111 protein-coding genes and 1 riboswitch (2 of these 112 running past the window's edge) are annotated in these 115343 nt (G+C 48.3%); of the genes, 54 read left to right on the forward strand and 57 right to left on the reverse strand.

Translation table 11 applies throughout. From position 1 onward, the window contains the following. Window positions 1-141: the end of a C40 family peptidase gene (locus GCU39_RS18125; RefSeq protein WP_152394802.1), read on the forward strand. 756 nt of this gene lie to the left of the window's left edge; only the last 141 of its 897 coding nucleotides appear in the window; its start codon lies off the left edge, out of view; it ends in the stop codon at window positions 139-141. A 94-nt stretch (window positions 142-235) separates the two neighbouring features. On the opposite strand, the gene GCU39_RS18130 is transcribed toward GCU39_RS18125, so the two are convergent. The 4 genes from GCU39_RS18130 to GCU39_RS18145 all read right to left on the reverse strand — a co-directional run bounded on the left by GCU39_RS18130 (window position 236) and on the right by GCU39_RS18145 (window position 3865). Continuing rightward, window positions 236-835, reverse strand: coding sequence for a hypothetical protein (locus GCU39_RS18130; RefSeq protein WP_152394803.1), 600 nt, complete (start codon window positions 833-835; stop codon window positions 236-238). Between the two features lie 274 nt (window positions 836-1109). After that, window positions 1110-2225, reverse strand: a complete 1116-nt coding sequence (locus GCU39_RS18135) for an IS110 family RNA-guided transposase (protein WP_152393301.1) — start codon at window positions 2223-2225, stop codon at window positions 1110-1112. Window positions 2226-2288: 63 nt separating this feature from the next. Beyond that, window positions 2289-2750 carry a hypothetical protein gene (locus tag GCU39_RS18140; protein ID WP_193726538.1) on the reverse strand — a complete coding sequence of 154 codons (462 nt, stop codon included), beginning with the start codon at window positions 2748-2750 and terminating at the stop codon, window positions 2289-2291. A gap of 152 nt (window positions 2751-2902) precedes the next feature. Beyond that, complete coding sequence (locus GCU39_RS18145) at window positions 2903-3865, reverse strand: aldolase catalytic domain-containing protein (protein ID WP_152394805.1); 963 nt, start codon at window positions 3863-3865, stop codon at window positions 2903-2905. A gap of 211 nt (window positions 3866-4076) precedes the next feature. Here GCU39_RS18145 and GCU39_RS18150 point away from each other — a divergent pair, with 211 nt between their 5' ends. From GCU39_RS18150 to GCU39_RS18160, 3 genes are read left to right on the forward strand one after another with little or no spacing between them, the layout of a single operon-like run. Then, window positions 4077-4322 carry a FeoA family protein gene (locus tag GCU39_RS18150; RefSeq protein ID WP_152394806.1) on the forward strand — a complete coding sequence of 82 codons (246 nt, stop codon included), beginning with the start codon at window positions 4077-4079 and terminating at the stop codon, window positions 4320-4322. Further along, the gene (gene feoB / locus GCU39_RS18155) at window positions 4319-6328 is read left to right on the forward strand and encodes a ferrous iron transport protein B (RefSeq protein WP_152394807.1); all 2010 of its coding nucleotides are present in this window, start codon (window positions 4319-4321) and stop codon (window positions 6326-6328) included. Before GCU39_RS18150 ends, feoB begins: the two co-directional genes overlap by 4 nt. Window positions 6329-6356: 28 nt before the next feature. Next, the gene (locus GCU39_RS18160) at window positions 6357-6536 is read left to right on the forward strand and encodes a FeoB-associated Cys-rich membrane protein (RefSeq protein WP_152394808.1); all 180 of its coding nucleotides are present in this window, start codon (window positions 6357-6359) and stop codon (window positions 6534-6536) included. 44 nt (window positions 6537-6580) lie between these two features. Here the strand turns inward: GCU39_RS18160 and GCU39_RS18165 are convergent, their stop codons facing one another. The 3 genes from GCU39_RS18165 to GCU39_RS18175 form a co-directional block, all read right to left on the reverse strand. Next, window positions 6581-8095, reverse strand: a complete 1515-nt coding sequence (locus tag GCU39_RS18165) for a leucyl aminopeptidase (RefSeq protein ID WP_152394809.1) — start codon at window positions 8093-8095, stop codon at window positions 6581-6583. Window positions 8096-8319: 224 nt separating this feature from the next. Further along, complete coding sequence (locus GCU39_RS18170) at window positions 8320-9390, reverse strand: two-component system sensor histidine kinase NtrB (protein ID WP_152394810.1); 1071 nt, start codon at window positions 9388-9390, stop codon at window positions 8320-8322. Between the two features lie 168 nt (window positions 9391-9558). Beyond that, window positions 9559-9972 carry a hypothetical protein gene (locus GCU39_RS18175; protein ID WP_152394811.1) on the reverse strand — a complete coding sequence of 138 codons (414 nt, stop codon included), beginning with the start codon at window positions 9970-9972 and terminating at the stop codon, window positions 9559-9561. A 241-nt stretch (window positions 9973-10213) separates the two neighbouring features. Here GCU39_RS18175 and GCU39_RS18180 point away from each other — a divergent pair, with 241 nt between their 5' ends. Genes GCU39_RS18180 through GCU39_RS18200 form a run of 5 tightly spaced genes read left to right on the forward strand, consistent with a single transcriptional unit; the run spans window position 10214 to window position 18246 of the window. Further along, window positions 10214-10411: a KTSC domain-containing protein gene (locus GCU39_RS18180; RefSeq protein ID WP_193726539.1), complete on the forward strand. Its 198-nt coding sequence runs from the start codon at window positions 10214-10216 to the stop codon at window positions 10409-10411. A 39-nt stretch (window positions 10412-10450) separates the two neighbouring features. Beyond that, window positions 10451-10981 carry a DUF4912 domain-containing protein gene (locus GCU39_RS18185; protein ID WP_152394813.1) on the forward strand — a complete coding sequence of 177 codons (531 nt, stop codon included), beginning with the start codon at window positions 10451-10453 and terminating at the stop codon, window positions 10979-10981. Further along, window positions 10978-13848 (forward strand): 1,4-alpha-glucan branching protein domain-containing protein, encoded by a 2871-nt coding sequence (locus GCU39_RS18190; protein WP_152394814.1) that lies wholly within the window; start codon window positions 10978-10980, stop codon window positions 13846-13848. The genes GCU39_RS18185 and GCU39_RS18190 overlap by 4 nt, the downstream gene beginning before the upstream one ends. Then, on the forward strand, window positions 13845-16277 hold the full coding sequence (locus GCU39_RS18195; protein ID WP_152394815.1) for a sugar phosphate nucleotidyltransferase: 2433 nt from the start codon (window positions 13845-13847) through the stop codon (window positions 16275-16277). Before GCU39_RS18190 ends, GCU39_RS18195 begins: the two co-directional genes overlap by 4 nt. Before the next feature lie 4 nt (window positions 16278-16281). Continuing rightward, window positions 16282-18246 carry a glycoside hydrolase family 15 protein gene (locus tag GCU39_RS18200; protein ID WP_152394816.1) on the forward strand — a complete coding sequence of 655 codons (1965 nt, stop codon included), beginning with the start codon at window positions 16282-16284 and terminating at the stop codon, window positions 18244-18246. A 183-nt stretch (window positions 18247-18429) separates the two neighbouring features. Here the strand turns inward: GCU39_RS18200 and GCU39_RS18205 are convergent, their stop codons facing one another. Together GCU39_RS18205 and leuB are read right to left on the reverse strand one after the other, a co-directional pair. Further along, window positions 18430-18969 carry a peroxiredoxin gene (locus GCU39_RS18205; RefSeq protein WP_152394817.1) on the reverse strand — a complete coding sequence of 180 codons (540 nt, stop codon included), beginning with the start codon at window positions 18967-18969 and terminating at the stop codon, window positions 18430-18432. Window positions 18970-19120: 151 nt separating this feature from the next. Beyond that, window positions 19121-20215 carry a 3-isopropylmalate dehydrogenase gene (gene leuB / locus GCU39_RS18210; protein ID WP_152394818.1) on the reverse strand — a complete coding sequence of 365 codons (1095 nt, stop codon included), beginning with the start codon at window positions 20213-20215 and terminating at the stop codon, window positions 19121-19123. Window positions 20216-20423: 208 nt separating this feature from the next. On the opposite strand from leuB, the gene GCU39_RS18215 reads away from it, so the two are divergent. Continuing rightward, window positions 20424-21269 (forward strand): polysaccharide deacetylase family protein, encoded by an 846-nt coding sequence (locus GCU39_RS18215; RefSeq protein WP_152394819.1) that lies wholly within the window; start codon window positions 20424-20426, stop codon window positions 21267-21269. A gap of 53 nt (window positions 21270-21322) precedes the next feature. Here the strand turns inward: GCU39_RS18215 and GCU39_RS18220 are convergent, their stop codons facing one another. The 4 genes from GCU39_RS18220 to ilvB all read right to left on the reverse strand — a co-directional run bounded on the left by GCU39_RS18220 (window position 21323) and on the right by ilvB (window position 26506). Then, on the reverse strand, window positions 21323-22870 hold the full coding sequence (locus GCU39_RS18220) for a 2-isopropylmalate synthase (RefSeq protein WP_152394820.1): 1548 nt from the start codon (window positions 22868-22870) through the stop codon (window positions 21323-21325). 97 nt (window positions 22871-22967) lie between these two features. Continuing rightward, complete coding sequence (ilvC, locus tag GCU39_RS18225) at window positions 22968-23960, reverse strand: ketol-acid reductoisomerase (protein ID WP_152394821.1); 993 nt, start codon at window positions 23958-23960, stop codon at window positions 22968-22970. A gap of 315 nt (window positions 23961-24275) precedes the next feature. Further along, window positions 24276-24764 (reverse strand): acetolactate synthase small subunit, encoded by a 489-nt coding sequence (gene ilvN / locus GCU39_RS18230; RefSeq protein ID WP_152397315.1) that lies wholly within the window; start codon window positions 24762-24764, stop codon window positions 24276-24278. Then, window positions 24764-26506, reverse strand: coding sequence for a biosynthetic-type acetolactate synthase large subunit (gene ilvB / locus GCU39_RS18235; RefSeq protein ID WP_152394822.1), 1743 nt, complete (start codon window positions 26504-26506; stop codon window positions 24764-24766). Before ilvB ends, ilvN begins: the two co-directional genes overlap by 1 nt. Before the next feature lie 509 nt (window positions 26507-27015). Here ilvB and GCU39_RS18240 point away from each other — a divergent pair. Next, window positions 27016-27465 (forward strand): GNAT family N-acetyltransferase, encoded by a 450-nt coding sequence (locus GCU39_RS18240; protein ID WP_152394823.1) that lies wholly within the window; start codon window positions 27016-27018, stop codon window positions 27463-27465. Here GCU39_RS18240 and GCU39_RS18245 read toward each other — a convergent pair. From GCU39_RS18245 to GCU39_RS18280, 8 genes are all read right to left on the reverse strand, one after another. Then, window positions 27462-27815 (reverse strand): hypothetical protein, encoded by a 354-nt coding sequence (locus GCU39_RS18245; protein WP_152394824.1) that lies wholly within the window; start codon window positions 27813-27815, stop codon window positions 27462-27464. The two genes, GCU39_RS18240 and GCU39_RS18245, sit on opposite strands and share 4 nt — an antisense overlap. Window positions 27816-28006: 191 nt before the next feature. Then, window positions 28007-28366, reverse strand: coding sequence for a 50S ribosomal protein L20 (gene rplT, locus GCU39_RS18250; RefSeq protein WP_152394825.1), 360 nt, complete (start codon window positions 28364-28366; stop codon window positions 28007-28009). 31 nt (window positions 28367-28397) lie between these two features. After that, window positions 28398-28598 carry a 50S ribosomal protein L35 gene (gene rpmI, locus GCU39_RS18255; protein ID WP_152394826.1) on the reverse strand — a complete coding sequence of 67 codons (201 nt, stop codon included), beginning with the start codon at window positions 28596-28598 and terminating at the stop codon, window positions 28398-28400. Between the two features lie 27 nt (window positions 28599-28625). Then, the gene (gene infC, locus GCU39_RS18260) at window positions 28626-29120 is read right to left on the reverse strand and encodes a translation initiation factor IF-3 (RefSeq protein ID WP_152394827.1); all 495 of its coding nucleotides are present in this window, start codon (window positions 29118-29120) and stop codon (window positions 28626-28628) included. A gap of 386 nt (window positions 29121-29506) precedes the next feature. Next, window positions 29507-30751 (reverse strand): glycosyltransferase family 2 protein, encoded by a 1245-nt coding sequence (locus GCU39_RS18265; protein ID WP_152394828.1) that lies wholly within the window; start codon window positions 30749-30751, stop codon window positions 29507-29509. A gap of 436 nt (window positions 30752-31187) precedes the next feature. After that, window positions 31188-32768, reverse strand: coding sequence for an extracellular solute-binding protein (locus GCU39_RS18270; RefSeq protein WP_152394829.1), 1581 nt, complete (start codon window positions 32766-32768; stop codon window positions 31188-31190). Between the two features lie 53 nt (window positions 32769-32821). Further along, complete coding sequence (locus GCU39_RS18275; RefSeq protein WP_152394830.1) at window positions 32822-33706, reverse strand: carbohydrate ABC transporter permease; 885 nt, start codon at window positions 33704-33706, stop codon at window positions 32822-32824. Between the two features lie 13 nt (window positions 33707-33719). Next, entirely contained in the window at window positions 33720-34622 is a 903-nt protein-coding gene (locus GCU39_RS18280; RefSeq protein ID WP_152394831.1) for an ABC transporter permease, read from the reverse strand. 182 nt (window positions 34623-34804) lie between these two features. Between GCU39_RS18280 and GCU39_RS18285 the strand changes: the two genes are divergently transcribed. Together GCU39_RS18285 and GCU39_RS18290 are read left to right on the forward strand one after the other, a co-directional pair. Next, the gene (locus tag GCU39_RS18285) at window positions 34805-37093 is read left to right on the forward strand and encodes a helix-turn-helix domain-containing protein (protein WP_152394832.1); all 2289 of its coding nucleotides are present in this window, start codon (window positions 34805-34807) and stop codon (window positions 37091-37093) included. A gap of 97 nt (window positions 37094-37190) precedes the next feature. After that, window positions 37191-37733, forward strand: coding sequence for a phosphatase PAP2 family protein (locus tag GCU39_RS18290; protein WP_152394833.1), 543 nt, complete (start codon window positions 37191-37193; stop codon window positions 37731-37733). An 80-nt stretch (window positions 37734-37813) separates the two neighbouring features. Here GCU39_RS18290 and trmB read toward each other — a convergent pair whose 3' ends face one another. The 3 genes from trmB to GCU39_RS18305 all read right to left on the reverse strand — a co-directional run bounded on the left by trmB (window position 37814) and on the right by GCU39_RS18305 (window position 39776). Then, entirely contained in the window at window positions 37814-38572 is a 759-nt protein-coding gene (gene trmB / locus GCU39_RS18295) for a tRNA (guanosine(46)-N7)-methyltransferase TrmB (RefSeq protein ID WP_152394834.1), read from the reverse strand. 552 nt (window positions 38573-39124) lie between these two features. Further along, window positions 39125-39430 carry a hypothetical protein gene (locus GCU39_RS18300; protein WP_152394835.1) on the reverse strand — a complete coding sequence of 102 codons (306 nt, stop codon included), beginning with the start codon at window positions 39428-39430 and terminating at the stop codon, window positions 39125-39127. A gap of 163 nt (window positions 39431-39593) precedes the next feature. Further along, a complete protein-coding gene (locus tag GCU39_RS18305) occupies window positions 39594-39776 on the reverse strand; it encodes a hypothetical protein (RefSeq protein WP_152394836.1) in 183 nt (60 codons plus the stop codon). A 258-nt stretch (window positions 39777-40034) separates the two neighbouring features. Here GCU39_RS18305 and GCU39_RS18310 point away from each other — a divergent pair, with 258 nt between their 5' ends. From GCU39_RS18310 to GCU39_RS18335, 6 genes are all read left to right on the forward strand, one after another. Beyond that, window positions 40035-40988 carry a tRNA modification radical SAM protein MnmL/YtqA gene (locus tag GCU39_RS18310; protein WP_152394837.1) on the forward strand — a complete coding sequence of 318 codons (954 nt, stop codon included), beginning with the start codon at window positions 40035-40037 and terminating at the stop codon, window positions 40986-40988. Window position 40989: 1 nt separating this feature from the next. Beyond that, the gene (locus tag GCU39_RS18315) at window positions 40990-41637 is read left to right on the forward strand and encodes a tRNA (mnm(5)s(2)U34)-methyltransferase (protein WP_152394838.1); all 648 of its coding nucleotides are present in this window, start codon (window positions 40990-40992) and stop codon (window positions 41635-41637) included. Window positions 41638-41700: 63 nt separating this feature from the next. Continuing rightward, complete coding sequence (locus tag GCU39_RS18320) at window positions 41701-42096, forward strand: VOC family protein (protein ID WP_152394839.1); 396 nt, start codon at window positions 41701-41703, stop codon at window positions 42094-42096. Window positions 42097-42168: 72 nt separating this feature from the next. Beyond that, window positions 42169-43131: a type I phosphomannose isomerase catalytic subunit gene (locus GCU39_RS18325; protein ID WP_152394840.1), complete on the forward strand. Its 963-nt coding sequence runs from the start codon at window positions 42169-42171 to the stop codon at window positions 43129-43131. Between the two features lie 66 nt (window positions 43132-43197). Beyond that, a complete protein-coding gene (locus tag GCU39_RS18330) occupies window positions 43198-44148 on the forward strand; it encodes an alpha/beta hydrolase (RefSeq protein WP_152394841.1) in 951 nt (316 codons plus the stop codon). Between the two features lie 147 nt (window positions 44149-44295). Beyond that, window positions 44296-44739, forward strand: coding sequence for a hypothetical protein (locus tag GCU39_RS18335; RefSeq protein WP_152394842.1), 444 nt, complete (start codon window positions 44296-44298; stop codon window positions 44737-44739). Between the two features lie 96 nt (window positions 44740-44835). Here the strand turns inward: GCU39_RS18335 and GCU39_RS18340 are convergent, their stop codons facing one another. The 3 genes from GCU39_RS18340 to GCU39_RS18350 all read right to left on the reverse strand — a co-directional run bounded on the left by GCU39_RS18340 (window position 44836) and on the right by GCU39_RS18350 (window position 49348). Beyond that, entirely contained in the window at window positions 44836-46602 is a 1767-nt protein-coding gene (locus tag GCU39_RS18340) for a B12-binding domain-containing radical SAM protein (RefSeq protein ID WP_152394843.1), read from the reverse strand. Between the two features lie 82 nt (window positions 46603-46684). Next, entirely contained in the window at window positions 46685-48484 is a 1800-nt protein-coding gene (gene recQ / locus GCU39_RS18345) for a DNA helicase RecQ (protein WP_152394844.1), read from the reverse strand. A 78-nt stretch (window positions 48485-48562) separates the two neighbouring features. Beyond that, on the reverse strand, window positions 48563-49348 hold the full coding sequence (locus tag GCU39_RS18350; protein ID WP_152394845.1) for a TioE family transcriptional regulator: 786 nt from the start codon (window positions 49346-49348) through the stop codon (window positions 48563-48565). Between the two features lie 216 nt (window positions 49349-49564). On the opposite strand from GCU39_RS18350, the gene GCU39_RS18355 reads away from it, so the two are divergent. Then, window positions 49565-50428: an alpha/beta fold hydrolase gene (locus tag GCU39_RS18355; protein ID WP_152394846.1), complete on the forward strand. Its 864-nt coding sequence runs from the start codon at window positions 49565-49567 to the stop codon at window positions 50426-50428. A 61-nt stretch (window positions 50429-50489) separates the two neighbouring features. On the opposite strand, the gene GCU39_RS18360 is transcribed toward GCU39_RS18355, so the two are convergent. Both GCU39_RS18360 and GCU39_RS18365 read right to left on the reverse strand, forming a co-directional pair. Beyond that, the gene (locus GCU39_RS18360; protein WP_152394847.1) at window positions 50490-51608 is read right to left on the reverse strand and encodes an ABC transporter permease; all 1119 of its coding nucleotides are present in this window, start codon (window positions 51606-51608) and stop codon (window positions 50490-50492) included. Beyond that, window positions 51605-52585 (reverse strand): ABC transporter ATP-binding protein, encoded by a 981-nt coding sequence (locus GCU39_RS18365; protein ID WP_152394848.1) that lies wholly within the window; start codon window positions 52583-52585, stop codon window positions 51605-51607. The genes GCU39_RS18360 and GCU39_RS18365 overlap by 4 nt, the downstream gene beginning before the upstream one ends. Window positions 52586-52756: 171 nt before the next feature. Here GCU39_RS18365 and rlmD point away from each other — a divergent pair, with 171 nt between their 5' ends. Then, the gene (rlmD, locus tag GCU39_RS18370; RefSeq protein WP_152394849.1) at window positions 52757-54238 is read left to right on the forward strand and encodes a 23S rRNA (uracil(1939)-C(5))-methyltransferase RlmD; all 1482 of its coding nucleotides are present in this window, start codon (window positions 52757-52759) and stop codon (window positions 54236-54238) included. Between the two features lie 409 nt (window positions 54239-54647). On the opposite strand, the gene GCU39_RS18375 is transcribed toward rlmD, so the two are convergent. After that, window positions 54648-55394, reverse strand: a complete 747-nt coding sequence (locus GCU39_RS18375; RefSeq protein ID WP_076323509.1) for a MerR family transcriptional regulator — start codon at window positions 55392-55394, stop codon at window positions 54648-54650. 86 nt (window positions 55395-55480) lie between these two features. On the opposite strand from GCU39_RS18375, the gene GCU39_RS18380 reads away from it, so the two are divergent. From GCU39_RS18380 to GCU39_RS18425, 10 genes are all read left to right on the forward strand, one after another. Then, window positions 55481-56185, forward strand: a complete 705-nt coding sequence (locus GCU39_RS18380; protein ID WP_152394850.1) for a CPBP family intramembrane glutamic endopeptidase — start codon at window positions 55481-55483, stop codon at window positions 56183-56185. Window positions 56186-56589: 404 nt separating this feature from the next. After that, window positions 56590-57297 (forward strand): DNA alkylation repair protein, encoded by a 708-nt coding sequence (locus tag GCU39_RS18385; RefSeq protein WP_152394851.1) that lies wholly within the window; start codon window positions 56590-56592, stop codon window positions 57295-57297. Between the two features lie 42 nt (window positions 57298-57339). Further along, window positions 57340-58020: a response regulator transcription factor gene (locus tag GCU39_RS18390; RefSeq protein ID WP_152394852.1), complete on the forward strand. Its 681-nt coding sequence runs from the start codon at window positions 57340-57342 to the stop codon at window positions 58018-58020. After that, window positions 58017-59399, forward strand: a complete 1383-nt coding sequence (locus tag GCU39_RS18395) for a HAMP domain-containing sensor histidine kinase (protein ID WP_152394853.1) — start codon at window positions 58017-58019, stop codon at window positions 59397-59399. Before GCU39_RS18390 ends, GCU39_RS18395 begins: the two co-directional genes overlap by 4 nt. 82 nt (window positions 59400-59481) lie before the next feature. Continuing rightward, entirely contained in the window at window positions 59482-61170 is a 1689-nt protein-coding gene (locus tag GCU39_RS18400; RefSeq protein ID WP_152394854.1) for a S41 family peptidase, read from the forward strand. A gap of 154 nt (window positions 61171-61324) precedes the next feature. Beyond that, window positions 61325-62071: a phytanoyl-CoA dioxygenase family protein gene (locus GCU39_RS18405; protein ID WP_152394855.1), complete on the forward strand. Its 747-nt coding sequence runs from the start codon at window positions 61325-61327 to the stop codon at window positions 62069-62071. A 71-nt stretch (window positions 62072-62142) separates the two neighbouring features. After that, a complete protein-coding gene (locus GCU39_RS18410; RefSeq protein ID WP_152394856.1) occupies window positions 62143-62991 on the forward strand; it encodes an AraC family transcriptional regulator in 849 nt (282 codons plus the stop codon). 116 nt (window positions 62992-63107) lie between these two features. Further along, window positions 63108-63500 carry a DUF1259 domain-containing protein gene (locus tag GCU39_RS18415; RefSeq protein WP_152394857.1) on the forward strand — a complete coding sequence of 131 codons (393 nt, stop codon included), beginning with the start codon at window positions 63108-63110 and terminating at the stop codon, window positions 63498-63500. 131 nt (window positions 63501-63631) lie between these two features. Continuing rightward, on the forward strand, window positions 63632-64180 hold the full coding sequence (locus GCU39_RS18420; protein ID WP_152397316.1) for a cupin domain-containing protein: 549 nt from the start codon (window positions 63632-63634) through the stop codon (window positions 64178-64180). Between the two features lie 125 nt (window positions 64181-64305). Further along, window positions 64306-65436, forward strand: a complete 1131-nt coding sequence (locus tag GCU39_RS18425; RefSeq protein ID WP_152394858.1) for a beta-ketoacyl-ACP synthase III — start codon at window positions 64306-64308, stop codon at window positions 65434-65436. 82 nt (window positions 65437-65518) lie between these two features. Here the strand turns inward: GCU39_RS18425 and scfB are convergent, their stop codons facing one another. Beyond that, complete coding sequence (gene scfB, locus GCU39_RS18430; RefSeq protein WP_152394859.1) at window positions 65519-66910, reverse strand: thioether cross-link-forming SCIFF peptide maturase; 1392 nt, start codon at window positions 66908-66910, stop codon at window positions 65519-65521. A gap of 98 nt (window positions 66911-67008) precedes the next feature. After that, the gene (scfA, locus tag GCU39_RS18435) at window positions 67009-67158 is read right to left on the reverse strand and encodes a six-cysteine ranthipeptide SCIFF (RefSeq protein WP_083927148.1); all 150 of its coding nucleotides are present in this window, start codon (window positions 67156-67158) and stop codon (window positions 67009-67011) included. A gap of 210 nt (window positions 67159-67368) precedes the next feature. Between scfA and GCU39_RS18440 the strand changes: the two genes are divergently transcribed. Continuing rightward, window positions 67369-68049, forward strand: a complete 681-nt coding sequence (locus GCU39_RS18440; RefSeq protein ID WP_152394860.1) for a formylglycine-generating enzyme family protein — start codon at window positions 67369-67371, stop codon at window positions 68047-68049. 55 nt (window positions 68050-68104) lie between these two features. Here GCU39_RS18440 and GCU39_RS18445 read toward each other — a convergent pair whose 3' ends face one another. Both GCU39_RS18445 and GCU39_RS18450 read right to left on the reverse strand, forming a co-directional pair. After that, window positions 68105-69790: a copper amine oxidase N-terminal domain-containing protein gene (locus GCU39_RS18445; protein WP_193726540.1), complete on the reverse strand. Its 1686-nt coding sequence runs from the start codon at window positions 69788-69790 to the stop codon at window positions 68105-68107. 208 nt (window positions 69791-69998) lie between these two features. Continuing rightward, window positions 69999-70874 (reverse strand): GNAT family N-acetyltransferase, encoded by an 876-nt coding sequence (locus tag GCU39_RS18450; protein ID WP_152394862.1) that lies wholly within the window; start codon window positions 70872-70874, stop codon window positions 69999-70001. 185 nt (window positions 70875-71059) lie between these two features. Between GCU39_RS18450 and GCU39_RS18455 the strand changes: the two genes are divergently transcribed. Continuing rightward, on the forward strand, window positions 71060-72289 hold the full coding sequence (locus GCU39_RS18455) for a cation:proton antiporter (protein ID WP_152394863.1): 1230 nt from the start codon (window positions 71060-71062) through the stop codon (window positions 72287-72289). A 24-nt stretch (window positions 72290-72313) separates the two neighbouring features. Continuing rightward, complete coding sequence (locus GCU39_RS18460; protein WP_152394864.1) at window positions 72314-72802, forward strand: cation:proton antiporter regulatory subunit; 489 nt, start codon at window positions 72314-72316, stop codon at window positions 72800-72802. Window positions 72803-72887: 85 nt separating this feature from the next. Here the strand turns inward: GCU39_RS18460 and GCU39_RS18465 are convergent, their stop codons facing one another. After that, a complete protein-coding gene (locus tag GCU39_RS18465) occupies window positions 72888-73727 on the reverse strand; it encodes a YitT family protein (protein WP_152394865.1) in 840 nt (279 codons plus the stop codon). A gap of 75 nt (window positions 73728-73802) precedes the next feature. On the opposite strand from GCU39_RS18465, the gene GCU39_RS18470 reads away from it, so the two are divergent. Next, the gene (locus tag GCU39_RS18470) at window positions 73803-75272 is read left to right on the forward strand and encodes a serine hydrolase domain-containing protein (RefSeq protein ID WP_152394866.1); all 1470 of its coding nucleotides are present in this window, start codon (window positions 73803-73805) and stop codon (window positions 75270-75272) included. Between the two features lie 62 nt (window positions 75273-75334). Here GCU39_RS18470 and GCU39_RS18475 read toward each other — a convergent pair whose 3' ends face one another. The 5 genes from GCU39_RS18475 to GCU39_RS18495 all read right to left on the reverse strand — a co-directional run bounded on the left by GCU39_RS18475 (window position 75335) and on the right by GCU39_RS18495 (window position 81755). After that, a complete protein-coding gene (locus GCU39_RS18475; protein WP_152394867.1) occupies window positions 75335-76123 on the reverse strand; it encodes a response regulator transcription factor in 789 nt (262 codons plus the stop codon). Then, window positions 76116-77816, reverse strand: a complete 1701-nt coding sequence (locus GCU39_RS18480; protein ID WP_152394868.1) for a sensor histidine kinase — start codon at window positions 77814-77816, stop codon at window positions 76116-76118. Before GCU39_RS18480 ends, GCU39_RS18475 begins: the two co-directional genes overlap by 8 nt. Window positions 77817-77957: 141 nt before the next feature. After that, a complete protein-coding gene (locus GCU39_RS18485; protein WP_152394869.1) occupies window positions 77958-79613 on the reverse strand; it encodes an ABC transporter permease in 1656 nt (551 codons plus the stop codon). Further along, on the reverse strand, window positions 79610-80710 hold the full coding sequence (locus GCU39_RS18490; RefSeq protein ID WP_152394870.1) for an ABC transporter ATP-binding protein: 1101 nt from the start codon (window positions 80708-80710) through the stop codon (window positions 79610-79612). The genes GCU39_RS18485 and GCU39_RS18490 overlap by 4 nt, the downstream gene beginning before the upstream one ends. A 22-nt stretch (window positions 80711-80732) precedes the next feature. Beyond that, the gene (locus GCU39_RS18495; RefSeq protein WP_152394871.1) at window positions 80733-81755 is read right to left on the reverse strand and encodes an ABC transporter substrate-binding protein; all 1023 of its coding nucleotides are present in this window, start codon (window positions 81753-81755) and stop codon (window positions 80733-80735) included. Window positions 81756-81957: 202 nt separating this feature from the next. Between GCU39_RS18495 and GCU39_RS18500 the strand changes: the two genes are divergently transcribed. Together GCU39_RS18500 and GCU39_RS18505 are read left to right on the forward strand one after the other, a co-directional pair. Continuing rightward, the gene (locus tag GCU39_RS18500) at window positions 81958-82755 is read left to right on the forward strand and encodes a class I SAM-dependent methyltransferase (RefSeq protein ID WP_152394872.1); all 798 of its coding nucleotides are present in this window, start codon (window positions 81958-81960) and stop codon (window positions 82753-82755) included. Window positions 82756-83160: 405 nt separating this feature from the next. Continuing rightward, window positions 83161-83706, forward strand: coding sequence for a histidine phosphatase family protein (locus GCU39_RS18505; RefSeq protein WP_152394873.1), 546 nt, complete (start codon window positions 83161-83163; stop codon window positions 83704-83706). A 31-nt stretch (window positions 83707-83737) separates the two neighbouring features. Here the strand turns inward: GCU39_RS18505 and GCU39_RS18510 are convergent, their stop codons facing one another. After that, a complete protein-coding gene (locus tag GCU39_RS18510; RefSeq protein WP_227793256.1) occupies window positions 83738-84052 on the reverse strand; it encodes a hypothetical protein in 315 nt (104 codons plus the stop codon). A 391-nt stretch (window positions 84053-84443) separates the two neighbouring features. Between GCU39_RS18510 and GCU39_RS18515 the strand changes: the two genes are divergently transcribed. After that, a complete protein-coding gene (locus GCU39_RS18515) occupies window positions 84444-85202 on the forward strand; it encodes an SDR family oxidoreductase (protein ID WP_152394874.1) in 759 nt (252 codons plus the stop codon). A 415-nt stretch (window positions 85203-85617) separates the two neighbouring features. Then, a complete protein-coding gene (locus GCU39_RS18520) occupies window positions 85618-86127 on the forward strand; it encodes a hypothetical protein (RefSeq protein ID WP_152394875.1) in 510 nt (169 codons plus the stop codon). A gap of 272 nt (window positions 86128-86399) precedes the next feature. Here GCU39_RS18520 and GCU39_RS18525 read toward each other — a convergent pair whose 3' ends face one another. Beyond that, window positions 86400-88607 (reverse strand): helix-turn-helix domain-containing protein, encoded by a 2208-nt coding sequence (locus GCU39_RS18525; protein ID WP_193726541.1) that lies wholly within the window; start codon window positions 88605-88607, stop codon window positions 86400-86402. Between the two features lie 289 nt (window positions 88608-88896). On the opposite strand from GCU39_RS18525, the gene GCU39_RS18530 reads away from it, so the two are divergent. The 3 genes from GCU39_RS18530 to GCU39_RS18540 all read left to right on the forward strand — a co-directional run bounded on the left by GCU39_RS18530 (window position 88897) and on the right by GCU39_RS18540 (window position 92402). After that, the gene (locus GCU39_RS18530; RefSeq protein WP_152394877.1) at window positions 88897-89820 is read left to right on the forward strand and encodes an ABC transporter permease; all 924 of its coding nucleotides are present in this window, start codon (window positions 88897-88899) and stop codon (window positions 89818-89820) included. 24 nt (window positions 89821-89844) lie between these two features. Beyond that, window positions 89845-90738 carry a carbohydrate ABC transporter permease gene (locus GCU39_RS18535; protein ID WP_152394878.1) on the forward strand — a complete coding sequence of 298 codons (894 nt, stop codon included), beginning with the start codon at window positions 89845-89847 and terminating at the stop codon, window positions 90736-90738. Window positions 90739-90815: 77 nt separating this feature from the next. Then, window positions 90816-92402 (forward strand): extracellular solute-binding protein, encoded by a 1587-nt coding sequence (locus GCU39_RS18540; RefSeq protein ID WP_152394879.1) that lies wholly within the window; start codon window positions 90816-90818, stop codon window positions 92400-92402. 75 nt (window positions 92403-92477) lie between these two features. On the opposite strand, the gene GCU39_RS18545 is transcribed toward GCU39_RS18540, so the two are convergent. Both GCU39_RS18545 and GCU39_RS18550 read right to left on the reverse strand, forming a co-directional pair. Then, entirely contained in the window at window positions 92478-93167 is a 690-nt protein-coding gene (locus GCU39_RS18545) for an N-acetylmuramoyl-L-alanine amidase family protein (RefSeq protein ID WP_227793257.1), read from the reverse strand. Between the two features lie 29 nt (window positions 93168-93196). Then, complete coding sequence (locus GCU39_RS18550; protein ID WP_152397318.1) at window positions 93197-94033, reverse strand: polysaccharide deacetylase family protein; 837 nt, start codon at window positions 94031-94033, stop codon at window positions 93197-93199. A gap of 289 nt (window positions 94034-94322) precedes the next feature. Here GCU39_RS18550 and GCU39_RS18555 point away from each other — a divergent pair, with 289 nt between their 5' ends. Beyond that, window positions 94323-95600: a DEAD/DEAH box helicase gene (locus GCU39_RS18555; RefSeq protein ID WP_152394880.1), complete on the forward strand. Its 1278-nt coding sequence runs from the start codon at window positions 94323-94325 to the stop codon at window positions 95598-95600. 41 nt (window positions 95601-95641) lie between these two features. Here the strand turns inward: GCU39_RS18555 and GCU39_RS18560 are convergent, their stop codons facing one another. Continuing rightward, window positions 95642-96595 carry a helix-turn-helix transcriptional regulator gene (locus GCU39_RS18560; RefSeq protein WP_152394881.1) on the reverse strand — a complete coding sequence of 318 codons (954 nt, stop codon included), beginning with the start codon at window positions 96593-96595 and terminating at the stop codon, window positions 95642-95644. Window positions 96596-96721: 126 nt separating this feature from the next. Between GCU39_RS18560 and GCU39_RS18565 the strand changes: the two genes are divergently transcribed. Beyond that, a complete protein-coding gene (locus GCU39_RS18565) occupies window positions 96722-97450 on the forward strand; it encodes an alpha/beta fold hydrolase (protein ID WP_152394882.1) in 729 nt (242 codons plus the stop codon). 5 nt (window positions 97451-97455) lie between these two features. On the opposite strand, the gene GCU39_RS18570 is transcribed toward GCU39_RS18565, so the two are convergent. The 4 genes from GCU39_RS18570 to GCU39_RS18585 all read right to left on the reverse strand — a co-directional run bounded on the left by GCU39_RS18570 (window position 97456) and on the right by GCU39_RS18585 (window position 100452). After that, window positions 97456-97902 carry a GNAT family N-acetyltransferase gene (locus GCU39_RS18570; protein WP_152394883.1) on the reverse strand — a complete coding sequence of 149 codons (447 nt, stop codon included), beginning with the start codon at window positions 97900-97902 and terminating at the stop codon, window positions 97456-97458. A 67-nt stretch (window positions 97903-97969) separates the two neighbouring features. Continuing rightward, window positions 97970-98719 carry a class I SAM-dependent methyltransferase gene (locus tag GCU39_RS18575; RefSeq protein WP_152394884.1) on the reverse strand — a complete coding sequence of 250 codons (750 nt, stop codon included), beginning with the start codon at window positions 98717-98719 and terminating at the stop codon, window positions 97970-97972. Between the two features lie 243 nt (window positions 98720-98962). Further along, window positions 98963-99598, reverse strand: a complete 636-nt coding sequence (locus GCU39_RS18580; RefSeq protein WP_152394885.1) for a cyclodeaminase/cyclohydrolase family protein — start codon at window positions 99596-99598, stop codon at window positions 98963-98965. 2 nt (window positions 99599-99600) lie between these two features. After that, a complete protein-coding gene (locus GCU39_RS18585) occupies window positions 99601-100452 on the reverse strand; it encodes a bifunctional 5,10-methylenetetrahydrofolate dehydrogenase/5,10-methenyltetrahydrofolate cyclohydrolase (protein WP_152394886.1) in 852 nt (283 codons plus the stop codon). A 96-nt stretch (window positions 100453-100548) separates the two neighbouring features. Beyond that, window positions 100549-100634, reverse strand: a riboswitch (ZMP/ZTP riboswitch). A 211-nt stretch (window positions 100635-100845) separates the two neighbouring features. On the opposite strand from GCU39_RS18585, the gene htpG reads away from it, so the two are divergent. Beyond that, window positions 100846-102723, forward strand: a complete 1878-nt coding sequence (gene htpG, locus GCU39_RS18590) for a molecular chaperone HtpG (RefSeq protein ID WP_152394887.1) — start codon at window positions 100846-100848, stop codon at window positions 102721-102723. Window positions 102724-102797: 74 nt separating this feature from the next. Here htpG and GCU39_RS18595 read toward each other — a convergent pair whose 3' ends face one another. Then, window positions 102798-103145, reverse strand: coding sequence for a hypothetical protein (locus tag GCU39_RS18595; protein ID WP_193726542.1), 348 nt, complete (start codon window positions 103143-103145; stop codon window positions 102798-102800). A gap of 212 nt (window positions 103146-103357) precedes the next feature. Between GCU39_RS18595 and GCU39_RS18600 the strand changes: the two genes are divergently transcribed. Beyond that, on the forward strand, window positions 103358-104404 hold the full coding sequence (locus tag GCU39_RS18600) for a matrixin family metalloprotease (protein WP_152394889.1): 1047 nt from the start codon (window positions 103358-103360) through the stop codon (window positions 104402-104404). Window positions 104405-104527: 123 nt separating this feature from the next. Next, complete coding sequence (locus GCU39_RS18605) at window positions 104528-105103, forward strand: hypothetical protein (RefSeq protein ID WP_152394890.1); 576 nt, start codon at window positions 104528-104530, stop codon at window positions 105101-105103. Between the two features lie 34 nt (window positions 105104-105137). On the opposite strand, the gene GCU39_RS18610 is transcribed toward GCU39_RS18605, so the two are convergent. Continuing rightward, window positions 105138-105773: a TetR/AcrR family transcriptional regulator gene (locus GCU39_RS18610; protein ID WP_193726543.1), complete on the reverse strand. Its 636-nt coding sequence runs from the start codon at window positions 105771-105773 to the stop codon at window positions 105138-105140. Between the two features lie 185 nt (window positions 105774-105958). Between GCU39_RS18610 and GCU39_RS18615 the strand changes: the two genes are divergently transcribed. After that, window positions 105959-107473 (forward strand): MDR family MFS transporter, encoded by a 1515-nt coding sequence (locus GCU39_RS18615; protein WP_152394892.1) that lies wholly within the window; start codon window positions 105959-105961, stop codon window positions 107471-107473. A 44-nt stretch (window positions 107474-107517) separates the two neighbouring features. On the opposite strand, the gene GCU39_RS18620 is transcribed toward GCU39_RS18615, so the two are convergent. The 4 genes from GCU39_RS18620 to GCU39_RS18635 all read right to left on the reverse strand — a co-directional run bounded on the left by GCU39_RS18620 (window position 107518) and on the right by GCU39_RS18635 (window position 110767). Beyond that, entirely contained in the window at window positions 107518-108024 is a 507-nt protein-coding gene (locus GCU39_RS18620) for a DinB family protein (protein ID WP_321575587.1), read from the reverse strand. Between the two features lie 28 nt (window positions 108025-108052). Continuing rightward, a complete protein-coding gene (locus tag GCU39_RS18625) occupies window positions 108053-108262 on the reverse strand; it encodes a hypothetical protein (RefSeq protein ID WP_152394893.1) in 210 nt (69 codons plus the stop codon). A gap of 66 nt (window positions 108263-108328) precedes the next feature. After that, a complete protein-coding gene (locus tag GCU39_RS18630) occupies window positions 108329-109249 on the reverse strand; it encodes a helix-turn-helix transcriptional regulator (protein WP_152394894.1) in 921 nt (306 codons plus the stop codon). Window positions 109250-109312: 63 nt separating this feature from the next. Then, a complete protein-coding gene (locus GCU39_RS18635; protein WP_152394895.1) occupies window positions 109313-110767 on the reverse strand; it encodes an aminotransferase-like domain-containing protein in 1455 nt (484 codons plus the stop codon). A gap of 135 nt (window positions 110768-110902) precedes the next feature. Between GCU39_RS18635 and GCU39_RS18640 the strand changes: the two genes are divergently transcribed. The 6 genes from GCU39_RS18640 (at window position 110903) to GCU39_RS18660 (ending at window position 113841) form a co-directional block, all read left to right on the forward strand. Then, on the forward strand, window positions 110903-111511 hold the full coding sequence (locus GCU39_RS18640; protein WP_152397320.1) for a LysE/ArgO family amino acid transporter: 609 nt from the start codon (window positions 110903-110905) through the stop codon (window positions 111509-111511). A gap of 119 nt (window positions 111512-111630) precedes the next feature. After that, window positions 111631-112236 (forward strand): DUF2087 domain-containing protein, encoded by a 606-nt coding sequence (locus GCU39_RS18645; protein ID WP_152394896.1) that lies wholly within the window; start codon window positions 111631-111633, stop codon window positions 112234-112236. 76 nt (window positions 112237-112312) lie between these two features. Continuing rightward, on the forward strand, window positions 112313-112555 hold the full coding sequence (locus GCU39_RS18650) for a hypothetical protein (protein WP_227793260.1): 243 nt from the start codon (window positions 112313-112315) through the stop codon (window positions 112553-112555). A 9-nt stretch (window positions 112556-112564) separates the two neighbouring features. Next, window positions 112565-113179, forward strand: a complete 615-nt coding sequence (yqeK, locus tag GCU39_RS18655; protein ID WP_152394898.1) for a bis(5'-nucleosyl)-tetraphosphatase (symmetrical) YqeK — start codon at window positions 112565-112567, stop codon at window positions 113177-113179. 48 nt (window positions 113180-113227) lie between these two features. Then, window positions 113228-113371 carry a hypothetical protein gene (locus tag GCU39_RS31590; RefSeq protein WP_193726544.1) on the forward strand — a complete coding sequence of 48 codons (144 nt, stop codon included), beginning with the start codon at window positions 113228-113230 and terminating at the stop codon, window positions 113369-113371. Continuing rightward, window positions 113368-113841, forward strand: coding sequence for a GNAT family N-acetyltransferase (locus GCU39_RS18660; protein WP_152394899.1), 474 nt, complete (start codon window positions 113368-113370; stop codon window positions 113839-113841). The genes GCU39_RS31590 and GCU39_RS18660 overlap by 4 nt, the downstream gene beginning before the upstream one ends. Window positions 113842-114527: 686 nt before the next feature. Here GCU39_RS18660 and GCU39_RS18665 read toward each other — a convergent pair. After that, entirely contained in the window at window positions 114528-114815 is a 288-nt protein-coding gene (locus GCU39_RS18665) for a HesB/YadR/YfhF family protein (RefSeq protein WP_152394900.1), read from the reverse strand. Between the two features lie 114 nt (window positions 114816-114929). Next, window positions 114930-115343: the 3' portion of an S-layer homology domain-containing protein gene (locus GCU39_RS18670; RefSeq protein ID WP_152394901.1), read on the reverse strand. It continues 1059 nt past the right edge of the window; the window shows 414 of its 1473 coding nt (coding positions 1060-1473); the start codon falls outside the window, past its right edge; the stop codon is at window positions 114930-114932.

Here is a 115343-nt window from a genome sequence, read left to right on the forward strand (position 1 = left end):
GCCAGTATCCCAGGACATGTCGGCATTTATATGGGAAATGGCAAATTCATTCATACCTGGGGGGATCCAGGTGTTCAAATCAGCGATATAACCTCCGGGCACTGGGCAGAGAACATGTTATTTATTCGCAGAGTCTTGTAGAGGTTGTTCAAAATCTAAAAAAAGGACATGAGCACAGCCCAAGGCTGCCTTCATGTCCTTTTCCAATTTCCCCTGCGTATAGGGTCATCTTAACCTAACCTTCGGTCGTTCTTGTTCTAATCAGGGTATCTACACGTTGCTCCATTTGATCCATATAGGCGCGAACCGCTTGAATCTCCTTCTGCTCGCCTTGATCCCTCACATACAACTGATCCTTCGTTTTCTGTAAGACAGCGAGAAACTCCTTCACCATCGTTCCGGTCACCGTATTCGCCTGTTCCTGAGCAAGCTTCTGCAGCTCTTGCTTCATTGCCGGTTGCAGCTTGAACGTCTCCCAATCGTACGTCGGCGTATTGTTCAATCCAAGCAGCACGATGTGCAACTCATTCAAATATCGTTGTTTGATTCGATCATAGCGCGGCGACGCGGTATAGGAAGTCAAATACTTCTCCGCATGAAGAGCCCGCTGGAACAGCTCTTCACGGGGAATCACGAGTCCCGCATCTTTGGCAGCTGGTTGATTCGAGTCCTCCGCCATCAATGCGATATATGCTTGTATCGGCTTCGATACGCTCGCCTGGAACGACTTCAGTGCTTCGAAATCCACGACAGGGAAAATCATTCCCTCAGCGGATTCCAGCTTATATTTCCCTTTGAACAGGCTCGTTGCTATGAACGTTTTTGTCAAATCCACGTATTTACTAATCAAATGTCTTCACCGAAACACTAAGCGCGAGAGTAAATAAGCGAGCGACGGTCGGCACGCTGCTATCCGTGGGTTGGTTACCACATTCTATGCCTTCGTCAAGGAGAGCTTTTACTAGCTAGCAACGCACATTCGGATTATTTATCCTAGTGCAAACGGGCGCTCGTATGTTCTCTCCCGAACCTTCGTTTACTCCCGGGCCTAATGTTCCGGTGTTTTTCCTTAGAGTCTCAGTGCTTTGGTATGTTATCGTGTTTAAACTTCACGATCTTCCTTGCTCTGCAATTCGAGCAACAGCCCAAATAAATCCGACTAATTCTCGCGCAACGGCGCCGATGGCAACATTTTTATGTTTGCTTTTTCCGAATACAAGTCGACGGTATTTATTGTGCAATCTTTCTTGCGCTTTCCATGACAGTAACTGTACTTCGGCAGGCAGTCCTTCCAATCGCTTGGCAAGATCTCCTTTAACAGCAGGCCGGTGCCGGTAGCTCCAAGCCGACTCCACTAGCGTACGTCGCAAATGTCCATTCCCTGCTTTAGTCATAGAGCCTCTTCGTGTTGTCTGACCTGACGAATATTCACGAGGAACAAGTCCTAAATAAGCCATGAGTTGCGTAGGCGAACGAAATCTCTCGAATGATCCGATTTCTGCAGCAATTGTAATCGCTGTTATATGCGCAACACCGCGTAGTGATTGCAGAATCTGAATTACGGAGGACTTCGCGCCTGTCGTAGCTTGTTGGAGAAGTGCATTTTCTAATCGACCGATCCGATGCTCGATCTCTTCGAGTGCATGAAGCATTTCCGTAAAGACAACTTCCATAGCTTCGTGCTGGAATGTTAGCGCTGCGAGCCAGACGCGATACTTCTTTGTCCAGCGTCGTTGAATTGACTCTGGTGGATGAATCTGGTGCCGCAACAGAAATTTAAGTATCCGTTGACGAGCACGATGCGCATCCTCCCTAGCAGCTTCGCGGGAACGAACAAGGTCCCGCAGCGCTTCGTCATCACGTGTTGGTACATGAATAGCCGTCAACTCGCCAGCACGAAAAAGACGAGCAAGCTGCTCTGAATCCCGACGATCTGTTTTGACATGGTCACCCGGACGTTTTGGCATGAGAGAGGGTGCAATGACAATGCAGCTCGCACCCATAGATTCGATCCAACGCTGCGTTTCGTAGCCTGTAGGGCCTGCCTCGTAGCAGAATGCAAGAGAGTCCGCGGGCCCTAATTCTTTTATTAATTTTCGAAGAGCGCCAGGGGTATGCGCAATAGTGCCATAGTAACGTGGGAGTTCACGGCCTGGATCTGCAATGGCTACTGAAATTTTTTCCTTTGATACATCTAAACCGATAAACTTTGTGACATACTGCATAGTAACAGCTCCTTTTGCTTTGTAGCTCTGAAATGGTTTGTACTCCTACTCTCCATTTTTAACCTACGATACTAAGCAAATACGGGGCTGCTTTACGTTCATCATAGCTAACAAGTCTTTCAGCTTCGTATCCTTCAGTTGTGCAGCTTGTTCCAGCGTAATCGGCCACTTTAGCTTCAACAGCTTCTGCTGGACATCTGGATTGCTCACTTGTGCTTCAGCTTCTTGCAGGTTAGAGCCATAGAAGCCTTCAAGCAGCGTGAACATGGCATCCGCTTGCTCCACTGTAGCCCCCTTCAAATAACGTTCCGTTGCCGCCACGGCTTCCGCTGCATCCTTTGTCTTCGACAATTCTTTCTGAAGTAAGGCTTCCAGCTTCTCCACGGGCTTTGTCGTATGCTCTGTTGATGTCTCCAGCGGCGGCGTAGCAATTGGCTTATGCGTCCCTTGATCCGAGGTGTTACCTGTATTGGAACTACATGCTGTCACTGCTGCTAGCATGAGACATATGGAAACGATGACCATGTATCGTCGCAAAGTGATCCCTCATTTCTTGATGAATCTGATATGCACTAGACGCATCAGGAGGAAGGATAGTTACAAATCCAAATGGAATTTGGGCAAAGAAAAAGCCATGAACTCGTATAGTTACGAGATGCATGGCTTGTTTTCCATCCTTATTTGGATTTCGTAATGGCCGTCTCCGGTGTCGTCAGACGATCGTAGAAATCGACAGCTTTATCCTTATCATCCGATGCACGCAGCGCCATCGCAGAACGAGGATGCTCGTCCAATGTGCCCGTAATCATGTAAGGAATGATATATCCCCACTCTTCGCGTTCGCGGAGCGGAATCATGTAACGCTCGATAATATCAAGCACAGGGCGCAAGGAGTATTTGCTGTGCTTCAGATGCGTAACAAGAAGCTCGGTCGGACAGTTCCCAGCAGCACGGCCCATCCCGTATACCGATGCGTCAAGCAATTCGACGCCAAGCTCAGCAGCAATGAGCGTATTGGAGAATGCCAATTGCATATTGTTATGCGTATGCACGCCTAGACGTTTGTTCGGCAAATGTTGTTTAAACTTCTCTACGAGATGTTTCATATCGTTATGATCCAAGCTACCGTAAGAATCGACGATATAGACAACGTCCACGACACTTTCGTTGATCATCTCGAACGCTTCGAGCAGCTCATGCTCCATCACATTCGACAAAGCCATGATGTTCAGCGTTGTCTCATAGCCAAGATCATGGAATTTCTGCACCAAATCAAGCCCTTTATCAACGTCTTTGCTGTAACATGCTACACGGATAAGATCGAGCATGCTCTCGCTGCGAGGTAGAATGTCGTTTTCATCGACACGGCCGATATCAACGAGCGCAGATAGTTTTGTATTTCCTTTTTGCGGGATGACTTTACGAAGGAAATCATCATTTAGGAAACGCCAAGGTCCGACTTCATCGGCACCTTTTAATAATTTCGGGGAGTTCTTGTAGCCGATTTCCATATAATCAACGCCTGCTTCATTCAACCCAGCATATAGATTCTGAACGAATTCGATGCTGAAATCCCAATTGTTCACTAGGCCGCCATCACGAATGGTGCAGTCGACGATTTTGCAATGATTTGTCTTCATTAAGCTTGTCTCCTTTGATCCTCTTTTTCATTTCCTTCCATTCTACTTGAATTAGTGTGGTAAATCAAAAGGATTTTCCGCAAATCACACCACATTTCGACGCAATTTCGCCAAAAATTAAGGATGTTCAATTTCCGGTAAACATGTTATAGTGAAAATGTTCACAATGATAACTATTCTCAATTATAATATGAAACAAGGGTGACTTTCGATGAACAGCCAAGCAATTGTAAACCTAGCCAGCGTTGCCCCAGGTTCAACCGTACGCATTCATAGCTGTGCCGATCTCCATGTCCTCGTAAGCAGGAGGCTGCTTGATTTAGGCATTACCATTGGATCAGAGGTCCACATGAAACGGAAAGCGCCTTTCGGCGGGCCAATCACTTGCGAATCAAACGGACAGATGTTCGGTATCCGCAGACAAGAAGCAAAGAAGATCGAGGTGATCTTGGTATGAGAACGATTGCGTTAGCTGGTAATCCGAATACCGGGAAAACCTCCCTGTTCAACACCCTCACGAAATCTTACGAATATGTCGGTAACTGGTCTGGTGTGACGGTCGAAAAAAAGGTTGGGCTGCTGCGGAACAAACAGGGCCAGCTCGTCGATCTTCCGGGCATCTATTCCTTGCATCCGGTCTCCAGCGACGAAGGCGTTGCTGCGAATTTTCTGCTTACAGAATCGCCAGATGCCGTATTGAATATCATCGACAGCTCTCAGCTCGAAAGAAACTTCTATCTAACTGTACAGCTGCTTGAATATAACAAGCCCTTTCTCATCGGATTAAACATGATTGATGTCGCTAAGGCACGCGGGATATATATTGATTCAGATAAATTGTCCAACCTTCTGCAGGTCCCTGTTCTACCGATTGTCGCACGTACGGGACAAGGCACGAATCAAATGCTGAGTCATTTATCCGATCCGAACTTACCTGTTAGCCAATTCCAGATTCCATACGGACCCATTGTTGAACAAGCAATAACGGCTTGTATCCGTGCGCTCCCTCAACAAGAGGGGTTACCGGATCCTCGCTGGCTAAGCTTGCAATTTCTCGAGAATAACCCGGTTGTAATCGATAGACTGACCAGCATCATGTCGTTGGAACCTCTGCGAGCGATCTACGAACAGACCGAAGAGGCTCTCCGTGCATCGGGAGAAGCCCTGCACCTGCCGCAGTTCATCCGCAGTGTGCGGATGGACTTTATTCGACAGCTTATGGATCAATGTGTGGACAAAAGGCAATCTGAGTCCCATACACTAACCGAACGGATCGACGCGATCATAACGCATAAATGGCTTGGTTTGCCTATTTTCCTTGCATTTATGTTCCTGCTGTTCAAGCTTACTTTCGACTGGTTCGGACAGCCCCTCTCCGATGTATTGGACGGATTTATCGGCGGTCCGGTCAGCGACCTGGCGAATCAGGCGTTAACAGCCGTTGGCGCTTCCGAGTTCACCCATGCCTTGATCGTGGATGGGATTATTGCTGGCGTAGGCGGTGTTCTCGTCTTCGTCCCTCAAATTTTCATGCTGTTCTTCTTAATTTCATTGGTTGAAGACTCCGGTTACATGGCCCGCGTGACGCTTGTGATGGATCGCGTCATGGAGATGGTAGGACTCAACGGCAAAGCCTTTATCCCTTTTATTATCGGATTTGGCTGCAACGTGCCTGCGGTAATGGCTGCGAGATCGATCGAGCAACCGAAGGAACGGCTTGTTACGACACTGCTCACACCGCTCATGTCTTGTTCGGCAAGGCTGCCGGTCTATAGTCTGTTCGCTGGCGCATTTTTCATCAGCAACAAAGCGGTCGTCGTCTTCTCGTTATATCTGCTTGGCATCGTCATGGCATTAGCCTTGGCCAAGTTGTTCACGCATTTATTCTATACAGGGGAGAAGTCGATCTTCGTCATCGAGATTCCGCCCTACCGCATGCCTCAAGCCCGCTCCTTGCTGCGCAACACGTGGGAAAAAGGGAAAGGCTTCATTCGTAAAGCTGGTACATTCATTCTCGGAGGATCGGTCGTGATATGGTTCTTATCCTATGCGGGACCCAGTGGGTTCGGCGTCGACATGGATCATAGCTTCCTTGCATGGATTGGTGGATTATTCGCTCCCATTCTTGCACCTCTTGGGTTCGGCACTTGGCAGGCGGGAGCATCTCTGTTGACAGGGTTTATGGCCAAAGAAGTCGTCGTCTCCACCATGAACATCATTTATCATACGCCGGATATGTCAGGCTTAGAGACACAGATCAAGCACGCGTTCTCACCACTTCAAGCATACAGCTTCATGGCCTTTATTCTACTGTATGTCCCTTGCCTTGCTACCGTAGGCGTCATCAGGAAAGAGACCGCTTCGATGCGCTGGACGTTATTCTCCATCGGATATGGATTAACGCTCGCATACATTGTCTCCGTACTTATCTATCAGATCGGGCGATGGATCGGGCTCACGTAATGAACAATTCCTACATGGGAGGAGCGAAATGAAGATGGTAGATATTCTAATTGTGTCAGTGATCGTCCTGTATGCCGCATGGACATTATACCGATTCTTCCGTAAGAGCAGACAAGGAGCATGCGCTTCCTGTTCACAGAATAAATCATGCCAGATGAACCAATGTTCGACGCCTTCATCACAGCAATCTGGCTCCAAAGAGATATAAAAAGAGAGGAAGAGCTTACGATCAGCTCTTCCTCTCTTTCGGTTTTACGAATCTTCTTGTGATATGAACAGTTCGGTAATCGTACGGACCATCTCGCCCGTCGCCCCTTTGCTATCAATCCCACGGTCCTTCATCAGGAATGCCGTTCCGCCTGTATCCAAATGAATCCATGGCATCCCATCCGCAAAGGTGCCGATGAATAATCCTGCCGTAATCGTTGCACCATGAGAACCGGTACTATTACGCAAATCGGCCACATCGCTCTTCAACATATCCCAGAACTCATCGTATGCAGGCAGCTGCCACACCTTCTCGCCCGTCCGTCTGGATGCCGCGATGAACTCCTGCAAGAACGTCTCATCATTCGTAACCGCACCGGTAGCCACATCTCCTAACGCTACGAGTACCGCTCCCGTAAGCGTTGCCACGTCAATGAGCTTCGTTGCCCCCAGCTGCTTCGCATAGGTGATGCCATCCGCCAAGACAACTCGGCCCTCGGCATCTGTATTCAGAATTTCAATGGTACGTCCGCTGAGTGTCTTCACAATATCCCCAGGTTTAAACGCCGTTGATGAAGGCATGTTCTCTGCCGATGGAATCACCGCAATGACATTGATACGCGGGCGCAGCTGCGCAATGGCTTGCATGACCCCTAGAACAACAGCGGATCCGCCCATATCGCTGATCATTTCTTCCATCCCTGCTGCCTTCTTCAAGGATATGCCGCCTGTATCAAAAGTGATTCCCTTGCCAACCAATCCGAACACATCTTCGGCATCGTCTGCGCCATGATATTTAAGTACGATCATCCGCGGCGGATTCGCGCTGCCTTGCCCAACGGCAAGCAATCCCCCCATCCCAAGATCCGCGATCTGCTGCTCATCTAGAATCTCGACTTCTAGCTGATGGGCATTCGCGATCTTGACGGCTTCCTCTGCGAGTAACTTTGGTACGAGCATATTACCTGGAATGTTGGTCAAATCACGAGCCAGATTGGTTGCTTCCGCATAAATCTGTCCTGTCTGTACCCCCTCTATCCAATGATGCGTAGCATCTTCCAGATCGGACGCCTCACGCAGATAGATGAATTCCGATACACCTTGGTATTTCGATTGATTCAGGTGATACTTCTTCATGCGATAAGCCCCATGCAGGAAACCTTCGGTCAAGGCACGAGCACAGGTGTAAGACGGCCGTTCGGTCACGATAACCTCATGTACAGCGGGTACGACCCACGTTACCGTTGCCGCCTTCAATTTCACTACCGCTCTGCCTGCCGCCTGCGCGGCTCTACGCAGCACATCAGGCTGCAGCTCACGGCTTCCGAGTCCTACGAGCATTACTGTCTTGAATTGAAAGACGCCACCGACCGGCATCGCGTAGACCTGATTCTGTTTGGCTTCGAATAAGCCTTGCGCAGCAGCTGCCTGCAGCACCCCATCCAAATCCGGATGGATGCTCCCTGCCTTCAATTGTTCCTTTCGAATGGGCCAGACGATGACTTCCGTCTGTACATTCGTAAGCCCGGTCATCGCATCACACCGTATTGTTGTTTTCATGGTAGTCTGATCACCAGTCCTTCTTCGTTATTGCTACATTATATTCAGATTATGCCCAGTAATCGATTATACTCTGTATATGAGGAACAAAAAAGGCGGCAATTTGTCTGCCGAATTTCGTTTTATTTGGACATGATCAGACGAAAATATTGGTGATACGAAAAAGACTTTTATAAGGAAAAACGGAATTCTCCCTCATAAAAGCCTTTTTCATAGACCTGACCTTATACAGCACATTGGGCCATTGGCAGCGTTAGCGTAAATTCAGTCCCCACACCAACTTGACTGTTCACATGGATCGAGCCGCCGTGGTTCTTCATAATACGCTCACTCACCGACAACCCTAATCCTGTTCCTGACGGCTTCGTCGTATAGAAGGGTTCGAACAGCTTTTTCTGCGCGAGCTTACTCATGCCTTTACCATTATCCCGAATCATGATTTTGAGCTGTTCTCCGGTACTCTTCACTGCCAGTTCAATGAGACCCGGCACTTGCTTCCCGGATTCACAGATCGCATCCATCGAATTCTTCATCAAATTCAATATCACTTGCTTCATTTGTTTCACGTCGATCGCTACTTGCCAATCCGTAATCGATTCCTCCCGTACTTGAATCTGGCATCCGCGCATTAACGCTTCACTCTCTATCAGCATAATAACCTCACGAAGCAGCGAATGAATCCCCTTACAGGTTTTTTCCGGCTTCGTAGGCTTGGACGAATTAAGAAATTCATAAATAATATCATTGGCGCGATCGATTTCCATTAGAATAATGCGCGTATATTCTTCCTTCCCGATCGCCATCAAATAGGGCTTCAATAACTGAATAAAACCTCGAATCGCTGTAAGCGGATTCCGAATTTCATGGGCAATGGCCGCAGAAATCTGCCCCAGCATGACCAGCTTGTCCTGCTGATACGTCGTCTGTTCGACATCCTGGTAGACCGAGACGTCCTTGATCGTTAACATGCAATACCCGCCCATGCGCGCGGAATTCGTGATCGTAATGAGCCAATGCCGATTATTGTTATCCAATAACTCATACCGCGTCAGTTTGTGCCTGAGAACGGCTTTGGTCACCTGAATGATCAGTGAGCGGAATTCCCGCTTGAGCGCCGGGTGGCGCATCAATTGCTTAAGTGAATAACCTTGCAGCGTATCTCCTGAAATTTCGAGTAAACGCAGCAATTCCTGATTGGTGAAGCATAACATCCCACTCGAATCGAATAATAATACGCCGCTATCCAACTGCTGAAGTGCATTCTCATATACGTGATTCCGAAGATCTACCGCCAAAGCTATACCCCCCTTAGCTAAAAATGCAACTTTATCACCATCATAGTAAAAAAATGGCAAATTGGTCAACCATAGATCCTGTCGAATTAGAGGTAGTTTTAGCGTATACAAAAAAAATCTTACCTTAGAGGTAAGATTTAAATCATTCGAATATTTTGAACGCGGACTTTAAGACTTATTCTTCTGCAATAATCGCTGTTTCCGATGACTCATTACTGCGAGCCGTTTCTTCAATTGCATCTGCCAAGCTGTATCATTCAAGTGCCCTGCGACCGTCAATAGATCAAGTGCCATATCAATCTGCGTCTTCACCACTTCGAGCGGATCCTCATGTTCCGAATTGACACAATTCTCATACATGTCCTTCTCTTCTTCAAGCACATAATCCCGGAAATCCACCTCATCTGCCCCGTCACCATGCGCATACTCGGCCAATATTTCGTATTCGTTCTCCACCATATGATGCACTTCAACCCGATAACAGACCGGACAGAACAGAAGAGGTACGTTGTGAATCTGGGTCTGAAAATGCTTCAATGTCCCCTTCGTTCCCATCATACTCGCGCCGCAACAAAAACTCATTTTGACATCCTCCTCCTACAACTATTCCTTGTGGAATCATCTGCAATGCACCATTCGATTCGTCCAATTCACAGGACCTATATAACAAAGTCAAGCTGCACTTCGCGGTAAGCGTTTTCTTGTGTGTGCTTACAATCATATTCGCGATACACCGTTAGAATTCCTTTTTTGTGAAAGTTATAAACCCATTTTCAGCGACATATAGATGAAAGACAATGACACCAATAAGGAGGGAAAACCTTTGTCCTTCATCATTCCGATTTGTTCTAAGCAGATTAGCTATCTGCTGTACAATGACAGCACCCACGAGCTTCATGCCCAGTATCATAACGGAGAGATCAAATCTTTCACTTCCGTAACCAAGGACATCTACGATTCCTTAGTTCAATCCGAGAACCGTTATGACGACTTCATCCAGTTCATGGTGAGTAGCAAATGAATGATGTAACCCACGATTCCAGCGTAAAAGGAGGTCGCTATGTTCGCATCGGAACATGCTCATCTACTCCCTGCATATCATCACAACGTGCTGCAGCTTATGGTTGTTAGCCCGACCACCCTTTATGCATACTGGGAAATTTCTGAGCGTACCATCACAGCTGTTACTCGCCATTATAACACCGCTTGGGCCTCTATGCCCAAAATTATGCGACTCTATGAAAATAATGGCACCCTCTCTAGTATTTCGCACGATGTCACAAAATATACGGATCATTCGGTAGGCGATGCGAAATCCTGGTATTTTCACCAGCTCACACCTGCTAGATCGTATACTGCGGACTTTGGAACCTATAATGTCTATCATCAGTTCGTTCCGCTGCTCCGTGGAAATATCGTGAGAACGCCAAGAAATCGGGCAGCGACAATCGACCCAGGACACCCTCAGTTCGAACATGGTCATGCGCAAGACATCTGGCTGAACCAAGGTACGACCTTGGAGCACACTTCCCCGTACCGTGAATTCTCTACCTATTCCGTCTATCATACCAAAGAAGGAGTTCATACATGAATTTGAATGCCCAAGGTTATCTCTCTCTTATTCTTCATGCACATTTACCTTATGTGCGTCACGCAGACCGAGATGATGTTATGGAGGAACGTTGGTTTTTCGAAGCCATGACAGAGACGTATTTGCCAATGCTGCTCATGTTCGATCGATTACATCGCGATCGCGTTCCATTTCGGCTTACGCTCTCTCTGTCACCGCCTCTTCTTGCGATGATGGATGATTCGCTGATGAGTGAGCGTTATACTGCCTATCTGAATAAGCTCATTCAGCTCTCTGAACGAGAACAAGAACGGAATCAGAATCAACCCGAATTTGCCGAACTTGCGGCCATGTACACCCAAAGATGGACCGAGCTGCTCGAATATTACCAAGCATGCGGCCATCGCGTTATTCCGAAATTCCGTTATTACCAAGATGAAGGCTGCATTGATATTATGACTTGTTCGGCAACTCACGCATTCCTGCCTTTCCTGAAACATGAAGTATCCATCAAGGCACAATTAATGGTCGGCGTCCTTGAATATGAACGCCATTTCGGACGGAGACCTCGGGGGATCTGGCTGCCGGAATGCGCCTATACTGCTGAATGTTCGCCACTCTTGCAGGCCGCGGGACTGCAATATTTTGTTGTTGATTCGCATGGTCTTGAACATGCTTCACCGAAACCGTCCCGTGCGCTGGCAGCGCCTGTGATGACAATGCACGGAATTCACGCATTCGCAAGAGATCCTGAATCATCACGGCAAGTCTGGAGCAGTCACGAAGGCTACCCAGGCGATCCAGACTATCGGGAGTATTATCGCGATATTGGATATGATCTTGGCTGGGGGGATGCCGAGGAATGGGCGTATATCAAACCGTATCTTCTCTCTAATGGCGCTCGGATTCACACCGGCATGAAATACTATCGCATCAGCGAGAATGAACAAGACAAAATGCCTTATCACCCGGAATGGGCGCAGCACAAAGCAGCGAAGCATGCAGATCATTTCCTCTACTGCCGAGAACAACAAATTCAGAATTACCAAGCGCATTGTGATCGCAAGCCGCTGATTGTCAGTCCGTATGATGCCGAATTATTCGGTCACTGGTGGTATGAAGGGCCGTTATGGATTGAAGCCCTATTCCGTAATCCTCGAAGCCAACAAGGGACCATCGCTTTTATCACGCCAGAAGACTATCTGCGCGAATATCCGGTATCCGAGGAAGTGGATATTCCGTTCTGCAGCTGGGGGAGAAATGGCTATGCCGAGGTATGGCTCGGGCAAGAGAATGATTGGATTTATCGATTACTGCATCAAGCAGAAGATCGGTTATTACATACGCTGCAGCATCATAGCACGAATCTGTGGGGGCATACCGCCGTCGCAGAACGGGTATTGAATCAATCCATTCGCGAGTTGATGCTCGCACAGAGCAGTGATTGGGCTTTCATTATGGATGCGAAGACCGTCCCTACTTATGCCGCTGCACGCACGGAACATCATCTGAAGCAATTCCATGAGCTCATCGATATGATGGAGCATCGATTCTACGATGTGGAATCTCTTGAACGTATGGAGCACCACGCAGCCTGTCTGACGTCTGTGCACTATGAACTCTATACGTCAGCCTTATCGAGTCCTCCGCCCATGTTGCTGCCGGATGCCTATAAAGCGGACGCCGGAACCCCTTGGCGTCATCGTAAAGTGCTCATGCTCGCCTGGGAATTTCCGCCGCTCGTGATTGGCGGGCTTGCCAAGGCGGTATTCGATTTATCTCGCTATCTTGTCGATCAACGCATCGAAGTCCATGTTATTACAAGGTCCGTACAGGGTACTCCTTCGTATGAGCGCATGAAAGACATCCACGTCCATCGCGTCCATGTTCTGCAGACCACGACTCCGGTCGATTTCATGGATTGGGTCTTTCAATTAAATTTGGCTATGACCGATTATGCGGTTCTACTGATGGAGAGCGGTCATCATTTTGATTTTATCCACGCGCATGACTGGCTTGTCCACTACACGGCCAAAGATTTGAAGGAATATGCCCGAACGCCGCTTATCGCAACGATTCACGCCACGGAACATGGCCGGAATCACGGCATCATTGAACACGATGTACAACGTCGTATTCATCAGATGGAGACCGACCTTACAGCTATTGCGGATCAAGTGATCGTATGCAGCAACGCGATGGTCCAAGAAGTACAGTCCCTATTCACACTTCCTGCATCCAAAGTATCTATGATTCCGAATGGCGTCGAAATCGCATCTTTAGTCCCTCATTCAGTCGAGCGGGATTACACCAGTCTTCGCTTACAATATGCTGCGCCACATAACAAAATCTTGTTCTATATCGGACGATTAGTCTATGAGAAAGGCATCCAAGTCTTAATTGAAGCACTCCCCCTTATCCACTCATCCGTTCCAAATACCAAGCTGATTATCGCAGGAACAGGGCCCATGAGAGCAGAACTCGAAGCACTCGCCGCGCGACTTGGACTTACTTCCCATGTTACTTTCACAGGCTTCATTCACGATGATACGCGTAACGACCTGTTACAGCTTGCAGATGTCTGCGTCTTCCCAAGTCTCTATGAACCTTTTGGTATTGTTGCCCTTGAAGCGATGCAGAGCGGTACCCCCGTTGTCGTCTCCGATACGGGTGGGCTAGCAGAGATTATTGAGCATGGCGTAGATGGGTACAAAGCCCTGCCCGGCCATCTCGAATCCCTTGCCTGGCATGTAACAGAAGTGCTGCTGCATCCTGAGATCGCGAAGAACATGGCAGCGAACGCGCTTCGCAAAGTAGAACAACGCTACGATTGGAAATCAATCGCCGTCTCTACCAAACAAGTGTATGAAGGAGTGATTATGCGATGAAAGCAGTGATTATGGCAGGCGGTAAAGGTACGCGTCTGCGTCCTTTAACCATGCAAACCCCGAAGCCGATGGTACCTCTCTTGAATCGGCCTTGTATGGAATACATTATCGAGCTGCTGAAGAAGCATAACATTACCGATATTGCCGTGACCGTGCAATATTTGCCGGAAGTGATTCGTGATTATTTCGGGGACGGGTCGGCGCTCGGCGTGAATTTGCATTACTTCGAAGAGACCGAACCGCTAGGAACCGCTGGCAGCGTGCGTAATGCATCCACCTTCTTGGATGAGACCTTTATCGTCATCAGCGGCGATGCGCTGACGGATTTCAATTTAGATGACGCGATCGCCTTCCATCAGGAGCGCGAATCCATCGCCACCATCGTCTTGACCGAAGTCGATACGCCGCTCGAATATGGTGTTGTCATGACCGATCAGGAAGGACGAATTACTCGATTCCTTGAGAAGCCAAATTGGAGTGAAGTATTCAGCGACACCGTCAATACGGGGATTTATATTCTTGAACCGACAATCTTCGAGCTCATTCCTGCCAAGCAGGTCTATGACTTCAGTATGCAGCTCTTCCCGCTCCTGCTAGAGAACCATGCGCCGTTATTCGGTTACATTGCCGAAGGTTATTGGTCCGATATCGGAAATCTGCAGCAATACCGCGAGACACAATTCGATATGCTGGATCGCAAGGTGCAAGTACATATTGCCGCCGATGAAATTGCTCCAGGAATCTTCGTAGAAAATCACACAACCTTAACGGATCGCGTAACCTATATAGGCCCCGTTTATATCGGTGCGAATACCCACATTGCTCCCGGAGCCATTCTCGGTGAGTATTCCATCATCGGCAGAAGCAATCAAATTCTTCAGGGCACACATATCGATCGAACCATTCTATGGGATCATAATCAGATTGGACCGGATTGCGAATTGCAAAGCGCGCTTGTCTGCGACCGGAACTTGATCGGTCAACGTACACAACTGCAAGAGAATGCTGTGATCGGATCAGGATGCACACTTGGACCTGAAGTGACCCTAAAGTCCAATGTGAAGCTATGGCCGAATAAGGTTATTCTGCCAAGCAGTAAAGTGCATACCTCCATCATCTGGGGGGAACAGACGATGCATCAGCTCTTCCGCGGCAAGGGGGTTTATGGTATCCCGAATTCGGAGATGACGCCTGAATTCGCTGGCAAACTGGCAGCGGCCTTCGGCTCCATTCTGTCGCCTACGACCACCGTCGGTCTCTGCAGCTCAACGCATCCCTTCGCTTCCATGATGAAGTTTGCTTTCGCTGCCGGGCTGCAAGCCGCAGGCATTCATGTCCTCGATCTCGGGACAGGAACGACCGCGGTCTGCCGAAACAGCGTTCAGACGATGCAGCTGAACGGCGCCGTTCATATGCGTATGATCGATATCCAAGGCCAAGATCATTTGCTCATTGAACTGCTCGACAGTCAAGGGCTCCCACTTGCGAAAAGCCTCGAGCGGAAAATAGAAAATGCCTTCTGGCAGGAGGATTTCATTCGGGGACCGGTCAATCAAATTGGTGAATACCGCCAGTACAATTATGCGGAGACCGACTATATGCAGAAGCTCGTCAAAGCCCTCTCCGCCATCGCTATGCTGCCGCATCCCGTGTTCGCCGTTCTGCAATACGATCCACAGGATCACGGGGCATTCATTGAACGGTTCGCAAGTCAAATCCTAGGGCATCGTATTATTTTGCATCGTAACGGCAGCAGTAAAGCGCATGACAAAGAACTCATCGATACCGTCATGCATACCGATGCAGATTTTGGGATTCAGTTAGGACGCAATGGGCAAGGACTCCTTCTCGTGCTGCGAGACGGGACTCGGATTACGGATGAACAATTGCTTGCACTAAAGATTCTAGCCGCCAGCAAATTAAATAAATCCGTTCGTCTAGGGGTCCCGGTGAGTGCTCCTCAAATCGTAGAATCGCTTGTCGCAGACTCTCCACTGTCCCTTGTCCGTACGAAGGAAAATAATCGCGCCCTGCTCGAGTCCAGTCGAGACTTTCTTTTCCACCCCTTGCTCGATGACATCTACGCGGTTAGCCTCATCATCCAAGCGATGATGACGGAATCCATAACGCTTGAAGGTCTGATATCCCAAATTCCATACTTCTACACCGCCAAAGAAGTCATTCCGTGCGCTTGGCATGAGAAAGGTTCGATGATGCGCCAAATTCTCAAAGCGACCAAACATCAAGCAACAGAGCTCATCGATGGCATTAAAGTGATGACGGAAGAAGGCTGGGTCATTATTCTGCCGGATCATGATGAGCCCCTATTCCGCGTCATCGCACACGCTTCATCTGAGACGAATGCGGAACGAATGATCTCGAATTATTGCAACCAACTTGTTAGATCGAATTCGCCCCTAAGGAAGTGATGACGTGCCTAGACACCTCGTCGTAGGAAACGGTAAATTTCTCATAAATCTGGATCAGTACGGCTGCATTCGCGATATGTTCTATCCCTACGTCGGTCAACTGAATCATGTTGGAGGGTATCGCTGTCATATCGGATGTTATGTGGATGGGCAATTCAGCTGGCTTAGTGACCCGGAATGGAATTTTCATCTCTCCTACCTCGAAGATTCTCTTGTCACCCAGGTTACTGCTATCCATGATCGGCTCGGCATTACATTAACTATGAATGACGGCATTCACCAGCGCGACGCGATTTATTTGAAACGAATCGAAGTCCACAATCATGCCTATACGGATCGCGAGGTCCGTATCTTTTTTCATCAAGACCTGATCATTAACGAGACCGAAGTTGGCGATACAGCTGTCTACTACCCGACGAACCATACCATTTATCATTATAAAAAAGATCGGTACTTCATGTTCAACGCCCGTTTCGATCAGGACGGGATTCACCAATTCTCCACCGGAACCAAACGGTTCCATCAAGCAGAAGGCACATTCCGCGATGCGGAAGACGGCAATTTATCGGGAAATCCCATCGCGCAAGGCTCCGTTGATAGCGTCATCAGCGTCAAAGGAATGGTACCTGCACGCAGCAGCATGTTCAGCTACTATTGGTTCTCCGCAGGGCCCTCACTCGAAGAAGTGAAGAAGCTGGACACGTATGTCCGCGACAGCGGGCCTGGCAATTTGCTAGACCGGGTGACTATCTATTGGCGGCGTTGGGCGAACAAATCGGATCGTCAATACGCAGACCTCGGACCGGTGATCGAAAAACTGTTCAAGCACAGTCTGCTCATCGTCCGCACCCAGACCGACGTGAATGGTGCGATCATTGCAGCCAATGACACCGATATCATGCAGTTTAACCGCGATCATTACAGCTATATGTGGCCGCGTGACGGCGCACTCGTCGCCCATGCGATGTCCATGGCCGGGTACCATGGGATGATCGTTCCTTTCTTCCATTTCTGTGCGAAAGCATTGGCACCGGAAGGTTATCTGCACCACAAGTACAACCCGGATGGAACCGTCGGCTCCAGCTGGCACCCTTATATACACGACGGCAAACAGCAGTTACCGATTCAAGAAGACGAGACGGCCCTAGTCTTGTTCACGTTATGGCAGGACTATGCGCGCAATGGTGATATCGAACTGCCGCAATCGCTCTATCGGACGTTAATTCGACGCGCAGCCAATTTCCTATATACCTTCGTCGAAGAAGAACTGCAGCTGCCGAAGCCGAGTTACGATCTCTGGGAAGAACGATACGGTATCTTCACCTTCACCTCCGCAGCCGTCTATGGCGGATTATCTGCAGCTGCCAACTTCGCCAAGCTGTTCGGCGATGACAAACGATCGATTAAATATCAGGAAGCAGCGGAAGCCATTCGAGAAGGCATGCGGAGACATCTCTGGAATGAAGAGCTCGGCCGGTACGTGCGCGGACTATACCGCCGAGATGGCGGATGGCATCAGGACTTGACCCCAGAGAGCAGCATCTTCGCATTATTCGAATTCGGCGTCTTCCCTGCGACCGATGAACGGGTACAACGCACGATGAATGCGCTTCGAAACCAACTATCCGTGAAGACACATGTCGGTGGTATTGCACGTTACTACCATGATTACTACTTCCAGAAGAGCAGCAATCTGGAGCAGGTACCTGGTAATCCGTGGATCATCTGCACTCTCTGGTTCGCCAAATTCGATATCGCGAATGCGCGCAGCCTCGCGGATTTAGCAGGCCCTCGAAGGACACTGGAATGGGTCGTGGAGCACAGCATGGAGAGCGGTATGCTGCCAGAACAAGTGGATCCGTTCAACGGGAGCCCCCTCTCTGTGGCGCCATTAACTTGGTCGCATGCGACGTTCGTATCGACGGTGATCGAGTATTCACAGCGGTACGAGGAGTTGTCGAAGATATAAAATAACCCCACAAGATGAGGAATTGGCTTCGAAGTTGATTCAGATACTTTGCGTGGGCCTCGAAAACAAAAAGCCCTTGCGTCGTCCGAAATATTCGGACCCGCAAGGGCTTCATTCTTTTGATCAGAATATGCATTCAATGAAAAGGCATCGTGATCAAAAGGTGATATTTAAGTTACCTTATTATAGGTTTTTGTCGCCTGGTTTCCAGTTGATTGGGCAAAGTCCGCCAGATTGTAATGCTTGAAGTACACGAAGTGTCTCTTCAACGCTGCGGCCTACATCGTTGTGGTTAACCACTTGGTATTTCAATTCGCCATCTGGATCGATGATGAACAAGCCGCGAAGCGCGATACCTTCTTCTTCGATCAATACGCCGTAGTCACGAGCAACGTTCTTCGTGATGTCGGAAGCAAGTGGGAAGTTGATTTGACCCAAACCGCCAGCTTCTTTTGGAGCGTTGATCCATGCTTTGTGGCTGTGTACGGAGTCGATACTTACACCTAGAATTTCTGTGTTCAATTTCTTGAACTCAGGAGCTGCGTCGCTAAGTGCTGTAATTTCAGTTGGGCACACGAATGTGAAGTCAAGTGGGTAGAAGAAGAATACTAACCATTTGCCACGGTAGTCATTCAGTGATGCTGCTCCGAATTTTTGTCCATCTCCTGTTGCTGTCTCCATGTTAAACTCTGGAGCTGGTCTTCCAACTAAGCGTTCTGCCATGATAAAAATCCTCCTCTGAATCTATGAAATTTGGTTACTTTCAAAGTAAATAACTCACAAGTTAGATGTTATCATTCGCCTATTTGAAAGTCAAGATTAAAGCAGTTACTAATTTAGAATTATTATAAATAAGATGACAAATTGGTGAACACTATACTGCTACGCTAACTTTCTCCATCGCTGCAATGATCAAATCGCCCATTGCTTGCGTGCCAATCGCTTTGCTCTTATCGACGGCAATGTCACCTGTGCGGTGTCCTGCATCAAGCACATGCTTCACAGCGTTCTCGATCGATTGAGCTGCATCTTCGTATCCGAATGTCAAACGGAACATCAACGCAACAGACAGGATAGTCGCGATTGGATTCGAGATGCCTTGGCCAGCAATGTCTGGCGCGGAACCATGTACTGGCTCGTATAATCCGAAGCTTCCTTCGCCTAATGATGCGGAGGACAACATGCCGATCGAACCTGTTAACATCGCTGCTTCATCACTGATGATATCCCCGAACATGTTCTCTGTTACGATGACGTCAAAGCTTGCTGGGCGGCGAAGCAGTTGCATTGCGCAGTTATCAACGAGCACGTGCTCTAGTTCTACATCTGGATAATCCGGAGCGACCCGGTTTACCACTTCACGCCATAAGCGGGATGTCTCAAGTACGTTCGCTTTGTCGACCGAAGCCAATTTTTTGCGGCGCTTCTGAGCAATTTCGAACGCTTGACGAACGATGCGCTCCACTTCTTTTTCGCTGTATGCGCATGTATCGACTGCTTCTTGTCCATTCTCCGTATCACGGCGGAACTTCTCACCGAAGTAAATACCGCCTGTCAATTCGCGTACGACGATCAAGTCCGTTCCTTCGAGCACTTCTGGCTTCAACGTCGAAGCTTCCTTCAAGCAATCGAATACGTTCGCAGGACGAATGTTCGAGAATAAGCCAAGCGCCTTGCGAATACCGAGCAATCCAGTCTCAGGACGAAGCTCTTTCGGATTGTTATCCCATTTCGGACCGCCAACTGCCCCTAATAATACAGCATCAGCCTTCTGGCAAATTTCAAGTGTTTCTTGCGGCAACGGCGTGCCTTTCTCATCAATTGCAATCCCGCCAAATAGACCATGCTCTGTTTCGAATTTGTACCCGAACAATTCTTCCGTACGTTTCAATACTTTCTCCGCTTCTGCTACAACCTCTGGGCCGATTCCGTCACCGGCAATAATCGCAATTTTCTTCACTTCGGACATGTGAACAACCTCCATCTATTTTTTTCAAGCTGAATTTCCTCATTTTCATCATGTTATCATTCTAACGTAATCCGATTACGCTGACTAAGATATAAAATCTATGATCTTAATAGGAATCAGCTATAACGCTGCATAATTTCAGAACAGGAAACTCACACTAAACCTGGAATTTGATGAATCAACTATGCGGTGATGGAGGATTTACACCATGAGAATTATTCGAACGACACTCCTGCTCTCCTTCTTATTCATGCTCGTCCTGGGGTGCTCTAAGCCTCAAACGCCCGAAGTGAAGAACTTCTCCAAACCTCATACGCTAAGACCTTTCTCTATGAATGAATCCGTAACGCCTGACCTCGCTGGAGGCAAAGAATCACATGTTCGCAAGCCAGAGCCGCTTACCTTAGCTGAGCTTCGTGCTAAATATAGCTCCACCTTCCTACTCCACGGCCCGCCCGCACCTAAACGAATTGCACTAACCTTCGATGACGTGCCTGATGATTATTTCACTCCACTTATTCTTGATACGCTCAAACAACTTCATGTCAAAGCAACCTTTTTTGTCGTCGGGAACCGCGCGGAGAGCCATCCTGATATCGTGCGGCGAATGATCAATGAAGGGCATATCATAGGCAACCATTCCTACAGCCATGCTAACTTGCCCAAAATCGTAGACAGTGCCTTTCGGGATGAAGTCTTAAGAACGGAGGATATCATCAAGAAAATTACGGGCAAAACCATGCTCTTCATTCGTCCTCCTTATGGCAATGTCAGCGAAGATCAGATTAAGTGGATCGCGAGCAAGCATATGAAGATCATTAACTGGAACGTTGATTCTTTGGATTGGAAAGGATTATCTGCGGATCAAGTCAAAGCAAATATTATGAGCAACATCTCTTCGGGAGCCATCGTGTTGCAGCATGGTGCAGGCGGTGTTGGGGAAGATTTAACGGGGACGATTGAGGCGCTGCCAAGCATGGTAGCCGAGCTTCGCGCGCAGAACATTGAACTGGTGACTATTCCGGAGCTACTGCATAAACCCGCCTATCGATGATGTGAAAAAACCACTTGTGACCTCGGTCGCAAGTGGTTTCTATGTTTTTTGATTTAGATCAAGCTCATTTTATCGCGGCGGCCCGTTGCTGTCTTCCGCTTCTCAATAAGTCGATTCAACGCATCGATATAAGCTTTGGCACTCGCTTCGAGAATATCCGTGCTGACGCCGCGGCCTTGTTCCGTTATGCCATTCTGTGCCAAGATGACGTGCACTTCCCCTTGCGCATCTTTCCCGTGCGATACCGATTTGATGGAATAGTCGCTCAGCTCCACCTCTTCACCTGTCGCGCGGTCAATCGCATTGTAGATTGCATCGACGGAGCCATTGCCCTCCGCTTCTTCTTCTAGCGTCTTTTCTTCCGCCGTATGCAGCGTCACTCGTGCGGACGGAACGAATTGATTGCCGTAAGAGACATGCAGCACATCCAGCTTGAATACTTCTGGCGTATCGATCAGCTTCTCTTCGATCATCGCGCGAATGTCTTCGTCGGATACTTCTTTCTTCTTGTCCGCGAGGTCTTTGAACTTCGCGAATGCCGCGTTCACTTGCTCTTCGCTGAGATCATAGCCAAGATCAATCAATTTCTCGCGGAAAGCGTGGCGACCCGAGTGCTTGCCGAGCACGAGTTTGCTGTCTTTCAATCCAATTGTTTCTGGCGACATAATCTCGTACGTCGTCTTCTCTTTCAGCATGCCATCTTGGTGAATACCGGATTCATGCGCGAACGCATTCGCACCGACGATCGCCTTGTTCCCAGGCACGACCATCCCTGTCAGCTTGCTGACCAAACGGCTCGTTCTCGCAATCTCGGATAGGTTCAGCGTCGTCTTCGCTTGGAAGAACTCTTGGCGTGTCTCGAGGGCCATCGCTACTTCTTCGAGCGATGTATTCCCCGCACGTTCACCAATGCCGTTAATCGTGCCTTCGATTTGGTCTGCTCCGTTCAGGATCGCCGCAAGCGCGTTCGCCGTTGCCATGCCGAGATCGTCGTGGCAGTGCGCACTCAGCTGGATCGTCTCGATCCCGTTCACGTTTTCTTTTAACGTCTTGAAGATGTTGCCATATTCATATGGAGTCAAGAACCCTACCGTATCCGGAATATTGACGACCGTTGCACCGGCTTTGATCGCCATCTCCGTCACTTGGCAGAGGAAGTCCAGCTCCGTACGGCCCGCATCTTCCGGTGAGAATTCGATCTTGCTGAAGTACTTCTTCGCATATTTAATCGCGGCTTCCGCTGCTTCGAGCATTTGCTCCTTCGTCATCCGCAGCTTATGCTGACGGTGAATGGGAGAAGATGCCAAGAACAAGTGGATGCATGGATCCTGCGCACCGATCAGTGCCTCACGTACCGCATCGATATCTTGGGTACGCGAGCGAGCAAGGCCGATCACGGATGCGTTCTTCACCGCGCGTGCAACTGCGTTTACAGCCGCCAAATCCCCAGGCGATGCAGCAGGGAATCCCGCCTCGATCCGGTCGACGCCCAATTTCTCAAGTTGGTAAGCGATTTCTACTTTTTCCTTCGTATTCAAATTGACGCCGGGCGATTGCTCACCATCCCGCAACGTGGTATCAAAAATATAAATTTTGCGCATGCTGCACCTCCGAATTGAACTAAGAAGCTTTATTGCTAAAAGCTTCCGAAGGAGATCCTCCGGAAGCTTTTCATGAACGCTATGAATATCTTATTTATTATTTCTTAATCCAATGCATCAATTCACGAAGTTGACCGCCAACCACTTCGATTGGGTGATTTGCTTCGTTACGACGTGTAGCTGTCAAGAACGCACGGTTCGATTGGTTCTCAAGGATGAAGTCGCGAGCGAATTTACCTTGTTGGATGTCGGACAATACAGCTTTCATCGCTTTCTTCGTCTCATCCGTTACAATGCGAGGACCTGTTACATAGTCACCGTACTCTGCTGTGTTACTGATGGAATCACGCATGGAAGCAAGTCCACCTTCATACATCAAGTCAACGATTAATTTCAACTCGTGCAAGCACTCGAAGTATGCCATTTCTGGAGCGTATCCAGCTTCTGTCAATGTCTCGAAACCAGCTTTTACAAGTGCGCTTACGCCACCGCAAAGTACAGCTTGCTCACCGAACAAATCTGTTTCCGTCTCTTCAGCGAAGGAAGTTTCGATAACCCCTGCACGAGTACAGCCGATCCCTTTTGCATAAGCAAGACCAATTGCTTGTGCATTACCAGTTGCATCTTGCTCGATTGCGATTAGACCAGGAACGCCGAAACCTTCAACATACGTACGACGAACCATGTGACCTGGGGATTTAGGCGCTACGAGCAATACGTCGTTGCCTTTCTTAGGAACGATTTGTCCGAAGTGAACGTTGAAACCGTGGGAGAAAAGAAGCGCCGCATCGGATTTCAAGTTCGGCTCGATTTCGTTCTTGTACACGCTAGCTTGCGTCTCATCCGGCATCAAGATTTGAACCACATCTGCACGAAGTGTAGCGTCTGCAACAGACAATACTTCGAAGCCGTCATTGCGGGCTTTATCCGCGGATTTACCTTCGCGAAGACCGATAACAACGTTCAATCCGCTGTCGCGCAAGTTTTGTGCTTGTGCGTGACCTTGGCTTCCGTAACCGATAATTGCGATTGTTTTCCCTTTAAGAACGCTTAAATCTGCATCATTTTCGTAGAACATTGTAACTGCCATAATAGATAAATCCTCCTTTTAATTGTAAACCCTCGCTAAGCGGGTGTCTCAAAGGATAGGCTTATCCTATCCTCTCAAACACCCGCTTAGCGGGCATTTGATCATAGTGGTATAAATTATAAATTTGACATTGAAGTTGCTGTTAAGCGCTACGAGAAATACTCGATTTCTGGCCGCTGTTGTTCCCCAATTCCTTGATTGATTAGGTGTAAAGATGGAATTGGTTAACAAAGGCGGACGCTTCGCTCCTTCAATTCGAGTATTCCTCTTCGCTCAGTACACGTACACATGCATATTTCTAATTTATATTTTTTCTTAAGTAGCGTTGCCGCGGATCATGGCGGTAACACCAGTCCGGCTCAATTCCTTGATTCCGTAAGGCTTCATGAGCTCAATCATCGCATCGATCTTGTCGGTGTCCCCAACAACTTGAACCATCATGCTGTGGGTACCGATATCGACGACCGCTGCGCGGAAAGTCTCAACAACCCCCATAATCTCCGGACGAACATTCGGTTCGGCCTTCACCTTGATTAAGGCAAGCTCGCGTGCCACCATTGGCTTCGAGCTAAGATCAATAACTTTGATCACATCAATCAACTTGTATAACTGCTTCTCGATTTGCTCCAGCGTTCCGCTGTCGCCTTCCGTGACGATAACCATCCGGGACAAGCCGGCTTCTTCCGACTGTCCCACTGTGATGCTCTCGATATTAAATCCGCGGCGTCCGAACAATCCGGATACGCGCTGCAATACACCTGGTTGATCATTTACTAGAACGGCGATGGTATGTTTAGTCGGCATCATTCGCTATCCCCCAATATCATTTGATCGATCGTGTCTCCTGCTTGAACCATCGGGTAGACGTTCTCACCCTTACGGACCACAAATTCAACGACGACCGGACCTGGTGTATTTAGTGCTTCCTGCCAAGCTGCCTCGGCTTCTTCCTTGTTCGTTGCACGCAATCCCTTCACGCCGTAGGCTTCCGCAAGTTTCGGGAAGTCCGGGCTTCCTTCGAGATCGATATGGCTGTAGCGGCCTTTGTAGATGATCTCTTGCCACTGGCGAACCATACCCAGCACTTGGTTGTTAATAATAACGACCTTCACCGGAATGTTGTTAATCGCGCAGATCGCAAGCTCTTGCGCACACATCTGCATGCCGCCGTCCCCGTTAATCGAGATCACCAATCGATCTGGATGCGCCATTTGGGCACCGATCGCGGATGGGAATCCGAAGCCCATCGTTCCAAGACCACCGGAAGTGACGAAGGAACGAGGTTGATTGAATTTGTAGAACTGCGCCGCCCACATTTGATGCTGCCCAACGTCCGTCGTAACGATCGCTTGACCTTCTGTTGTGCGATGGAGCATCTCGATTACCCATTGCGGCTTCAATTCCGTATCGGAGTCTTCATACTGCAGCGGCTGCTCTTCCTTCCACTGCATCACTTGAGCTCTCCAAGCATCAACATGTGCGTATTTCGCATCTTTGTTCAAGATTTCAAGGACCGATTTCACATCGCCCACGATTGGAATGTCCGTCGGTACATTCTTGCCGATCTCCGCCGGATCAATATCGATATGAACAACCTTCGCGTGCGGTGCGAAGCCTTGAAGCTTCATCGTTACCCGATCATCGAATCGAGCGCCGATATTGATAAGCAAATCTGTATTCTGAAGCGCCTTGTTCGATGCGAATGTCCCGTGCATCCCCGGCATTCCTGTCCAGAGATCATGACCGCTTGGGAATCCGCCAAGTCCGAGCAGGGTTGTCGTAATCGGAATTCCCGTTGTCGTAACGAACCGATACAATTCGTCATGACCTCCGGAGTAGACAACACCGCCACCCGCTAGAATTAGTGGCCTTTGCGCCGTTTCAATGGCCTTAAGCAATTTGTCTGTCTGTAAGCGATTCGGATTCACCGTTGGGTTATATCCGCGAATGTTCACTTCCGTCACAGGCTTGAACATCGTTTTGTTCGCCGATACATCTTTCGGAATGTCGATCAGGACCGGACCTTTACGACCCGTAGAGGCTATATGGAACGCTTCGTGAATGATGCGCGGCAAATCCTCTACATCGCGGACAAGATAACTATGCTTCGTGATCGGCATCGTAATTCCCGTAATGTCCGCTTCTTGGAATGCGTCCGTACCGATGAAGTTCGTTGCGACGTTCCCTGTGATGACGACGAGTGGCACCGAATCCATATAAGCTGTCGCGATTCCAGTAACGAGGTTCGTTGCCCCCGGTCCTGACGTTGCGATACATACGCCGACTTTGCCGCTTGCTCTCGCATAACCGTCTGCCGCGTGAATCGCGCCTTGTTCGTGACGTGTAAGAACGTGTTTGAAATCATCAAATCCATGCATTGCATCGTAGATGTAGAGCACTGCGCCACCCGGATAGCCGAAGACGCATTCGACACCTTCTAGCAGTAGACTGCGAAGCAGAATTTCCGAACCCGTAATCACTTCCGGCTTCATCCATTTTTCGCGTAGTTGTTCTTTTGACCCCATCATTGCACTTTGAGCGTTCATAAGTGTTCCTCCTTTTTTGAAAATGTTAATAAAATCAAAAAAACCTTCCGTCCTCACACGTATCACACGTGATGAGGGACGAAAGGTTGATCTTCCGTGGTACCACCCAAATTTGCTACACATCTCGCAATGTGTAACCTTCATAAGTACAATGCATCCGATCCAATCATTTGCCTGTACTCTGATACGTAACGTGTACCTTACGACTCTCCCTAATAGTTCCCAAGTGGGTTCGTTCAGGAGAACAGCTCCGAGGTGAGCTCGTATATAAGGGATTTCGGCGGTGGTTGCAGCAAATTCCACACGCTCTCTGAGCAAAAGGGCCCTTAAAACTTCGTCCTCTTCATCGCTATTACCAATATGTTTCAAATTGTTAGATGTATTATATTCCTAGCTTGTTGCAGAAGTCAATAGCTATGTCATAAAAAAAATTCCCCATCTTTTCTCCCGTACATACAATACATAAATGCCCGGATCATCAAAATTCCCTTCGAACGGGGTGTAAAACCATGCTTATCCGTATGCGCCAGCCTTACACCGATGATGTCAAAATCGTTGCGCTCGTCGAATCCGAATTGCTGCCGATATCCCCCTATATCATGACTCATGAGGAACTAAATCAAGATGTTCTAACAAGGTTAAAGCGTGGAAGAACCTTTATTCTATCCGCGCTTCCGAGCAGTGAGCCGCTTGGATTCATCCATGTCATGTTGAACGGCAGATGGATGTACATCGATATGCTTGCTGTGAAGTCCAGCCACAAACGCAAAGGATATGGAGCTAGGTTGCTGCTCACAGCTGAAAACTATGCACGACGATTAGGATGCGAACATGCCAAGCTGCTCGTCGATGACGTGAATCAAGACGCACTGCTCTTCTATATGCACTCAGGTTATTACATGACAAAGCATTGGCAGGAAACGCATTACTACGAGCTGCTCAAGCGGCTCGATCTCTAAGAATTCTGCCCATTTCCTCGGTAATAATTCCCATATGGGTTATAACCGCCGTAACCGTAACCTCCGTATGGATAACCGTTATATCCACCACCATAGCCACCATAGCCGCCATAGCCGCCATAACCATATCCTCCGTAGTACGGACTGGACGCTGCCCCAATCGCCAAGAGATCGAATAGTACAAGGGGAATGATTGCTTTCGTATGGACTTTTTTACCAGAACGGCGTTCTATAACAAGGCGATTCCCAGAAATTCGAACCAGTTTACCCGTAACACGACTCCCGTCTTTCCGTACGGCCAAGATCTGCTTACCGATCAGTTTCTGTGCTTGAGCCTTCGTAATTGCCATGAGAAATCCCTCCTTTTTCTGGTATTCTCTATAGTCTATTCTATGAGTCAGAAAAAGATTGTACCCCTGTCCACCAGCATTCGCACAACAGGAGAACCCCTACCATTTATTAACCACTGTTCAAAGAGAAGAACAAAAAAGAGTCGTCACGAATGTGACGACTCTCTTAACAACACTTAATTTAAATTAAATTAAGCGTTGATTTTTTCTTTTGCTACGCCTGCCAAAGAGTTGAACGCATTTAGATCGTTCACTGCAAGGTCAGCAAGCATTTTGCGGTTGATGTCTACACCAGCCAATTTAAGGCCGTGCATCAATTTGCTGTAGGATAAGCCGTTAAGGCGTGCTGCAGCGTTAATACGCACGATCCACAATTTGCGGAAGTTACGTTTTGTGTTGCGACGATCGCGGTATGCGTAGATCAGGGATTTATTAACCTGTTCTTTTGCTGTTTTGAAAATTCTATGCTTCGAGCCAAAGTAACCTTTAGCAAGCTTCAAATATTTTTTGTGACGACGACGTGTAACGAATCCGCCTTTTACTCTTGCCATTTCGAAGTACCTCCCAATTGATTATTGTGTATTATTTCAAGTTCGCTAAACCTTGTTTCAAACGACTTACATCACCAGCAGCCATGTTCGGTTGCGTGCAAAGTACGCGTTTAGCACGGTTCGATTTGTGCGAAAGCAAGTGGTTTCTGTGTGCTTTGTTTCTTTTCACTTTACCAGTACCTGTTACTTTGAAGCGGTCTTTAAGACTGCTATGTGTTTTCATTTTCGGCATTTGTTGTTCCTCCTCAATTAGACTGAATTACGCTTTAGGCGCTAAAATCATGATCATGCTACGGCCTTCCAGCTTCGCAGCACGCTCAACGGAGCATAGCTCAGTTGCTTCTTGCAACACACGATCCAATACCTTCTTACCGATATCCGAATGCGCAATCTCACGACCACGGAAACGCACGGAGCATTTCACTTTATCGCCGTCTTTCAAGAATTTCAATACATTGCGAAGCTTCGTCTGGAAATCATGTTCATCGATGTTGGCACGGAACCATACTTCTTTGACATCAACGATCTTCTGATTTTTACGAGCCTCTTTTTCTTTCTTCTGCTGCTCATAACGGAATTTCCCGTAATCCATAATCCGACAAACTGGCGGTTTCGCCGTTGGTGCAACGTTGACCAGGTCTAGATTCAAATCGATCGCCATCTGAAGCGCTTCACGAAACGGCTTAATGCCGATTTGCTCGCCTTCAGCACCTACAAGACGTACTTCCTTCGCTCGAATCTCATCGTTAATCATATGATCCTTGCTAATACCTTCCACCTCCAACTTGAATTCCCTCTATAAAACAATAAAAGGATGTGAGTCCAGAAGAACCCACATCCATTTTGATCATTAATGTAAATGAACAAGATCACCATGAATATTATATTCATGGACCATGGACCAGCCAACTTGTGTCGGGCAGGTGAGAAGCGTGGGCTTCTACTTGACTATGTACGTCTGACGCACTCAAATAATATATCATGCTGATCAAACCATGTCAAGCACATAATTTCAACACAAAGTGATACTTTACTATAAAGTGATCCAGGTACTTTACGTGGACTACGGAAACTTGTCATTTCACCATAAAAAAAGCGAGCTGTATGCATAATGCATACGCCCGCCTTTTACAAATTTAATTAAGATGCTTGCTCGCTCTGAACCTCTTCTAGACGAACAACGCGCGTATGTTCCGTGTGGCTCCATGTTTTGTTGTTCTGGGTGAAGAACGCGTAGACCGTAATCGGCCACCAGGACAACAAGAAGATAGGGAATGTGATCAGCGACACATAAATTCTCCACGACTTCACACCTTCGAGAATGAGCGCAAGAATGAACGTTACGCATGTCGCCAGAAGCGATACGATCGGAATCCATGGCGGGAAGAATTGATAGAACGTCATTATATTCGGTCCATCGAAGAATGCCGCGTCAACCCACAGTACAGCCGACAGCAAGAACGTTGTGAGTACCGTGTACACCGTAATCGTATATAACGCCATATCAAATTTCGCCAAGTTTCTTTCCTTGATCGACTTCCACAACAGCGGGAAGAAATAACGACGCGCTACCGTAAAGTGACCTTGCATCCAACGCAAGCGTTGGCGTGAAGAAGCTTTGAATGTTAACGGCTTCTCATCGAAGACTTTCGCATCGTAGTTGAATACCGGATATACACCGCGAGATACGCAGCGTGCTGTAAACTCCAAATCCTCGACAAGACTTGTCGCACCCCAGCCCATTTCCTTGAGCAGCGCTGTCTCGAAGCACATTCCCGTACCACCCAAGAAGTTCGCCATGTTCAAGTTACGACGGGATAGCTGCCATAGACGGTTGCAATACCAGTACGTTACGCCATAAGCGGCTGTAATCCATGAGTCATGCGGGTTCTTCGTATCCAAGTAACCTTGAATGACGCGCGCGCCATTACAAAGGTCATTGTTCATCTCGGACAAGAACTCAGGGCTTGCCAAGTTGTCCGCATCGAACATGACAATCGCATCATATTGACGTGGGTGCTTCCATAGCTCTTTCAGCATCCACTCAATCGCATAGCCTTTACCGCGTAATGTCGGATTCGTCCGCTCACATGCGTAGACCCCTTCATAGCTGCGAACGATATTGGCTGTATTATCGGTACAGTTATCACAGATAACGAAAATATCATACATATCCCTTGGATATTTTAATTTCAATAAATTCTCGACAAGCGCTCCAACGACCGTCTCTTCGTTATGCGCGGCGACGAGCACTGCGAATGTTTTCTTTGGCTCATGACGAACCTTGTTCTTTTTCTTAATAATTCCGGCCAATGACAGTGAAAACTGATATACCCCGATAACTGCCAGTAAGACCTGCAGCACAACCATAATGACATCGATCATACAGTTGATACCCCCTTTTACCCCTTTAATATTGTTTTGTGTTTGTTTTTATCTCTCTCTAATGTTTTTCTTGCCGTTCTCATTATGCGCGATCGGGAGGTTCAATTGCAACTTCGCTGCACCTAATGATTCTCTTCTCTTTATGTTCATTTGTCAAAACCGATCTAGGTCGCGATTATCGGAAATTCATCCAATATAACGCAAGTGTTCAAGACCTAAACCTGCTTATGTCTTATTTTCATCCAATTCCTCTGTTTTTATTTCGCTTTCCTCCTCCTTTTTCTGAAAATTTTCATCTTCAAATACTTTACCTCAACAATAACAACGTAACAACCCGGTAAAAAGTTCAAATCCATTGGTAATTTCACACAACTTTCACAATTACAAAACAAGGGCTCCCATTAGAAAACTAATGAGAGCCCTTTCACGTTCAGGCTTATTTCCACTCGCCTTGAATGTTGTTCTTCTTCATCTCTTCGTTAACTTGGTCAATAACTTCCTTACCGCCCTTGTTCATATATTCTTCCACCATCTTATCCCAATCGGAAATTGGGCGCTGTCCAACGACCATCTTCGTCGTCTCATCGGAGATGTACTGCGACAACTCGGTATTCTTCTCCATGTAGCTTGTCGAAATGATACGTTTGACAGGATTTACATAAAATTTAGACGATTTCAAATAATCCGTCATCGCACGGTTGAACGCTTTGCCTTCCGGCGTTGTTGCAATCTTCACGAACACTTCAAGATCCGAATCATCCGTTACCCAGCCCTGGTTCATAATATATGCCGCAGGAGCGACCTTCGAGCGTTGGTTCAGATCCGGTTGCACCACGCCGTCTTTCATCGTATATCCAGTACCTTCATGCCCATTGAGCCAGTCGATCCATTCATTCTGTGGATTCCGTTTGTCTTCCGGAGCAACGGTCTTAAACTCATTGATAATCTCCAGAATTTTCTTCACTTTCTCCGGCTGATCCTTCAGCTTCGCCGAGATCATGTACATCCGGTACCAAGCTGGGCTCGATGGGATCCCTTGCTGCCCATCCGGTTGCTTGAATGCAGGGATCGGAACTGCGACAGCTTCCGGCGCATTTTGACGCAGCACGTCAAAATCAAGACCATTATTGCCACTATTTCCCGGCTGTTCATACCAAATGCCGACTTTTCCTGCATTAAATTCTTTAAATACGTCTTTGTACGTCGTAATCGCCCAATCCTTGCTGATCGCGCCCGCTTGATAGAGCTCGCTTAAGAACTGCACCTTCTCCTTATTGCCTTGCGCGATATTTCCTGGAATCAGCTGCCCTTGATCATTCTTATGGTACCAAGCTGAACTCGACCAATAGGCCCCGAAAGACGGATCGTACGTGAAGCCCTTCGCAAGTCCTAGGCCGATCGTATCTGCCTTCCCGTTACCGTCAGGGTCATTTTTCGTAAATGCAATGGCTACATTCTTCAATTCCTCATAGTTCGTCGGCATCGCAAGTCCTAGCTTATCAAGCCAGTCTTTCCGGATAATCGGCTTCTTGCCGCCTTTGCCCGAAAAATAATCAGGAATGCCGAAAATCTTGCCATCTATTTTGAGCGAATCCCAATCCGATTCCGGGATCGCAGCCAAATTCGGATAATCCTTGATAAAATCATTCAGCGGGAGATAGGCCCCCTGTTTCGCCCATTTCACGAAATTGGCGTCAACCCCCTCCGCACCGATCACATCCGGAATATCGCCCGAGGCCATCCGCACAGCGACCTTCTCATCATAAGAATCAAAAGGAATATATTGCGTCTGTAGATCCACGTTGAATCGTTTGTTAATGGCATCCACAGCAGGGCCTTTCGGCTCAGGTACCGGGTTCTCCCATGTTCCGTCAAATAACGTAATGGTGATCGGCTTGTCCGTTCCGCCGCTCGAAGAGCCCTCCGCTGAGCTTCCTTCCTTGCTGCCTGAACAAGCGGTGAAGCTAGCTGCGATCGTAAGACTTAATAATAGAACCATCGTATTTTTTAATTTCATCTCTACGAACCCTCCCATTAATTCATTCCATGTACACGCACGATATCACTGTGTTACCCTTTTACAGCCCCGAGCATCACCCCTTTCGCAAAATGCTTTTGCAGAAACGGATAGACGACGAGGATCGGTATGGTCGCGATCAAGATTGCCGCCATCCCCACAGTCTCTGTTGGAGGCGGATTCTGAGCCATCGCCATTTGCGCCGCGTCGGACAGCGTTGCCTTCGTCTGACCTAATACGACAATTTGCCGCAAGACGACCTGCACCGTCCACTTCGCCGGATCGCTAATATAGAGAATGGCATTGAAGTAAGCATTCCAGTTCGATACCGCATAGAACAATCCAAAAGCAGCCAGAGAGGGCTTCGATAATGGCAGAATCACTCGGCTAAAAATCTGGAGATCATTCGCTCCGTCGATGAGTGCGGCTTCCGAGAGTTCATTCGGAATGCTTAAGAAAAACTGCCGCATCACGATCAAGTTGAACGAGTTAATCGCACTAGGGATAATTAAAGCCCAGAAGGAATCTAGCAAATGCGTTTCTTTGACGACGAGATACGTAGGGATAATCCCCGCACTGAAGACAAAAGTGAACAAAATCATAAATAAGAAGTACCGTTGACCCATAATATTGCGAGCAAGCGCATAGGCCATCATCGCAGTCAACAGCAGGCTGAACAAGGTCGCAGCCACGGTCACGAATATCGTAACCCCGATGGATCGGAACAACACTTTGGAGCCAAGTATAAATTCATAGGCATCTAATACCCATGTCTTCGGCCATAATAACATATCCTGCTGCACGAAATCCGCGTAGGAGGAAAAGGATACAATCACCATATAATAGAATGGAAAGAGCATCGCGATTCCGATAAGAATGAGCACACAGTAATTGATGATATCCGCTGCTCTGCCTAATCCGCTATTCGATCTAATCATAATACCATCCCTCCTAGTATACTCCTTCTTCTCCGAAGCGCTTCGCGAGACGATTCGCACCTACGATGAGCACGAGTCCTACGAATGATTTGAACAAGCCGACCGCAGTCGCGAAGCTGAAATCCGACTGTTCGATCCCTTTGAAATAGACGAATGTATCGAGCACGTTGCCGATTTCTTTATTCAGCGGGTTCAGCATCAAGAAAATCTGTTCGAAGCCAACATCAAGCACGCTGCCAAGACGGAGAATCAATAGTATGACAATCGTGCTGCGAATCGCCGGCAGTGTGATGTGCCAGATTTGTCTCCATCGGTTCGCTCCATCTACGATAGCAGCCTCATAGAGCGCAGGGCTGACACCTGCAAGCGCAGCGAGGAAAATGATCGTACCCCATCCGGTTTCCTTCCAGATAACCTCCAAGACGATCAAGGGCATGAACCAGCCCGGCTCTTGCATGAAAGCAATAGGCTCCATACCAAACACAGAATGAAGCAGCTGATTCACGACGCCATTCGTCTTGAGGAACACCGTCGCAATTCCGATCACGACGACCCAAGATAAGAAATGCGGTAAATACACAATGGATTGAACAATTCGTTTGAACTTCGCGTTGCGTACTTCATTTAATAAGAGAGACAAGATAATCGAAGCCGGAAACGCGAATAATATTTGCAAAAATGAAAGATAGAGCGTGTTCCAAATAACGCGAACCACTTCTTTATCTTCGAAAATCTTCATGAAATGCTTCATGCCCACCCAATCACTATGCAGGAACCCCTGGAATGGACTAAAATCTTGAAACGCGATTACGTTACCGAGCATCGGCACGTACCGGTACACAATAAAATAGATGAGCCCCGGCAATAATAATAAAAATAGGTACTTTTCCTTCCACAATCTTCTGAGCTGAACCATCGCCCTCATCCTCCTCATCGTCATTTTTGCTTTTCCATCACTCTATTTTCTTTTATACTAGAAACCTAGGAATCAATTGCCAATGAGCATTCTCCGCATTTGTGAGCAAATTTATAGACGACCTAGAAATATGCGCAGGTTCTAGAGAAATGATTATCCTTCAATAAAGGCAGGGCAACAGCATGCGAAAAGCGCTTCAACTTAAACAACTGTCCCATTCTACCTTTCGAAAACTATTAATCTATTTCATCGCCATTATTATGCTGTTCGTGGCGTTCAGTTTGTTCTCGTTAACGCTGTATCAACGGAACATCCAGAACGAGATCATTCAATATAATAGTGAGAACTTGAAGTTCACGACGCGCAACTTCGAGCAATATTTCGAATTGATTAATAGTCTGCTGGTCAATTTCTATGTCAATAACACCAATCTTCAAGAATTAGATGCAAAGAATTTCAAATATGTTAGCGCTTCCAAAGTAATTGATGACTTGCGCGAAACAATCGGCAACTCCCAGCTCCACCTCTATAACCTGCTTGTATTCGACGAGCAGCATGGGATGGTGCTGGATTCGCTGCGCGGCGCAGATGAGGAGAAGATGATTAGCCGCTTCTATCATCATTTTCAATACAACCTGGATTTCTGGAAGGAATCGCTCGCTGCGCAGCAATCCTTCTTCATGTTGCCTGCGACGAACTTCACAAACGTATATGACCCGTCAGTTCCATCAGAATCGCCGCTCGTCTTTCCCCTGCTCGTCAAGAGCAAGCTGATTCCGAACTACGCGATGCTCGCCTTGATCGATGCGAAGAGCATTAACACGGCATTTCATCAATCGATCAATAGCAATTTCTATATCCTGGACAAGCAAGGACAGCCGCTCTTCGTCACCAACAATACGGATGAGAAGGCACTCCCGGCCCTACCTACAGATCAGTCTTGGATCTTAATGGATCACAATTATTATTTCTACCAACAAGGGAGTACTTCGGGTTATACCTATGTCAACATCGTTCCCGCGGACGCGCTATCCGCGCAATATACGAAACTTCATATTACGTTAATTACGCTGCTCGTAGTCTCCATCATCATTAGCGTCATTGCGTCGGTCGTGTTCAGTATGCGATTCAATAACCCTGTCCAGAAAATTATTGATACGATTCGCGACTTGAATCATAAGGATCTGGTCGCCGATCATCGAAACCAGTTCGACTTCATTCGCGAAAATATCGGGATGCTCATTCAATCCCATCAACAGACGTCAAGCGACCTAAGCCAAAAGACCTCCCTTCTACAGCACTACGACATCATGAATCAACTCAAAAAAATCAGAGGCAGTCATCGGCAAGAAGAAGCTGGTGCTCCGAAAAATCAAGCGCCTTTCCGCTTCATCTTATTCCAGTTCTCGCCGAATAAACGCTATTATGAAGCGTTTCGGATGAGCGTCGAACGGAGTACGCATTTTATGGCGGAATATGTGAGTCAGATCGTCCACAAGGAATCACCGCAGTCTCTTATTTTCCAGACGGAACCGAATCAAATCGTACTCCTTCATTACTTGAAGGACACGGAGCCGGAAGCGGAGCAGAGCGCACAGTTCGAGACGCATTTGATCCGTATTAAGCAACTGCTCGAAGCTGACAAAGAATACGGATTCTACTCCATCGCTGTAAGTTCGCTATACCCGCACACGGCCCAGGTGACGCAAGCCTATGAGGAGGCACTCCTGCGGATTAAACATCGTCCGTTCGATGATTCGACGATTATTCTAAGGGATGAACCGATACACAGCGAACGGCTGCTATATACGAACCATTTCGAGCAAGAGCTTCATCTGCACTTGCAGGAAGGCAATGTCCAGCAAGCCTGGCATATTCTCGACCGAACACTCGCACAACTGCAGAAGAAGAATCCAAGCATGTATCATTACAACAAGTTCCTAGAAGAGATGACGGACAAAGTACTGCGGATCGTCTATTCGCTCCAGCTCGATGCCGAGCCTCTCGCACAAGAAGCAGCCGCACGTCTGCCGGTCTATACGATGAAGGATCTGGAGCAGTACTTCAAAGATCTGATCGAATCCGCTTGTCAGTTCATCCGTGATCATAAGGAAGTCATCGATCCCATCGTACGGTTCGTACAGGACTACCTCGCGAATCATTATGCTGAAGCTGTCACGCTGGATATCGTAGCGGACAAACTTAAGATTACGCCAAGCTACTTATCCACCTACTATAAGGAGAAGACGGGAACGAATTTCGTGGATGCGGTCAATAAATATCGCGTCGAGCAAGCAAGCACCCTCCTCCTGCATACGGATCTCTTCGTTCAAGAGATTGCTGTTCAGACCGGGTTCCTGAATATCAGTTCCTTCAATCGGGTGTTCAAGAAATTCACAGGCATTACTGCGAGTGATTATCGTCGCAACGCTTCCCGCGTCTATGAGCCTGAAGAAGACTTTCCCGCGTAATTGTAAAGATGGGGCTGGTAATTTTAACATGATTATTCCAACTACAGACTGGCGTAGTTCGGGGGGGTTTGTGTTAGAATATAGCGGGGGGGATTCAATGAGCCGTGTTTTCAATTGGTTGTTGCAGCGTGAGAAACGGGTATTCCTATGGATAAACGGCCGCTTGCATCATAAATTTCTGAACTTCATCTTGTACTACATCACGCATTTAGGCGGTGCAACGCTAACGATCTGCATCACCTCCGTGCTAGCGATTCTGGCACCTCATCCATGGAATCGGGTCGGCCTGCAATCCCTGATCGCACTTGGGCTCAGTCACATTCCTGTGGCCATTATCAAAAAATTATATCCACGTATTCGCCCGCATCTCGCACATCCGCAGACGAATACATTTCGCAAACCGCTGGTCGATCATTCATTTCCATCGGGTCATTCCACGGCTATCTTCTCAATGCTCGTGCCGATGATGATTCAGTTCCCGGCGCTTACACTCGTACTACTGCCGCTGGCGCTCATCGTTGCGTTATCGCGAATCTATCTCGGGCTTCATTACCCATCGGATTGCTTCGCCGGTGCCTTCATTGGTACCTTGTTCGCGGTAATTACCGTATCGTGCTGGCCAGCTTCGATTTTAGCTTGAATCAAAAAACCTCCGTTCACACGCAAATGTGATACGGAGGTTTCTTATTCGTGGCATATCAGATATCGTCTATCACGAGATTACTCAGCTTGTTCATCGTCTTCTTCTTGATCAACGATCGCCGCTTCAGCCTGCTGTGCAGCGATTTTGCGCTCTTGATAAGCCTTAAGCGCTTCTTCCCCGATCACAACCTCAACGCGGTGAATATTCATGCCTTTGCCCATGAACTTCTGCTCATATTCGGTCATGACATGTTCTTCGTTCAGTCCGTTCCGATGCAAGTTCAAGGAGATATTCGTCATTTGAAGCCCCATATCCGCGAAGGAATTAAGCGAGAACTCGAACAATGTCTCGGAATCGGTCTTGAAATGAATTTCGCCCTGCGCATTCATGACGCCGATGTACTTGTCCACAAAACGATGATGCGTTAAGCGGCGGCGTGCATGACGCGCCTTCGGCCACGGATCGCTGAAATTCAAGTAGACGCGTGTAATTTCACCCGGAGCGAAAATATCTTCCAGCGTCTCAATATTCGCACGTGCTAACGCTACGTTCGGCGGGCTGTCTACCCCTTGCTCAGCCCATACATTGCGGGCCTTCTCACTCGCGCGGCGAACCAATTCATCGTACATATCCATCCCGATGAAGTTCACGTCCGGGTACTTCGCGCTCATACGGCTGACGAATTGACCTTTACCCATGCCCAGCTCGACATAAATCGGACGGTCATTGCCGAAGAACTCGTGCCAACGACCTTTATACGTATGGGGTTCAAGAACAACAAGATCCGTCTGCTGTTCCAGGTTCTCTCGAATCCCTTTTCTTCCTCTTAGACGCATGATAAATCCTCCTAAGCTATTCTAAAGCTATATTGTGCCGAAGAAAGCGCAAAAAGTAAAGAGGATGTTCTTGTTAGGAGGGAGAAAATACGTCGAGGGATGATAGGCGACGCATGGAGCGATAGATGTGGAGATTGGGTTGATCATTGGAAAGGACTGGGTGGTGCGGCGATTTGGGGGGCCGTGACTTGGTGGCGTGGCAATGCTAACGTAGAGTTTAGCAGGAGCTTTAACGGTGGGGGCTGCTATCGTGGAGTTTTGCAGGAACTTTAGTGGCGGGGGCTACTATCGTGGAGTTTTGCATGAACTTTAGCGTATATCCCCCTGCCAGCTCCTCTATATTGGATATTTGCCGTTACTTTGTTCATTTCAGGCTTCATATCGGCTAATTCATCGATCTATCGTGCAGGAATCCAGTATATGTGGAACCACGGCATGAAATAAGACTTATATGCTGGAAGATATACAGGATAGGTTACCCTATTGTTCCATTACGACCGCGTGTCCTCCCCCATCACCCCTCGGGCCTCGAACCACCGTACCACCGAAAGCTTATTTTTTCACGATAATCTTGCGTAAGACTAGCACTTTACTCCGTCTGAAAAATGTCGCGAGCACTCGCTCGTTATTCCGCAGCCTCAGCTTGCGCGCATTAGCCTTGGACAGCCGAATCTCCTTGCCCGTATCCCCTTCCAGGGACATTAACTCTACGAACAGCTGCACCCGCGTCTTCCCTCTCACCACGGTGATTCGTCCGTTTGCCCCTAATTTCTCTTGAATGCTCGCGTTAAGCCCAATGTGGAATGGTCCGCCAAGCGGCGTCTGAATGCGAATGATCCCTCGTGCTGATCTCCTCATGCGATATTCCTTCCTTCTGTTCGGATCTACTGTAATATATACATCCGGCCCAGGTCAGGTGATGAGGAACACTCGTCGCAAACGCAGTCATCACACAATAAAAAATCCGAACGCACATGCCGTGCACTCGGATTCCAATCGTCATATTTCTAAATCAACTTCATTAATGTACGTTCTCTTCAAGTTCGAACTTGCGTTCAATCGCGGAGTTCAATTTGCGGCGAGCGGAAGCCGCTACCTCTCGATTCTCATTAAACTGGATACCCGTTAATGCCATCGCTTCATTCAGCGTCAGTTCAACCAACACTTTCTCTGTTCCTTGCGAACCTTTAACTTCGGTATGCATTGACATCACCTCTTAGCGTTATTGTGTTCAGAAACAAGAAAAATTATGAAAATACGTATGCGAATTAATGGATAAAATCGCTGTTGCTGATAGTTGTAATATAACATAACATGTAAGGTTTTTCAAGTCCCAAATGGCCTGACTTGGCTTCAAATCAAGGGAAATAATTCGATTTTTCATGCCTTTATTGGTACAATAGGAAAATGATTAACAAACTAGAAATATCGCTGAAATGCAATAAAGGAGCAAGCCTTACCCATGATAACGACCGAACCGAATCATCCCCTGCTCTGGGGAGATAAACGATTCCATACATGGAACGCTGAAATGCGGGAGCAGTTCGGAAATAAAGTATTCAAAGTGATGCTCGACGCCGGATTTACCTGCCCGAACCGCGATGGCTCCATCGCCAAGGGCGGATGTACCTTCTGCAGTGCGAGAGGATCAGGTGACTTCGCTGGGAGCCGCCGCGATGATCTGGTGACCCAGTTTAATAAAATCCGAGATCTCCAGCATCAGAAGTGGCCGAACGCGAGTTATATCGGCTATTTCCAAGCCTATACGAATACGTATGCGCCGGTTGAGGAGCTGCGCGAATATTTCGAGGTCATCCTTCAACAGCCAGGCGTAGTCGGCCTCTCGATCGCCACACGTCCAGATTGTCTGCCAGATGATGTCGTCGAATACTTGGCAGAGCTGAACGAGCGGACGTACCTCTGGGTCGAGATGGGTCTACAGACCATCCATGAATCCTCGTCCGAGCTCATTAACCGCGCGCATGATACGCAATGTTATCTCGATGCGGTTGCGAAGCTGCGCAAGCATAACATCCGGGTCTGTACCCATATTATTTATGGGCTTCCACAGGAAACCCACGAAATGATGCTCGATACGGGACGTGCCGTCGCCCAGATGGATGTGCAAGGCATTAAGATTCACCTCCTCCACCTCATGCGCAAGACCCCGATGGTGAAGCAATATGAAGCTGGATTGCTCCGCTTCCTCGAGCAAGACGAATACATTAAGCTAATTGTCGACTCGCTCGAATTCCTTCCGCCGGAGATGATCGTCCATCGCCTAACAGGTGACGCACCGCGCGATCTATTGATCGGACCGACATGGAGCCTTAAGAAATGGGAAGTGCTCAATAGCATCGACGCAGAACTCAAGGCACGCGATTCCTGGCAGGGCAAGTTCTGGAGGGGGCGCTAAGATGGGCTTCCTCTCCGTTCTCAGCTTCGCCCAGAAGCTCGTCGCTGAACGCGCGCAGCTGGGCGATATCGTCGTGGACGCCACCGTGGGCACCGGTGTCGACACGCTGTTCCTCGCCAAGACGGTTGGCCCGCAGGGCACCGTCTACGGCTTCGACGTTCAGCCGCTCGCGCTAGAGCTAGCGCGCGAGCGGCTGAACGCAGCGGCCGCGCCTGGCGAAGCTGGCGCGGTAACCGCCGCCGCAGGCGCCCGCGCTTCGCGCAAGGGCGCTGGCGGCCTCGCCGCTGCTCGGCTGCTGCTACGCAGCCATGCCGAGCTTGCGGCGGCACTACCCGAGGCGGCGCACGGCCATGTCGCCGCCGTCATGTTCAATCTCGGCTACCTGCCGGTGGCCGAGATCGATGCTTCGGCGCGCGTCATCACGCTCGCCGAGACAACGCTGCCGGCGCTCGAAGCCTCGCTCCGCGTGCTGAAGCCGGGCGGCATCGTCACCATCGTCGTCTACCCCGGCCATGAAGGCGGGGATACGGAAGGCGATGCCGTCGAAGCCTGGGCCGCGGCCTTGCCTGCCAGCGTCGGCCAGACCATTCTGTACCGGATGACGCAGCGTCCGAAGGCGCCATACGTCATCGCGGTCGAGAAGCGATAGACATGACGAATTCATTATCGTAGATTCAGCTGTAATCAACCAATAGAGGAGGCCACCCGTAACATGAGTGTTCACAAAATTGAGCATGTTGGCATTATGGTACAATCGTTAGAGCGATCCATCACTTTCTATCAGGACGTAATCGGGTTACAATTACTACATATCTTGCAGCCGACTGATCAAGTCCGTCTCGCCTTTCTTGCTTTTCCAGAATCATCCGAGACCGAGATTGAACTCGTCGAGAAGCCGAATAACAGCGACCTCTCGAATGAAGGCAAGGTCCACCACGTCGCGTTCACGGTGCAAGACATCGAATCCGAGCATGCTCGATTGCGTGAGCTAGGCATTCATCTGATTCATGACACCATCGTTACGATTCCGAATGGAAGCAAATACTTCTTCTTCGAAGGGCCTGACCAAGAGCAGCTCGAGTTCTTCGAACCTGTAAGACAAGGCTAGCATTCCATCAGAATCCTAATATATAATTTTCACCATCATGGCTGTTTATTTTGAAAGGAGCAATATTTCATCATGACGCAAGCATATCCAATTCAATTCAAAGCTGAAATGAAAGAAAAAGTATGGGGAGGCCGCGCACTTGAGCAATTCGGACTTGAAATGCCGGATGGCGCTATCGGCGAAGGCTGGATGATCAGCGATCACCCGAACGGTCTAACCAAAGTCATTAACGGCGAATTTGCAGGCCTGAACTTAGAAGATATCCGCCACCGCGTTGGCAAAGAATGGTTCGGTACGAAATCGAACATTGACGCAGATACACGCTTCCCGCTTTTGATCAAATTGCTCGATTGTAACGACGACCTATCCGTACAGGTTCACCCGAACGATGATTACGAGAAATTGCCTAAAGGTGAGCTCGGCAAGACGGAAATGTGGTATGTCCTTGATGCCAAGCCAGGCGCGAAAATCATCTACGGTCTGAAACCGGGCGTTACGCGCGAACAGCTTGCTCACGCACTCGAAAATAACGAAGTGATGGACACGCTGCAGGAAGTTGAAGTCGTTCCTGGCGATTCCTTCTACATCCCTGCTGGAACGGTGCATGCGCTCTGCTCCGGCGTAGTCGTCGCGGAAATTCAACAGAACTCCGATACGACATATCGTCTATATGATTACAACCGTCCAGGTCTCGATGGCGAGCTTCGTGAACTTCACATCGAAGATTCCCTGAACACTGTTGCATTTGGTGACTCCGGTGCGACATACATGAAGACGGAGACAGCACCTAACACATGGCTGTCCCTTGCGAAATCCCCTTACTTCCACGTAGAAAAAGGGATCGTTGCTGCCCCTTGGCAGCTCACGACGACGCCTGAGAGCTTCGTCATTCTCATCGTCTGTGAAGGCGAAGGAACATTGACGTGGGAGAACGGCCAAGAAACGCTGCAAGCTGGCCAATGCTTCTTGCTTCCTGCGAACTTAGGCAAGTACACCCTTGAAGGGAACTGCACGGTGCTTCGTTCTACCCTATGATAAGACTCCAAGAGCGCAGCACTGAGCTGCGCTCTTGCTATATGATCGTGAGAGAGGATGAGCCGAATGAAGACGACAAATTTCACTCTACAAGATGAGGAACAATTCAATCTCTATATCTACCAATGGCAACCTGACACCGATGATGTTGCTTCTTATAAAGGCGTTGTTCAAATCGCGCACGGCATGGCCGAAACGGCTGCACGATATGCTAGATTCGCCGAAGCATTGACGGAGCAAGGCTATTTCGTCTATGCCCACGACCATCGAGGGCATGGTCGAACCGCAGCTTCAACGGCGGATTTAGGCCACCCAGGAGACGACGGCTTCAACTGGAAAGTGAAGAACATGGCCCAAGTTAGCATGCATATCCGCAATACGCATCCAACGCTTCCCCTCTATTTGATGGGACACAGCATGGGGTCGTTCCTCACCCAGAAATATATGTATGAATATCCGCATCTGGTGGATGGCATTATTCTATCCGGGACGAACGGTCCAAGAGGATTGCTAGGCGCAGGACGTACCCTTGCGAAGCTCGAAATGTCCCTGCGCGGCGAACGGCATCCGAGCACGCTGCTCAATGCGATGTCGTTCGGCTCATTCAACCGTGCATTTCGCCCTACGCGGACAGGATTCGACTGGCTGTCTCGTGACGCGGCTGAAGTCGATAAATTCATTGCCGATCCATTCTGCGGATTCCTGTGCACGTCGGGTTTCTTCTATCATTTCTTCGGCCTGCTCCAAGAGATCCATCAACCTGCCCAAATGCAGCGGATTCCGAAGGATTTGCCCATCTATGTCTTCTCTGGGGATCAAGATCCTGTCGGACTGCATGGGAAAGGGGTTCGGCAGCTGCTGAAGCTCTATCAAGAGCTCGGACTATCCAATGTGCGCTCGAAACTGTATCGCGATGGGCGTCATGAAATGTTGAACGAGACGAACCGGGATGAAGTGACAAGCGATACGATTGCTTGGTTGAACCATCAAGTGGAATCCCGTGCCATGCAAGCCTAGTTTCAGATACGATACTATACGCCGCAAGACCGCAAAGAACTCTCCTTGCGGTCTTTTTTTTATTGTTCGTGCAATTCATAAAGATTGTTGATCATAGCTGAAACAACATACCCTATTCTCGCGTCTTATCCTGTGGAGGTGGATTCTTTGAAAAAATATGTAATATACGCATTGGTTGTAGCAGTATTAATATCCATCTTGGTTGGCTGCGCTGAAAAAACACCACCGATCCCCAAGGTCATTGCAGAGAATACGCAGATCCCTGTCAAGCAAAGCAGCTACTGTTGGGAAAGATTAGGCTGCGCGGACTATGCTGGAGGAAAAACGATGCTAAAAGGAACAGCTCCAACCGTTGTAACTTCGAAATCACGCATCGAAGTTTCATATGATTACAATCCTTCACCTAATGAACTCTCGATTCAGCAATTTCAAGACGAAGGAGCGGTTGATGTTCCATTTCAAGATGGGCATTTCATAGCCCCCACAGAAAAAGGTGTGTATTACTACGGGATTTCAGCCTCTTGGTCAACAAAGGACGGTAAGCATTCCAAAGGCAGCACCTCTTCCGTATTCGTCATAGAAGTCCAATAAGGCCACGTAAGCTGCCTTGCACACAGCACCCCACTGAACGAATAACGAATACAAAAGACCACTTGCACACACAAGTGGTCTCTCTCCATCACGCTCTTATTCCACAACCGCTGCAACGAGCGGCATCGTATAATAGACGGGCTTCTCTTGCTCATTCTGTTGATACAGCACGATCAGCAAGGTCGGCTGTTCTTTCACCTGAGCCTCCGCCCCGGTCAATGCATGCAGATCGAACGGCAGCACCTCGATAACCGCATGTTTATGCAGTTCTTTCTCGGAAAGGTTGAGCGCTGCAAAGTCTCCATTTACCCGCTCCGGATGCTCTGCGATCTCCTTGATATAGCCAGCCCATACATCCTTCTCCAGTGTGAAATCCCACCAGATTTTGCGCGGCTTGTACTTGTGATTCAAGAAGTAATCGAACTTCATCAGTCCTAAGATGATTTCCATCTGCTTGGTATCGCGGGATTGCAAGAAGCTGTAGAGCCTTGTGAACAAGTCTTCGAGCTGGTGACCAATCTTCTGCCAGCCTTGCCCTTCCCAATAATCGCCGAACGCTTGGAAGAAGTCGAACGCCGAGTCGAACTCCTGCGTAATCAAATATTCGAGCGTATGGTTCATTCGATGCGCGTTCCAATACTTTTCCAGCACATCCTCAACCCGTTTAATGCGTACAAGATCCGAGAACGGCAAAATATCGTTGCCTAGTATCTCATACGGCGCGTGGTCCATGTAAATATAGTTGTACTTGTGCGCATCGATCCGCATGCCGGTCCCGCGCAGCATTTTGAGGAAGCCCAGTTGTAATTCTTCCGGACGCAGTGCGAACACATCGTTGAACGTCTTGCGGAACGTATCGTAATCTTCGAGCGGCAGGCCGGCGATCAAATCCAAATGCTGGTCGATCTTCCCGCTGTCTTTAACCTTCTGGACCGTTCTTGTCAGTTTCGCAAAGTTCTGACGGCGTTTCACGAGCTCATTCGTCTCATCATTCGTCGATTGAACGCCGATCTCGAAGCGGAAGACCCCTGGTGGTGCATTCTCCGCTAAGAAATCCAGCACCTCCGGACGCATGATGTCTGCCGTAATCTCGAATTGGAACACGCATCCGCGGTGATTATCAATCAGGAACTGGAACATTTCCATCGCGTAATCCCGCTTAATGTTGAAGGTCCGGTCTACGAACTTAATCAGCTTCGCGCCGTTGTCGATCAGATAGAGAATATCCGCCTTTGTCTTCTCAATATCAAAGTATCGAACGCCTACCTCAATCGAGGAGAGACAGAACTGACAACTGAACGGACAACCGCGGCTCGTCTCGAAATAGACAATGCGCTTCGATAGATCCGGCAAATCCTCCGCAAAACGGTGCGGTGATGGCACCTGTGCTAAGTCCAGCTTCGGCCGCCCCGGCATCATCACCACTTCGGATCCTTTGCGATACGCAAGTCCGTAGACGAAATGATATTTTTGCGTTGTCTGAATTTCAGTCAAGAGCTGATGGAACGTCTCTTCCCCTTCGCCCATCACGATGAAATCCACATCCTGCAGACGGTCCATCCAGTACTCCGTGTCATACGAGACCTCCGGTCCACCGAGGATGATTTTGACTTCCGGCATAATTTTCTTCACCATGCTGATGACTTCGATTGTCTCTTCGATATTCCAGATATAGCAGGAGAACCCGATCACCTTAGGTTGGCGGCGGAATAAGTCGGACACGATGTTCATGACTGGATCTTTGATCGTATACTCCGCGATTTCAATGTCCGGGAAGTCTTTCTCACTGAATGCTTTGAGGAAGCGCAGTGCGAGTGATGTATGAATATATTTCGCATTTAGCGTAGATAGTACGACTTTCATGGTGGTTTAACCTCGTTCTCTATTTGCAAATTTGTATTACTACTCTTATTAGAATGCTCTAATTCTATCAAATTTAGCCATTCTAGTCTTCAAACTCATAGTTCTCCTGCATCTTCTTCTCTTGGAAAAATTGCAGGAACGGCGCACCGTAATTGCGGAACTTCTGCTCCCCGACCCCTTTGATGCGGAGCATCGCTTGTTCCGTTGCCGGGCACATCTCCGCCATCTCACGCAGCGTCGCATCGTTGAAAATAATATAAGGCGGCACCTTGGCTTTCGCAGCCAAATCGCGGCGAATGAGGCGAAGCTGCTCGAATAACGTCTCGTCCAGCGAACCCGGTGCGGCTTCCGGCTGCTTGTGCACCTTCTGGAACACTTGCCGCTGTCCTTTGAGCACTTCAACCGCGAGCGGCGCGATTTTGACAACCGGATATTGGCCTTCCGCAAGCGTCAGATATCCTTCGGCAATTAGGACATTGATCAGGTCGCTGATCTCCTTGTCCGTCGATTTGCGCATCACGCCGTAGGTTGGTAGCTGGTCGAACCGGTACTGCAGCACCTTCTTGTTTGCCGATCCCCGCAATACGCCGGCAATCATCGATACGCCGAACCGTTCGCGCATCCGGTGGATGCAAGAGAAGATTTTCTGCGCTTCAATCGTAATGTCAACGAGCTCTCGTTCGTCCTTGCACGAGCTGCAGATGCCGCAAGGCTTGCGTTCACCTTGATCTTCAAAATAATCGAGGATCGCGATATTCAAGCATTTCGGTGTGTAACAGTAGTCCACCATCGTCTGCAATTTGCGATATTCATTCGATTTACGTTCGGGCGATTGCATATTCTGCTCAATTAAGAACTTCTGCGTAATGATATCTTGAGGACCGAAGAGCAGGATGCATTCGCTTGATTCGCCATCGCGTCCCGCACGGCCCGCTTCTTGGACATAGGCCTCCATATTTTTCGGCATATTGTAGTGAATGACATAACGAACGTTGGACTTATCGATCCCCATGCCGAATGCATTCGTCGCTACCATGACCCGAATGTCGTCATATATAAAAGCTTCTTGGTTATGCGCGCGATCCTCATCCGATAGTCCTGCATGATATTTGCCGACATTCAGACCTTTACGGTGCATCGCCGTATGCAGCTCGTCCACATCCTTACGCGTTGCTGAGTAAATAATGCCCGGCTGGGAAGCATGCGTCTGCGCATAGTTCATCACGAAGTCCCGCTTGTTCTCACCGCGAAGCACCTGCATTGCCAAGTTGTCCCGTCCAAATCCCGTGACGAATAGATTCGCATCGGTTAGTTCGAGCAGCCTTGCCATATCCTGCGTCACTTCCGGCGTCGCTGTCGCCGTGAATGCCGCTAGAATCGGTCTCGTCCGCAGACTGCGCACGAATGGCGCGATCGCCAAATAGCTCGTCCGGAAATCATGTCCCCACTGAGACACGCAGTGCGCCTCATCAATCGCAACACATGAGATATCGAGCGAGTCCACGCGTTGGCAGAACCAATCCGATTCAAGCCGTTCCGGAGCAACATAGAGCAGCTTCAACTCACCGCGCTGTGCTGCCGATAGCCGCTCGTTCACTTCACGCGCCGTTAGCGAGCTATTGATATACGCTGCCGGGATTCCGACTTCATTCAGGGCATCCACCTGATCCTTCATCAAGGAGATCAGTGGCGAAATCACGAGCGTTGTTCCAGGATAGAGCACGGCTGGAATCTGATAACAAATCGACTTTCCTCCGCCTGTCGGCATAATGCCTAGCGTATCATGACCTTCGAGAAGACTGGCAATAATCTTCTTCTGTCCTTCTCGGAAGGTCGGGTATCCGTAATATCGCTGCAAAGCCTGTTCAGCTTGCTTAAACATGTAATCTCTCCCATGACTGTGATCTTCATCTCTTTATTTTACCACAATCTATACGCAGTCGCTCATTTTCGAACGAGGTTAGAGCGGAGATTGCGAGTCACGATCCTGATCGAACGTGTAGTGAATCATCAGATGTGCTTCCTCCTCTTCCCCCGTCAGACCAACGGTCATACATAACGCCATCAGTTGGTACACGCCCATATATTGCTGCCGATTCAACCGATGAATGCGAAGGAGTGCGTCTTCCGCGACGGCTTTTGCTTTCTCTAAGCTATGGTGTTCGACGGCCTGAACAATTTCTTTCATCTTGTCCAGATAATACACCGTCTTCCGCAGCGTGCTAATGAGGAGAATCTGTCTCACATGCATTGGCGAATAGAGCCGGTATCCATTGTCCGGATTCCTTACAGGATTCAGCAATCCTTCCTTCTCCCAATGCCTGATCGCTGAAGCCTGCACATGGGTTATTGCAGCCGCTTCCCCAATCGTCATCAGCCCCTTCATCGGTTTGCCTTGTACGACCTGAAGCTCCGGATCCTGCAGCAGGGCTAACATCTGTCCCGCACTTCGTTTCTCTTCTTGCAGCTTCGACTGCTCTTCATTGATCAGCCAGAGCGCATTGTTAAGTTCAGCCTGTTGAATATATCGTAGTACCTCATAGGTCAACTTGAAGCCAAATCCGGGAATTAATGCTCGAAGACAACGAAAATAAGCCAAATGAACCTGGGTATACCTGCGATACCCATTCTCCGATCGTTCCGGGGCAGGAATCACCCCCCACGATTCGTAATGCCTTAAGGCACTTGTACTTATTCGTAGCTCTCTCGCAATCTCGATAGGTTTGTAATATTCTTGCCCCTGCATGGCTGATCTCACCCGCTCTTCATTTCACTTATTGACCTTTACGTTACCTTAAGGAAACGCTTGATGCAAACCTTCAATTAAAACTTTAAAGTGCTTTGAGATGCTTCTTGAATATCATTTCTCGTTACATCAAGTTCAATTTATGGATACCTTCTCACTTGCATCAATGTAGTAGAGTAATTACTGTAACGATTTATGTCGACAGGAGGACTTGAGATGATCCAAGCAAAAATGCATGATGGAAATCGGATCGAGATTGATGTAGCAGGAGAAGGGCCTAGTTTGCTGCTCCCCGTTAATACACAGAAGATTGAAGGCGCACAGGCAGAGGAAATGATGAAATGGGGCGTCGATCCCGCTCTAGGGAGGTCCTTCGTCGATGGCCTCCGCGACAGCTATCGCGTCATTGCCTTCGACTACGAAGGTCATGTATTTAAGCATGCAAAACCTGATACGCTTACCCCTGCGAACATTGCAGCAGACTTCATAGCCATTGCAAACACAGCAGAGGCTGATACATTCGCCTATTATGGATACTCCTGGCTGGCGCTTAGCGGCATGCAGCTTGCTATTCGCACAAACCGACTCTCTGGCCTAATCATGGGCGGATACCCACCAATCGACGGACCCTACGAGGCAATGCTGGCTGTAACGCAAGCGACGTATGATATGTCCCTCACCCCTAAGACGACCTCGAATGTCAAGACCGCTGAACCATGGGGTGGCAGCCCAGACGATGTTGATTGGTCACAGGTTGAAGTGACGATGAACGCGGAACAAACCCGGCAATTCGTTACCCTGTATGAGAGCTTACGGACATTCGATGACCGTGCTGCACAATCGTTGATTGCCTGCCCTAAACTATGCTTTGCCGGTACAGCAGACAAGATTGCATACAGCCCAAAATGGGGCGGTGTCCTCGTCGACATCATCAGTCCCCTGATCGATCGGCGCCATGAACTTGAGGCATACGGATGGGACGTCGCTGTGCTGGAAGGACTTGACCATACACAAGCTATGCAAGCTTCGAATGTGCTGCCGATCCTCCGTCCTTGGTTAGATCGGAACGTAAGCGTATGATAAGAAGACCTCCACCCACATGTGTCGTGTCCATGTGAATGGAGGTCTTCTCGGCCAATATCTACTCCCATTTAAATGTAAAGCTCGCCACGATAAATGCGACAATCATCCAAGCGCACAGGAGCAACCCTTCGCTCCACAGCTGCGTGATTCCTGCGCCGACATTCATTATCTGACGCAGCGCCGTACTGAGATGGGCAATCGGCAGCGCCTTGATGATCGGCTGCAGGAAAGCCGGCATGCTCTGTATCGGGAAGAACACGCCGCCGAGGAACATCAGCGGGAAAGAGATGAAGCCTGCAATAGGGCCTGCGCTCTCCGGCGTCTTCGCGAGTCCCGCGATAATGAATCCGATCGCCATGAACGCGAGCGTTCCGATGATAACGAAGCCGAGCAACAGCGCCCAGGACCCATTCATTTGCGTGCCAAATCCAATGGAACCGATCAGCAGCAGGATGAGCGCCTGTGCCCCGTTCAAGATCAGCCGTGCCGTAATCTGCGCGGCGATGAACGTCGACGCTTGGAGCGGCGTGCTCTGCATCCGGCGCAGTACGCCGCGTTCCCGCCAGGAAGCGATCTGACCAGCGACGCCGTTCAAGTTGTTCGACATGATCATCATCGCGACGATCCCCGGGACGAGGAAGTCAATATATTTGAGATTCAGCGATTCGATACCCTTCGGTTCGATGGTCACCACCGGATTATATTTGACGAAGCTTTTGCTGATCCCGTCGACGACTTGGGATACGGCATTCAACGCTGCCCCGGACTTCTGGGCTTGTGTCTCGTCATAGTATACTTCGACATAGCCATGCTCCGCTGCGGCAGCCTCTGGGGAGGCCATCGCCTTATTCAACTTTTCGCCGTAGCCTTTGGGAATGACGATGACCATCTGATTATCGCCCTGACGAAGTTTCTCCATTGCTTCTTGCTGCGGTGTCTCCCGGTCCAGCTTCAACACTTCCTTCTGCTGATCCATTGCGGCCACCAACGCTCTCGATTCCGTCGTCTGATCCAGATCGATCAGACCGCCATAAATACCTAGACTCCCATTGTTGCTGAACAGATAGCCGAACATCACCATAAAGAAGACGGGGAAGAACAACGTGAAGAACAACACTTGCTTATTGCGTCCGAATAACCGGAGCTGCGCGATCGTTAATTGGCCATAGGCTCTCATTCTTCTCTCAAGCTCCTTCCAGTCATATGGATAAAGACATCTTCTAGCGTCGCTGTTCGCGTCAATAAGTCTGCGAACTGAATTTCCTGCAACTTGCAGTGTTCAATGAAGTCCGTCAGGGTCTGTTGAAGATCGTCCGTATAGAGCACATACGTATCCTTGCGGAACTCTGCGATCCGTACCCCGCTAAGTGTCTGGAGTTCGCTCAGCAGCTGTTCCTTCCGTTCATCGTGCCAGTTTAATTCTTCAGGAATACGGAATTCAACCGCACTCTCTGAGTTCATATTCGAAATGAGGTTCCGCGGTGTATCCAGCGCAATAATTTTCCCCTGATCCATCAGGCAAATGCGATCGCAGAGCAGCTGCGCTTCATCCATGTAATGCGTACTGATGACGACTGTCTTGCCGTTATCGCGCATTTTCAGAATAATATCCCAAAGCGTGCGGCGCGCTTGCGGATCGAGCCCTGTCGTCGGTTCATCAAGGAACACAACCTGGGGATCATTCACCAGTGCCAAGGCGATAGCTAGACGCTGCTTCTGCCCGCCGGATAGATTTTTCACCCGATCATTGAGTTTCTCTTCGAGCGTGACACTCGCAAGCAGCGGGCCGATCGGCACCGTATGCTCATAGAAGCTGGCATACATCTTCGTAATTTCCTTGACCTTTAAGAGCTCGAACAATGACGTCGATTGCAGCTGCACGCCGATGACCGTCTTCACCTTGCCAAGATCCGTCCGGGTATCATAACCTGCAACCTTCGCACTGCCTTCATCTGGCTGCCGGAGCCCTTCGATCATCTCCATGGTCGTCGTCTTCCCTGCGCCATTCGGTCCGAGAAGCCCGAAGATCTCGCCTTTGCGCACCTGAAAATCGATGCCGTCTACCGCTGTAAAGGAACCATACCGTTTACGCAAGCCTTGCACATCAATAATTGTCTCATTCTGATCGCGATGCTGCTGTAGATTTGAAGTCACCGGGTTCCCTCCTTTTGAGATTTACCAAACTTTACCTCGTATAGTATAATACGCGCGGTTTGAGGTTCACAAGAGAACAGTTCAGATAGAATGCTCTTCCATAGCAATTCCGCGTCCTACATGGTATAGTGAGTCCCATAGTACTTGAATCGACAATTGGAGCGAACTGAAATGAATAAGAAACTACCACAATCTTCGAAAAAGAAACCCCCTTTTCATAAAGAACAGAAACGACCGTTAGCCGCCGGTGGGCAGAAGCCAAGACCATCCACGAGAGGCGACCAGTCCGCTGAGCTCGTCAGTATCGGCGAGCGCATTATCGTCACGATCAAACGGATCGGCATTAACGGCGAAGGCGTTGGTTATTTCCGTCGTAAAGCCGTATTTGTTGATGGGGCATTGCCTGAGGAAGTCGTGCGCGCGAAGGTCAAGCGGATCGAACCGAACTTCATCATCGCAGAGCTGATGGAAATTGAGAAAAAATCTGCTGCACGCATCAAACCGGACTGCCCTGTCTATGATCGTTGCGGCGGCTGTCAGCTGCAGCATCTCTCGTATGCAGGACAGTTGTCAGCAAAAGAGGATATCGTTCGCGAAGCATTCAACCGCTATACGCAAGGGATTGATGTGAAGATCAAGCCCATTCTCGGCATGGATAACCCGTGGAAATATCGGAACAAAGCCCAACTGCAGCTTGGATTCCAAGGCGATCAGATGATTGCAGGCCTCTATGAGGCGGGTTCGCATCAATTGGTGGATATCACGGGATGCGCCATTCAGCATCCAACCGTGAACCAAGCCGTTGATACGATCAAAGGCATTCTGATGGATCTGCATATTCCTGTATTCAAAGCTCGCGGTGGGGATGAGGGATATATTCGCAATATCGTCGTGCGTGCTGGACAGCAATCAGGGGAATTGCAAGTGACACTTGTGACGGGATCGGAGAAAATGCCGAAGGCGCAGGCCATCGTATCCGCAATTCGCCGCGTTCTCCCTCAGGTCACGACGATCGCGCATAATATTAACACGCAGAAGACTTCCTTAATCTTCGGGGATAAGACGCATATTCTATGGGGCAGACCGACGATCAACGATTCGCTCGGCGATTTACAGTTCGAGCTGTCGCCGCGAGCTTTCTTCCAATTGAACCCGGAGCAGACGGTCAAATTGTACGAAGCCGTTCGCGTCGCTGCGGGGTTAACGGGGCGTGAGACCGTGGTCGATGCCTACTGCGGCACAGGAACGATCGGGTTGTGGCTTGCGCCGTATGCGCGTGAAGTGCGCGGGATCGAGATCATCCCTGAGGCTGTCGAGGATGCGAAGCGCAACGCTGAGCGCAGCGGCCGTACGAACGCGAACTTCTACGTCGGCAAATCCGAAGAACTGCTCCCGCGTTGGGTGAAGCAAGGCTTCCAGCCTGACGTCGTCGTATTCGATCCGCCGCGTACAGGCGTCGATAGCCGCTTGCTGCGTGCCATCACGCAGACGAAGCCGAAGAAGCTTGTCTACGTCTCGTGCAACCCTTCGACGCTCGCGAAGGATTGCAAGCAGCTGATCGAGGGCGGCTACGAGCTGCAATGGGTGCAGCCAGTGGACATGTTCCCGCAGACGAGTCATGTTGAATGCTGTGTGTCGCTCGTGAGAACATAGTGATTTAGAGCCACATTAACCTAATGTTTTTCTGTAAAGTTCAAGCAGTCACTTGCTTGGGCTTTTTTTTATAAGTACCCGAGTTCATGGAAGATACTTGAAACTGTAGGCACTGGAAATGCCATTGTTGTTTGCTCTCTTCATTCCAGGATTTCGCAGAAGCAGGTTTGCTGATACCGTATTTCTTGGTTGCAGTCTTAACACCACTTTTCCCACTCTCGACTTCACCATAGATAACGAGTTTCTCTGACGTACCATATTTTTTTTATTCCACCTGTCTACCGTAAGGGGAGCATATCAATTATCGGCAGCATTTTCTGTTACATCCACATAGTTTGCTGAGGATATATGCAACAATGATCATTGGTGGATGAAGGAATCACTCAGATCTATAGTGTTAAGAAACCAATCATTCATTTTCTTTATTCAGCAATTGCTCTGCATAGATAATACAACGTTCTGCAAATTCCAGTGATTGATCTGTTATAGGATACAGTCCAGTTGTCTCTGACGGCATTTTTCTTACTTCCCAAAACTTATTCATTAACTCTTCATTTCCATCAAATGTATCATTGGAAACTGCAATCAACTCACAACCAATCTGATAGCCAGCTTCAGATTCAGGTAATATGCTATGCTGCTGACACCATTCAATTCTCCGTAATAGTGAAATATATTGTTGGGTGATTCGGTCGCTTTTACTAAGACTAGGAAGCACTTGTTCTAAAAAATCCTTCTCGTCATCTTCAAAATATTCAATCCATTTTTTCGAATTATGTTTGGCTGTCTGTACTAAATGTGAAATTCGTTTCCACGATAATTCTCCCTCAAGATCAAACATGTTGATGAGCGAGGTCGTATTGGAGATGCTAGTTTGGAGCGAAGAAAGTTGTTCTTGAAGATGATTATAGTGAGCTTTTAGTATTTCTCGGTAGGATAGCTTATCCAATAAATTCTGAATCTCTTCGAGTGGAAGCATGAGAGATTTTAGAAGTGTGATCTTTTCCAAAGTAAACAAGTTTTCTTCGGAATAGCAACGGCGTCCGCTTTCGTCCTTAAAGCTAGGTGTAAGGAGCCCAATTTGATCATAATAGCGAAGTGTTCTTACAGAAACATTGCTTTGTTTGGATACTTGTCCTGTTGTCCAATGACTCATGATATTCCTCCAAAAAAAATGCTTGCAGGTGACGTAGCGTCACCCAATATATTTGAATTATATCACAGAGACAAAGGGGTAAGGGAATGACTGATCACTTAACGCATTGGAAACAAAGGGATAATTGGACATGGAAAGAGTTTGTAGCTTTGCTGTTGCTAGAGTTTGTATTTGTTATCGGATTTATTAAATTTGTAGTAAAACCCGTATATGCGCAATGGCTTGGAAATGAGCTGTATTCAGGAACATTGACAGGGCTTACAATAGCAATAGTATTAATGCTGGGAGTGTATTTCATAGGGCTACGTCCTAAAAAGCTTTCTTGGAGTGAAGTGGGTTTAAGATCCTTTCCTGCGAAGGATTGGTGGCGAATTCTGTTATGGACGTTCTTGCTGATTATAGGCAGCACCATCGTAATGATCCTTACCAGCTATATCGGCAATACATTTGAAAATTCTAAGACGGAATCAATTCAGCAGAATGTTACGGTCTTCAGTGTATTCATTGCGTTTGCATCAGCAGTGATCATCTCACCTATATACGAAGAGATATTCTATCGCGGTTTTATCTATCGCTGGCTGCGAACCCGATTAGGCATTGGTTGGGCAATGTTTTTGAGTGCGAGTCTCTTTACGATAGTCCATATTCCTACCTATAACGCGATGCCTGCGAATTTTCTTGGGGGGATCATATTTGCATGGGCGTATGAACGAACAAATTCTGTTTGGCCGGCAGTATGGGTACATGGCTTAACAAATGGACTATTTTTATTATTGACTCTGGTAATGTAACGGGAGAAAGAAAAAGAGTTACCTAATTCGTAAACAAGCACTTCGAGGCAATGACGACAAATGAGACGGGACTCATCACATGGCTAGTAGAGTTTAGGATTAGAAGAGATGAATTATAAGTGGGGCTGCCATTTGGTAGCCCTTTTTGCTCGGTTTTGTATTTACCATTTACTATATCTATATGATTGAAAGGCATTAGAAGAAAATTTTAGCGGAATTAGCAAAGAGGGGCAGAGAACCCCTCTTTTTTGCTGCCCATTTCAGTATGGTAAAGTACCTAACTTCATCATCAGATACTAGGCGTGGTAAGATAATCTATAATCGAAAAAAATACTGTACGAAGTAAGCTACGTGTAGCTGTGGATTTCGACTTCATTACAATAAAAAAGGGGCGAGATAAACCATTGAATCTAGAAGTGGTGATGCAGGAGCTTGAAGCTCTTGGGAAAGAACGACTCAAGAAAATGTATATATCCAACGGTGCGCACGAACCTCTATTTGGTGTAGCTACAGGCGAAATGAAGCCCCTATTCAAACAAATTAAGATCAATCAGCCATTGGCTGAAGAGCTGTACGCGACAGGAAACTACGACGCCATGTACTTTGCCGGAATCATTGCGGATCCCAAAGCGATGACAGAAGCAGATTTCGAGCGTTGGATCGATGGCGCCTATTTCTACATGCTGTCGGACTTCGTCGTTGCCGTCACCTTGGCGGAAACCGATATTGCGCAAAAAGTGTCCGACAAATGGATCGCAAGCGGCGAAGAGCTGAAAATGTCGGCGGGCTGGAGTTGTTACTGCTGGCTTCTGGGGAATCGCAAGGACGATCAATTTGATGAAGCTAAAATGGCCAACCTGCTTGATCTCGCCAAGAATACGATCCACGATGCGCCCGAGCGTGCAAGATATGCGATGAACAATTTCATCTACACCGTAGGTGTATCCTATAAGCCGCTCCATGAGCTGGCAGTTAAGATTGCACAAGAAGTAGGTCCAGTTGAAGTCGACAAGGACAAGAAGAAAAGCAAATTCCTAGTCGCTTCTGATCGGATTCAACAGGCGATCGATAAAGGTCAGATTGGGTTCAAACGCAAACATGTGAGATGTTAAGTACAAAAAGTTAGTCTATAGCTTCCAATGGAGGTTATTTATATGGTCAAGATTCTTATCGTGGACGACGATCCGCACATTCGCGCCCTGTTGCGCCTTTATTTGAAGAATGAAGGATTCGATCTGACCGAAGCGGATAACGGCATCGATGCGCATGCCATCATCAGAGGTTCAGGTATCGATCTGGTTATCCTCGACATTATGATGCCGCATATGGACGGATGGGACTTGTGCAGAGAGATTCGGAAAAGCAATCCCGACATGCCGCTCCTGATGGTAACGGCTAAGAGCGAATCGCGTCAAAAGATAAAAGGCTTCCAACTCGGGACCGACGATTATATAACGAAGCCGTTCGATCCGATTGAGCTTGTGATGCGAGTTAAAGCGTTACTGAAGCGATACCGTATTGCCTCGTCCCAGATCATCCCATTGGGTGAACTCGTACTGAATCGGAAAACGTATAAGGTCACACGGGGAGACGAGGAATTGGCTTTACCTCTAAAAGAATTCGAACTGCTGTTCATGCTTGCCGGCCACCCGGGGCAAATTTTTACGAGAGAGCAGCTGATTACCCAAATTTGGGGCATGGACTACGAAGGCGACGACCGAACCGTCGACGTGCATATCAAGAGACTGCGAGAACGCTTTGCCAGGGACGTCCGCCATTTTCGCATTGAAACGGCACGAAGCATCGGCTATCGTCTGGTGGTGAATCCGGGATGAAAACGTTATACGTTCGCGTCGTGCTGACTTTTCTGGCTGTCATCGTCATCAGCTTGATCTCATCCCTTCTCCTCGCCCTTACTCTTTTCCAGAACGATCTAAATGACACAGGAAAAAATGATATGATCGTGGCCGGCGACCGCATGAAACGCGAGTACGAACAAACGAATCCTCCGGATTTGGATGCTTTCATGAATAATATGGCCGAATTGTCCTCCTATACCTTGCAGCTTTACGACCGCAATGGCAGGGCGAACGCCTATGTACCAACCAAAGGCCAGAAGGCCGAAGAAATTAATCCAGAATCCGTTCGCAAAGTACTGCACGGTGAGTTGTATCGTTCGCAAGGGGATGATAACGAAACGTTCGTCGGCCTTCCATTTTCTTCAGGAGGAAAGCAATATGCTCTTTTTTTGCATAGCTCATCCAAGAACGAAATCACGATCATCCGTTTGCTCTTCACCATTCTGCTCCTCATGCTCGCATTCGGAAGCCTGTGTATTCTCATTGCCGGCCGATTCCTGGTGAAGCCTCTTCAAGCGATGACGGAAGCGACGAAGCGGCTTGCCAAAGGAGACTTCGAGGTGGAGTTGAAAATCAATCGCGGAGACGAGCTGGGAACTCTCTCGCGGAGCATTAACGACATGGCTCGGGAAATTAAGCAAATGGAGCGAATGCGACAAGATTTCGTCTCGAACGTGTCTCATGAAATTCAATCGCCGTTAACTTCCATCTCCGGATTCGCGAAGGCGTTGAAGGATGGCAATCTTACTATTGCGGAGGACGATCGTGCGCAATACTTGGATATTATCGTCACCGAGAGCGACAGGCTGTCCAGACTCAGCGATAATCTGCTGAAGCTGACTTCCCTCGAATCGGATCATCACCCGTTCGAGATGGAATCGTTCAACCTCGATGAGCAAATCCGGCGAGTCATCATCGCGTGCGAGCCCCAGTGGTCAGCCAAAAACATTCGCGTCGATATCGAGTCTCCTTCGGGTGCCGGCGTCAGCATAACGGCCGATCGGGATCAACTCAATCAAGTGTGGATGAATGTGCTCGGGAATGCCATCAAGTTCACACCCCGTGCCGGACAAGTCCTCATTGGGATCAGCCGCCCCGATCGCCATAAGATTGAAGTTGCAATAAGGGATTCCGGAATCGGCATTGCACCGGAGGATTTAACCTCTATTTTTGAGCGCTTTTACAAGGTTGACAAGTCGCGGGCCGAAGATCGGAACGGCAATGGTCTCGGTCTTGCCATCTCCCACAAAATCGTTGCTCTCCATGGCGGAAGTATAGAGGTGAGTAGTACGGTTGGTCTGGGCACAACGTTCACCGTGACGCTCCCCACTACCCCTCTTTCCGATTTCGTCTAATAAAAAATGAGTTCACGCTCCGTTCATATTTCTCCACTACGATCACTGCATACCCATCAAATCGATCGGAGGAATAGGAACGATGAACTTTATTCAAGATATGTTGGATTCATTACAATGGTTGACAGTCTGGGAAATGATTTTAGGTGCGCTAAACTTGTTCGTCTTACTACGGTATGCGTTGCCCCTTCTCAAAAATAATCGGTTGTATGATTTTATTCCGAGCATCGGTGTCATCATTTCGGTTATGAGCCTGCTCAGCGGCGATACCTCTATATTGGCGCTATTGTTTTACTCCTCTACGGCCATCCTTTTCTTATGCACCGTTAGAAGCATCTTTAAACCGGTCCTTAAGCCGATGTCACCGAGATTTCGGACCGTCATGGTTATCGTATGTGTTCTGAGTACCCTGCCTTCGCTATTCGCATTGAACATTGCAGGTGAAGTTCGATACAATCCAGTGAGCGATTTAAGCCAAATGAGCTATTCCCAAGCCTTCCTCGCGATGAACAAAAGGTTGTCTGCCGAATATCCTTTTGGAGACTGGAAAAAAATCGATTGGGAAGCCATTAGAAATAAATATGAACCTCTATTCCTCCAAGCGGAAATCAAGCAAGATCCGAATCTTTACTATAAAACATTAAGAGATTACCTCTTTTCTTTCCGTGACGGTCATATCAAAATCGAGAACGAAAATCTGTACGATAATTCCGCATTTAAGAAGGAGGTAGGCAGCGGATTCGGTATTAGCGCCGTGCAACTGGATAACGGCAAGGTGTTGGTTAGTCTGCTGTTAACAGGCAGCCCGGCCGACAAAAGCGGAATCAAGCTCGGAGCCGAAATCTTATCGTGGGATGGGAACGACGTTCAGAAAGCATTGACCCAAACGTCCTGGAGCGAGAACCCGTCGGCAACCGAAGGAGATCGGATTCATAACCAAGGGCGTTTCTTGGCAAGAGCTCCGATCGGTACAGTAATCCGAGTCGAATATCGGAATCAAGACGATCAGGCGATAAAGACTGCGACACTTACAGCCTACGACGATCAGTATGAGACCTTGAAGAAGACGAAGGTAAAGCTGAAGAAAGAAGATCTTCCTGTAGAAGGTGAGATCCTTGGGCAGGAATACGGGTACGTGAAAATCAGATATTTCCTTCCTGGAGCTACGCAATCCGATCCCGCGCAAGCGCTGGAAGACAAATTAAAAGAGTTTCAAGAGGCACACGTCAAGGGAACCATCATCGATCTACGGGATAATCCGGGTGGAGACGATGACCTCGTGACTCGGATAGCGGGACATTTCGTGAACGAGAAAAAGCTATATGAATACGTCAGTTACTACAATCGGATCACGGGACGTTTCGAAATCAACTATGCCGAAACCAGAACCGTTCATCCTGCGCAGATCTACTATCCCGGGAAAATCGCCATCCTCATTAATCAAAACACTGCGAGTTCGGGGGAAGGCTTACCTTTATTCTTAAAAGGAATGCCCAATGTGAAGATTGTTGGCTTTACATCTACCAACGGCTCGTTCGGGATCGTGTCCGCTCCTATAAAAATGAAAATGCCGGGGGGATATGTCGTGCAGTTTCCGGATGGTAGGTCCCTTAATCAAGACAAAACGATTCAAGGCGATAGCGATGAACGCGGCCAAGGCGGTGCGACTCCTGACATTATGGTACCCATGAATGAGCAAACGTTTAAGATGAAGGTTATTGAAGGGCAGGATGTGGAATTGAATTATGCGTTAGCTTCATTCCATGGCTAGGCGATCGATAAAGGGCAGATTGGGTTGAAGCGCAAACATGTGAGATGTTAGAATCCGAAATAAAGTCAACTTTTTCCGAACGAAAGATGAGCCTCCCTCCATCCGGTCTCCTTATAATCGAAACATCACGTTCGTTATAAAGGAGAGATCACGTATGGCAGGAAGCTCGGGACTTACAGAAGATCAGGTTCAAAGTTACAAAGAAATGGGATATGCGCTGTATCGGAAACCATTATTCGATCAGGACAAAATGCGAAGATTAACGGATATTTTCGAGGAACAATGGGCGATGGTCGGCCGAAAATTGAACAGCGAGTTAGATACGCCGCATTTCCGAGACGAAAGGTTGCTTGAGTTCCTGCTGGCTGACGAGGTACTTGATCTGGTAGAGCCAATCATCGGGCCGAATATTGGTCTGTGGTCCAGCCACTTTATCGCCAAGGAGCCTCTGACCGGCAAACAAACGCCATGGCATGAGGATTCAGCATACTGGAAGGGACGATTGTCGCGATACGACAAGATTGTGACAGTATGGTTGGCCATCGACAGAAGCAATAAAGAGAATGGCTGCATGCGAGTCATTCCGGGTACGCATCAGAACGGATTTTCAGAATACGAGAGCGTGGACGAGGGGCAGAATATTTTCTCAACAGAAATCAAAAGAAGCAAGATCGACGAATCAAAAGCCGTGTACTTCGAGCTTAATCCAGGCGAATGCTCTCTTCATGACTCCCGGATCATTCACGGGGCTCCGGCGAACTCGAGCCCGTATCGTCGATGCGGCTATACGATGAGATATTTCTCCACGGAAGCTAAGGTGATCCCAGAGAGTAACCAAGGATTCAAGGTGTGGCTTGCACGAGGGAAAGATTTGGCCGGCAGCACGTTTGTGAATGCTTAAACTTCTCATCGGATGATAGATGCCGAACCCTAGTGGAACTTAGTAACTTAGTGAAAAAGGGGAGTCCTGCTGTGAAATATCAATACCCGCCCGAACGACTATTAAACGATCAGTACATGGATTCCCTGACTTCTTTCCGAATGTATCAGCATACGCTGAATGTAACGATCGATACGCACTGGCATCAATTTTTTGAACTGGGGCTCGTGGCATCGGGGAATGGCATTCACGAGATTAACGGGATCCCGCATCGTATCGAGAGAGGACACGCTTTCCTTCTCACGCCCACCGATTTTCATCGGATCGTTCCTGATCCTGGACAGACGGTACAATTATACAATCTAATTTTTACCGAAAGAATGATTTCGGATGAACTTACGGACAAGTTATTCGAATGCCATAAGAACTTAGCTCGATCGTTCGAATCCGAGGAATATGAGGATGCAGAACGAGAATTCGAGCGAATACTACGCGAGTCGTCAGTGTGGCGAGAGCATAGTGGAATCATCGTTAAAGGTTGCATCGAGCGGCTCTTGATTGATCTCTCAAGGGGCTGTTTGGAAAAGACCGAGCAGCGAGGAATAGACATATCGGTTCATCCGTCAATCCGCAAGGCGATCGTCTATTTGCAGAACCATTTCCGTGAACCCATTCTTATGGAAGAAGTTGCTCGCTTGTCCGGTTTGTCGGCCAATTATTTCAGCGAAAGCTTCAGCAAGCAAACAGGGATCACTTTCCAGGCCTATGTACGTGACTTGAGGTTGCAATTTGCAAAGTCGCTGATCCGTGCTACGGGGCTCCCGATCACAGAAATATGTTATGCGTCCGGTTTCAACACGTTGGCTTACTTTGAAAGAGCATTTAAGACCCGTTATCAGATGTCTCCACGTAACATGCGCCATCACTCCGGAACAGTATAACGCGCAGCGGAACTTCTTCACCAAAATGGAGCACTATCTCGTAGCATAGGCCATACGCCGCTTCCTTCCTCCCCTTGTACTCATACCATAAAAGAAAACGGAGGAGGCAAGGTCATATGCGGAGCAGCACATCGCTTTGCGATCAATTTTCGAGAATTATCGGGGGGCAAGCTGGTTTTGCCGGTGGAAAATGTGTCTCGACCATTAATCGCAATCGAATCAAAGCAACCATTTTAGGGAAGAGATTTCGCGTCACATCCTCTTTTTCATTCGAATCGTTAAATGCAAGAACGGGCAGAGCGCTTTGTTTGGGAAGAGCGGCATTTTTAGAGAAAGAAGTCGATCCGTTCATCGCGGCCATTCGCGGTCAAGGTATCAAAGTGTCGTCCGTTCATAACGAATGGCTATTCGATCGTCCCCGCTTAATTTATGTCAACATCGAAGCTGTAGACAAACCACTCGCGTTCGCACGGAAGGTGAAACGGGCGCTGGATGCAGCACATTCATGAGATTGAATAGAAATCGTTAAGAGGAGCGGTGACGCTCCTCTTTTTTTTGGGCTATGGCCCATTTTCTTCAACGGTACATAGGCTAGCGCATAGGATAAATGGCGAATGAAAATCAGGAGAGGAGAAAAATGATGTACACTAGAACATACGGTTACTATTCATGGCATCCTCCAATGCCCGGCAACCGACATCACAATCCGTGGGTCAATCCGTCGCATCCCCCCTATTATCCTTGGACTTGCAACCAGAATACGTGTGATAGAGCCATCGTGTTGCGAGATTATGGACCTTATCCGCTCGTCGTGAATATGGATCAAGCAGCCAAGCAGAACAATAACTACCGTACCGCATTATGGACTGGGAAACACCTGCAAGTAACGTTAATGAGTATCAATCCGGGTGACGACATCGGGCTCGAAGTCCATCCACATACCGACCAATTCATACGCATTGAAGAGGGTCAAGGACTCGTCATGATGGGAGATCACAAAGATCGGCTAGATTTTCATCAAAATGCCTATGACGGTTATGCCATCATGGTCCCAGCCGGGAAATGGCACAATGTCATCAATACCGGACATCAACCGCTTAAGGTATACGCGATTTACGCGCCGCCTGAGCATCCGTTCGGAACCATTCATGAGACCAAAGCGGCGGCCATGGCCTCAGAACACGCGTAGAGAGGGATCCGTCCCCTCTCTTTTTTATTCTATGCTCGTCTTTCTATTAATTCCAATACTTTACATTTCGTAGAATTTCGATAATAATTAACAATTATATACATAATTCTACGCGAGGTGTTCCTATGAATTCAGTCTACATTACAAGTATCGGCAAGTTTCTACCCGGCTCCCCTGTCAGCAACGAAGAGATTGAAGATTATCTTGGCAAAATTGGCGGCAAATCTTCCAAAACCAAGCGCATTATTCTCGAGAAGAATCAAATTCGCGCTCGCTATTATGCGATGGATAAAGAGCAAAAAAGCCTGTACACGAATGCAGAGATGGCAGCGCTCGCCATCCGCGACGCACTGGAGCGAAACGAAGATGTCTCCGCCCATGATATCGGATTCCTGGCGACAGGCACGACGAGAGCCGACTTACTCCTCCCCGGCTTCGCCAGCATGGTGCATGCGGAAGCCGATCTGCCGGTGATGGAAGTCTCTTCGCATGCAGGCTTGTGTGCGAGCGGTATGCAGGCGATGAAAACCGCTTATCTCCAAGTGAAGTCGGGAGAGCATGAAGCAGCGATTGCTTGTGCCAGTGAATTCCTGAGCCGTGAATTTAAACATACGAAATTCGAAGCACAGAGCATCTATAGCGACAGCCGAGTACCATTTGATACAGACTTCCTGCGCTTTATGTTGTCGGATGGCTCAGGTGCTGCCATTCTGCAGCATACGCCTGCATCCAAAGAGCTCTCGCTTCGCATTGAATGGATCGATAACAAATCCTATGCGAATCAATACGATGTCTGCATGTATTCCGGTATGAGCAAAGAGGATGGCATTCCTTCATGGCTCGATTACGCCTCGATCCATGAAGCAGCAGACCGCGGTGCGCTGAACCTGAAGCAAGATGTAAGACTGGTCAACGAGATTACGACGGTCGGATCGAATCGGTTCTTGGAGCTTGTGAAGGAAGGTCGGATTGACCCGGACGCGATAGATTGGATGGTCTGCCATTATTCTTCGCACTTTTTCAAGGAAGAAATTTTCCGCTTGTTAGAGGCTGGCGGGGTGACGATTCCGAATGAGAAGTGGTTCACGAATTTATATACGAAGGGGAATACAGCCGCAGCTTCGATCTATATCATGCTGGAAGAGCTGCTCAACGAAGGCCATCTCTCAGAAGGCCAACAAGTGATGTGCATCGTGCCCGAGAGCGGTCGATTTCAGACCTCCATCATGATGTTAACCGTCGTAGGCCCTGCATAATGCTATTATTCTATTAAATTTTTTCACAAGAAAAGGGGCTCCTCCGTCATTTTTTTGACGATGGAGCCCCTCTTGCATGGATCTAACCGTGATTCTCCATCGCTCGCATCGACTCAGCAACCTTCGCCATCATGGAGCACTCGATTCGCTTGCGGAAGATGTCGCAGCTGAAGTCATAGATACCGTTGATGGAACCCGTCGCGTGCAGGGCATTGGCCGGACAGCCGCCACTGCAGTACAACTTGGCCCAGCAATCCTTGCATTCCGGCTTCGAATAGCAGTTGCTCTCTTTGAATTGGCCCTGCAACTCAGGCCGTGTGATCCCGTCCCAGAGATTCCCCATGCTGTAGGCTTCATCCCCTACGAACTGGTGACAAGGGAATAGCTCGCCCCACGGCGTGACCGCGAGATATTCTGTGCCTGAGCCGCAGCCGGTGATGCGCTTCTGGATGCAAGGGCCTTCGGAGAGGTCCAGCATGTAATGATAGAAAGTAAACCCTCTACCTTGTTCGTCCCGATCGATCATTTCCTTGGCGAGAATCTCGTATTGATTGTAAATCTCCGGGAGATCTTCCTCGGTAAGTGCATATGGCTCCCGCGGGTCACAAATGACTGGCTCCATCGAGATTTTATCGAATCCAAGGTCTGCGATATGGAAAATGTCATTCGTGAAATCGACATTGTTGCGTGTATAGGTTCCTCTTACATAATATTCTTGGTCGCCGCGTTTCCGGATGAATTCTTGGAACTTCGGAACGATATGATCATAGCTTCCTTTTCCGGTCACAGTTGTGCGGAGTCGGTCGTGAACCTCTTTTCTGCCGTCCAAGCTTAATACAACATTGTACATTTCCTGATTTAAGAATTCAGTAACCTCATCATTCAGCAGCATGCCGTTCGTCGTGAAGGTAAAGCGGAATTTTTTCTTGTATTCCTTCTCCTTGCTTCTTGCATAAGCCACGATCTGCTTGACCACCGTCCAAGCCATCAGCGGTTCCCCACCGAAGAAGTCAATATCAAGGTTGCGATGATGACCCGAATGTTCCAGCAGGTAATCGATCGCTTTCTGTCCAACCTCATAGCTCATAAGCGCGCGGTCGCCGTTGTACTTCCCTTGGCTTGCGAAGCAATAATCGCAAGACAAATTACAAGTATGCGCGACATTAAGACAGAGTGCCTTCACATACGTCTTACGATTTTTCAGATCGATGGAGAGATCCTCATACGGATCCTGGGTGAATAGCTGCCCCTGGCTTTTCAGCTCCTCAACCTCCGCAATGGTGCCTCGAATGCTCTCTTCAGTAATGGCCGGATCATATTCATATTTCTCCAGCATGAAGGATAAGATCTCGTCCGGGGACGTTTGCTCATACAACGCAATGACATCATACGCCAAGTCGTCGACCACATGCACCGAGCCGCTATAGGTATCGAGCACGATGTTATATCCGTTAAGTTGATATTGATGAATCATTCTGTGAATCAAACTCCTTTTTGCCTGCAAATTGACACGGTTCAAAAAAATAGCCGCCCATCGACAGCGCAGTGGGCGGTGAATGAAATGCCAAAAACCTATTTGTTCATTGCGTTCTCACAACGCTGGTTCGCAACGCCGCAGGACGTCTTGCAAGCCGACTGGCAAGATGTCTGGCATGCCCCGCATCCGCCGTGCTTAGCCGTATCCATCAGTGTACGTGTGCTTAGTGTTACGATTCTTTTCATCCTAAATAACTCCTCTGTCAATTCAATTGGTTCAACCCTGTTCAGAATATAATGTGAATGAATTCACTTTATTTCCTTTTCCAAGGGTAGCAACGACCGTGGATGTACGTCAATCAAATCGATCACACCCGCGCTCGCCATCATTTTGTATTGATTTCATACCAAAAAGTGGTTAAAATGTGTGGAATCACATCATAGGAGGATGAATGAGTGTCCAATGAAATCAAGCATCACGTGGACTACCCGATGGTGCACATTCCTGGGGGAAACGTTGCATTGCGAGACGATCGCATCAAGAAAACATGGAGATCGGAGATCAAACCGTTTCTTCTCGCCCCCTATCCTGTCACGATAGAACAATATCTTGCCGTCACAGGTCAACCCGCTTCCGTAACCGCTGAGGATCTGACACCTGTCGTCAATATCTCATGGCATGAGGCTATCGCGTATTGTAATCAACTCTCGCAGCAAGCTGGACTCCTACCTTGTTATTCCGTAAGCTCAGATGGCGAGCATGTCACTTGGCATGAGGAAGCGAACGGTTATCGACTTCCGACCGAAGCCGAGTGGCAATATGCATGTAAAGCCGGAACCACGGCCTATCAATATGGAGAGCTGCATGAGATTGCTTGGTATCATGATAATTCCGAAGGCAGACGTCATAATGTAGGCCAAAAAGCGCCAAATGCCTGGGGGTTGTACGATATGCTGGGGAATGTCTGGGAATGGTGCTATGATCTCTATGATACCGAAGTATACGGTACCTACCGTATTTTCCGTGGAGGCAGCTGGGCTGAAGAGGCCCGGGGATGCGGGTCGACGTGCCGCAGACGCAGCCACCCCACCCTCCGTATCGACGATCTTGGCTTCCGTCTTGCCCGTTCGATATAACGATAGAGAAGACACGGAGATCGCTTCCGTGTCTTCTAAGGTCTATCCGCCTCGTCTATAAGTTCTTCCAAATATGAAAGGCTATTCGTTCCCCTTGAAATAGATCCTGCCCTTCCATATCCAACAACGGACCAAATCTCAGCTCGAAATCTTTGTTCTTATCGAAGTGATTCGCTGGCACAAGCAAAACCGCCATCGTCTCTACGCTTTCGCCCGCTTGTAACACCTCGCTAGTCTTCGGCGCTAACGTTTGCGTTGCCTTCACCGTCGCGGACGATTGCGGCAACGAGAGCAATACAGCCAAATCACTTAGCTTTAGCAATTCCGACGAATCATTCTGGATCCGATATTTCGCTGTTAACGCAACAACCCCCTGATCCCCAAATCCCGAGAAAGAGCTGCTATGTGCCGCATCGATCTTCAGCTTCGCCCATTGATATCCTTCGAGCGTAATCTTGATGTTACTCACTTGATCGCTTCGCTTGGGCTCGAAGGTAAAGAGCACCTGCTTCTCGGCAATATTTTGCGTCGTTAGCAGATCGGAATAAGGCTGTTCTTGCGGCTTCTTCGTTCCGCTGTCTTGATCCTCTTTCAACAGGAAATCACGGCCGCCAATTCGCAGCATATTGACCTTAGGTTGTTCGGGCAAGAAAAATAACAGCTTTTTTGTTATGCCATCCTTATAGTTGAGCAAGAGCGTATAATCCGAAATCGTGTATGTTCCAGAGGCATTGGATTCAGACATAACCCTCGTGGATATGCCGGATTTATCGCCTGAATCCGAACCGTCCGATGTGAATCCGTTGAAGCTGCTGTCCGCGAAGTACCCGTCTTTGGCGAAGACATATGTGAGCGAGCTTGCCAATCCACTGCCAGCACTTGATGAGTAACTGAACGATTCGTATTTGCCTTGCAGCTTCAAGCCGCTGGCTGGCGCGTATTTCGTATATTTATCACCATCAATCTCCAGTTCTGTATCCGACACCACTTTATACGAATACGATTTTCCATTGCTTAGTGCGATCGTATTGCCTTTAATTTCATACGAAAGACACGCATCGCGGTTGCAATCGAGAGCGTCGATACCGCCATCCGGCAATGTCGTAGCCACCTGTTTATCGTTAACGAAGTAATAATAATCCCAGCATAGATTCGGGCACCCGCGAAGCCCTCCCACATCCATTTCCCAATGGGCATAGAAATCTCGAGCTGCAGCTCTCTGGCCTGCGACTGGAACACCTTTATTTGCTTCGACTTGCGCGTCTGCCCTTGTAAGTCCTTTGACCTTCATGAATTCCTCGCTATAGATGCTGATCACTTGCTGCGTACTATTCCAGCCCACGACCGCTCCCGTCGCTTCTCCGACAAACCGCAGCGGAACCAACGTATGACCCTTGACCGTTGTACCCGGCGTCGTTAGCGCAACCGGCTTCCCGTTAATCTGCACTGTTTTGCTGTTAAGCTTGAGCGAAAAAGTCTGATTTCCTTTCTTACCGCTAATCGTCTCCGTCTGTGGATCCCAAGCGATATCAATACCGAGCGCTTCAAACAACGGCCGAAGCTGAACCAAGGTCGTGCCATTGTACGTTAGCGGAGCAACGGAAAATGCAACCGGCTGTTGATCTGTATATACTTCGATCTGCTTTTCTTTGGATTCTGCCGTCGAAGGGATCAAGAGCATGAATATCGCTGCAAGCATGATAGCGCCCATCACGATGATGGACATTTTAATGTTCCTCATCTCTAACAAAGGGTAAACCTCTCCTTCCTCCATTTGGTTACCCCTTCATTTTATTGTTGGTGTGGCGCTAACAGACCTATTTTGCAGCTTTCAGTAAATAACATTATTCCCAGTAAGGTATGCCGTTCAAGAGAAACGATTCATGATTTAAATAAGATGAGATTTCACTGCTGACGAATTCGATCTCCCCTTTTCCATCCAACATGGCTTACGCGATCGATGTCACAGGATGCTTCACATGTACCGGGTATTGAACTCTCCCATTCGTCCTCACAAACAGCCCATTCTCGCAGCGAATCCTTTTCAGCTCAAGGCTAGGATCATCCGGGGTATAGTAGAATGTGACTTTTTCTGTATCAATACCTGCTATTTTCGCCAAAATCGAATGCGTGTTGACCTCTCGTATGTGGACCAGATCGTAAATCTCCATATGGCCATTCTCTTGCTTATACACGCAAATAACGTCCTCATCCGCCAAATAATACATATCATCGCTGAATATGTTCAAAGCGTAGAACATAAAAATTCCTTGCGTGTGTATGGTTCCGAACCGCTTCGAAACCGGCATTCTTATGGATACGAAATGATTAATGAACTGCAGATCATCCGGATCATGCACATTCAGCTTGCGAATAGCCGCAGGCTCCTTCCGGCTTGGCGAATAGTCCATCCAACACTGCTCTTCCTCCACCGCTTCGAACCCAAACTTCGGATAATAATCCAATACTGCATCATTTGCGAAGAGATACATCACATCATACTGGTTCTCGAAATCTTCCAGTACGTTGGTCATTAATCGGCGTGATAATCCCTGCCCTCGATAATCCTCATGCGTCATGACGGTACCGATTTGAATCGCGCTTCTATTTTCGCCGTCGATCATAATATCAAGCAGGTTCACCGAGACATTAGCAATCACTTGGTCCCCAATAGCGAATGAATACGGAATATACCGATCATTCCAAAAACCATGCTGATACCACGCTTCAAAACTGATTCCGAATGTCTTAACAGCTAGTTCATCGAAACTTTTCCTAAGCATTTCATGCTGTTTATAGTCTTTCACCAAACGAGGTTCATGCATCGTTGCCCCTCCCTATCCAAATGAAATAAATCCACATATCTTTCACTAGAATACAACCTTACCACTCGAAAAAAATAGGTAAACAATGATTATAACGAATCGGTGAACGGCTGCATTATTTGGTTGCTTAAGCGCTTTCATGTATAATGTAGGGAAGTCTGATGAGGGAGGGAGATCTGCATTGTATGAACCACATGATATTTGAGGTTGGCACAGCTTTACTCTTGGTTGCGATCGCTTCATTGATTGCTGGAAAACTCAAGTTCTCCATCATACCATTTTTGATTGTGCTTGGTATGTTCGTCGGCCCCCACGCTCCAGTTATCGGCATTTTCGACTTTACTTTTGTCAAAAGTCAAGATGTCATCTCTTTACTTGGTAGAATCGGGGTTCTCTTTCTATTATTCTATATTGGACTGGAGTTTTCGGTTTCCAAATTGATCAAGTCAGGTCGTAACATCGTATTTGGGGGGACAATCTACGTTCTTCTCAATTTTATTATTGGGCTGGTCTACGGCCTTGTGGCCCAATTTCCAATCTATGAATCATTAATTATTGCTGGGATGCTATCTGTCTCATCCACGGCCATCGTGGCGAAAGTATTGGTTGATCTGAGACGCACGGGGAACGCCGAGACGGAGCTCATCTTAGGCATGATTTTGTTCGATGATCTTTTTCTGGCCGTATTCCTGTCCGTGATGTCAGGTCTGCTGCTCGGCGGGGCGACATCCATTGGCGGCATATTCCTGTCTGTCGGAATTTCTATCGCATACATGCTATTGTTCTTCGTCATTGCTAGAAAAGGAACACCGCTATTAAACAAGCTATTAAATATCACCTCGAACGAGATATTTATTATTGTTGTTTTTTCCTTGTTGTTCTTTGTTGCCGGATTCTCAGAAAAGCTGCACGTCGCGGAAGCAATTGGCGCCCTATTATTCGGTCTAGCGTTATCGGAGACAGAACATAGCAAGAGAATCGAGCATCTCGTCATCCCATTCCGGGATTTCTTCGGGGCCGTGTTCTTCTTCAGCTTCGGACTCAGCATCGATCCGCTAACCCTTGGCGATGCGGCATGGCTCGCGATTGGCGCCGTCGTACTTACGATTCTAGCCAATATGGTCGCTGGCATGATGGCGGGACGAAATGCCGGATTGTCCCATAAGGCTTCGACCAACATAGGACTGACCGTGATGGCGCGCGGCGAATTCACGATCATCGTAGCCAACCTAGGGATATACGCTGGCTTAATGCCCCTGCTCAAGCCTTTTTCCGCACTTTATGTCCTCATCTTAGCTATCCTAGGACCCTTGTTAGCCAAAGAGTCGAAGCCTATATACGGCGGCTTGAACAAGATCTTCAAATGGAGCAAACCGAAAGTGAAAGACAAAATCAAAGTTGATAATGCACAATAAACATCATAAAACGGAGGTTGTAACATGGGTATAATCAGAGAGTCCGACCTTCCAGGCATCGGAAAAAAATATCAAATCGACACGGTTTCAGGCGATAAAATGGTCGTCATTATTCACGATGATGGTCGCAGGGAAATCTACCATTTCTATGATGAAGATCCGGAGGAGACGATCTCCCAAGTCACGCTGGAGGATGAGGAAGCAAGACAGATTGCTGCCATCATCGGCGGCATGTCCTATAAACCTAAAGTGCTCGAAACCGTACAAGTGACGCTGGAGGAGTTGGTCATTGAGTGGTGCAAGATCGAAGCATCCTATGCATGTGTGAACAAGTCCATTGCTGAACTGCAAGTCCGGCAACGAACAGGAGCGACGATTCTAGCGATCGTAGAGAAAGGGAAGCAGAAAATCAATCCCGGGCCCGATGATCTATTGAGCGCAAATGCGACGCTTGTTATTGCCGGGGAAAGACAGCAAATCAAGCAATTGAAACATCTATTGCAGAACGGATAAAATCTCATTAAACGTTGAAAAGAACGGAAGAGCATCTGTATGCCAACCTGCAGATGCTCTTCTTCTGTCTAGCTGCGCTTGGAACCTAGATCTTGTAGTAAGGATCGCTAGATGCGCTGCTCGTATATGAAACTTTCATGTTCGCTGACTGATCCACGTCCTGAATCATCGCGTTCAGCTTCTTAATGTTATGATGGGATATGGTAAAAAACAACTCCGTCCCGTGCTGAGACGCGTGGGTTAGAAAAGCGATGTCCTGTCCGAACTCTTGACGTAGTGCATTAGCGAGCTTCTCCCGCACCTCAGAGTGGACCCAGACCATTTTTCTGCTTCGATACTCCAGCGTGAACTGGATAGCTTTGTAGGCTGTGTAATATGCAATAACGGAATGGATCGCTTGATCCCATCCGAAATAAAGTCCGCCGCAAGCCAGAATAGTGAGGTTGATGATCATTAATATTTCGCCGATCGATAGCCTGATCGTTTTTTTCAAGTACACCGCAACATCGTTCACGCCGTCAACATACCACCCGTAACGGACAATCAACCCGATCCCAGAGCCAAAAATGACCCCTCCGATGATTGAGGCAAGCAACGGCTCGCTGACGAGCGGCTGCGTAGGGTACAACAGCAGTGTAAACAGCATCGTTACGATAAGCGCTACAAGCGCGGTCATCGTCTGCTTCACATTTCTTCTTCTGAAAATAACAAACGGCAGATTAATAAATAACAAAATGAGTCCTAGCTTCATCTCCGTAATATGCGACAAGAGAATGGCGATGCCTTTTATTCCGCCTGGCAAGATCTGATGCGGACTTAAGAACATTTCAAGTCCTACTGAAATCAACGCCACACCGAATAGAATCGCGATGATTCTGACAACGCTCTTGGTATATCTGGATTGGTTAGCTATGTCTTCTCTCACTCCCTGCTATTTTCTAATGTTACGATTAAGTATACCAGAGGCTTAGACCAAATTGAATTTAAGGAGGCGTATATCTTGGACTTATCTTACGATTACCCTGAGAATCACGGACTTTCATCGCGGAGTCTATCCGACTTGTATGCCGCGATCGAGGAACAAGGGCTAGCTGTGAATACCTTCATGCTGCTGCAGAACGGATGCGTGACGTCGTCCTTCGCCCGCTCCCCTTACCGGCTGGATCGTCCGCAGCTATTGTTCTCGCTCAGTAAGAGCATCACGTCCATCGCCGTAGGCATCGCATGGGATCAGGGGCTCGTCCGCTTGAATGATCCGGTCATCTCTTTCTTTCCCGAAAGACTGCTACGTAAGGTATCGCCCCATTTAGCCCGAATGGCGATCCATCATCTCCTATCTATGAACACCGGGCATCATGACAATATTTATGCCGCGGTCACGCAAGAACAGGACTGGGTGCGCGCTTTCCTCGCGCTTGACGTGGAACATGAGCCGGGAACGCATTACCGTTACAGCACACCTGCGACCTATATGCTGTCCGCGATTTTGGAGCGAGTCACGGGGCAGACCCTCATCGATTACCTCATGCCGCGATTGTTCAAGCCGTTACGCATCCCGCGGCCGACATGGGAGACTTGTCCGATGGGCGTGACTGCTGGCGGGATGGGCTTAAGCCTGTCGACGGAGAGTGTCGCGAAGATTGGCCTCATGCTCCTGAATCAAGGTCGATTCGAAGGAACCAGAATCCTATCAGAGAAGTACATCCAGCTTGCGACAACGGAACAGAGCGATAACCGCCTGGAAGCCAAGCGGATCGATTCCGCACAAGGCTACGGTTATCAAATTCATCTCTGTCGGCGCGGATGTTATCGAGGAGATGGAGGCTTTGGTCAGCTTTGTTTCGTAGCGCCGCGCGAGAAGATCGTCATTGCAGCCACATCAAGCTTCCAGAGCATGGATCAGTTGCAGACGCTGCTCGATTTAATCTATACGCATATTATGGATGCGCTGGATCAGAACAAGCAGGATCGGGGTGAAGCCGTGAATACCCACGATCTGCAAGAGCGGCTTGCCGGAATAACCGTTTCCTATGTACCGTCGCAATCCGTTCCGTCGTTCGAGCCGCCTGATATCCATCACCGGACATATGCCTTGAAGGATAATCCCTTCGGCCTTCGAACGGTGGCATTCATGCAACAGGATACTCGATTAATGATGAATTGGTCCTACGAGGATGGCAGAGATCACCAACTGCCCTTCGATATTACTAGGTCCCTAAATGCGGAAGGGATGTTCCACAAAGACCTATCGATCTGCACGCAGGAGGTCGTCACCTATGCCGCCTGGATTTCACCGAACACGTTACAGCTTACGTTGTTCTATGTAGAGACGCCTTATGTCGTCACGTATACCCTTGCTTTCCATGATCAGACCATCGACTTCCAGTTTCATACCAATGTATCGATGCACTTGTCGGATTTTCAAGTTACGGGCATGTTAATGGATGCTACCACACCGATCTACCACTAAAGAACAGACGCCTTGCAGTCTCAGGAGTGCTCCTAGCCACAAGGCGTCTTCGTATGGAACATCTACATTTCCTTTTCCCCGAAATAATCGAGATATTGGCTAGGTGTCCCGTTCGCGTATTTTTTGAAGATGCTGATAAAGTATTTATAATCACTAAAGCCGATGTCCTGCGCAATCGTATAGACTTTGCCTTCCCCGGCCTTCAGCAAATCTATCGACTTCTGAATGCGATAACGGTTCAAAAAGTCATTGAACGTGTAGCTGGTCTCGGCTTTGAACTTCTGGTTCAAGTAATAGGCGCTTAATCCAAGCTCCTCGACCAGATCATGAATACTGATTTTTTTCGGATAATTCTCCTGGACATAAGCAATCATTCGGGATACGTACTTCGAGGTCTTCGTCTCTTTCTCCAGGAAACGGCTGTTCAAGATCTCCTCTTTCTCCTGCGGGTGGCTTACGATAATCTCATATTTGCGCTGCAGCTCGACCTTTGCTTTTGCCGATTCCAGCGCCTCGATTAGCTGATCGTCCTCCAGCGGCTTCACCAGGAACTCGGTCACACCTAGCTGGATCGCTTGCTTCGCCAAATGAAACTCATTGTAACCCGAGATGATAATGCTGCTGAAGGTGTGCTTCTCTAACCCTTCGCGAATCATGGTGATGCCATCCATCATCGGCATATTGATATCCGTAATGACGATATCCGGCTTATGCTCATAGATTTTCTCCAGCCCATCTTGGCCGTTCAGCCCTTCCTCGATCACGATGCAATCATATTTCAACCAATCGATGCTAAATCGGATCCCGCGGCGGATCATATCCTCGTCTTCCACCAACAGCACTTTATACATCTAACCCACTCCTCTCCAAAGGAATTGTTATGGTCACACAGGTACCTTGTCCCTGGGCGCTACGAATATGAATGCCAGACGACTCGCCGTACAGGAGAAGCAATCGCCGATGTACATTGTAGAGCCCGATATGCTGCGTCGAGTTATTCTGGCTCTGCAAGATACGATGGACCGCAGCCAGCGTCTGTTCATCCATCCCTCGGCCATTGTCCTGCACCTCGAGCAGCAGCTTGCCTTCATGCACGTACACCCGAATCTCGATGAGGATGCTGCTCTGATTCTGATAACCATATTTGATCGCGTTCTCGATAAAAGGCTGCAGTAGCAGCTTCGGAATGAAGACCTCTTGCGTCTCCTCTGTCACTTCCATGCGGTACGCCAGTCGTTCATTGAATCGAATCTGCTGAAGCTTCAAGTAATCCCGAACATAATTCATGTCGTCCTTCAACTTCACACTGCGATCATGACCGATGCTGTACCGCAGCAACCGAGACAGCAGAATCACGATCTCTTGCGCTTGATTCGCATCGATCTTGATTGCATAACGGAGTGTCTCCAGCACGTTAAAAATAAAATGCGGATGGAACTGCGCCTGCAGCTGCTTCACTTCGATCATCGTGCTAAGCTCAGACAGCTCTTTATTTTTCTCCAGCAAATCCTGCAGCCGTACGAGCATCGCATTATATTCGCGCCCCAGCGTCTCAAACTCGTCCCCGGTCCGAATATCGACATAACCGTCCAGCTTCCCTTCCCGCAGCATATCCAGCGCGGCGACGAATTGGTCAATCGACTCCGAATTGCGCGCGGACATCTTGTTCGACAGGAATTGAAGCAAGAACCACAGCAGGATGCATGTCACGACCACAAAAATCGTCACCGTATAATACGTGTACTGCTCCGAATGATAGGAATTCAGCGTAAAGACTTGCAGTGGGGTGCCTGGAATAGGCTTCGAATACATATAGTAACTACCGTTATTGATCTCCGCATGTCCCTGACCGTCCAGCGTCGGCTGGAATTTATTCAAGACCCCTTTAGTAATGTTGCTCGTGGTCGCAATGATCGTCTTATATTCATCGGTAATGACTGCGATTTCATTATTTTGCTCGAAGATGAGCTTCTGAAAATCCGCTTCGTACAGTTGATAGACAATATAGCCAATGGTATAGCCATCCTTCACAATCGCTCGTCCAAAAGAATAGCTCGTGTTCCGTTCATGCGAATATCGGAAGCTGTTCATCTCCGTCACCGTATCCTGCGGATACAGCTCCACCCGATGAACGAAATTACGAAATGAGAAGTCGGAATCGAGCATATTCGTTGGCGCCGACGTCGCGAGGAAGATCCCGCCTCGGTTCAGAATGTGGAAGATACTCTTCACCTTCTGATGGCTGTTGAATTCATAGAATTCCGAATAGACCTTCTCGCTTCCCAGATGTGTGCTCACGTAATCCACGACGGCTGGCGATTTCGCCATACGTTCAATCTCGTCATGGTATTGTTGATAGACTTCTTCGATGGAATGGCTAATGGACTGCGCAGCTTGATTCGTTCGCTGCATGAGATTGATTCGGCCGTTCACGATCGTGAATGCGACGAATAAGATCATGAGGATCGCAAAGGGTATCATCGTATAGATGCGAAACAATCGACGCGTCGATTCTCTGAAATTGCGGTGTTTGGTATGCTTCATGCGGACCTCCGGGCGATGTGCTTCACGGCGCTTTCCTTCAGTGTAAGGAATAAGCTAGATATTCGTCCATGGTAATAAACTCTAAATGTCAAAACAAGCCGACCCTTCTTCCTAGGTGCCGACTTGTATGATAGATCCTTGTTATAGCGATACTTCTTTCTGCCCAGAGAGCTTCAGGAAGACCAGCAGCGAAATCACAGTAATCACGGTCAATATGGTAGATAAAGCTGCTGCGACACCATAGTTGCCCCGAATGACTTCGGTATAAATCGCTACGGTAACTGTCTTCGTCTTGCCCGTGTATAAGATGATCGAGGTGCTAAGCTCCGTAATGATCGTCACCCAGCTTAGAATGGCTCCCGAAACCACGCCTGCAACCATCATCGGCAGCGTAATCTTGAAGAAAGTCCGCATCTGGGAAGCACCCAAGCTGATCGCCGCTTCTTCAATGCCTCCGTTGATCTGATGCAAAATCGCTGCACTGGATCGGATCGTATAAGGGAGGCGCCTGATGACGAATGAAATGATCATGATGAATGCGGTCCCGCTCAGCGCTAATGGCTTATCGTTAAATGTTATGAGCAAGGCAATCCCTAAGATCGAGCCCGGAACGATATAAGGGAACATCGTGAAAATATCGAGCGTATTCGTTAAGGCATTCCGCCGGCGAACCGTAACATACGCGATCAAGATAGCCAACAGGATGATCACGACGAGCGATACGATCGCAAGCATGAATGTATTCGCAATGACGCCGCCGATATTGCTGAACGCATCGATATAACTCTGCAGCGAGTAGCCATCGACGAAGATTCGACCGTTTGTCTTGAGGAATGACGTATAAATGACATACAGCTGCGGCAGCAGTGCAATCAACGTATACAGATAGATCACCGCATGCGCCACAATATTGCCGATGCCCGATTTCTTTTTCGCTTCAATCGGATGCAAGGCGCTCATCGTGAACGATTTGCGGTTCGAGACATATTTCTGCAGCAAGAAGATAACCGTAGCGAAGAGAACGACAATGACGCTGATCGCAGCGGCAAATCCATCATCGCCGCCGACTTCGCTAATAAATTCGTTAAAGATCAGGACCGGCACGGTCTTGAACCCTTCCCCGATCAACATCGGCGTACCGAAGTCGGCAAGCGCCCGCATGAATACAAGCAGTCCGCCTGCAAGCAGCGTAGGCGTAATCAGCGGCAGCAGAACCTTACGCATTTTGTTAAAGCCTTTGTATCCCATGCTCTCTGCTGCTTCCATCAGCGATTGGTCGACATTCTTCAGGGCGCCGGATACATACATAAAGATCAGCGGTACCATCTGTAACGTCAGAACAACAAGAATTCCCGTAAATCCATATATATCAGGCATCGTGAACCCGAACACATTTTTGATAAATTGGGTAATGACGCCATTGCGGCCTAAGAGCAAGATCCAGGAGTAAGCACCAATGAATGGAGCTGACATCGACGAGATCAGAATCATGATACGAATCGCGGAATTTCCTTTTATTTTAACCGTAGCCATCAGATAGGCAAGCGGCGTTGCGATCAGTGCAGACAATGCGGTAACGCAGACGGTAACTTTAATACTGTTGAATAGTGCGTTCAGATAATATGGTTTACTGAAAAATTTTGTAAAATACGCGAGCGAAAAATCGCCAGTTGTGCCGTTGTAGAAGCTCTTCACAAGCATCGTAAATAATGGGAGTGCAAGGAACAGAAGGTAGAACACGAAGATGAGCAATGAAATGTTCGTCCAAATATCAAACCGTCTCCGGGTATCCCTCATCGCTGATCGCCCCTTGTATAGTTCAATTCCCCTGCCGCGTCGTACACATTAATCTTATCTGTCTTCATTTTCAGGTAGATCACTTCGCCTGGAGCAAGGATTTGCGTCGTCTTCGACTCCTGCGTGATCTCAATCCGTTGACCGCCTTTAAGATCTACGAAGTAATGCGTGTTCTGTCCTAAAAATACACTATGAACGATCTTCGCTTGGAGCCCGCTGTTGTCTTCTGTGATGATGAACTCTTCCGGGCGAACCGAGACTTGAACTGGAATCACCTTTTGCGGATGAGGAACGCGAACATGGGTCACCTGCTCTGTATAGTCAGATCCGATTTGCACCTTATAGCCGCCATCCTCTTGGATCAACGTCCCTTCGAGAATGTTCGTACGGCCGATGAAGGTTGCTACGAATACATTCGCCGGGCGCTGATAGATCTCTTGCGGTGTGCCTAGATGCTGAATAACCCCTGATTTCATAACGGCGATCCGATCCGATACAGCCATCGCTTCTTCTTGGTCATGCGTGACATAGACGGTCGTAATCCCCACATCTCTCTGAATATCCTTGATCGCATTTCGCATGTCGATCCGAAGCTTCGCATCCAGATTCGACAGCGGCTCGTCCATGAGAAGCACATCCGGCCTGATGACGATTGCCCGCGCAAGCGCTACGCGCTGCTGTTGTCCACCCGATAGATTTTTCGGCATCCGGTCTTTATACTGTTCGATTTGCACGACCTTCAGAATGTCATCGACTTTCGCCGCAATTTGCTCCTTCGGAATTTTCCGGTTCTCTAGCCCGAACGCGATATTGCCTTTCACCGTCAAGTGCGGGAAAATCGCATAGTTCTGGAACACCATACCGATGTTTCGTTTGCCTGGTTCGACTTGATTAATGACTCGCTCGTTGAAATTGATCGTCCCGCCTTCAATGCTGTTGAAGCCTGCGATCATGCGAAGCAGTGTTGTTTTCCCGCATCCGGAAGGACCGAGAAGGGTGAAGAACTCACCCTTCTTAATCTCCAGGGACAACGCAGGAATGACCGTCGTATCTGCATATTTTTTGACTAAGTCTTTGATCGTTATGGTTACGCTCATGGTTGTCACCTATTTCTTTCGTTTATTTTGTGCTTGTGAATACGTCTGTGTAATGCTCGATGATTTTGGATTTGTTTTTGCTCACGTAATCCGTGTCTTCGTCGATCATGTTGATCTTGCTGTAAGGCGTCATATAGTCACCAAGCTTCGTATCTTTGCGAAGTGGACGGTTCGTCAATTGGGTGCCGAATGCGTCTTGCGCCTCTTGGGATAAGATGAAATCAATAAATTTCTTCGCATTCTCCATATGCGGCGCGCCTTTGATAATGCCGGACGCGGCATCCAGGAATACAGCGCCTTCCTTCGGATACACAACTTCGACTGGTGCTCCGTTACGTACATACGTGCTCGCAGGGTCTTCGTACGTCAAGCCAACCACATATTCTCCGTCCGCGACACTCTTGTGTACCGCACCGGAACCGCTTGCAATTTTACCGTCAAGATTCTTAATCAATTCGCTAACGTAGTTCCAGCCCTTCTCGTTCTCATAATCGCCGCCCATCGCCTTGAGCATATTCGTCAGCTGTGCGAACGCCGAACTCGAGCTTGCTGGGTCAGCTGAAGCGATTTTTCCTTTGAGCTCTGGATTTAACAGATCCGCATAACTATCGATCTTGATATTGCCGATCAAGTTCTTATTCACTAAGAGAACGCTTCCATCAGAGATGTAAGGGGTAGCAAAACCAGATTTATTACGATGGCCTTCAATTAGAAATTCATCATTTGGCGACACATAAGGCTCGTACAAGTCTGCATTCTCCAAATACCCTGCCATGGAACCACCGAACATGACGTCAGCATATGGGTTCTGTTTTTCGGATTGTAAGCGCTTAACAATTTCGCCAGTTCCAGCCGTTACGAGTTCAACTGTAATCCCTGTCTGCTTCTCGAACATCGGAATAATCGTCTTAATAATCTCTTCGCTGTTCGGGCTGTAGACCACCAGCTTATTGGATGGACCCGACTCCTTCTCCCCACCACCACAGGCTGTAAGCGCTGTCATAACAAGCATACATACGATGATGAGCATCGAAAACTTCTTCATTTCTATTTCCCCCTCGAACTGAGTTGTGTTTGTTTCTTGTTTACAATGTAATTGTAGCAAGAGTGCATAGGCAGCTGAATCCTATAATCCGCAAACATCGTCTAAAATACGCAACTGATATTTTGTCGCTAGATAAGAGGATCAGTGCCTTGCATGCCGAATAGAATATGTCCCCCATTCAAAACGAAAGTAGGTGTACGTCATGATTGATTACGGAAAAGATCTCTTTAAAGGCACTGCGTGGTACTATGCCAGATATCGTCCGCTTTATCCCGCGTCTTTGATTCGGCATCTCGTCGACAAGTTCGCGCTCGATGGCGAAGGACGGCTGCTCGACCTCGGATGCGGTACAGGCCAGCTCGTGCTACGGTTCCAGGATTGGTTCGAAGACATCGTCGGCATCGATCCCGAACCTGAGATGCTGGAGGAAGCGAGACGATTGTCTCTGGAACATCGCGTCAGCCATGTACAGTGGCTGGAAGGAAAAGCAGAGGATCGTGCAGGTGACCTGGGTTCTTACCGCCTCGTCACGATCGCCAAAGCGTTTCACTGGATGGATCGGGAGACGGTCCTCGACCTGATGTATCGCCACACCGTTGATCGTGGCGGCATAGCCATAATCGGGAACGATTCAGAGAAACACGAGCCGCTGCCTTGGCAGCTCAAAGTCAATGAAGTCGTCGCGAAGTGGCTTGGCAAAGAGCGACGAGCAGGCAATAGTACGTATCAGCCGCCGACAGAACGGTTTGAGGATACCTTGGCGAAATCGAGATATCAGAACATCGAGAAGCACGTGCTGCCCCCTTATGCTGTGAAATGGACCACGGAATCGATCATCGGAAATCTATACTCGACTTCTTTCGGTGCACGTCGATTTTTCGGCGATGATCTGGAGCGATTCGAGGATGAGCTTCGATCCGCGCTGCTCGCAATCAACCCGTCGGACGAGTTTGTAGAAGAGCAATCCATTGCGGTGATCACAGGGATGAAGCTCGGATAGAGGGTGGCCGAGGCAGGGTTGAGACCAAGGACTGAAGCGAGGGGCTATTGTAGCATCTAATGAGCGGTCGAAGCCAAGTTACAGGGGCTCTTTGATGCGAGGTCGAATTCTCATCTTGTACGAAGTCGAATTCACGACCTCGTCCTCTTGCACCGTTCCATGTAAGGTCTGCTGCAACGTCAATGTAGTGGCTAACGAACCATGGTATCCTTATATAGCAAAATTGGCGTGGTTAATGCCGGTAACGAACCCTGGACACGCTATTGCACTGAAATACAGCTCATTAGGCACCTATATGCGGAAATAACGCCGCCAGGATTCATTAGCGTCTAAAATGATCTGTTTTCGCAGGATTAAGCATCATACGATTCGTTAGAATTTGATATTGGGAGGTTCGATGAACGCATGAAGCAGATTTACGTTGTCCGGCATTGCCAAGCGGAAGGACAAGCCGCAGACGCTCCATTAACGGCAGTGGGTCAGGAACAGGCTCAGGATCTTGCAGCCTTCCTTGCTGACAGACCTATCGACTATATCGTGTGCAGTCCCTACGTTCGGGCTTGCGATACGATTGCACCGCTCGCCATGCAGCTTGGCATTGAGGTGCAGCTCGATGAGCGATTAACGGAGCGGGTCCTATCGGAACAGAACTGCCCGGATTGGATGGACATGCTCCGCGCCACCTATGACGACTTGGAGCTATGCTTCGAAGGCGGAGAATCCAGCCGTATGGCGATGCAACGGGTCGTTCAAGTTGTGCAAGAGATGTTGGAGCGTCCGGGCGAGCATGCCGTGCTCGTGTCGCATGGCAACCTGATCTCGCTGCTACTGAAGTATTTTGATGATGGCTTTGGGTTCGAACAATGGCGCGCACTATCCAACCCGGACGTCTATCTGCTGTCCTTCAGCGACTACCAACAACCGAGCATGACACGCCTATGGCTGAAATAACAAAAGAGGGGCTGATCGCCCCTCTTTTGATTCATTTCTTAAATTTTCTACGAATCTCCTCCAGCTTCGCATGAAGCTCATCCTCCAAGTCATAGTCGAAATAGTTCGCTAATTTACACAGATAAGCCAGACAATCCGCCAACTCTTTTCCCAAATTCGCTCGAACCTCTTGTTTGGCTTGCCTAAAAGCTGCATTCTGATCTAAGCCTGTCTCGGTGAGGTCCTTCGTTCGATAGAGAATGGTTCGGAATTCCTCGGCCACCTCCGTCGTGAGCAGCATGTGAATGTATAACAGGAACTCCTTACTCGATTGAAAATCATCCCGATCTACCTTGTCCCACCCCATATCCTACTGAAAGGTTTGATAATAGGCTTGTACGTTCTTCATCTTCATGTCTTGTCCATCCTCTCGTGATCCGTTTATTACCATTACTCTAGGTTGATTCCGTCGTAATGGGAAGATATGATAGAGGAAGAGATGATTGGAAGGGGAATTGAACATCCGTATGTGTCCGCACTTGTCATGATCGATAAACTAAATCGCATACCGCGCTCTTATCGTTAAGGGGTGGAGTATGCCATTTTATGATCATACAAGGACTGACTGCCACGCGGGGTTCATCGATCCATCGGCGAAGCGGATACGGCTGTGTATCGGCTTTTTTATATTGTTGGAAATCATGCATCTCTGTTGACCCTGCGCTAGCCGTGTCCATAATTCATGGAGGGATGACGCAATGACAGCCATTCAACAACAACAAATCGCGATCGTGACTGGAGCAAGCAATGCACGAGGTATCGCTGCCGCGACCTGTCGCAAGTTAGCAGAACAATCGATCGATATATTCTTTACGTATTGGCAATCGGAGCCGGACTGGCCGGCATTATTCGAGCAAGAGCTTGCTCGCCACGGGATTCGATGCGCAAGCATGGAGCTCGATTTATCGCATGTCGATGTGCATAACACGCTGCTAGACCACGTAGCGGATGAACTCGGATGCCCGACGATTCTGATCAACTGCGCCGCCCATTCCGCCGATTCGAACTATCAGGATCTGACGGCGAAGACGCTCGATGACCACTATTATACGAACGTCAGAGCAACGTCCATGTTATGCGTGGAATTCGCTCGCCGCTACGAGCGACTGAACTTATCATCAGGCCGGATCATCAACTTAACATCGGGCCAAGGCTTAGGTCCGATGCCTGGGAACCTGGCGTATGCCGCATCCAAGGCCGCGATCTCTGCCTTTAGCGAATCGTTATCCGCGGAGCTGGCCCACCTGGGCATCACGGTCAATGCGGTAAATCCCGGTCCGACCGACACCAACTGGATGACGGATGAGATTCGTACGCACATCCTAGCGAAAAGCCCGATGGGACGGATTGGACGCCCAGATGACGCTGCACGCGTCATCGCATTCCTCGCGAGCGAGGATGCGCAGTGGATTACAGGACAGGTGATTCATTCGGAAGGCGGATTTTATCGGGGATAACCCTATGCGATTGTAAAAAAAGAGGGGCATACGGCCCCTCTTTTCCAATTATGACGACTGCTCATCTTAGATGGCCATCTGCATAATAATCGATTCCAAAGTCCGCCCGAACAGTTGTTTCGCTCAACTTGCCGCTCTACAGCCAATTTAACTGCTAAAAAGCAGTTATTTCACTCAACTAGCTGCTCTACCTCCGATTTAACTGCTTAAATGCAGTTATTTCGCTCAACTTGCCGCTCTTTCGCCAATTTAACTGCTAAAATGCAGTTATTTCGCTCAACTTGTCGCTCTACAACCGATTTAACTGCAAAAAAGCAGTTGTTTCGCTCAACTTGCCGCTCTACAGCCGATTTAACTGCTAAAAAGCAGTTGTTTCGCTCAAACTTACCGTTCTATCGCCAATTTAACTGCTAAAATGCAGTTATTTCGCTCAACTTGCCGCTCTACCTCCGATTTAACTGCTAAAAAGCAGTTATTTCACTCAACTTGCCACTCTACAGCCAATTTAACTGCAAAAAAGCAGTTATTTCGCTCAACTTGCCACTCTACAGCCAATTTAACTGCTAAAAAGCAGTTATTTCGCTCAACTTGCCGCTCTTTCGCCAATTTAACTACTAAAATGCAGTTGTTTCGCCCAACTAGCCGCTCTACAGCCGATTTAACTGCTAAAATGCAGTTATTTCGCCCAACTTGCCGCTCTACCTCCGATTTAACTGCTAAAATGCAGTTGTTTCGCCCAACTTACCGCACTCCAGCCAGATTAACTGCTAAAATGCAGTTATTTCGCTCAACTTGCCACTCTACCTCCAAATTAACTGCAAAAAAGCAGCTATTTCGCTCAACTGGCCGCTCTACTGCCAATTTAACTGATAAAAAGCAGTTATTTCGCTCAACTAAGCCGCTCTACAGCCAATTTAACTGCTAAAATGCAGTTATTTCGCTCAACTTACCGCACTCCAACCAATTTAACTGATAAAAAGCAGTTATTTCGCTCAACTTGCCGCTCTACAGCCAATTTAACTGCTAAAAAGCAGTTATTTCGCTCAAACTTACCGTTCTATCGCCAATTTAACTGCTAAAAAGCAGTTATTTCGCTCAACTTGCTGCACTCCAGCCGATTTAACTGCTTAAAAACAGTTATTTCGCTCCCTAGCCCCGCCAGCTCTCCCCATAACGAAAACAACAAGCTACCACCGATCAATGATCAGCGGCAGCTTGTGTGTTCTTGCGATAATCGTTTGGCGTAATGCCATTGTTCTTCTTAAAGATCCGATAGAAATACGAGCTATTCGTAAAACCAGTTTTCTCCGCAACCTCAGACACGGTGTAGTCGGATAAACGCAGCAGTTCTTTTGCTTTGTTCATGCGCATCTCGCCGATAACATCCGATAGTGAATTCACGGTCAATTGCTTGTAAAGCCGGCTCAGATAAATCGGCGACATCGACAGCTGATCCGCGATGAAATTCAAGGAAAGATTCGGATCGCTGTAGTGCTGCGTGATGATCTCATGCACTTTGTTGACAAAATCATCATGCTTCGTGCTGCGTTTCTCCCCTAGCAAACGGCTAATGTCATCGAACAGCTGGAAGAACACCGACTGAACCTCATCCATGGTCTCCACTTGATTCAATAAGGAGATCGACGTATCGAACTCCGGGGTGACGAGAAATGCATTGTTCCTCGATAAGGATCTCAAAATGTTATTGATCGTAAGTGTTAAATGCGCGATAACCAATTGGATGACGGCAAAAGGGTACTGCTCGGTTTCACGGACAATAGAACGGTATATCCCCTTGGCTTCATCTGCACTGCCTTTCATGATGCACTCGACGAGCTGTTTCTCTTTTTGGGCAGGGAACACATATTCATCGGATTTCAAATTCCTCATGTCCTCCGCGAACAAGATACTGCCATGTCCTTGGAACAGCCGATACATCGATGCCTCCATCACCTGCATATACATGCGAGCCCATTGCTCAACCGACTCCATCCTAGGACTGACCGTGAACGAAATGGATAGCTGCAGATGATGAAGAATTGACGTTTGCATTTGCGTGATCATCTCCAACATGGTCTGCCTCTCTGACTCCTGCTGCAGGGTTCGCGTATTCAGCACCAGCACCATATGATTTTCACCCATATCCATCGTCTCGACGGCATAAGAAGCGGATGCAATTTCAGCGCAAATATTCGTCATCGCATACTTCAGCAGCTTCAAATCCTCTTGATAATGCTGGGACCAATGCGCATATCGATCCATTTTGAGCAGAACGAGACAGGTCGGATGGTCGATCCGTAATGGCGACTCAAAATAATACAGCTTTTCCTGTAATATTCCATCAGGATACGTTTCCCGTCCTAATATCGTATTCCGCAGGAAATCCTGCTTCAGAATCACCTGATGATTACGCCGCTCCGCTTCCAGCGTCTTGAATTTGCGCAGCACTTTATCGAATGGACGATACACCCGATGCGAAGAAATGTACGAAATACATAATCCGAGCAGCAAAATCCCTACAATAATGTAAATGGTTCGATACCGCATTAGATTAATGTCATGCGTAATGTCGTTGTATGGCGTGATGCGAACGTATCGCCACCCTAACGAATCTGGAGATGTATAAGAGACAAGTGAGCGGACACCATTCACCTGATCGACAAAATAAGAAGAAGCATTCGTATCCTTCAAAATGTTCTGGATATAGCTTACCCCCGACAAATCCGTCAGCATCGGCCGATTCCAATTCCCCGAATAAAGAATCCCCTTCTCATTCATGATGAATGTCTGCTCTCCCGCTGGATCCTCATCCGCCTGTTCCACGCGTTGACTCAGCCATTTGTCCGATATATTCACGACAACCGCCGTATTTAGAAAATCATTGTCATTAATGAAGTTGTAACACAAATACGTGTAGCTAGAGACTTGCGTCATTTCCATGGAACCGATGCTGTACGTTCTTGGAATCGGCTGAAAAGGTTTATATTGTCTGAAATCATTGAAAATCGCTAGAATCCCCTCGTCATCCAGTCCGGATTTCGGTTGAATGCCGTTACGAATGTTCGGTGAGCTGATGTAGAACTGATTCGATTTCGCATTGTAGACATAGATGGATTCAATGAACGGCAAGGAAGCCCGATAATTGTCCAGCTGCTGCTGCGCAAAGATCACGTCATAAATATTGGGACTAGCATAATAGAGCAATTTCGAGACCGCCGAATCGTTATAAATCTGGGAAGACAAAGAGGTTGCCGTCTCCGTCATTTTGGATACCTCACTCTTAATCTGAGACAAGCTGTTGGAATCCGCGAGATAAACCTGCTTGAGCGCGATACTCTCGAAATTGACGTACATGATCATCGATGTCGCGAGCAGTGTAAGGATGACACAACCAATAAAACTCATAAAGATTCGGTTATATACTTTTTTGTGCTCCCTGGACTCCTGCATCCCCTTCATTCATGAAACCCCTTTCATTTGGTATTGAAAGTATACCTGATCCCTATGCGTCATTCAATTCTTCCATCCAGAAAGTGAACAAATGTAGAAAAGTTACACCAATGTATAGAAAGTTCACTCCCGAAAAGTGCCGTTTGGTCAGTGTTTGCAGCAGGTTGCAGTATATTTGCCGTGTTCATTCCCTCTACACTGTGAACATCGCATTGTACTTCATTTGGGGGAGGCCATACCAGGCATGTTAAAGAAGAGAGGCTTTTTATTCGAGTTGAACAAAAATAAAATCATGTTCGCCATGCTCATTCCGACCGTCCTTTTTTTCTTAATTAACTCTTATTTCCCGATGGTCGGGATCTATTACGCCTTTACGAGTTACGATTTTGCAGGCGGGTTGTTCGGGAGTCCCTTCGTCGGACTGGATAATTTCAAATTTCTATATCAATCCGGCATCTTATGGAAACTAACACTCAATACGATTGGCTACAACCTCGTGTTCATCGTCATCGGCAATGCGCTGTCAATTGCCATAGCCATCCTGATCAGTGAGATCCGAGGAAAGTTATTTAAAAAATTGACCCAATCAATCATGTTCTTACCCTACTTCATGTCCTTCGTCTTACTCAGCGTACTCGCCTATAACATGTTCAACTTCGAGTCGGGATTCGTTAATCAACTATTGAAATCCATGGGATTGGCAGCGGTGGATATCTATAATACGCCGTGGCTATGGCCGATCCTGATCACCCTATTCTATATCTGGAAAAACCTCGGATACAGTATGGTCATCTATCTGGCTTCCATCATGGGCATTAGCGACGAATATTACGAAGCTGCTAAAATCGACGGCGCGAACATCCTCCAGCGGATCTGGCACATCACCGTTCCTATGCTGAAGCCGACCTTCGTCGTTCTCCTGTTATTTGCGCTGGGCAGCATTATGAAAGGTCAGTTCGACTTATTCTATCAACTCGTCGGCAACAACGGGCTGCTCTACAATGTCACCGACATTATTGATACGTATGTCTACCGCTCGCTCAAAGTGAATTTCGATATCGGCATGGCGACCGCTGCAGGATTGTACCAATCCTTGTTTGGGTTCGTGCTCATTATGACCGTGAACGCCATCATCCGCAAAATCAACGAAGATTACGCGCTATTCTAATTAGAACTTCGAGGAGTTGAGACCATGAAAGATAATCAAGCCGGCATGTCGTTATCGTTCAAAATCATTTCGTATGTCATCATCTCTTTCCTTTCGCTCGCTTGCCTGTTTCCATTTCTGCTGATGATATCAGGTTCGCTGACATCGAATGAATCCATCATCCGTGACGGATTTCATTTGATTCCGCAAGTGTTCTCTTTAGAGGGATATAACATGGTATTTACGTTCCCGGACCAGCTCATCAAGGCCTACAGTGTGACGATCTTCGTCACAGTCGTCGGAACGGTGACAGGACTCTTCCTGATCACGATGGCGGGCTATGTTCTGCAGCGCAAAGATTTCAAATACCGCAACAAGTTCTCCTTCTTCATCTATTTCACCACATTGTTCGGTGGCGGGCTTGTCCCGTGGTATATCATGATCACCAATTACTTCAACTTGGGCGACACGTATGCGGTGCTGATTCTGCCAGGATTAATGACACCGTTCCTGATCATTTTGATGAAAAACTTCATTAAATCGGCCGTGCCGGATGAATTATTCGACTCAGCCAAAATCGACGGCGCGAACGACTTCCGAATCTACTACAGCATTGTGCTTAAGCTTTCGATGCCAGGTATCGCAACCGTCGGCTTGTTCCTGGCGCTATCGTACTGGAACGACTGGTTCCTATCTTCACTATTCATCAACGATAGCAGCAAATACCAGCTGCAATACTACTTGTACAACATGATCAATACGATGCTGTTCGTATCGCAGATGTCGTCAGGGACAGGGGTAACGCTCGCTCAGGAAATTCCGACGGAATCAACGAAAATGGCGATGGCCATCGTCGTCACAGGACCGATTGTGTTCCTGTACCCGTTCATACAACGGTATTTTGTCAAAGGCTTAACGGTAGGCGCAGTCAAAGGCTAGGTTGGTTCCGAAGGTAACAAGGCTATTGTTGTTTACCAGCGGCTGACATATATTAATCTAGTGTAGGGGGAATCCGAATGGGAAAGCGTAGACTATTAACGTTATGCACCGTAACACTGCTCACTGCAAGTATGCTGGCAGGGTGCGGGGGCACGAAGACAGAAGCCGAGAAGCCATCGGTCGACAAATCGCAGACGAAGGACAACGGCGACAACAGCACAACAACCACAACAGCAAACGGAATCGATACATCGGAAAAAGTTGAATTGCAATTCTATATGCTTGGGGAAGCGCCGAAGGATCTGCCGACCATTCAAGAGGAAATCAACAAGCTGGCGCTGGCTGACCTGAACGCAACCGTTAAATTCAATTTTACCACCTGGACGGATTGGTCTCAGAAATACAAGCTGCTCTTATCCTCCGGGCAACCGATTGATCTGATCTTCACCGCAGACTGGACCGAATATCAATCCTACGCGAAGAAGGGTGCTTTCCTTCCGTTAGACGAGCTGCTGCCGAAGGCTGCGCCGAAGTTAAATGAATTCGTACCGAAGGATATGTGGGAAGCGGTCAAAATCGATAAAAAAATCTATACCGTACCGGCGACCTGGAAAGAGTATGTTACCGAAGGGATTGCTTACCGCGAAGATCTGCGCAAGAAATACAATTTGCCGAAACCGGAATCGATTGAAACGTTAGAGCAATATTTGGATGGGATCCGTAAAAACGAGCCGAATTTACTGCCGTTAGCCGATAACCAAGGGTATCATACCAGTTCGGTCCGCCAATTAACGACCAAGACGGTGAACAGCAGCAATACCGTTCCATACGGTCTAAATATTATGTATGACAAACCAAGGGATGTGACTTCCTACTGGGGTTCGCCGCAGCATCTTGCCGATTTGAAGATGTATAAAACGTGGGCTGACAAAGGGTATTGGCCGAAAAACGTGCTGAACATTAAAGACAGCGGTCACGATGTGTTCGCGAACGGCAAGGCTGCAGCCATTCTCGGAAGCGAGAACCCGAATCGATACAATGATTCCGTAATCAAGATCAAATCGCTTCATCCGGATTGGGAATTAGGTTACTTTCCTTACCCGAATGCCAAAGGGTTCGCACAACCTGTTCATCCGATTCACAATGGCTTTGCGATCCCGCGCACCAGTAAACATCCAGAGCGCGCACTAGCGTTCTACGAGAAGATGGTAACGGACAAACGCTACAATTGGTTGACGCAATACGGCATCGAAGGCAAGAACTTCGAAGTCGAAGACGGAAAATATTACAAAATGCTCGGCGATGCGCAATCGAATGGGTTCCCAAGAGAAGGCATGCAAGGCTGGGCATGGCGAAATCCGGAGTTTATGCTGTTCGACAAGAGCTTCGATGCTGTACTAACGATGTTCAGTGAATTCGATAAAATCGCAAAACCGGATATTTTCCAAGGATTCCCTGAAGATTGGTCGCCGTATCAAGCAGAGAAAGCAGCTGTAGAGCAAGTCGAGAAGCAGTATCTGTATCCACTGAACGTCGGACTGGTCGAGGATGTGGAGGGCGGATTGAAATTGTTCATGGAGAAGGCCAAACAAGCGGGACTGGACAAAATCCAAGAAGAGTACACGAAGCAATGGCTGAAATATTTGGATGACATCGGCCAATAATAACCCCACAAAAGAGCAAGTCCTCAGGACTTGCTCTGTCAGGCTGTCGAGAAAGTCTCGACAGCTTTCTTTATGTCAATCCTGTCCAACACTTGCATTAAGATATTCTTTAATGCCTTCGATAATGGAGGAGGCCACGCGATATTGATAATCATCCTTCCACATTTTTAGCTCTTCATTTGGATTTGTTAAATAACCTACCTCCAACAAAACTGCAGGCATCTCTGTTTCTTTCACAACGAAAAAGGCTTCCTTTTTTATACCCCGATCCTTTGATCCGGTCGCATTTACTAGATTTTTATGCATAATCCTCGCAAAAGGGAGGGATTCCTCACGATAATAGAATGTTTCTGTTCCGAAAACACTCGGGTCTGTATACGTGTTACCATGAATCGATATAAATAAATCAGCGTCAAGGTGATTAGCAAATTTAGGTCTTTCTCTATCAATCGAAGAAATCGTGCGATCATCTGTCCTTGTCAAATAGATCTGTAACTGTGTTTCTTTCTCTGCAAGTTCTTTCACCTTTCGTGCTAGCTGCAACGTAAAGTCTTTTTCATATTGACCGCTGGTACCTTTCGCCCCGGGATCTTGTCCCCCATGTCCAGGATCAATCACGATTTTGAAACCTGGTTTGGTCGTACTTTTACTCTTGCTACTTAAACTATCATCTGCATTGCTAATATAATTAGCTCCCATGACATAGATTATATAGATCATCAAGGATAATACTCCCAACAAAATGGTAATTCCTTTATTTTTCATCAACAATTCCTCTCTTCTATATCTATCATCTACAATCGATCATCCTTCAGGAAATTCATTTGGACATGCTCAGACTCATCATATACAGCGAATTTGTACCCTTCCTGTTTGTAAAAGTTGATGATGTCCGGAAGCGCTTCTAATGTTTGAGGTTTCTCATGCATGAGTACGACTTCTAGATTCGATTTTGTGCCTCTCTTGATGTTTTCGACAATTTCATTAGGCTGATCCTTAAGCCTCCAATCATTTGAATCAATCGTCCAATCCCATAATTTGATCCCAGCTTCTGCGATTTGGTCTCGAATTTGTTTGCTGGCTAAACCTGGTACCGATCCATACGGCGGTCTCACCAAATGAGGTTTTTCACCTGTAATGTCATGGATGAGAGACAGTGTTTCATGCATTTCAGGAACAAATTGTTTTTCTTGATATAGTTTTTTATATTGATGCGTCATGCTGTGCGCCCCAACATAATGTCCTTCTTGTACCGCTCGTCTCACATCATTTTGGAGTTGCGTACGCTGCAATTGACTTCCTTGCATAAAAAAAGTTGCCTTGATGTCATGCTCTTTCAATAAGTCTAGTAATTTAGCTGTTAATTTACTTGGACCGTCGTCAAACGTTAAATAAACGACTTTCCCTTGGTTTTCCGCTTCACGATCCCCTTTTTTACTCATATCCACGGGTACTCTATTTTGTGGTTCGATTATCTCTTCAGGTGTAAATGTCGTTCTAGATTGAGATATCAAAAAAATAGTTGTAGCCAAAACGATTAGAAACGTTGAAACCAGAATGATAAATCTCGTTCTTTTCGATCTCATCGATCTTGTTTCATGTCGAAGACTAAAGTTACTTCGTGGTGTCATCATGCAATCCATCTCCTCTCACAGAAGATAGATTACTAGATTGAAATAAAGATAAGATTCAGATGCCATTAATATAAAATAAAGAATTAATTGTTTAGTCTTTTTTTGTAACAAAAATAACCATTTTTCTAAGACGCTAAAATCACGTCAAGAAAAATGGTTACTCCGTATCTATATTTGTTTGTTCAGAGTTTACTCGAAGTCAAGCGACTTTCACCGATTTTTGTGCTATCCTTATATGTTATGACGTAAATGACGTAAATCACGCGTTCCATATGAAGGAGACAATATGACTTTTAACGACTTACAATTAAATCCCGCTATATTACAAGCTTTGGCAAAAGAGAACTATACAACGCCAACACCGATACAGGAACAAGCCATCCCTGCTGTGCTCGCCGGTCGAGATCTGCTGGGCTGCGCACAGACAGGAACAGGGAAGACCGCTGCCTTCTCGCTCCCGATCATTGAGCGATTATTGAAGCAGCCACGCAAATCCGGGGCCATACGCCCCATTCGTGCTCTCATCTTATCGCCGACACGCGAACTCGCGATCCAAATCGCGGACAATATCGCCGCGTATAGTCAATTTACGGACTTGCGCTGTACGGCTATCGTTGGCGGCGTCTCTCAGCGTGTGCAGGAACGAGCACTAAGCCAAGGGACGGATATTCTGATCGCAACGCCTGGAAGGCTCATCGATCTGCTGAATCAGAAATGCATTCATCTACATGATGTCCAAGTACTTGTATTAGACGAAGCCGACCGGATGCTGGATATGGGCTTTATTCATGATGTGAAGCGCATCCTTAGCAAGCTTCCTCAAGAAAAACAGACGCTCTTCTTCTCTGCGACCATGCCGCCGGAGATAACGAAGCTGGTCAAATCTATTCTCGTAAATCCCGTCAAAGTCGAGATTACACCTGTATCTTCAACGGTCGACCGCATCAAGCAAACCGTCTATAAAGTAGATAAAGGCAATAAACGGCATCTCTTAAAGCACCTGCTTCAGGATCCTTCCATTGGTTCCGCACTGGTCTTTACACGGACCAAACATGGTGCAGACCGCATGGTACGCGAATTGAAGAAAGCGGATATTACCGCGCAAGCCATTCATGGCGATAAATCGCAGAACGCGCGTCAATCCGCGCTCTCGAATTTCAAGAGCGGTGCAACACGTATCCTCGTCGCGACCGACATCGCTGCGCGAGGAATTGATATCGAAGAGCTCTCTCATGTCATTAACATCGATCTGCCGAATATTCCTGAGACCTATGTTCACCGGATCGGACGCACAGGACGGGCAGGCATGAGCGGGATCGCCATTTCCTTCTGCGAAGAAGAGGAATTTCCATACTTGAAGGATATTGAGAAGTTAATTAAGAAGCAAATCCCTGAGGTGAAGGAGCATCCTTATCCGATCGGAAGCTTTGTGCCAACTCCTACCCCACAAGCAGGGCAGGCTGGGAAAGCACCGCGACCTGCTACCCATGCACAGTCCGCTAAACCTCGGCCACATTCGCAAGCTAGACGCGGCAAGCAGCATGCCGGGCAACGAACCGTATAGAACAAACGTAAGGAGCACCTCACTGTATTATGAGGTGCTCCTTATTCATATCCATCGTATTGCGCTCGTATCGCATCCATTTTGTCCCGAACGTACTTCACCGCTTCCTGCGGCTCCACGATGCGCGCATGCTCCCCAAGCCGCCAGATCCAGTCAACATAGAATGCCAGATTCTCGGTGGGCACTTGGATCGAAGTGCTGCGACTCCCATCCGCATGCTGTACGATCGCGGCACCGAAATACTCATCGGATTCCAGCTCATGCGCGCCTCTATCCGTCAACGCGACGGTCATTGTGACGTACGCTTTATGTTCTTGTTCCGGCGTGCTCCACAGATCCCACCGCCCTACCTCTTCCCGGTAAGGGATCGATGCGTTCAACGCGGCGCTCACGATCCGGTCCGCTCTGAACAATCTAACCTGCGCATACCGGAAGCAAAACGCAGGACAATACCAATAGCCTTGGCTCGCGTAGAGACCGATCGGTTGAATATCTCGAGACTCGACACCTTTCATATGACGGTATTCGATTGTCACGACGGACTGCTGCATGACCGCCTGCAGCAGCGTACGCAGATACGCGGAAGACATGTTGCTGCGCTTCGGACTCCAGACCGCCACCTTCCCCTTCATGCGGTCCACCTGCTCCCTCACATCCGAAGGAAGATAATGATAGAACTTATGCAGCGCCGATTCAGCCTCTGCTTCGAATGGCAGCGCCCCCAAGCGCTGCAGAGATTGACATGCAATGAACATCGCAACCGCTTCATGCTCCGAGAAAGAGATCGCGGGCAGCATTCGCTCCTGCAGCAATCGATACCCTCCCCCTCGGCCCTGAACGGAGTAGATCGGGACCCCAAGCTCACTCAGCTCCTGTAAATCGCGTGTGATCGTACGTGTCGATAACCCGAATTCATCAGCCAGTTCCTGAACGGTAAAAGATTTCTTCGCATTGATCATCATAATTAACTGAATCAGCCGTTGCGATTTCAACAAAGAGGGCCCACCCCTTTTATGGATTTTTTTCAGTATACCATGATAATAAGACAAGATTTGTCTTATTTATGCATTATGATGGGGCTATCAAATCCGTCCACGTTGACGATAAGGAGCGAATGACAAATGAAACCATTGGAGCAAAAACAAGAACAGGTTGGCGTCGTATTTATACATGGTGCGGGTTTAAATCGAAGCATTTGGCAAGAGGTCGCGGCAGATTTCGAATATCCATCCTTGTTCATCGATTTTCCAATGCGGGATGTGTCCGAAGACTTGCGCAAAGATCTCGCGCTGGCCGACTATGTCCGCCATATTCGGCAGCAGATCGATGCGTGGAGCGTTCGGAAGATTGTCCTCGTGGCACATTCGCTCGGCGGCATTCCTGCGCTTGAGGTTGCAAATGCCTTACCTGATCGTCTAGCTGGTTTCGTTGCAGTTGGTGCTGCCATCCCGCGGAAAGGCGGATCCTTCCTCTCGGTGCTGCCGTTTCCGAAGCGTATCCTGATGTCGCTCATCATACGCAAGCTCGGCACCAAGCCGCCAGTGTCAGTCATTCGCAGCGGGTTATGCCATGATCTGTCGGAAGAACAAACAACCCAGGTAATTGAGAACTTCGCACCCGAATCCATCCGGGTCTATACCGATCCGATCGACGTTATACCGCCGCCTGTGCCGAAACTATATGTACAATTAAGCAAGGATAAAGAGTTCGGTTCCTCCATGCAGCAGAAGATGATCGCCAATCTGCAGCCAGAGCATGTCCGGACGATAGACTGCGGCCATCTTCCAATGCTAAGCAATCCGCAAGGTTTGCGTTACGTCCTAGTCCAATTTCTAAGAGAAGCCATCTAATCGGGCTATCGTACATCGACATGCATCAAAGGAAGCTTCCGATCGGGGAATACGGTAGAGGCGATCTCCCCGATTCGTTTCGCTCCCATTTTGATATAGAAGGCTTCGGCATAAGGATCGCTGTCTATCGTAAACGCCGTCACATTCATCGCCTTCACGCGGCTTAGTAGATCGGCCCATAACCGCTGGCCGCATCCTTGACCGATATAGGCTGGGTCAACAAATAGCGCATCCAGCTTCTTCTCTTGCACAGAGAAGCTATAGAACGCAACAATCTCATCATGCTGCTCCAAGACATACACGATATATTGTTCCAAATATGGCGCGGTAACCGTCAGGTCGTCTTTACATTTTGCCAGGAAGTCTTCGGAATAGCCCCAATACGCTTTGGAGCGATATGCAAGGTGACTGATATGTTGGCAATCTTCTACTACAGCTTGTCGGATATTCATCGCTTATCTCCTTTACAATGTATAAAAATCCTCGTTACCAACCGGATAACGAGGATCGTGGAAATGATTATTTACGTGCGACAATCATGAAGCGGGCGGCATTCGTCCGAATCCCGCGATCGCATTGATTCGCCTCGACGAACTGCTTCAACAGCGCATGGTCTCGCTCATCCTGTCCGAAGTTCGGAATGATCGGCGTATGCATGAGCAGGAATAGGAGATCCTGAACGGATGCATAATATTCGTCCGTATCATATTCATAGACTTGAATATCCTTCATGCCTGCTCCCTCTAAAGCTTGCACAGATTGGCGCAGCAAGGTGCCCTGTGCGATTCCCCAGGCTTGACCTCTTCCGAACGCCTGCTTCACATTCCATTTGTCATGCTCGCTGACCTGCTGTGTGAAGAAGTAGCCATCATCCGCAAGGACTCTAGCAACTTCATGTGTGTCAAAAGCCGAGTGTCTGCAAGAGACGATATTGAACATGCCATCTGGGAAAACGAGTCGCTCTGCATCCATTTGGTAGAAGCACACATTGGTTGCTCCCGCCCGTCTCAGATTTCGCGTCGCGGTTTCCATCATGCCGGATGAGCAATCGATGCCAATCGCCAGCTGTACCGTATCAGCCATCGATAGTAGCGCTTCTCCCCCGCCGGTTCCAATATCCAAGAGGAGATCCGTCTTCCGGCAGACCTTCGTTACCTCTAGGTAGAGGTCACATGAGTCCCCTTCCGATACCATCTGCATGCTGCTGAAATCCCAGCCGTTCAATGCACCCACCTGATCGTAAAATTGTCGATATTCGCGTTCATTCATTGTTTTATTCCACCTTCCAAAATGATTCATCGTCAAACGAAAAAAGCCTGCCAAGTGATCTCATAGATATTCTCCGTTACGCAAAAGGGCATACGACCCCCTTGATAGCTGGCACGCGTGTTACCCAGCCCGGAGACTATCTACCTCGCATCATTTGGAATGCCATGTTCCGTTCACCTCAATTTGGAAGAATACTTCAAGTATACTCGGATTTCTCCGGTATTTTCAAGAACGCAGCGGTCGTTACACGCCCATACGGGTTCGTACCGTTCCCATCGTCTCCTGCTTCAGCCGATCGATATCCGTCATCAATCGCGCGATGGAATCATGATACTGCTGTTTTAACGACGCATCCTTCAGCGACACCAGATTGATCTGTGCCGTTAGCAGCGCCGACGATGCAGCAGCCTCAAGCAAAATCGCACTAATACCAAGATCCGATAGCACATATGGGTTGCAGCAATCAACGATCCCTTTCGCATGGCGTATTCCTGCAAGACACGCCTCGATCAGACGAAGCGGGACATCGATCGCCTGAATTGTCGCTTGTTCCATCGCCGCAGTACGCGCTGCCCGCTCCTCTTCCGTGTTCCGCGGCAGTTTCAGCGCCGCCATATACTGCTCGAAGCAATCAATATCCTGCGCGAGCAGTTGCTCATAAATTGCCGTGAGTTTGTTCATCCGGTCTAATGCCTCTAGCATTTGCTCTTGATAGGCTGCATATTTCTCGCCTAACGACAGATTGCCGACCATCGATGTCATCGAAGCGCCCAAGGCCGCGACAAGCGCAGCCACACTGCCTCCCCCTGGTGTCGGACGAGCGCTCCCGGCTTGCTCGACAAAAGTCCGAATCGATTGATCCCATAGATTCGTACGCATGATTACTGTACCCCCTTCTGTAGGCGAATCGCCTTCGTCAGATTCTGATAGAGAATCGCTGTCGTGAGCGTCCCAACCCCACCTGGTACAGGAGATATGGCTTGCACCTGTGTAGCTACCTCCGGCGATATATCTCCAACAATTTTGCCGTCCACCGTCTCATTAATGCCAGCGTCGACCATCACGAGGCGCTCATGCACCATATTCGGCTGAATCATATGCGCACGTCCTACGGCAGCAATCGCAATGTCTGCATGGCCTAGATGCATCGCGAGATCCTTTGTTCTCGAATGGCAGACCGTCACCGTCGCTTGTTCATGCTGAAGCAGATGGAATAATGGGAGCCCTACCGTCTGTCCACGGCCGATCAAGGTCACGTTTTTCCCTTCCAGCGTATAACCGTAATGCTTCAGGAGCTGGATGCATGCCTGAGGTGTCGCCGGATAGAGTCCCGCTTCTCCTGTAATGGTCGCCCGCTGATTGCTCGGGGTGACCCCATCGATGTCTTTCCAAGGAGCGATCGCATTCACGATGGTTGACGCAGATAGATGCTTCGGTAGCGGTAACTCCAGCATAATGCCGTGCACGCCGGCATCCTCATTCAGTCGCGCAACCTGCTGTATGATCTCCTCTTCGCGCACCTCCACCGGATACGTATAGAGATCGTAGGTAATCCCAAGCCGCTGTGCAATCTTCTGTTTGGACTGCGCATAATAGGCGGATGCCGGGTCTCCTTCCACTAAGATGACAGCCAGGCGAGGCTCATATCCCTCGTCCTTCCACCCATCCACCTGCAGCTTCACGTTCTCATACACGAGATCCGCCGCTTCCTTCGCCTTCATGATTGTTGTCACATCGACAACCTCCTTCTTGAGATAATTCATACATTGTCGTATGAAAACAAAAAAAAGCATTCACAGCAGACTCGCATGTCGCGATTCTTCTGCAAATACTTTTCCCCAGGCGAACGGATCGTTAGATCGGGAGGCTTCCTCGTGGTTCATTCCACTCAATTTCGCCAGTCACATCCCGCTTTTGTATGTATTGTAGCAGAGATGGCCAGAAGATGCACCCACGAATTGTCTGCTCCGACGTGCCCTGCGCTATTGACACCCAATTTTGGAATATGGTATATAAAAATAAGAATTAGCACTCAATGATTCAGAGTGCTAATCACAGTGTAGACGTATGACATAATTAGAGCAGCGACACATATCTGACCTTTAACCTTGAGAGGAGATTTATTCATGACGAAGAAGCAATTCCAAGCCGAATCCAAACGATTACTTGAAATGATGATTAATTCCATCTATACGCAGCGTGAAATTTTCCTGCGCGAGCTTATCTCGAACGCGAGTGATGCGATCGATAAAATGTACTATATGGCGCTAAGCAACGATAGCCTTGTCTTCGATAAAGACAACTACTTCATTAAAGTGACGGCGAACAAAGAGGCTCGTACATTAACGATCACCGATACAGGGATTGGGATGACGAAGGAAGACCTTGAGAACAATCTCGGCGTCATCGCGAAGAGCGGCTCGCTCGCTTTCAAGAAGGAGAACGAAGCGAAAGACGGCCACAACATTATCGGCCAATTCGGCGTCGGCTTCTATTCGGCCTTCATGGTCGCAGACGAAGTGAGAGTATACAGCAGAGCCTTCGGCAGCGACGAAGCGTATGTCTGGGCATCGTCGGGTGCAGACGGCTACACGATTGAGCCGTCCGAGAAAGCGACTGTAGGTACAGAAATCGTGCTCCATATCAAGCCGAATACCGAAGAAGATTCCTATGATGAATATTTGGAGGAATACCGCCTCAAATCGATCATCAAGAAATATTCCGATTTCATCCGTTATCCGATTAAGATGGATGTGCATGGGAAGCGTCCGGTTGAAGGCAGCGAAGAACTGGAAGACTATCAAGAAGAGCAGACCGTGAACAGCATGGTGCCAATCTGGCGCAAAAATAAGAACGAACTGACAGCCGAAGATTACGAGAACTTCTACAATGAGAAGCGTTACGGCTTCGACAAACCGCTGAAGCACTTGCATATCAGCGCAGACGGCGCGGTCGTGTACAACGCGATTCTCTACATTCCTGAGAATACGCCATTTGATTATTACACGAAGGAATATGAGAAAGGTCTTGAGCTCTACTCGAACGGCGTGTTAATCATGAATAAATGCGCAGACCTGCTGCCAGACTACTTCAGCTTCGTCAAAGGACTGGTTGATTCGGAGGATCTCTCCCTCAACATTTCCCGCGAGATGCTGCAGCATGATCGTCAGCTGAGCTTGATCGCCAAAAATATTAAGAACAAAATTAAGAGCGCTCTAGCAAGTCTTCTTAAGGATGAGCGCGAGAAATATGAGCAATTCTTCAAAGCCTTCGGAAGACAGCTCAAGTACGGCGTATATAGCGACTACGGCATGAACAAAGAAACGCTGCAAGACTTGCTGATGTTCTACTCTTCCACCCAGAAGAAGATGGTGACGCTCGATGAATACATTTCGCGCATGCCGGAAGAGCAGAAGTACATTTACTATGCAGCAGGCGATTCGGTTGAGCGGATCGAGAAGCTTCCTCAGACGGAGCTTGTCGCGGACAAAGGCTACGAAATCTTGTACCTGACCGATGATATCGACGAGTTCGCGATCAAGATGATCATGAACTACAAAGAGAAGGAATTCAAATCCGTGTCCAGCGGCGATCTTGGCATCGAAGCAGACGCGAATGACAAGGCTGCGGAAGCGGAAGAGCAAGAGAACCAAGCGCTGTTCGATCAGATGAAGACAATTTTGGCCGGCAAAGTGAAGAACGTTAAAGCTTCCAAACGCTTAAAGAGCCATCCGGTCTGCCTTTCCACGGAAGGCGAGCTAACGATTGAGATGGAGAAAATCTTAAGCGCGATGCCGAACAGCCAAGATGTGAAGGCCGACAAAGTACTCGAAATCAACGTCAACCATGAGGTGTTCCAGTCGCTCAAAGATGCTCACGCATCTGACCAAGAGAAGCTGAACTTGTACGTAAATCTCTTGTACCATCAAGCCCTACTTATTGAAGGCTTGCCGATCCAAGATCCGGTTGCCTTCACGAACGATATTTGTAAGGTCATGGTCTAAGAACCAAGTAACACAAAAGGCAGTTCCCACCATGATGGGAGCTGCCTTTTCTATATCTACGCTGACTTATCGTTTCATTTCGCGACCGCTTTATAGTAAGTCTTCTCCCCTGCTTGTATCGCTATCGCTTCCGAAGTGTCAATGCCTTGGATGGCGAACAACTTCGTTCCTGGCGAATAGGACGTCGCGTGATTATTCGGTGTTTCCATTATCTCATCCGTCGATTGCGTTTCAATTACACCGATTTCTTCCCCAATGTCCGTCACTTCTTCTTGAGTTTCATGATAAATCCGATCATTCCATTTCACACTGGGCGCAGAAATCGAAGCTATGGAAGAATCGATCTGGGTTATCTCAGTTTTCTCGCTGATCTGACCCGCTGAGCAGCTCGTTAATAGGAACAGGGCTAGTAATAACATCATTATTTTCAAGAGCGAATCACCTCACTCTTCTAACGTCTCTTACGTCAATAATGTTTCAATATATGGAAATTTTATAATATGACATCCAAATTTAAATCATATTATATTCCACTATTTTGTCATATATAGGAAAATATTTTCATAGAAAGAAGGTTTTTGTAGATTTGCGCAGAATCATATATTTGTCATTTATTAACATTATAGGAGGCTTTATGATGAGAAACAAACAACAAAGACTGGGCACCATGGCCGTGGCCGTAGCGACCAGTCTTACCTTATTGCTCGGCAGCACACCTGTATTCGCAGCACCAACCTCGTTCGGGAAATGGCCCAGCCGCACACAGACGTTGAACGTATCCAGCAGCGCAGATCTATCCGCTTGGTCCAGTGGCGCTTCCAAATGGAAGAGCGCCTCAAATTTCCAAGTCACCGCCAAACTAGGCGTAGACACAACCTACTATGCGACCGATGTCAATAATGCCAATGTCGATTGGGACGGCAACGCATCTTACAGCACGATCAGCGGCAAGATCACCAAAGCAACCGTGAATCTAAACACCTATTTCACGAATCAATCCAAATATACGAGCAGCATCAAGGCAGGCGTTGCAGCGCATGAAATCGGCCATTCCTTGGGACTCAACCATACATCCGTCGTCGAGACGACATCGATCATGAATCCCTATACCTTCACAGACAAAGGTGTACTCAACAGACCTCTCTCTCCGGCTTCATCCGATATTTCCGTTGTGAACGGATTATATCCGGCCCTCCTCATGAACAACACACCAGAACAAGAAGCAGCCGCTGAAGGAGAAGAAGTAATCCACATGCACCCTTCATGGGCTGTCTACTATGCGAACGAAGAAGAACTGACGAGAGCAGCGGATCTTGTCGTCCGTGGGACCGTCGCTGCGTCCGGTCAGAGCTTCTTCCGACAAACCGATGCTACGTCCTATGCAACGTTAAGTCAAATCGATGTTCAGGATGTCGTGAAGGGCGATGATGCGCAAGAAGGCAGCTCGATTACCATCACACAAATGGGCGGTACCTTCGGGAATCTGAAAGTCTACGCGGATGGCTCGACCCTGCTGAGCCAAGCGCAAGAAGTTGTCTTGTTCCTTCGTGACAATGGCGACGGCACGTATCGTCCGATTAACCAAGATGACGGCATCTATGTCGGAGGCGGCGAGACCTTTCAGAATATCTCGAACGCAAAGTCCCTTCAATTCTCCAGTTTATCCGATTCCGAGCAATAAGCTGATCGAAATAGACGATCCCTCTCTCTAATAGAGGGATCGTTTTATTGTATCTGCCCACTCTCTCCCAAGTGAAACATTATAACCGTGCAACCCGTCTATAGGGGCGGAGGGGATGGAAAAATGAAGAAAATGATCTTAATCTTAGGCGTTTTATTCCTCACAGCTTGTTCATTTCGCAATGAAATCGTCCCTGTGCAACAGCATATCCCTCAATCCACATCCTCCGAGGCGTCTACGTCGTCCATTATTCAAGAAATGGAGACTCTCACCCTGGAACCCTCGTGGTCTGTCTTCTATCGTGATGAAACCGAGCTGGAAGCTGCTGCAGACCTCGTCATTCGCGGGAAAGCAGCCCATCGGGTCAACAGTCCTTATGTCGAAGGCAACTTATCGACGTACCATACCAATACACAAGTCATCGTATTAGATGTCATCAAAACAGACGACATGCCTATATACGACGACGCGATCATCGTCTCGCAGATGGGAGGAACATTCGGTAAACTCCATGTGGTCTCATCCGCAACAACCTTACTAACCGAGAATCAAGAAGTCGTTCTCTTCCTTCGGCGCATTAGCGATGGTGTGTATCGACCAATCAATGAAGATGATAGTATCTATGTGAAAACCGGCGATACCTTTCTAAATATTGCAACGAAGAGCTTGCTTCGTGAATCATATAACCGTGCAAAATAACCGCTTCGAACAAAGAGCAGTTCCTAGAATAATTCTAGGGACTGCTCTTTGTTTGTGATGTATTCGTCACGACCTGTGTCGGACCTAGCATATGCAGCCGCTTGAGCTGCAGCGCCATAAAGGCCGGGGTATATGGCATCCCCGCTTCGAGCCAATAGGTCATGAGCCCCAAGTGGGCTGAAGTTGCATAGCGGGCGACCAGCTCCATCGGTGTCTTAACTGCAAGCGTATCGCGTTCAGCCAGCTGTAGCCGATGATAGAAGGATTCCCGAATAATCTGCTCCATCCGTCCGGCAAAGCCTGGGATGCCTTTGTCACTTAACATTAAGCGATAGAACATAGCATGCTGAGCAATGTGTTCGAACAAGCAGATGAAAGAACTTGGCGGAGTCTCCGGATCCAGAGATAAGTCTTCAAATGTAAAGTCCGAAGGCAGCGAGATCGCAGTGGTGAATTCCGTCATGCGATCCTCAACAATCTTATCGAGCAATTCGTATTTATCCACGTAATGGCGATAAAAGGTCGCGCGATTAATCTCTGCACGCTGTGTGATATCTCGAACCGTGACATGCTCAAATCCCTTCTCATGCATTAACCCGATCATTGCGTCTCGAATGACGAGAAGCGTTCGTTTGATACGCGGGTCCATCTGTTTAGGGTCAAGCGACATGTTGGCCTTCTCCTGTCTCATTTCTGTTTATTTTGCAACGTTAGAATTGCTCCTGTTGCCTATGCAACATATTCTCCATCTTTGTCGGTTGCACATCCGCATGATGCGTTTTATTATAAGCAACACAGCATCGCATTTGCAACATAGTGTTGAATAACTAAGAAAGAAGGAAGGTGCTTCTACGCATGTCTTTGACGAGACAGAACACGACACGCATTACGACCGGATTATTATTCGGTTTGGTTCTTGCTTCCATCGACCAGACGATTGTATCCACCGCCATGCCGACCATCGCGCAAGACCTCGGCGGCTTACACCTGTATAGTTGGGTGTTTGCGGTCTATATGCTAGCATCAACAACGACAATGCCCATCTATGGGAAACTTGCGGATCTATTCGGTCGACGTCACATGTATCTGATCGGACTTACGATTTTCCTCGTGGGCTCCTTATTGTGCGGTATTGCAACCACGATGCTGGAACTCGTGTTGTATCGCGGCGTTCAAGGCTTAGGTGCTGGTGCTTTAATGCCGCTGTCTATGACCATCGCAGCAGATATCTTCCCTCCGGAGCGGCGGGGGAAATTCATGGGACTCTTCGGAACAGTATTTGCGATCTCCAGCATTTTTGGCCCGACGCTCGGCGGTATCTTGGTAGATTACGTCCACTGGAGATGGATCTTCTTTATTAACCTTCCGCTTGGAATCGCGGGGATATTCTTTATTCGAACCGGATTGTCGGATAACCAGACGGGGGAAGGGAGACGTTCGATCGACTGGCTAGGCGCGCTGACATTGACCAGCGCAATCCTAACCATACTCCTAGGACTCGTATTAGGAGATTCCACCCAACAAGCAAGCAATTATATCATCACGTTATTCGCGATTGGTGCCCTCCTGCTCGGTGCCTTTATCTTCATCGAATCTCGGGCTGAGGAACCGATCATCCCGCTTCATTTGTTCCGGATCCGCGCTATATCGTTCGGAAATATCATTGGCTTCTTCATGAGTGCTGCCATGTTCGGCGCGATTGCCTATATCCCGCTATACGTGCAAGGGGTGATCGGCGTGAGTCCCGCTATCGCAGGTTACATCCTAACGCCTTTGATGCTATCCACGGTTGTCACCTCGACCCTGAGCGGGAAACTGATGCAGCGATTCTCCTACCGGACGATTCTTATCGGCAGCCTCATCACCATGCTGATAGGGTTTTGTTTATTGTCGAGCATGGATGTGCAGACATCTATTACGACAGTACTTGTCTACATGATCATAACGGGTCTTGGCATGGGGGCGATCTATCCGACGATCGGTACTGCAGCAGCTGGAGCCGTCGGTTGGAACGATCGCGGGGTCGCGACCTCATCCTCTCAATTTTTCCGTTCCATCGGCGGGACCATGGGTGTCAGTATTCTCGGCAGCATGCTGACGAACCGAATGAATGCAGGTCTAGTCAACCTGCAGCGAGAGCTTCCGGCCACGACAGATGTTGTGTTAACGCAGCTTACCAATCCGCAGACGCTGCTCGATCAACATATCCGTTCAAGTCTGCAGCAAGACGCTTTACTCCATTTGCAGCGCGTATTCAGTCTGGCGCTGCATGATATTTTTATCGTCGCCGTCTTCTTTATTGGTCTTGCGCTCATGGCCAGCTGCCTCTTCGGAAGAGCTCGCATGATTCAGCCCACGAAGCGTTCATGAATCGAACAAGGGAGCCGCAGCATCGCCGCGACTCCCTCTGCGTATTACTTCTCATACCAATACAATGCATATTCCGTCATGACCGATGGAAGGCCTTGATCACGCAGCATCGTAGAGATATTGCCGCGGTGATAGGTGCCATGATTGACCACCTGCATGATCACTTCCCCGTAACTCACATCTTTCACGCGAGTATACGGATTATCGAGAACGAAGGTCTGATTCAGATCTTCGCAGGTATTGAGAAATGTCCGATAGCGTTCCGATAACGCTTCGAATTCGGCTTCCAGCTCCCCTAGCGTCATCGCTTCAATCTGCTCCGTCATTGCCAGAGCCTCGATACTCGATTCCTTCATATCCTTTCCTTGAAGGATGCCCAGCCAATTGTAATCAGTGAGATATATATGCGGCATCGCCTTGGAGATCGATGAGAATGAGCTCTGTACTTCTTTGATGTAGACATCACGTGGAATTTCCTTCAATCGCTGGATCATCGTTCGATTCGCCCACACATGGAATTCGAACATTTCAATCGCATGGTGTGTCATCATTAACACGCTCCTCTTTACTTAGGATTCCTTACATCCACTGTACAAGTCCGCCTTCCCATCGACGCTGCCAGATCATCGTCGCCGGTTCCGCAGCACGTGCGGCAACCGAACGAATCGGAACGTGATCATGCGCATTCGCATGCTGGTGCGTTGTATGCGGTTGATCAATAAATCGGTTTTTTTTCATCGTATTCGCCCATACGTGGTAATCGTACAACTCCATTATTTGATGCGTCATGTCTATAACTCCCTCGTCTTTTACGTTATAGACGCATCATAAGCTAGAAAGTCTGACAACACATTGTCATAGTTCCTGATAACTGTGCAACATTTTTTCCAACATTTCTTTTACTTGCAACTGAATCTCCGGCGGCTCGACGACGCGAATCTTGTCACCGAAGCTTAAGATCATCGGTAATAGCCAATTGAGGCCCGAACCATCGCTCAGACGGACCGTAATAAGCAGAGAACCATCCTCCAAGAACGTACGCTCATCATCGTAGAATTGATCCAACGCTCGCGCAAGCCCATCCACCTTCACGTGCAGTTTCACCGCGACTTGCTCCTGGTCAGACGCTCCTTGCGAGTTCTGCTCATCATCCGAATTCGTGGGCTCTTGATGGGGCTTGAAATGCTCCGTCATCATCCGCAACTCGTCCATGCGGGTCACCTTGAACTCCCGATAGTCATTGCGCAAGCGACAATAACCGTAGATATACCAAGTCCGGTATTTGTACATGAGTTGAACCGGCTCCACAACACGGCTCACCCGTTCATTCTTTGCACTGACGTACTCGAACCGAACAACGCGATGCTCCGTAATCGCCGTCCGTAACAGTTGCAACGTCTCACGATACGGCCAACTGCTAATATCCATCGTGACGCTAGGCGACTTCTGATCGTTCTGGATGGTCTGCAGCTTGTGAATGGTCTCTTGGGCACGGTCATCCGAGAATACGGTCGACATACTGTTCAAGATCGTGATCAGGGTGCCGACGTCATATGAGCCTAACAGACTCCGATCCATTTTGTATTCATCGATAATGCCATAACCGCCATTCACGCCTTGGTAGGACACCACAGGAATCCCCGCCGCGCAAATCGTCTCGATGTCCCGATAAATCGTTCGTTGGGAGACGTTATATTTCTCCGCTAAGGCTGTCGCCGAGACAACCTCATGACTCAGCAGCATGTAGATCATGGAGATTAAACGTTCTAACTTCATGAAGGTCCCCCAATCAGTTTTGTTCTGTTATATTATACCAATCCCATCCATTCCGTGGTATTCCTATTCATTCGCCTGTTTCAATATATTCGCTATAATTCGGATCCCCTTCTCCATCTGCGCCGGGGAAGCGTAAGCATAGGATAAGCGAATATGCTGTGCATCCGCTCGGTCATACAGATGGCCGGGATTCAGCAGCACCCCTAGCGCTAAGGCCTTGTCGAACAACGCTTTCATGGAAAAATCAATCGTGATGCGCAGCCAAATATAGAATCCGCCTGCTGGCACTTCCCAAGATGCCACATCGGATAGATGCGCCGTTAGCAGCCGCAGCATATGAGCCCGTCGTTCATACAGCTCGGATCGCACCTGCTCAAGATGCTCCGCGTACAATCCGCTCTGCAACCATGCCGTCACCGCCCATTGAGACAAGGAACTCGCCCCGTAATCCATCTGCATCTTCAGATCGGCTAAGCGATGGATCACCGCTTCCGGGCCGATGACCCAGCCGATCCGCAGCCCCGGGCTGAGCGTCTTCGACATACTGCCCAGATAGAGCACCATCCCGCTGTGGTCCCGCGACTTGAGCGGCGGCGGCGATGTGGCATCGAGCCACAGATCGCGGTACACATCATCCTCAATGATCGGCAGCTGCCGCTTCAGGCACAGATCGTACAGCATCTCCCTTCGGCGTTCCGCCATCACGCGGCCCGTCGGGTTATGAAAGCTTGGGATCGTATAGAGGATGGAGCCGCGACCCGCTTCGGTATAGTGTCTAATCGAATCCAGCCTGACGCCTTCCCGATCGAGCGGCAGCGAAGCGAGCTCCATTCCCGCGGACTGGAACACATGCAGGGAGTGTAGGTAGGACGGGCTCTCCGTTAGCACCGCCGATCCTCTCGATAGTAAACCCATTGCGATGAGCTGCAGTGCTTGAAGCGCGCCGGAGACGACCATAATCGAGGAGGGCGACGCCTCTATGCCGTACTGTTGTACATAGCGGCTGATCTGTACGCGCAGCTCGAATAGTCCTCTCGGCTCGGCATAACCAAGGTCTGTCATCAGATCCGGGAGCGTCCGCAGAACTTGTCCCATCATCTCCTGAGGAAAGAAATCAGGTGAAGGTTCCCCTGTTCCAAGTCGTATGATGCCAGGGATAAATTCGGCGTGATTAATCTCCTGTATCGTCGGCAGATTAGGATGATGAATCCCCGCGTTCATATATTGCTCCCAATCCGGTGGCGAAGCTGATGCCATGAGGCTCCAAGTGTTGTTCACGACGACCGTTCCTCTGCCGCTGTTCCCTTTCAAGAGACCTTCGGCCGCAAGCTCGGCGTAGGCGCTCACAACCGTACTGCGATTGACGCCGAGGCGCTTCGCGAGTGCTCGTTCCGTCGGAATACGGCTCCCAACGGTCCATTCGCCTAACGCAATTTTACCCCGGATATACTCTGCAATTTGCCGATAGAGCGGCATGCCGTTGCCTCGGACAGGCTTCCAATCCGTATCGTAATTCATTGCCACTTCACTTCCTTCATAAGACAACACTTACAAACTTGGTTGGGTTTGCTCTCAACCATTTGGATGGAGACACCACTTGGACTCCTCCATTAGAATGGTTCATATATCAACTCAGAATGGATGTGTTATTCGTTGTTTGCTTCCTTTGCTCATGGATTTCTACTCGCATTGGGTCTCATTTTACCACTCGGGGTACAGAATGTATTTGTCTTCAATCAAGGGGCGCTGCAGCCTAAGTTCAGGCAAGCTTTACCCGTCGTGATCACCGCCGCATTATGCGACACCCTCTTATTAACGCTCGCCATTCTCGGCGTCTCTGTTCTCATTCTAAGTGTTCCGCTAATCAAAAGTATACTACTATTCGCAGGTGTTCTCTTCCTGCTCTATATGGGATATGTGACATGGCGAAGCCAACCGACGAGTGGGCAAGGGAACCCGGCAGAATCTTATTCCGCCCGCAGGCAAATCACGTATGCCCTCTCCGTCTCGCTGCTCAATCCGCATGCCTTGATGGATACGATAGGCGTCATTGGGACTAGTTCGCTCAATTATTCAGGTACGGAGAAGTGGATTTTCGCCCTCTCCTGCATCCTCGTCTCTTGGGCATGGTTCTTTGCGCTTGCGCTTGCTGGAAGATTCGTTGGCTCCTTAAGCTCGTCTGGTCGATTCATTCCCGTTCTGAACCGTATATCCGCATGCATCATATGGGGTTCGGCGCTGCTGATGATCTATTTGTGGTAAAGCGTGCTACAAGATGGAATTTGCTGTTGACAGTAAATTCCTTTTCCTTTATCATCTACTTTAAAGAATATCTAATTAGATAATTATTAAATTCAATTGAAGGGATGGATTCGCTTTCCATGCAATTAGATAAAGTCGTTCAATATCACAAAGCGCTAGCCGACCCGACACGAATTAAGATCCTCATCTTGCTCGCTGACGGAGAACTGAACGGGCAAGTTCTTGCTGAGAAGCTTGGCGTGACCCCCGCAACCATTACGCATCATGCCAGCAAGCTGCGTGAAGCCAGCCTGATCAATGAACGCCGGGATAAGAACACGATCTTTTTTACACTGAACAATTATTTTATTAAGAACAGCGCGAGTGCGACTGAAGCGCTCATCTATCGCAGAACGAATACCAAAGGAGAATCTGACATGCTGGATGAACAACAAGCAAAAACACGAGATGCCGTCATTCGGAACTTCTTCACCGCAGATGGCCGATTGAAGCATTTACCGGGTCAATTGAAGAAGAAATTAATCGTCTTGGAGTATATGGTATCGAAGCTGGATAAAGGAAAGAAATATACGGAGCCAGAGATCAATGCCTTTATTAGGACGTTCCATGAAGACTTTGCGACCATCCGCAGAGAATTTATTATGCACCAGTTCATGTTCCGGGAGCATGAAATTTACGAACTGAACCCCGCTGAGATGTGGGCTCGGTGGGAGAATTTATCGTAGTCTGCTCTCGTGATAGAAAGGTCAAGGTGAGCTCATGAACATTCATCTTCGAATACTGAATCTCTCTGCCTGGATTGTGTTACTGACGATCCTCATCTTCCCAGGCCATCACGTAACCGTCGGTGCGGCGCGAACGGAGTTCGGATTCCCATTCCGGTTCGTTACCCAATATCACAACGAAATCGTCGAAGGTCATCGTTGGTTCCTACGCGGAATCCGAATTGATCTACTCTACTTCTTGCTAGATGTTGCGATTATTTATGTCATCATACATGGACTCTTGTACTTCGTAACGAAACTAAAATCACAGAAGAAATAGAGGTGCCTCATGCATGCTGCCTATCATCCGTTAAAACTCGAGCCTTTAACCGGGGATCTCAGGAAGGATATCGTTCAATTCCTAAGGTTGAATGGCTGTCCGAAGACTGCGGAACATAGTATCCGTGTCGGACGCGAAGCAAAGCGAGTAGCCGAGCTGTACCAGGTCAATGCCATGTCTGCCGAAATCGCCGGCTATTTGCACGATATTAGCGCTGTCTATGCGAACGATGTGAGGATTGAAGTGGCTCGTTCGCTCGGCATCGATATTCTGCCTGAAGAAGAGAGCTTCCCGCTGATTATTCATCAGAAAATTTCCAGGGAAATGGCGAGCGATCTATTTCATATTCACGATCAAGACATTCTGGACGCGGTGGGCTGCCATACTACGCTGCGTCAGGACGCTACATTGTTAGATAAAGTTCTGTTCGTTGCCGATAAAATCGAGTGGGACCAAGCTGGCAGCCCGCCTTACTTGAATCAGATCATGCAGCAGCTGGATAAGTCGTTAGATCATGCTACGTACGAATATATCAACTACTTATGGAGACAAAAAGAGAAACTGCGCGTCGTCCACCCGTGGCTTCGAGACGCCTACTACGAATTACGTGCACAGATGGAATAATGGATCGGAAACACATTTACATGCTGATAAAGGGAAGGTGTGCTTCGCATGAATGAATTAATCCTTATTTTAATTGTCGTCGTCATCGTGGCTATTCTCGGGAATCAATATGCAACGATCAAGCGATTGGCAGTTCTGCAGCAAACAGTAGACGAAATCAACGAAAAATTGAAGAAGGATGAAGACCAATGAATGTTCGCTTATCCCCGACCACGCGGGACAACTGGCAAGAAGCTATGCAATTGCAAGTTCAGGAAGAGCAGTCCCCTTTCGTCGCATCTGTGGTTGTATCCTTAGCTAAGGTACATATCCGGCCCGACGGGGAACAATATCAGTATGCGCCGTACAACCTGTACAATGATGAAGGCCGCTTAATCGGATTCATCATGACAGCGGTTGACGATACGACCACATGGTCGTATTGGGTAACGGGATTCATTATTGATGCGAAGGAACAAGGCCAGGGCTACGGCAGAGCCGCACTGCAAGCGGCGATCGATCATATTCGGGCGCAATACCCACAATGCGAGCGGGTGAATCTGACCGCCCATGCTGATAATACGAGAGCGCGTAGGCTCTATGAGAATTATGGATTTACCGCAACAGGTGAGGTGTATGACGGGGAAGTCGTGTACCGTTATGATCTTGGGTCCTCCAGATAGTGATGCTCAATAACTGCCTTTTGGCAGTTATTTCGGGCGCTGAGCGCCTTCGCGAGCCTCAATAACTGCCTTTTGGCAGTTATTTCGGGCGCTGAGCGCTTTCGCGAGCCTCAATAACTGCTTTTTTGCAGTTATTTCGAGCACAGGGGCGCCTTCGCGAGCCCAATAACTGCCTTTTTGCAGTTATTTCGGGCCCTTGGCCCCTTCGCGTGCTCAATAACTGCCTTTTTGCAGTTATTTCGGGCGCTGAGCGCCTTCGCAGGCCCAATAACTGCCTTTTGGCAGTTATTTCGGGCGCTGAGCGCCTTCGCGGGCTCAATAACTGCCTTTTTGCAGTTATTTCGGGCCCTGAGCGCCTTCACGGGCTCAATAACTGCTTTTTTGCAGTTATTTCGGGCGCTGAGCGCCTTCGCGGGCTCAATAACTGCCTTTTTGCAGTTATTTCGGGCCCTGAGCGCCTTCACGGGCTCAATAACTGCTTTTTTGCAGTTATTTCGGGTGCTGAGCGGCCTTCGCAGGCTCAATAACTGCCTTTTTGCAGTTATTTCGAGCACAGGGGCGCCTTCGCGAGCCCAATAACTGCCTTTTTGCAGTTATTTCGGGCGCTGGGCCCCTCCCAAAGCACACAAAAAAAGGATAGCGACTCCGCAGTATGCAGAGTTGCTATCCTTCTTCTTCTTACGAAATTACACCACTTCGAGCGAAATATCGTCATGCTTCTCATCGTACACAATGTGAAGCTCTTTATGGCCCAGATACCACATATTATCATCCTCAATATAGAACCGGATGCCTTCCACCACTTCTGAGAGCGCAGGATTGACTGGTTTATCTTGCATCACACCCAGTGATAGACCCGGTACCACACTGCCGCAACCGCCCATTCGCACGAATATTCTCAAACTATCGCCATCTGACAAAGACATTTCTCTTTTGTACCAACGAGCTGCAGGTGCTTCTACGATCATTCTCATCGCTACTCTCCCCTTTCAACGTTTATGACTTCATTCTATCACAAATGTTCGGGGCCGTCCTTTACCTTCCTGTTAAATGTTTGAGCGTGCGAATTGGTCACATTGTCGGTCTGCTTATTTTGTCGTGAATGTTACGCCAGTTGCCGTAGCCCATGCACCTACAGGTGTTACGGTATACGTCGTTCCTGCTGCTAGTTTGCTATCCGGCGCAAGATCGAACACACCTACGTCGCCTTTCCGGCTGGAATATTTGTACGTCGCTGTCAGCTTGTCCCCATTCGATGCTGTCAATGTCACGCTGCGGCCGGAGAACAACTCGTCACCCGGGTCTTGCGCCAATGTCACGTTAATCGACGTCTCGCTGGTCGCTTCCGCTCCGGTTACTTGCAGAGCTTCGAACGATTTCGCTACGAACGTTGGATTTGCAATATTCGCCCAGTCGGATGTAACCGTGTATTTCACGCCCGGCGTCAAGACCTGTCCCTCCGGAAGACGGAACTTCGGCTCTTGTTTGCCGTCTGTCGATTG

It is taken from the genome of Paenibacillus guangzhouensis (assembly GCF_009363075.1).
Lineage (GTDB): Bacteria > Bacillota > Bacilli > Paenibacillales > Paenibacillaceae > Paenibacillus_K > Paenibacillus_K guangzhouensis.

Bases quoted from the DNA above. Each gene is read 5' to 3' on its own strand.
- GCU39_RS18330 (WP_152394841.1), top strand. From the start codon at position 43,198: ATGAAGACGACAAATTTCACTCTACAAGATGAGGAACAATTCAATCTC.
- GCU39_RS18175 (WP_152394811.1), bottom strand. From the start codon at position 9,972: ATGAGTTTTTGTTGCGGCGCGAGTATGATGGGAACGAAGGGGACATTG.
- GCU39_RS18485 (WP_152394869.1), bottom strand. From the start codon at position 79,613: ATGAGGGATACCCGGAGACGGTTTGATATTTGGACGAACATTTCATTG.
- GCU39_RS18525 (WP_193726541.1), bottom strand. From the start codon at position 88,607: ATGAGTTTTATTGGTTGTGTCATCCTTACACTGCTCGCGACATCGATG.
- GCU39_RS18480 (WP_152394868.1), bottom strand. From the start codon at position 77,816: ATGAAGCATACCAAACACCGCAATTTCAGAGAATCGACGCGTCGATTG.
- scfB (WP_152394859.1), bottom strand. From the start codon at position 66,910: ATGATTCATCAATATCAACTTAACGGATATAACATCGTGCTCGATACC.
- GCU39_RS18540 (WP_152394879.1), top strand. From the start codon at position 90,816: ATGGGAAAGCGTAGACTATTAACGTTATGCACCGTAACACTGCTCACT.
- GCU39_RS18220 (WP_152394820.1), bottom strand. From the start codon at position 22,870: ATGCGCAAAATTTATATTTTTGATACCACGTTGCGGGATGGTGAGCAA.
- GCU39_RS18375 (WP_076323509.1), bottom strand. From the start codon at position 55,394: ATGAGTCATTGGACAACAGGACAAGTATCCAAACAAAGCAATGTTTCT.
- GCU39_RS18400 (WP_152394854.1), top strand. From the start codon at position 59,482: ATGAACTTTATTCAAGATATGTTGGATTCATTACAATGGTTGACAGTC.
- GCU39_RS18415 (WP_152394857.1), top strand. From the start codon at position 63,108: ATGCGGAGCAGCACATCGCTTTGCGATCAATTTTCGAGAATTATCGGG.
- GCU39_RS18550 (WP_152397318.1), bottom strand. From the start codon at position 94,033: ATGACACCACGAAGTAACTTTAGTCTTCGACATGAAACAAGATCGATG.
- GCU39_RS18535 (WP_152394878.1), top strand. From the start codon at position 89,845: ATGAAAGATAATCAAGCCGGCATGTCGTTATCGTTCAAAATCATTTCG.
- GCU39_RS18530 (WP_152394877.1), top strand. From the start codon at position 88,897: ATGTTAAAGAAGAGAGGCTTTTTATTCGAGTTGAACAAAAATAAAATC.
- yqeK (WP_152394898.1), top strand. From the start codon at position 112,565: ATGCATGCTGCCTATCATCCGTTAAAACTCGAGCCTTTAACCGGGGAT.
- GCU39_RS18420 (WP_152397316.1), top strand. From the start codon at position 63,632: ATGTACACTAGAACATACGGTTACTATTCATGGCATCCTCCAATGCCC.
- infC (WP_152394827.1), bottom strand. From the start codon at position 29,120: ATGATTAACGATGAGATTCGAGCGAAGGAAGTACGTCTTGTAGGTGCT.
- GCU39_RS18315 (WP_152394838.1), top strand. From the start codon at position 40,990: ATGGGCTTCCTCTCCGTTCTCAGCTTCGCCCAGAAGCTCGTCGCTGAA.
- GCU39_RS18455 (WP_152394863.1), top strand. From the start codon at position 71,060: ATGAACCACATGATATTTGAGGTTGGCACAGCTTTACTCTTGGTTGCG.
- GCU39_RS18325 (WP_152394840.1), top strand. From the start codon at position 42,169: ATGACGCAAGCATATCCAATTCAATTCAAAGCTGAAATGAAAGAAAAA.
- feoB (WP_152394807.1), top strand. From the start codon at position 4,319: ATGAGAACGATTGCGTTAGCTGGTAATCCGAATACCGGGAAAACCTCC.
- GCU39_RS18205 (WP_152394817.1), bottom strand. From the start codon at position 18,969: ATGGCAGAACGCTTAGTTGGAAGACCAGCTCCAGAGTTTAACATGGAG.
- GCU39_RS18195 (WP_152394815.1), top strand. From the start codon at position 13,845: ATGAAAGCAGTGATTATGGCAGGCGGTAAAGGTACGCGTCTGCGTCCT.
- GCU39_RS18395 (WP_152394853.1), top strand. From the start codon at position 58,017: ATGAAAACGTTATACGTTCGCGTCGTGCTGACTTTTCTGGCTGTCATC.
- leuB (WP_152394818.1), bottom strand. From the start codon at position 20,215: ATGTCCGAAGTGAAGAAAATTGCGATTATTGCCGGTGACGGAATCGGC.
- GCU39_RS18390 (WP_152394852.1), top strand. From the start codon at position 57,340: ATGGTCAAGATTCTTATCGTGGACGACGATCCGCACATTCGCGCCCTG.
- GCU39_RS18445 (WP_193726540.1), bottom strand. From the start codon at position 69,790: ATGAGGAACATTAAAATGTCCATCATCGTGATGGGCGCTATCATGCTT.
- GCU39_RS18240 (WP_152394823.1), top strand. From the start codon at position 27,016: ATGCTTATCCGTATGCGCCAGCCTTACACCGATGATGTCAAAATCGTT.
- GCU39_RS18425 (WP_152394858.1), top strand. From the start codon at position 64,306: ATGAATTCAGTCTACATTACAAGTATCGGCAAGTTTCTACCCGGCTCC.
- GCU39_RS18360 (WP_152394847.1), bottom strand. From the start codon at position 51,608: ATGAGAGCCTATGGCCAATTAACGATCGCGCAGCTCCGGTTATTCGGA.
- GCU39_RS18350 (WP_152394845.1), bottom strand. From the start codon at position 49,348: ATGCAGGGGCAAGAATATTACAAACCTATCGAGATTGCGAGAGAGCTA.
- GCU39_RS18475 (WP_152394867.1), bottom strand. From the start codon at position 76,123: ATGTATAAAGTGCTGTTGGTGGAAGACGAGGATATGATCCGCCGCGGG.
- GCU39_RS18505 (WP_152394873.1), top strand. From the start codon at position 83,161: ATGAAGCAGATTTACGTTGTCCGGCATTGCCAAGCGGAAGGACAAGCC.
- GCU39_RS18140 (WP_193726538.1), bottom strand. From the start codon at position 2,750: ATGGTCATCGTTTCCATATGTCTCATGCTAGCAGCAGTGACAGCATGT.
- GCU39_RS18145 (WP_152394805.1), bottom strand. From the start codon at position 3,865: ATGAAGACAAATCATTGCAAAATCGTCGACTGCACCATTCGTGATGGC.
- GCU39_RS18570 (WP_152394883.1), bottom strand. From the start codon at position 97,902: ATGAATATCCGACAAGCTGTAGTAGAAGATTGCCAACATATCAGTCAC.
- GCU39_RS18160 (WP_152394808.1), top strand. From the start codon at position 6,357: ATGAAGATGGTAGATATTCTAATTGTGTCAGTGATCGTCCTGTATGCC.
- rplT (WP_152394825.1), bottom strand. From the start codon at position 28,366: ATGGCAAGAGTAAAAGGCGGATTCGTTACACGTCGTCGTCACAAAAAA.
- GCU39_RS18565 (WP_152394882.1), top strand. From the start codon at position 96,722: ATGAAACCATTGGAGCAAAAACAAGAACAGGTTGGCGTCGTATTTATA.
- GCU39_RS18580 (WP_152394885.1), bottom strand. From the start codon at position 99,598: ATGCGTACGAATCTATGGGATCAATCGATTCGGACTTTTGTCGAGCAA.
- GCU39_RS18575 (WP_152394884.1), bottom strand. From the start codon at position 98,719: ATGAATGAACGCGAATATCGACAATTTTACGATCAGGTGGGTGCATTG.
- GCU39_RS18150 (WP_152394806.1), top strand. From the start codon at position 4,077: ATGAACAGCCAAGCAATTGTAAACCTAGCCAGCGTTGCCCCAGGTTCA.
- GCU39_RS18320 (WP_152394839.1), top strand. From the start codon at position 41,701: ATGAGTGTTCACAAAATTGAGCATGTTGGCATTATGGTACAATCGTTA.
- GCU39_RS18600 (WP_152394889.1), top strand. From the start codon at position 103,358: ATGATGAGAAACAAACAACAAAGACTGGGCACCATGGCCGTGGCCGTA.
- htpG (WP_152394887.1), top strand. From the start codon at position 100,846: ATGACGAAGAAGCAATTCCAAGCCGAATCCAAACGATTACTTGAAATG.
- GCU39_RS18305 (WP_152394836.1), bottom strand. From the start codon at position 39,776: ATGCATACCGAAGTTAAAGGTTCGCAAGGAACAGAGAAAGTGTTGGTT.
- GCU39_RS18625 (WP_152394893.1), bottom strand. From the start codon at position 108,262: ATGACGCATCAAATAATGGAGTTGTACGATTACCACGTATGGGCGAAT.
- GCU39_RS18460 (WP_152394864.1), top strand. From the start codon at position 72,314: ATGGGTATAATCAGAGAGTCCGACCTTCCAGGCATCGGAAAAAAATAT.
- GCU39_RS18340 (WP_152394843.1), bottom strand. From the start codon at position 46,602: ATGAAAGTCGTACTATCTACGCTAAATGCGAAATATATTCATACATCA.
- GCU39_RS18520 (WP_152394875.1), top strand. From the start codon at position 85,618: ATGCAGTTATTTCGCTCAACTTGCCGCTCTACCTCCGATTTAACTGCT.
- GCU39_RS18355 (WP_152394846.1), top strand. From the start codon at position 49,565: ATGATCCAAGCAAAAATGCATGATGGAAATCGGATCGAGATTGATGTA.
- GCU39_RS18595 (WP_193726542.1), bottom strand. From the start codon at position 103,145: ATGATGTTATTACTAGCCCTGTTCCTATTAACGAGCTGCTCAGCGGGT.
- GCU39_RS18545 (WP_227793257.1), bottom strand. From the start codon at position 93,167: ATGAAAAATAAAGGAATTACCATTTTGTTGGGAGTATTATCCTTGATG.
- GCU39_RS18555 (WP_152394880.1), top strand. From the start codon at position 94,323: ATGACTTTTAACGACTTACAATTAAATCCCGCTATATTACAAGCTTTG.
- GCU39_RS18215 (WP_152394819.1), top strand. From the start codon at position 20,424: ATGAGAATTATTCGAACGACACTCCTGCTCTCCTTCTTATTCATGCTC.
- GCU39_RS18245 (WP_152394824.1), bottom strand. From the start codon at position 27,815: ATGGCAATTACGAAGGCTCAAGCACAGAAACTGATCGGTAAGCAGATC.
- ilvC (WP_152394821.1), bottom strand. From the start codon at position 23,960: ATGGCAGTTACAATGTTCTACGAAAATGATGCAGATTTAAGCGTTCTT.
- recQ (WP_152394844.1), bottom strand. From the start codon at position 48,484: ATGTTTAAGCAAGCTGAACAGGCTTTGCAGCGATATTACGGATACCCG.
- GCU39_RS18490 (WP_152394870.1), bottom strand. From the start codon at position 80,710: ATGAGCGTAACCATAACGATCAAAGACTTAGTCAAAAAATATGCAGAT.
- scfA (WP_083927148.1), bottom strand. From the start codon at position 67,158: ATGAAAAGAATCGTAACACTAAGCACACGTACACTGATGGATACGGCT.
- GCU39_RS18310 (WP_152394837.1), top strand. From the start codon at position 40,035: ATGATAACGACCGAACCGAATCATCCCCTGCTCTGGGGAGATAAACGA.
- GCU39_RS18290 (WP_152394833.1), top strand. From the start codon at position 37,191: ATGAGCCGTGTTTTCAATTGGTTGTTGCAGCGTGAGAAACGGGTATTC.
- GCU39_RS18665 (WP_152394900.1), bottom strand. From the start codon at position 114,815: ATGAGAATGATCGTAGAAGCACCTGCAGCTCGTTGGTACAAAAGAGAA.
- ilvN (WP_152397315.1), bottom strand. From the start codon at position 24,764: ATGCCGACTAAACATACCATCGCCGTTCTAGTAAATGATCAACCAGGT.
- GCU39_RS18495 (WP_152394871.1), bottom strand. From the start codon at position 81,755: ATGAAGAAGTTTTCGATGCTCATCATCGTATGTATGCTTGTTATGACA.
- GCU39_RS18405 (WP_152394855.1), top strand. From the start codon at position 61,325: ATGGCAGGAAGCTCGGGACTTACAGAAGATCAGGTTCAAAGTTACAAA.
- GCU39_RS18380 (WP_152394850.1), top strand. From the start codon at position 55,481: ATGACTGATCACTTAACGCATTGGAAACAAAGGGATAATTGGACATGG.
- GCU39_RS18165 (WP_152394809.1), bottom strand. From the start codon at position 8,095: ATGAAAACAACAATACGGTGTGATGCGATGACCGGGCTTACGAATGTA.
- GCU39_RS18605 (WP_152394890.1), top strand. From the start codon at position 104,528: ATGAAGAAAATGATCTTAATCTTAGGCGTTTTATTCCTCACAGCTTGT.
- GCU39_RS18635 (WP_152394895.1), bottom strand. From the start codon at position 110,767: ATGAATTACGATACGGATTGGAAGCCTGTCCGAGGCAACGGCATGCCG.
- ilvB (WP_152394822.1), bottom strand. From the start codon at position 26,506: ATGAACGCTCAAAGTGCAATGATGGGGTCAAAAGAACAACTACGCGAA.
- GCU39_RS18280 (WP_152394831.1), bottom strand. From the start codon at position 34,622: ATGGTTCAGCTCAGAAGATTGTGGAAGGAAAAGTACCTATTTTTATTA.
- rlmD (WP_152394849.1), top strand. From the start codon at position 52,757: ATGAATAAGAAACTACCACAATCTTCGAAAAAGAAACCCCCTTTTCAT.
- GCU39_RS31590 (WP_193726544.1), top strand. From the start codon at position 113,228: ATGAATGAATTAATCCTTATTTTAATTGTCGTCGTCATCGTGGCTATT.
- GCU39_RS18270 (WP_152394829.1), bottom strand. From the start codon at position 32,768: ATGAAATTAAAAAATACGATGGTTCTATTATTAAGTCTTACGATCGCA.
- GCU39_RS18285 (WP_152394832.1), top strand. From the start codon at position 34,805: ATGCGAAAAGCGCTTCAACTTAAACAACTGTCCCATTCTACCTTTCGA.
- GCU39_RS18500 (WP_152394872.1), top strand. From the start codon at position 81,958: ATGATTGATTACGGAAAAGATCTCTTTAAAGGCACTGCGTGGTACTAT.
- GCU39_RS18300 (WP_152394835.1), bottom strand. From the start codon at position 39,430: ATGAGGAGATCAGCACGAGGGATCATTCGCATTCAGACGCCGCTTGGC.
- GCU39_RS18615 (WP_152394892.1), top strand. From the start codon at position 105,959: ATGTCTTTGACGAGACAGAACACGACACGCATTACGACCGGATTATTA.
- GCU39_RS18450 (WP_152394862.1), bottom strand. From the start codon at position 70,874: ATGCATGAACCTCGTTTGGTGAAAGACTATAAACAGCATGAAATGCTT.
- GCU39_RS18515 (WP_152394874.1), top strand. From the start codon at position 84,444: ATGACAGCCATTCAACAACAACAAATCGCGATCGTGACTGGAGCAAGC.
- GCU39_RS18275 (WP_152394830.1), bottom strand. From the start codon at position 33,706: ATGATTAGATCGAATAGCGGATTAGGCAGAGCAGCGGATATCATCAAT.
- GCU39_RS18135 (WP_152393301.1), bottom strand. From the start codon at position 2,225: ATGCAGTATGTCACAAAGTTTATCGGTTTAGATGTATCAAAGGAAAAA.
- trmB (WP_152394834.1), bottom strand. From the start codon at position 38,572: ATGCGTCTAAGAGGAAGAAAAGGGATTCGAGAGAACCTGGAACAGCAG.
- GCU39_RS18190 (WP_152394814.1), top strand. From the start codon at position 10,978: ATGAATTTGAATGCCCAAGGTTATCTCTCTCTTATTCTTCATGCACAT.
- GCU39_RS18510 (WP_227793256.1), bottom strand. From the start codon at position 84,052: ATGGGGTGGGACAAGGTAGATCGGGATGATTTTCAATCGAGTAAGGAG.
- rpmI (WP_152394826.1), bottom strand. From the start codon at position 28,598: ATGCCGAAAATGAAAACACATAGCAGTCTTAAAGACCGCTTCAAAGTA.
- GCU39_RS18620 (WP_321575587.1), bottom strand. From the start codon at position 108,024: ATGATGACACACCATGCGATTGAAATGTTCGAATTCCATGTGTGGGCG.
- GCU39_RS18610 (WP_193726543.1), bottom strand. From the start codon at position 105,773: ATGTCGCTTGACCCTAAACAGATGGACCCGCGTATCAAACGAACGCTT.
- GCU39_RS18630 (WP_152394894.1), bottom strand. From the start codon at position 109,249: ATGAAGTTAGAACGTTTAATCTCCATGATCTACATGCTGCTGAGTCAT.
- GCU39_RS18645 (WP_152394896.1), top strand. From the start codon at position 111,631: ATGCAATTAGATAAAGTCGTTCAATATCACAAAGCGCTAGCCGACCCG.
- GCU39_RS18660 (WP_152394899.1), top strand. From the start codon at position 113,368: ATGAATGTTCGCTTATCCCCGACCACGCGGGACAACTGGCAAGAAGCT.
- GCU39_RS18265 (WP_152394828.1), bottom strand. From the start codon at position 30,751: ATGATCGATGTCATTATGGTTGTGCTGCAGGTCTTACTGGCAGTTATC.
- GCU39_RS18185 (WP_152394813.1), top strand. From the start codon at position 10,451: ATGTTCGCATCGGAACATGCTCATCTACTCCCTGCATATCATCACAAC.